The 115,343-nt window shown below is 15.3% G+C and carries 108 protein-coding genes, 26 tRNA genes, 1 other RNA gene and 2 pseudogenes (2 of these 137 cut by a window edge); 68 read left to right on the top strand and 69 right to left on the bottom strand.

The window, feature by feature from the left end; all coding sequences use genetic code 11:
• A protein-coding gene (groL, locus tag JRY34_RS00265) for a chaperonin GroEL (RefSeq protein WP_208967105.1) crosses the window boundary here: on the bottom strand, nt 1-814 show its 5' end (the start). The gene continues 827 nt to the left of window position 1, outside the view; the window shows 814 of its 1,641 coding nt (coding positions 1-814); it begins with the start codon at nt 812-814; its stop codon lies off the left edge, out of view.
• Between the two features lie 38 nt (nt 815-852).
• Nucleotides 853-1,143 carry a co-chaperone GroES gene (locus JRY34_RS00270; RefSeq protein WP_148708335.1) on the bottom strand — a complete coding sequence of 97 codons (291 nt, stop codon included), beginning with the start codon at nt 1,141-1,143 and terminating at the stop codon, nt 853-855.
• A gap of 157 nt (nt 1,144-1,300) precedes the next feature.
• On the opposite strand from JRY34_RS00270, the gene JRY34_RS00275 reads away from it, so the two are divergent.
• The 5 genes from JRY34_RS00275 (at nt 1,301) to tilS (ending at nt 5,155) form a co-directional block, all read left to right on the top strand.
• Nucleotides 1,301-1,373, top strand: a tRNA-Phe gene (locus JRY34_RS00275).
• 13 nt (nt 1,374-1,386) lie between these two features.
• Nucleotides 1,387-2,763 carry a replicative DNA helicase gene (gene dnaB / locus JRY34_RS00280; RefSeq protein ID WP_148708336.1) on the top strand — a complete coding sequence of 459 codons (1,377 nt, stop codon included), beginning with the start codon at nt 1,387-1,389 and terminating at the stop codon, nt 2,761-2,763.
• Nucleotides 2,753-3,541 carry a 5'-3' exonuclease gene (locus JRY34_RS00285; protein WP_208967106.1) on the top strand — a complete coding sequence of 263 codons (789 nt, stop codon included), beginning with the start codon at nt 2,753-2,755 and terminating at the stop codon, nt 3,539-3,541. The genes dnaB and JRY34_RS00285 overlap by 11 nt, the downstream gene beginning before the upstream one ends.
• Before the next feature lie 23 nt (nt 3,542-3,564).
• Nucleotides 3,565-3,741: a hypothetical protein gene (locus JRY34_RS00290; protein WP_208967107.1), complete on the top strand. Its 177-nt coding sequence runs from the start codon at nt 3,565-3,567 to the stop codon at nt 3,739-3,741.
• Complete coding sequence (gene tilS, locus JRY34_RS00295) at nt 3,722-5,155, top strand: tRNA lysidine(34) synthetase TilS (protein ID WP_208967108.1); 1,434 nt, start codon at nt 3,722-3,724, stop codon at nt 5,153-5,155. The genes JRY34_RS00290 and tilS overlap by 20 nt, the downstream gene beginning before the upstream one ends.
• Nucleotide 5,156: 1 nt before the next feature.
• Here tilS and JRY34_RS00300 read toward each other — a convergent pair.
• Nucleotides 5,157-5,227 (bottom strand) — tRNA-Ala (locus JRY34_RS00300).
• Between the two features lie 5 nt (nt 5,228-5,232).
• Nucleotides 5,233-5,306, bottom strand: a tRNA-Ile gene (locus JRY34_RS00305).
• 53 nt (nt 5,307-5,359) lie between these two features.
• Here JRY34_RS00305 and JRY34_RS00310 point away from each other — a divergent pair.
• Nucleotides 5,360-6,541, top strand: coding sequence for an aminoacyl--tRNA ligase-related protein (locus JRY34_RS00310; protein WP_148708339.1), 1,182 nt, complete (start codon nt 5,360-5,362; stop codon nt 6,539-6,541).
• Here the strand turns inward: JRY34_RS00310 and JRY34_RS00315 are convergent.
• From JRY34_RS00315 to rplU, 13 genes are all read right to left on the bottom strand, one after another.
• Complete coding sequence (locus tag JRY34_RS00315) at nt 6,528-7,868, bottom strand: DEAD/DEAH box helicase (protein ID WP_148708340.1); 1,341 nt, start codon at nt 7,866-7,868, stop codon at nt 6,528-6,530. The genes JRY34_RS00310 and JRY34_RS00315 overlap by 14 nt on opposite strands.
• Nucleotides 7,858-9,930 carry a polyribonucleotide nucleotidyltransferase gene (gene pnp, locus JRY34_RS00320; RefSeq protein ID WP_172597153.1) on the bottom strand — a complete coding sequence of 691 codons (2,073 nt, stop codon included), beginning with the start codon at nt 9,928-9,930 and terminating at the stop codon, nt 7,858-7,860. Before pnp ends, JRY34_RS00315 begins: the two co-directional genes overlap by 11 nt.
• 35 nt (nt 9,931-9,965) lie before the next feature.
• Complete coding sequence (locus JRY34_RS00325) at nt 9,966-10,145, bottom strand: 30S ribosomal protein S15 (RefSeq protein WP_148708342.1); 180 nt, start codon at nt 10,143-10,145, stop codon at nt 9,966-9,968.
• A gap of 30 nt (nt 10,146-10,175) precedes the next feature.
• Complete coding sequence (locus JRY34_RS00330) at nt 10,176-10,541, bottom strand: ribosome-binding factor A (protein ID WP_148708343.1); 366 nt, start codon at nt 10,539-10,541, stop codon at nt 10,176-10,178.
• A 5-nt stretch (nt 10,542-10,546) separates the two neighbouring features.
• Complete coding sequence (locus JRY34_RS00335; protein WP_208967109.1) at nt 10,547-12,049, bottom strand: GTP-binding protein; 1,503 nt, start codon at nt 12,047-12,049, stop codon at nt 10,547-10,549.
• A 52-nt stretch (nt 12,050-12,101) separates the two neighbouring features.
• A tRNA-Met gene (locus JRY34_RS00340) sits at nt 12,102-12,174 on the bottom strand.
• Between the two features lie 84 nt (nt 12,175-12,258).
• Complete coding sequence (locus JRY34_RS00345; protein ID WP_148708345.1) at nt 12,259-12,456, bottom strand: hypothetical protein; 198 nt, start codon at nt 12,454-12,456, stop codon at nt 12,259-12,261.
• 1 nt (nt 12,457) lies between these two features.
• Nucleotides 12,458-14,206 (bottom strand): ATP-dependent zinc metalloprotease FtsH, encoded by a 1,749-nt coding sequence (ftsH, locus tag JRY34_RS00350; RefSeq protein ID WP_208967110.1) that lies wholly within the window; start codon nt 14,204-14,206, stop codon nt 12,458-12,460.
• A gap of 1 nt (nt 14,207) precedes the next feature.
• Nucleotides 14,208-14,828, bottom strand: a complete 621-nt coding sequence (locus JRY34_RS00355) for an RlmE/FtsJ family methyltransferase (protein WP_208967111.1) — start codon at nt 14,826-14,828, stop codon at nt 14,208-14,210.
• Complete coding sequence (locus tag JRY34_RS00360) at nt 14,818-15,297, bottom strand: GreA/GreB family elongation factor (RefSeq protein ID WP_208967112.1); 480 nt, start codon at nt 15,295-15,297, stop codon at nt 14,818-14,820. The genes JRY34_RS00355 and JRY34_RS00360 overlap by 11 nt, the downstream gene beginning before the upstream one ends.
• A gap of 4 nt (nt 15,298-15,301) precedes the next feature.
• Nucleotides 15,302-16,285, bottom strand: coding sequence for a GTPase (locus JRY34_RS00365; RefSeq protein WP_208967113.1), 984 nt, complete (start codon nt 16,283-16,285; stop codon nt 15,302-15,304).
• Between the two features lie 11 nt (nt 16,286-16,296).
• Nucleotides 16,297-16,557, bottom strand: a complete 261-nt coding sequence (rpmA, locus tag JRY34_RS00370) for a 50S ribosomal protein L27 (RefSeq protein ID WP_208967114.1) — start codon at nt 16,555-16,557, stop codon at nt 16,297-16,299.
• A 5-nt stretch (nt 16,558-16,562) separates the two neighbouring features.
• A complete protein-coding gene (gene rplU / locus JRY34_RS00375; RefSeq protein WP_148708351.1) occupies nt 16,563-16,886 on the bottom strand; it encodes a 50S ribosomal protein L21 in 324 nt (107 codons plus the stop codon).
• 100 nt (nt 16,887-16,986) lie between these two features.
• Between rplU and JRY34_RS00380 the strand changes: the two genes are divergently transcribed.
• Genes JRY34_RS00380 through JRY34_RS00390 form a run of 3 tightly spaced genes read left to right on the top strand, consistent with a single transcriptional unit; the run spans nt 16,987 to nt 18,879 of the window.
• The gene (locus JRY34_RS00380) at nt 16,987-17,127 is read left to right on the top strand and encodes a 50S ribosomal protein L32 (protein ID WP_148708352.1); all 141 of its coding nucleotides are present in this window, start codon (nt 16,987-16,989) and stop codon (nt 17,125-17,127) included.
• Nucleotides 17,124-18,098, top strand: a complete 975-nt coding sequence (locus JRY34_RS00385) for a hypothetical protein (RefSeq protein ID WP_208967115.1) — start codon at nt 17,124-17,126, stop codon at nt 18,096-18,098. Before JRY34_RS00380 ends, JRY34_RS00385 begins: the two co-directional genes overlap by 4 nt.
• A gap of 1 nt (nt 18,099) precedes the next feature.
• Nucleotides 18,100-18,879, top strand: a complete 780-nt coding sequence (locus tag JRY34_RS00390; protein WP_148708354.1) for a TatD family hydrolase — start codon at nt 18,100-18,102, stop codon at nt 18,877-18,879.
• On the opposite strand, the gene mnmA is transcribed toward JRY34_RS00390, so the two are convergent.
• A complete protein-coding gene (mnmA, locus tag JRY34_RS00395; RefSeq protein ID WP_208967116.1) occupies nt 18,876-19,973 on the bottom strand; it encodes a tRNA 2-thiouridine(34) synthase MnmA in 1,098 nt (365 codons plus the stop codon). The two genes, JRY34_RS00390 and mnmA, sit on opposite strands and share 4 nt — an antisense overlap.
• Before the next feature lie 129 nt (nt 19,974-20,102).
• On the opposite strand from mnmA, the gene JRY34_RS00400 reads away from it, so the two are divergent.
• Nucleotides 20,103-20,189: transfer RNA gene (locus JRY34_RS00400), tRNA-Ser, on the top strand.
• A gap of 35 nt (nt 20,190-20,224) precedes the next feature.
• Nucleotides 20,225-21,742: a murein biosynthesis integral membrane protein MurJ gene (gene murJ / locus JRY34_RS00405; RefSeq protein WP_208967117.1), complete on the top strand. Its 1,518-nt coding sequence runs from the start codon at nt 20,225-20,227 to the stop codon at nt 21,740-21,742.
• Here murJ and argS read toward each other — a convergent pair.
• On the bottom strand, nt 21,726-23,483 hold the full coding sequence (gene argS / locus JRY34_RS00410; protein ID WP_208967118.1) for an arginine--tRNA ligase: 1,758 nt from the start codon (nt 23,481-23,483) through the stop codon (nt 21,726-21,728). The genes murJ and argS overlap by 17 nt on opposite strands.
• A 66-nt stretch (nt 23,484-23,549) precedes the next feature.
• On the opposite strand from argS, the gene dnaQ reads away from it, so the two are divergent.
• The 8 genes from dnaQ to JRY34_RS00450 all read left to right on the top strand — a co-directional run bounded on the left by dnaQ (nt 23,550) and on the right by JRY34_RS00450 (nt 26,989).
• Complete coding sequence (gene dnaQ, locus JRY34_RS00415; RefSeq protein WP_208967119.1) at nt 23,550-24,254, top strand: DNA polymerase III subunit epsilon; 705 nt, start codon at nt 23,550-23,552, stop codon at nt 24,252-24,254.
• 3 nt (nt 24,255-24,257) lie between these two features.
• Nucleotides 24,258-24,332, top strand: a tRNA-Asp gene (locus JRY34_RS00420).
• 18 nt (nt 24,333-24,350) lie between these two features.
• The gene (locus JRY34_RS00425; RefSeq protein ID WP_148708359.1) at nt 24,351-24,926 is read left to right on the top strand and encodes an ATP-dependent Clp protease proteolytic subunit; all 576 of its coding nucleotides are present in this window, start codon (nt 24,351-24,353) and stop codon (nt 24,924-24,926) included.
• Nucleotides 24,927-24,938: 12 nt separating this feature from the next.
• Nucleotides 24,939-26,129 (top strand): ATP-dependent Clp protease ATP-binding subunit ClpX, encoded by a 1,191-nt coding sequence (gene clpX / locus JRY34_RS00430; RefSeq protein ID WP_208967120.1) that lies wholly within the window; start codon nt 24,939-24,941, stop codon nt 26,127-26,129.
• Between the two features lie 5 nt (nt 26,130-26,134).
• Nucleotides 26,135-26,755 (top strand): phosphatase PAP2 family protein, encoded by a 621-nt coding sequence (locus tag JRY34_RS00435; protein ID WP_208967121.1) that lies wholly within the window; start codon nt 26,135-26,137, stop codon nt 26,753-26,755.
• Nucleotides 26,746-26,817, top strand: a tRNA-Asn gene (locus JRY34_RS00440). The genes JRY34_RS00435 and JRY34_RS00440 overlap by 10 nt, the downstream gene beginning before the upstream one ends.
• 4 nt (nt 26,818-26,821) lie before the next feature.
• Nucleotides 26,822-26,896: transfer RNA gene (locus JRY34_RS00445), tRNA-His, on the top strand.
• A 19-nt stretch (nt 26,897-26,915) separates the two neighbouring features.
• Nucleotides 26,916-26,989: transfer RNA gene (locus JRY34_RS00450), tRNA-Pro, on the top strand.
• An 11-nt stretch (nt 26,990-27,000) separates the two neighbouring features.
• On the opposite strand, the gene gltX is transcribed toward JRY34_RS00450, so the two are convergent.
• Nucleotides 27,001-28,425, bottom strand: a complete 1,425-nt coding sequence (gene gltX, locus JRY34_RS00455) for a glutamate--tRNA ligase (RefSeq protein WP_208967122.1) — start codon at nt 28,423-28,425, stop codon at nt 27,001-27,003.
• Between the two features lie 60 nt (nt 28,426-28,485).
• Between gltX and JRY34_RS00460 the strand changes: the two genes are divergently transcribed.
• Nucleotides 28,486-28,560 (top strand) — tRNA-Val (locus JRY34_RS00460).
• A gap of 2 nt (nt 28,561-28,562) precedes the next feature.
• Nucleotides 28,563-28,636, top strand: a tRNA-Lys gene (locus tag JRY34_RS00465).
• Here JRY34_RS00465 and ligA read toward each other — a convergent pair.
• Nucleotides 28,602-30,365: an NAD-dependent DNA ligase LigA gene (gene ligA / locus JRY34_RS00470; RefSeq protein ID WP_208967123.1), complete on the bottom strand. Its 1,764-nt coding sequence runs from the start codon at nt 30,363-30,365 to the stop codon at nt 28,602-28,604. The two genes, JRY34_RS00465 and ligA, sit on opposite strands and share 35 nt — an antisense overlap.
• Nucleotides 30,366-30,683: 318 nt before the next feature.
• Here ligA and tkt point away from each other — a divergent pair, with 318 nt between their 5' ends.
• Genes tkt through rsmA form a run of 3 tightly spaced genes read left to right on the top strand, consistent with a single transcriptional unit; the run spans nt 30,684 to nt 34,699 of the window.
• Entirely contained in the window at nt 30,684-32,699 is a 2,016-nt protein-coding gene (gene tkt / locus JRY34_RS00475; protein WP_208967124.1) for a transketolase, read from the top strand.
• Between the two features lies 1 nt (nt 32,700).
• A complete protein-coding gene (locus JRY34_RS00480; protein WP_208967125.1) occupies nt 32,701-33,942 on the top strand; it encodes an RNA polymerase beta'' subunit family protein in 1,242 nt (413 codons plus the stop codon).
• Complete coding sequence (rsmA, locus tag JRY34_RS00485) at nt 33,932-34,699, top strand: 16S rRNA (adenine(1518)-N(6)/adenine(1519)-N(6))-dimethyltransferase RsmA (RefSeq protein ID WP_208967126.1); 768 nt, start codon at nt 33,932-33,934, stop codon at nt 34,697-34,699. Before JRY34_RS00480 ends, rsmA begins: the two co-directional genes overlap by 11 nt.
• Here the strand turns inward: rsmA and ileS are convergent.
• Nucleotides 34,694-37,528, bottom strand: a complete 2,835-nt coding sequence (gene ileS / locus JRY34_RS00490; protein WP_208967127.1) for an isoleucine--tRNA ligase — start codon at nt 37,526-37,528, stop codon at nt 34,694-34,696. The genes rsmA and ileS overlap by 6 nt on opposite strands.
• Before the next feature lie 122 nt (nt 37,529-37,650).
• Between ileS and rpsT the strand changes: the two genes are divergently transcribed.
• From rpsT to JRY34_RS00505, 3 genes are read left to right on the top strand one after another with little or no spacing between them, the layout of a single operon-like run.
• Nucleotides 37,651-37,896 carry a 30S ribosomal protein S20 gene (gene rpsT, locus JRY34_RS00495; RefSeq protein ID WP_208967128.1) on the top strand — a complete coding sequence of 82 codons (246 nt, stop codon included), beginning with the start codon at nt 37,651-37,653 and terminating at the stop codon, nt 37,894-37,896.
• Nucleotides 37,897-37,898: 2 nt separating this feature from the next.
• A complete protein-coding gene (locus JRY34_RS00500; protein ID WP_148708369.1) occupies nt 37,899-38,411 on the top strand; it encodes a flavodoxin in 513 nt (170 codons plus the stop codon).
• Complete coding sequence (locus tag JRY34_RS00505) at nt 38,383-39,585, top strand: tRNA nucleotidyltransferase/poly(A) polymerase-related protein (RefSeq protein WP_233455698.1); 1,203 nt, start codon at nt 38,383-38,385, stop codon at nt 39,583-39,585. The genes JRY34_RS00500 and JRY34_RS00505 overlap by 29 nt, the downstream gene beginning before the upstream one ends.
• On the opposite strand, the gene tsaD is transcribed toward JRY34_RS00505, so the two are convergent.
• Entirely contained in the window at nt 39,586-40,602 is a 1,017-nt protein-coding gene (tsaD, locus tag JRY34_RS00510) for a tRNA (adenosine(37)-N6)-threonylcarbamoyltransferase complex transferase subunit TsaD (protein WP_232513736.1), read from the bottom strand.
• 76 nt (nt 40,603-40,678) lie between these two features.
• Between tsaD and rpsU the strand changes: the two genes are divergently transcribed.
• The 4 genes and pseudogenes from rpsU to rpoD all read left to right on the top strand — a co-directional run bounded on the left by rpsU (nt 40,679) and on the right by rpoD (nt 43,911).
• Nucleotides 40,679-40,849: a 30S ribosomal protein S21 gene (gene rpsU / locus JRY34_RS00515; RefSeq protein WP_148708371.1), complete on the top strand. Its 171-nt coding sequence runs from the start codon at nt 40,679-40,681 to the stop codon at nt 40,847-40,849.
• A 1-nt stretch (nt 40,850) separates the two neighbouring features.
• Complete coding sequence (dnaG, locus tag JRY34_RS00520) at nt 40,851-42,524, top strand: DNA primase (RefSeq protein WP_208967129.1); 1,674 nt, start codon at nt 40,851-40,853, stop codon at nt 42,522-42,524.
• A gap of 37 nt (nt 42,525-42,561) precedes the next feature.
• Nucleotides 42,562-42,630 (top strand): annotated as a pseudogene (locus JRY34_RS01170) (sigma-70 factor domain-containing protein); the annotation flags it as partial.
• Nucleotides 42,631-42,684: 54 nt separating this feature from the next.
• A complete protein-coding gene (gene rpoD / locus JRY34_RS01175) occupies nt 42,685-43,911 on the top strand; it encodes an RNA polymerase sigma factor RpoD (protein ID WP_478210067.1) in 1,227 nt (408 codons plus the stop codon).
• Here the strand turns inward: rpoD and JRY34_RS00530 are convergent.
• The 8 genes from JRY34_RS00530 to JRY34_RS00565 form a co-directional block, all read right to left on the bottom strand.
• Nucleotides 43,912-43,983 (bottom strand) — tRNA-Ile (locus JRY34_RS00530).
• A gap of 15 nt (nt 43,984-43,998) precedes the next feature.
• On the bottom strand, nt 43,999-46,485 hold the full coding sequence (gene valS / locus JRY34_RS00535; protein ID WP_208967007.1) for a valine--tRNA ligase: 2,487 nt from the start codon (nt 46,483-46,485) through the stop codon (nt 43,999-44,001).
• 6 nt (nt 46,486-46,491) lie between these two features.
• Complete coding sequence (gene asnS / locus JRY34_RS00540) at nt 46,492-47,853, bottom strand: asparagine--tRNA ligase (protein WP_208967008.1); 1,362 nt, start codon at nt 47,851-47,853, stop codon at nt 46,492-46,494.
• Nucleotides 47,850-48,314 carry a 50S ribosomal protein L9 gene (gene rplI, locus JRY34_RS00545; protein ID WP_148708376.1) on the bottom strand — a complete coding sequence of 155 codons (465 nt, stop codon included), beginning with the start codon at nt 48,312-48,314 and terminating at the stop codon, nt 47,850-47,852. The genes asnS and rplI overlap by 4 nt, the downstream gene beginning before the upstream one ends.
• 6 nt (nt 48,315-48,320) lie before the next feature.
• Nucleotides 48,321-48,809, bottom strand: coding sequence for a 30S ribosomal protein S18 (gene rpsR, locus JRY34_RS01180; protein WP_148708377.1), 489 nt, complete (start codon nt 48,807-48,809; stop codon nt 48,321-48,323).
• Nucleotides 48,806-49,312, bottom strand: coding sequence for a 23S rRNA (guanosine(2251)-2'-O)-methyltransferase RlmB (locus tag JRY34_RS00555; RefSeq protein ID WP_148708378.1), 507 nt, complete (start codon nt 49,310-49,312; stop codon nt 48,806-48,808). The genes rpsR and JRY34_RS00555 overlap by 4 nt, the downstream gene beginning before the upstream one ends.
• A 199-nt stretch (nt 49,313-49,511) precedes the next feature.
• Complete coding sequence (orn, locus tag JRY34_RS00560; protein ID WP_172597155.1) at nt 49,512-50,057, bottom strand: oligoribonuclease; 546 nt, start codon at nt 50,055-50,057, stop codon at nt 49,512-49,514.
• On the bottom strand, nt 50,047-50,595 hold the full coding sequence (locus JRY34_RS00565; RefSeq protein WP_208967009.1) for an inorganic diphosphatase: 549 nt from the start codon (nt 50,593-50,595) through the stop codon (nt 50,047-50,049). Before JRY34_RS00565 ends, orn begins: the two co-directional genes overlap by 11 nt.
• 64 nt (nt 50,596-50,659) lie before the next feature.
• Here JRY34_RS00565 and trpS point away from each other — a divergent pair, with 64 nt between their 5' ends.
• Genes trpS through rpmG form a run of 3 tightly spaced genes read left to right on the top strand, consistent with a single transcriptional unit; the run spans nt 50,660 to nt 52,027 of the window.
• The gene (trpS, locus tag JRY34_RS00570; RefSeq protein ID WP_208967010.1) at nt 50,660-51,655 is read left to right on the top strand and encodes a tryptophan--tRNA ligase; all 996 of its coding nucleotides are present in this window, start codon (nt 50,660-50,662) and stop codon (nt 51,653-51,655) included.
• Complete coding sequence (gene rpmB / locus JRY34_RS00575) at nt 51,648-51,848, top strand: 50S ribosomal protein L28 (protein ID WP_148708381.1); 201 nt, start codon at nt 51,648-51,650, stop codon at nt 51,846-51,848. Before trpS ends, rpmB begins: the two co-directional genes overlap by 8 nt.
• A 5-nt stretch (nt 51,849-51,853) precedes the next feature.
• Nucleotides 51,854-52,027 (top strand): 50S ribosomal protein L33, encoded by a 174-nt coding sequence (gene rpmG, locus JRY34_RS00580; RefSeq protein WP_148708382.1) that lies wholly within the window; start codon nt 51,854-51,856, stop codon nt 52,025-52,027.
• A 14-nt stretch (nt 52,028-52,041) separates the two neighbouring features.
• On the opposite strand, the gene tpiA is transcribed toward rpmG, so the two are convergent.
• Genes tpiA through hslV form a run of 4 tightly spaced genes read right to left on the bottom strand, consistent with a single transcriptional unit; the run spans nt 52,042 to nt 55,392 of the window.
• Nucleotides 52,042-52,791, bottom strand: a complete 750-nt coding sequence (tpiA, locus tag JRY34_RS00585) for a triose-phosphate isomerase (protein WP_208967011.1) — start codon at nt 52,789-52,791, stop codon at nt 52,042-52,044.
• Nucleotides 52,792-52,806: 15 nt separating this feature from the next.
• A complete protein-coding gene (locus JRY34_RS00590) occupies nt 52,807-53,538 on the bottom strand; it encodes a ferredoxin reductase domain-containing protein (protein ID WP_208967012.1) in 732 nt (243 codons plus the stop codon).
• Between the two features lie 4 nt (nt 53,539-53,542).
• Nucleotides 53,543-54,856 carry an ATP-dependent protease ATPase subunit HslU gene (gene hslU, locus JRY34_RS00595; RefSeq protein WP_148708385.1) on the bottom strand — a complete coding sequence of 438 codons (1,314 nt, stop codon included), beginning with the start codon at nt 54,854-54,856 and terminating at the stop codon, nt 53,543-53,545.
• Between the two features lie 11 nt (nt 54,857-54,867).
• Nucleotides 54,868-55,392, bottom strand: coding sequence for an ATP-dependent protease subunit HslV (gene hslV, locus JRY34_RS00600; protein WP_148708386.1), 525 nt, complete (start codon nt 55,390-55,392; stop codon nt 54,868-54,870).
• Between the two features lie 118 nt (nt 55,393-55,510).
• On the opposite strand from hslV, the gene rpmE reads away from it, so the two are divergent.
• Both rpmE and JRY34_RS00610 read left to right on the top strand, forming a co-directional pair.
• A complete protein-coding gene (rpmE, locus tag JRY34_RS00605; protein ID WP_148708387.1) occupies nt 55,511-55,699 on the top strand; it encodes a 50S ribosomal protein L31 in 189 nt (62 codons plus the stop codon).
• 92 nt (nt 55,700-55,791) lie between these two features.
• Nucleotides 55,792-57,456, top strand: coding sequence for an Rne/Rng family ribonuclease (locus JRY34_RS00610; protein ID WP_208967013.1), 1,665 nt, complete (start codon nt 55,792-55,794; stop codon nt 57,454-57,456).
• Here JRY34_RS00610 and JRY34_RS00615 read toward each other — a convergent pair.
• Nucleotides 57,456-57,542, bottom strand: a tRNA-Ser gene (locus JRY34_RS00615). The genes JRY34_RS00610 and JRY34_RS00615 overlap by 1 nt on opposite strands.
• 33 nt (nt 57,543-57,575) lie before the next feature.
• On the opposite strand from JRY34_RS00615, the gene JRY34_RS00620 reads away from it, so the two are divergent.
• The gene (locus JRY34_RS00620; protein ID WP_148708389.1) at nt 57,576-57,866 is read left to right on the top strand and encodes a TusE/DsrC/DsvC family sulfur relay protein; all 291 of its coding nucleotides are present in this window, start codon (nt 57,576-57,578) and stop codon (nt 57,864-57,866) included.
• Here JRY34_RS00620 and rodA read toward each other — a convergent pair.
• The 5 genes from rodA to ybeY form a co-directional block, all read right to left on the bottom strand.
• A complete protein-coding gene (gene rodA, locus JRY34_RS00625) occupies nt 57,863-58,963 on the bottom strand; it encodes a rod shape-determining protein RodA (protein ID WP_208967014.1) in 1,101 nt (366 codons plus the stop codon). The two genes, JRY34_RS00620 and rodA, sit on opposite strands and share 4 nt — an antisense overlap.
• A complete protein-coding gene (gene mrdA / locus JRY34_RS00630; RefSeq protein WP_208967015.1) occupies nt 58,938-60,776 on the bottom strand; it encodes a penicillin-binding protein 2 in 1,839 nt (612 codons plus the stop codon). The genes rodA and mrdA overlap by 26 nt, the downstream gene beginning before the upstream one ends.
• Before the next feature lie 326 nt (nt 60,777-61,102).
• A complete protein-coding gene (locus JRY34_RS00635) occupies nt 61,103-61,738 on the bottom strand; it encodes a hypothetical protein (protein WP_208967016.1) in 636 nt (211 codons plus the stop codon).
• The gene (locus JRY34_RS00640; RefSeq protein WP_208967017.1) at nt 61,722-64,127 is read right to left on the bottom strand and encodes a class I tRNA ligase family protein; all 2,406 of its coding nucleotides are present in this window, start codon (nt 64,125-64,127) and stop codon (nt 61,722-61,724) included. Before JRY34_RS00640 ends, JRY34_RS00635 begins: the two co-directional genes overlap by 17 nt.
• The gene (gene ybeY, locus JRY34_RS00645; RefSeq protein ID WP_148708394.1) at nt 64,120-64,569 is read right to left on the bottom strand and encodes an rRNA maturation RNase YbeY; all 450 of its coding nucleotides are present in this window, start codon (nt 64,567-64,569) and stop codon (nt 64,120-64,122) included. The genes JRY34_RS00640 and ybeY overlap by 8 nt, the downstream gene beginning before the upstream one ends.
• A gap of 48 nt (nt 64,570-64,617) precedes the next feature.
• On the opposite strand from ybeY, the gene cysS reads away from it, so the two are divergent.
• On the top strand, nt 64,618-65,970 hold the full coding sequence (gene cysS / locus JRY34_RS00650) for a cysteine--tRNA ligase (RefSeq protein ID WP_208967018.1): 1,353 nt from the start codon (nt 64,618-64,620) through the stop codon (nt 65,968-65,970).
• A gap of 6 nt (nt 65,971-65,976) precedes the next feature.
• On the opposite strand, the gene JRY34_RS00655 is transcribed toward cysS, so the two are convergent.
• The 7 genes from JRY34_RS00655 to rnpB form a co-directional block, all read right to left on the bottom strand.
• Nucleotides 65,977-66,059: transfer RNA gene (locus JRY34_RS00655), tRNA-Leu, on the bottom strand.
• Nucleotides 66,060-66,062: 3 nt separating this feature from the next.
• Nucleotides 66,063-66,134, bottom strand: a tRNA-Cys gene (locus JRY34_RS00660).
• Nucleotides 66,135-66,136: 2 nt separating this feature from the next.
• Nucleotides 66,137-66,210 (bottom strand) — tRNA-Gly (locus JRY34_RS00665).
• On the bottom strand, nt 66,211-66,852 hold the full coding sequence (locus JRY34_RS00670) for an adenylate kinase family protein (RefSeq protein WP_148708396.1): 642 nt from the start codon (nt 66,850-66,852) through the stop codon (nt 66,211-66,213).
• Nucleotides 66,853-66,855: 3 nt separating this feature from the next.
• Nucleotides 66,856-67,935 carry a DNA polymerase III subunit gamma/tau gene (gene dnaX / locus JRY34_RS00675; protein ID WP_208967019.1) on the bottom strand — a complete coding sequence of 360 codons (1,080 nt, stop codon included), beginning with the start codon at nt 67,933-67,935 and terminating at the stop codon, nt 66,856-66,858.
• Nucleotides 67,925-69,004, bottom strand: coding sequence for a chorismate synthase (gene aroC / locus JRY34_RS00680; RefSeq protein ID WP_148708398.1), 1,080 nt, complete (start codon nt 69,002-69,004; stop codon nt 67,925-67,927). Before aroC ends, dnaX begins: the two co-directional genes overlap by 11 nt.
• A gap of 89 nt (nt 69,005-69,093) precedes the next feature.
• An RNA gene (gene rnpB, locus JRY34_RS00685) (RNase P RNA component class A) lies at nt 69,094-69,446 on the bottom strand.
• Nucleotides 69,447-69,564: 118 nt separating this feature from the next.
• On the opposite strand from rnpB, the gene JRY34_RS00690 reads away from it, so the two are divergent.
• Nucleotides 69,565-70,065 carry a hypothetical protein gene (locus JRY34_RS00690; RefSeq protein ID WP_148708399.1) on the top strand — a complete coding sequence of 167 codons (501 nt, stop codon included), beginning with the start codon at nt 69,565-69,567 and terminating at the stop codon, nt 70,063-70,065.
• On the opposite strand, the gene rpsI is transcribed toward JRY34_RS00690, so the two are convergent.
• On the bottom strand, nt 70,047-70,436 hold the full coding sequence (rpsI, locus tag JRY34_RS00695) for a 30S ribosomal protein S9 (protein WP_208967020.1): 390 nt from the start codon (nt 70,434-70,436) through the stop codon (nt 70,047-70,049). The two genes, JRY34_RS00690 and rpsI, sit on opposite strands and share 19 nt — an antisense overlap.
• Nucleotides 70,437-70,449: 13 nt before the next feature.
• Nucleotides 70,450-70,881: a 50S ribosomal protein L13 gene (gene rplM, locus JRY34_RS00700; RefSeq protein WP_320412182.1), complete on the bottom strand. Its 432-nt coding sequence runs from the start codon at nt 70,879-70,881 to the stop codon at nt 70,450-70,452.
• A gap of 91 nt (nt 70,882-70,972) precedes the next feature.
• On the opposite strand from rplM, the gene JRY34_RS00705 reads away from it, so the two are divergent.
• A complete protein-coding gene (locus JRY34_RS00705; protein WP_208967022.1) occupies nt 70,973-72,022 on the top strand; it encodes a S1C family serine protease in 1,050 nt (349 codons plus the stop codon).
• Between the two features lies 1 nt (nt 72,023).
• Here JRY34_RS00705 and JRY34_RS00710 read toward each other — a convergent pair whose 3' ends face one another.
• A complete protein-coding gene (locus JRY34_RS00710) occupies nt 72,024-73,301 on the bottom strand; it encodes a UDP-N-acetylglucosamine 1-carboxyvinyltransferase (RefSeq protein ID WP_208967023.1) in 1,278 nt (425 codons plus the stop codon).
• A 119-nt stretch (nt 73,302-73,420) separates the two neighbouring features.
• Between JRY34_RS00710 and JRY34_RS00715 the strand changes: the two genes are divergently transcribed.
• The 3 genes from JRY34_RS00715 to JRY34_RS00725 are packed head-to-tail and all read left to right on the top strand — an operon-like array spanning nt 73,421 to nt 76,622.
• Nucleotides 73,421-74,698, top strand: coding sequence for an ATP phosphoribosyltransferase regulatory subunit (locus JRY34_RS00715; protein ID WP_208967024.1), 1,278 nt, complete (start codon nt 73,421-73,423; stop codon nt 74,696-74,698).
• A 5-nt stretch (nt 74,699-74,703) separates the two neighbouring features.
• Nucleotides 74,704-75,300, top strand: coding sequence for a hypothetical protein (locus JRY34_RS00720; RefSeq protein ID WP_148708405.1), 597 nt, complete (start codon nt 74,704-74,706; stop codon nt 75,298-75,300).
• Nucleotides 75,300-76,622, top strand: a complete 1,323-nt coding sequence (locus tag JRY34_RS00725) for a GTPase (RefSeq protein ID WP_208967025.1) — start codon at nt 75,300-75,302, stop codon at nt 76,620-76,622. Before JRY34_RS00720 ends, JRY34_RS00725 begins: the two co-directional genes overlap by 1 nt.
• Here the strand turns inward: JRY34_RS00725 and JRY34_RS00730 are convergent.
• From JRY34_RS00730 to rpsB, 7 genes are all read right to left on the bottom strand, one after another.
• Nucleotides 76,603-77,229 (bottom strand): hypothetical protein, encoded by a 627-nt coding sequence (locus tag JRY34_RS00730; protein ID WP_208967026.1) that lies wholly within the window; start codon nt 77,227-77,229, stop codon nt 76,603-76,605. The genes JRY34_RS00725 and JRY34_RS00730 overlap by 20 nt on opposite strands.
• Nucleotides 77,229-77,441, bottom strand: coding sequence for a cold-shock protein (locus JRY34_RS00735; protein ID WP_148708408.1), 213 nt, complete (start codon nt 77,439-77,441; stop codon nt 77,229-77,231). The genes JRY34_RS00730 and JRY34_RS00735 overlap by 1 nt, the downstream gene beginning before the upstream one ends.
• Complete coding sequence (gene dnaE / locus JRY34_RS00740) at nt 77,438-80,230, bottom strand: DNA polymerase III subunit alpha (RefSeq protein WP_208967027.1); 2,793 nt, start codon at nt 80,228-80,230, stop codon at nt 77,438-77,440. The genes JRY34_RS00735 and dnaE overlap by 4 nt, the downstream gene beginning before the upstream one ends.
• A 128-nt stretch (nt 80,231-80,358) precedes the next feature.
• The gene (gene uppS / locus JRY34_RS00745) at nt 80,359-81,084 is read right to left on the bottom strand and encodes a polyprenyl diphosphate synthase (RefSeq protein WP_148708410.1); all 726 of its coding nucleotides are present in this window, start codon (nt 81,082-81,084) and stop codon (nt 80,359-80,361) included.
• A 24-nt stretch (nt 81,085-81,108) separates the two neighbouring features.
• A complete protein-coding gene (locus JRY34_RS00750; RefSeq protein WP_208967028.1) occupies nt 81,109-81,666 on the bottom strand; it encodes a ribosome recycling factor in 558 nt (185 codons plus the stop codon).
• Between the two features lie 6 nt (nt 81,667-81,672).
• Entirely contained in the window at nt 81,673-82,407 is a 735-nt protein-coding gene (locus JRY34_RS00755; RefSeq protein WP_208967029.1) for a hypothetical protein, read from the bottom strand.
• On the bottom strand, nt 82,400-83,083 hold the full coding sequence (gene rpsB, locus JRY34_RS00760) for a 30S ribosomal protein S2 (RefSeq protein WP_208967030.1): 684 nt from the start codon (nt 83,081-83,083) through the stop codon (nt 82,400-82,402). Before rpsB ends, JRY34_RS00755 begins: the two co-directional genes overlap by 8 nt.
• A 70-nt stretch (nt 83,084-83,153) precedes the next feature.
• Between rpsB and map the strand changes: the two genes are divergently transcribed.
• Complete coding sequence (map, locus tag JRY34_RS00765; RefSeq protein WP_233455699.1) at nt 83,154-83,909, top strand: type I methionyl aminopeptidase; 756 nt, start codon at nt 83,154-83,156, stop codon at nt 83,907-83,909.
• Nucleotides 83,910-83,916: 7 nt separating this feature from the next.
• Here the strand turns inward: map and JRY34_RS00770 are convergent.
• The 3 genes from JRY34_RS00770 to JRY34_RS00780 all read right to left on the bottom strand — a co-directional run bounded on the left by JRY34_RS00770 (nt 83,917) and on the right by JRY34_RS00780 (nt 84,143).
• Nucleotides 83,917-83,990 (bottom strand) — tRNA-Gln (locus JRY34_RS00770).
• A 3-nt stretch (nt 83,991-83,993) separates the two neighbouring features.
• Nucleotides 83,994-84,067: transfer RNA gene (locus JRY34_RS00775), tRNA-Leu, on the bottom strand.
• A 2-nt stretch (nt 84,068-84,069) separates the two neighbouring features.
• Nucleotides 84,070-84,143: transfer RNA gene (locus JRY34_RS00780), tRNA-Met, on the bottom strand.
• A gap of 45 nt (nt 84,144-84,188) precedes the next feature.
• Here JRY34_RS00780 and glnS point away from each other — a divergent pair.
• On the top strand, nt 84,189-85,808 hold the full coding sequence (glnS, locus tag JRY34_RS00785; protein WP_208967032.1) for a glutamine--tRNA ligase: 1,620 nt from the start codon (nt 84,189-84,191) through the stop codon (nt 85,806-85,808).
• A gap of 61 nt (nt 85,809-85,869) precedes the next feature.
• On the opposite strand, the gene JRY34_RS00790 is transcribed toward glnS, so the two are convergent.
• Nucleotides 85,870-88,374, bottom strand: a complete 2,505-nt coding sequence (locus JRY34_RS00790; protein ID WP_208967033.1) for a DNA gyrase subunit A — start codon at nt 88,372-88,374, stop codon at nt 85,870-85,872.
• A 102-nt stretch (nt 88,375-88,476) separates the two neighbouring features.
• Here JRY34_RS00790 and ssb point away from each other — a divergent pair, with 102 nt between their 5' ends.
• Nucleotides 88,477-88,995 carry a single-stranded DNA-binding protein gene (gene ssb, locus JRY34_RS00795; protein WP_208967034.1) on the top strand — a complete coding sequence of 173 codons (519 nt, stop codon included), beginning with the start codon at nt 88,477-88,479 and terminating at the stop codon, nt 88,993-88,995.
• A 4-nt stretch (nt 88,996-88,999) separates the two neighbouring features.
• Here the strand turns inward: ssb and JRY34_RS00800 are convergent, their stop codons facing one another.
• The 7 genes from JRY34_RS00800 to tyrS all read right to left on the bottom strand — a co-directional run bounded on the left by JRY34_RS00800 (nt 89,000) and on the right by tyrS (nt 93,512).
• Entirely contained in the window at nt 89,000-89,440 is a 441-nt protein-coding gene (locus JRY34_RS00800; RefSeq protein ID WP_208967035.1) for a hypothetical protein, read from the bottom strand.
• Nucleotides 89,440-90,264: a rod shape-determining protein MreC gene (gene mreC, locus JRY34_RS00805; RefSeq protein ID WP_208967036.1), complete on the bottom strand. Its 825-nt coding sequence runs from the start codon at nt 90,262-90,264 to the stop codon at nt 89,440-89,442. The genes JRY34_RS00800 and mreC overlap by 1 nt, the downstream gene beginning before the upstream one ends.
• A gap of 19 nt (nt 90,265-90,283) precedes the next feature.
• Complete coding sequence (locus JRY34_RS00810) at nt 90,284-91,330, bottom strand: rod shape-determining protein (protein ID WP_232513738.1); 1,047 nt, start codon at nt 91,328-91,330, stop codon at nt 90,284-90,286.
• A gap of 37 nt (nt 91,331-91,367) precedes the next feature.
• Nucleotides 91,368-91,811: a type II 3-dehydroquinate dehydratase gene (gene aroQ / locus JRY34_RS00815; protein ID WP_148708420.1), complete on the bottom strand. Its 444-nt coding sequence runs from the start codon at nt 91,809-91,811 to the stop codon at nt 91,368-91,370.
• A 16-nt stretch (nt 91,812-91,827) separates the two neighbouring features.
• A tRNA-Arg gene (locus JRY34_RS00820) sits at nt 91,828-91,899 on the bottom strand.
• A gap of 33 nt (nt 91,900-91,932) precedes the next feature.
• Nucleotides 91,933-92,247 (bottom strand): hypothetical protein, encoded by a 315-nt coding sequence (locus tag JRY34_RS00825; protein WP_148708421.1) that lies wholly within the window; start codon nt 92,245-92,247, stop codon nt 91,933-91,935.
• Nucleotides 92,226-93,512 carry a tyrosine--tRNA ligase gene (tyrS, locus tag JRY34_RS00830; protein ID WP_172597156.1) on the bottom strand — a complete coding sequence of 429 codons (1,287 nt, stop codon included), beginning with the start codon at nt 93,510-93,512 and terminating at the stop codon, nt 92,226-92,228. Before tyrS ends, JRY34_RS00825 begins: the two co-directional genes overlap by 22 nt.
• A 66-nt stretch (nt 93,513-93,578) precedes the next feature.
• On the opposite strand from tyrS, the gene JRY34_RS00835 reads away from it, so the two are divergent.
• From JRY34_RS00835 to fusA, 22 genes and pseudogenes are all read left to right on the top strand, one after another.
• The gene (locus JRY34_RS00835; RefSeq protein ID WP_208967037.1) at nt 93,579-95,651 is read left to right on the top strand and encodes a transglycosylase domain-containing protein; all 2,073 of its coding nucleotides are present in this window, start codon (nt 93,579-93,581) and stop codon (nt 95,649-95,651) included.
• A gap of 82 nt (nt 95,652-95,733) precedes the next feature.
• On the top strand, nt 95,734-97,641 hold the full coding sequence (gene dnaK / locus JRY34_RS00840; protein WP_208967038.1) for a molecular chaperone DnaK: 1,908 nt from the start codon (nt 95,734-95,736) through the stop codon (nt 97,639-97,641).
• A 39-nt stretch (nt 97,642-97,680) separates the two neighbouring features.
• Nucleotides 97,681-98,799 carry a molecular chaperone DnaJ gene (locus JRY34_RS00845; protein WP_148708425.1) on the top strand — a complete coding sequence of 373 codons (1,119 nt, stop codon included), beginning with the start codon at nt 97,681-97,683 and terminating at the stop codon, nt 98,797-98,799.
• 21 nt (nt 98,800-98,820) lie between these two features.
• Nucleotides 98,821-99,810 carry a recombinase RecA gene (gene recA / locus JRY34_RS00850; RefSeq protein WP_148708426.1) on the top strand — a complete coding sequence of 330 codons (990 nt, stop codon included), beginning with the start codon at nt 98,821-98,823 and terminating at the stop codon, nt 99,808-99,810.
• A 9-nt stretch (nt 99,811-99,819) separates the two neighbouring features.
• The gene (locus JRY34_RS00855) at nt 99,820-101,112 is read left to right on the top strand and encodes an alanine--tRNA ligase-related protein (protein WP_208967039.1); all 1,293 of its coding nucleotides are present in this window, start codon (nt 99,820-99,822) and stop codon (nt 101,110-101,112) included.
• Nucleotides 101,113-101,138: 26 nt separating this feature from the next.
• Nucleotides 101,139-101,224: transfer RNA gene (locus JRY34_RS00860), tRNA-Ser, on the top strand.
• 2 nt (nt 101,225-101,226) lie between these two features.
• Nucleotides 101,227-101,299, top strand: a tRNA-Arg gene (locus JRY34_RS00865).
• A gap of 62 nt (nt 101,300-101,361) precedes the next feature.
• Nucleotides 101,362-101,435: transfer RNA gene (locus tag JRY34_RS00870), tRNA-Thr, on the top strand.
• A 17-nt stretch (nt 101,436-101,452) separates the two neighbouring features.
• A tRNA-Tyr gene (locus JRY34_RS00875) sits at nt 101,453-101,538 on the top strand.
• Between the two features lie 11 nt (nt 101,539-101,549).
• A tRNA-Gly gene (locus JRY34_RS00880) sits at nt 101,550-101,620 on the top strand.
• A 31-nt stretch (nt 101,621-101,651) separates the two neighbouring features.
• Nucleotides 101,652-101,724 (top strand) — tRNA-Thr (locus tag JRY34_RS00885).
• Between the two features lie 25 nt (nt 101,725-101,749).
• Complete coding sequence (tuf, locus tag JRY34_RS00890) at nt 101,750-102,934, top strand: elongation factor Tu (RefSeq protein WP_148708428.1); 1,185 nt, start codon at nt 101,750-101,752, stop codon at nt 102,932-102,934.
• A 172-nt stretch (nt 102,935-103,106) separates the two neighbouring features.
• Nucleotides 103,107-103,628, top strand: coding sequence for a transcription termination/antitermination NusG family protein (locus tag JRY34_RS00895; RefSeq protein WP_208967040.1), 522 nt, complete (start codon nt 103,107-103,109; stop codon nt 103,626-103,628).
• Nucleotides 103,606-104,034 (top strand): 50S ribosomal protein L11, encoded by a 429-nt coding sequence (gene rplK / locus JRY34_RS00900; RefSeq protein ID WP_148708430.1) that lies wholly within the window; start codon nt 103,606-103,608, stop codon nt 104,032-104,034. The genes JRY34_RS00895 and rplK overlap by 23 nt, the downstream gene beginning before the upstream one ends.
• A gap of 8 nt (nt 104,035-104,042) precedes the next feature.
• Nucleotides 104,043-104,756, top strand: coding sequence for an uL1 family ribosomal protein (locus JRY34_RS00905; RefSeq protein ID WP_208967041.1), 714 nt, complete (start codon nt 104,043-104,045; stop codon nt 104,754-104,756).
• Between the two features lie 30 nt (nt 104,757-104,786).
• Nucleotides 104,787-105,293, top strand: a complete 507-nt coding sequence (gene rplJ / locus JRY34_RS00910; protein WP_208967042.1) for a 50S ribosomal protein L10 — start codon at nt 104,787-104,789, stop codon at nt 105,291-105,293.
• Complete coding sequence (gene rplL / locus JRY34_RS00915) at nt 105,280-105,654, top strand: 50S ribosomal protein L7/L12 (RefSeq protein WP_148708433.1); 375 nt, start codon at nt 105,280-105,282, stop codon at nt 105,652-105,654. Before rplJ ends, rplL begins: the two co-directional genes overlap by 14 nt.
• Before the next feature lie 47 nt (nt 105,655-105,701).
• Nucleotides 105,702-109,703, top strand: coding sequence for a DNA-directed RNA polymerase subunit beta (gene rpoB, locus JRY34_RS00920; protein ID WP_208967043.1), 4,002 nt, complete (start codon nt 105,702-105,704; stop codon nt 109,701-109,703).
• 59 nt (nt 109,704-109,762) lie between these two features.
• A pseudogene (gene rpoC, locus JRY34_RS00925) lies at nt 109,763-113,716 on the top strand (DNA-directed RNA polymerase subunit beta'); the annotation flags it as partial.
• Between the two features lie 29 nt (nt 113,717-113,745).
• Nucleotides 113,746-114,117, top strand: a complete 372-nt coding sequence (gene rpsL / locus JRY34_RS00930; RefSeq protein WP_148708436.1) for a 30S ribosomal protein S12 — start codon at nt 113,746-113,748, stop codon at nt 114,115-114,117.
• Nucleotides 114,118-114,126: 9 nt separating this feature from the next.
• Nucleotides 114,127-114,609, top strand: a complete 483-nt coding sequence (rpsG, locus tag JRY34_RS00935; protein ID WP_148708437.1) for a 30S ribosomal protein S7 — start codon at nt 114,127-114,129, stop codon at nt 114,607-114,609.
• 35 nt (nt 114,610-114,644) lie between these two features.
• On the top strand, nt 114,645-115,343 hold the start of the coding sequence (gene fusA, locus JRY34_RS00940; RefSeq protein ID WP_208967045.1) for an elongation factor G. 1,419 nt of this gene lie beyond the right edge of the window; only the first 699 of its 2,118 coding nucleotides appear in the window; it begins with the start codon at nt 114,645-114,647; its stop codon lies off the right edge, out of view.

The raw sequence follows: 115,343 nt of genomic DNA on the forward strand, positions 1-115,343 counted from the left end.
TAAATATTCCTCTCATATTATTAACTACTAATGTTGCTAATGCTTCACCTTCTATATCTTCTGCTATTATTAATATAGGTTTATTTGATTTTGTTATATTTTCTAAAATTGGTAATAATTCTCTTATACTTGTTATTTTTTTATCTATTAATAATATGTAAGGATTATCAAATTCAACAATATTAAAATCTGGTTTATTTATAAAATAAGGTGATAAATAACCTCTATCAAATTGCATACCTTCTACTATTTCTAATTCATCATTTAATCCTGATCCTTCTTCTACAGTTATAACTCCTTCTTTACCTACTTTTTCCATAGCATCAGCTATTAATTTACCTATATTTTCATCTGAATTAGCTGATATTGTTCCAACTTGTATTATTGATTTATAATCTGAACAAGATACTGATATTCTTTTTAATTCATTTATAGCATAATTAACTGCTTTATCTATACCTCTTTTAATATCCATAGGATTCATTCCTGCTGCTATTGCCTTTAATCCTTCATTTATTATAGATTGTGCTAATAATGTAGCTGTAGTTGTACCATCACCTGCCATATCATTAACTTTAGAAGCAACTTCTTTTACCATTTGTGCTCCCATATTTTCAAATTTATCTTCTAATTCTATTTCTCTTGCAACAGATACACCATCTTTTGTAATTAATGGAGATCCAAAAGATTTATCTAAAACAACATTTCTACCTTTTGGTCCTAATGTAACTTTTACAGCATTAGCTAAAATATTTACTCCATTTAACATTTTTATGCGTGCATCGTTACCAAATTTAACTTCTTTTGATGTCATTTTTTTTTCCTCCTATAAATTTTTTATTTAAGATAATTTTATTCCTTTATTATAGCTAAAATATCACTTTCAGATAGTATTAAAAATTCTTCATTATTTATTTTTTCTACTTTTATTCCATAATTATCATTAAATATTACTATATCCCCGACTTTAACTTCTATAGGTTTAATATTTCCATTTTCCATGTATTTACCTTTTCCTATTGCTATAACTTCACCTCTATTTGATTTTTCATATGAATTTGTTAATACTATTCCACCTGGTGATTTAGGTTCTATATTAATTTTTTTTAATACTACTTTATCATTTAATGGATATATATTCATAATTGTATTGAAAAATATTGTAATTAATTTTATATTAATAAATATAATATTATTATTTATTAACTTCAAGTATTAATAAAAAAAATATTTTATATAAATATTTTATATTATTATATTAAATTTTTAAATATTTAAAATATTATTTTAATTAAATTTAGCCTGAATAGCTCAGTTGGTAGAGCAATGGACTGAAGATCCATGTGTCGTTGGTTCGATTCCAACTTCAGGCATAATATTAATTTTATGAAAAAAATATCTTTTTTACTTAATAAACCAAATAATTTTAATAATTATATATTTTACTCAATAGAATCAGAACAATCAGTTATAGGTGGATTATTAATAGATAATTCTAAAATTAGTGATATTATAGAAATAATAAATAGTAAAGATTTTTTTTTGGATAATCATAAAATAATATTTAGTGAATTAGAAAATTTATTTAATATTAATAAACCTATTGATATAATAACTCTATCTGAATATTTAAATAATAAAAATAAACTTAATGTAATTGGTGGATATTCTTATTTATTAAAATTAATAAAAAATATTCCTAGTGTTTCTAATATATTACATTATGCTAATATTATAAAAGAAAAATCAATAATAAGAAAAATAATATCTTCTTCTAATGATATATATAACATGTGTTTATATCCTAACGGAAAAAATTTAGATGATATAATTGATTGTATAGAATCTAAATTATTTGAATTAATAGAAAGTAAAAATTTAGTTTATAATAAACCTAAGAATATAGAACTCTTTTTAAAAAATATATTTGAAAAAATATTAAAAAATAAAAATAATAATAATAATTTAATTGGATTACCAAGTGGTTTTTATGATTTAGACAAAAAAACATTAGGTTTTCAAAATTCTGATTTAATAATAATTGCGGCAAGACCTTCTATGGGTAAAACAACTTTTGCCTTAAATATATGTGAAAACATATCTTTATTTAATAAAAAACCAATATTAATATTTAGTTTAGAAATGTCATTAGAACAAATTTTAATAAAAATAATATCTTCTTTATGTAAGATAGATCAATATAAAATAAAAACTGGAAATTTATCTAATTTTGATATAAAAAATATAAATAATACTATAAAAATATTATTAAAAAATAAAAATATATATATAGATGATTCTTCATATATTACAACTTATGAATTAAGATCAAAAGCTAGAAAATTATTTAGAGAAAATAATGGATTAAGTTTAATTATGATAGATTATTTACAACTTATTAAAGTTCCTTATTTATTAAATAATAGAACTATGGAGATTACTGAAATATCTAGATCTTTAAAATCTTTAGCTAAAGAATTAAATATACCAATTATAGCCATTTCTCAATTAAATAGAAGTTTAGAATTAAGATCAGATAAAAGACCAATAAATTCTGATTTAAGAGAATCAGGTTCAATTGAACAAGATGCAGATTTAATAATATTTATATATAGAGATGAAGTTTATAATATTAATAATAATAAAGGTATAACTGAAATAATATTAGGAAAACATAGAAATGGACCATTAGGATCTATTAAATTATTATTTAATAATAAATTTTCTAGATTTGAAAATTATATAGAAAGAAATGTTAAATAAAAAAATTTTAATAATAGATACAATACCTCATATATATAAACTATATTATGGATTAATATTAAAGAATAAAATAAATATAAATTATGCAATAAATATAATAATTAAAAAAATAATGAATAGTATAAATAATATTAATTATATAATATTTGTTTTTGATAACCATAATATTAATTATAGAAAAATAATTTTTAAAAAATATAAAATAAATAGAAAAAAATGTTCTACAAATTTTATATATTTAATAAATTTATTTAAAAAAAAATTATATTTAAAAAATATAAATGTTATTTCAATACCCAATATAGAAGCTGATGATATAATAGGTACAATATCTAAACATTGTGAAAGAAATAATTTTAAAATATTTATAAGTGCATATGATAAAGATATATATCAATTAATAAATGATAATATAAAAGTTATAGATATATATAATAAAGTAATAATTGATGATAATTTTATATTTAATAAATATAAAATAAAATCTAAATTTATGATAGATTATATTTCATTAATTGGAGATATATCTGATAATATTAAAGGTGTATTTGGAATAGGTAAAAAAATATCTAGTATATTAATAAATGAAATAGGAGATATAAATTCAATATATAAAAATATAAAAAAAATATATAATATTAATAAAATAAATAACTCTAATTTTGTAATAAATAATTTAATAAAATATAAAAATAATGTAATTAAAGCATATAATCTTATAAAAATAAATACTGATATATTTACAGGATATAAAATATCTGATTTTAAATTAAAATAATTTTAATTTCAATAAAAAATATAATGTATAATAATTTTCAATTAGTAATATTACTATCTAAAATATCAAAAAATATTCATATTAATAATGAAAATATATTTAATAATAATAAAAGTGTAGAAAAAGTAACTATAAAAGCATTAAAAATTAAAAATAAATATATAAATTTTAATAATTATAATGAAATTATTATTAAATAATAAAAATAATAAAAAAATATATAATTTTGAAAAAGATATAAATGATAAAATATTATATATATATAATAAATATAATATAAATAATTTTTTAATATCATTTAGTGGAGGATTAGATTCAAAATTTTTATTAAAATTATTTATTAATATAAAATATAAATTAAATAATAATATTTTTATAAAAGCTATACATATAAATCATAATGTAAATTATAAATCAAAAATATGGGAAAAAGAATGTATAGATTTTTGTAATAAAAATAATATATTAATATATGTAGATAATATATATATAAAAAATAGAAATAATTTAGAAAATAATTTGAGAATATTAAGATATAATAAAATAAAAAAATATATAAATAAAAATGAATTTTTAATAACAGGTCATCATAAAAATGATAAAATAGAAAGTTTTTTTTTATTTTTAAAAAGAGGTAGTTTTATTGGTTTAAGTAGTATAAAAGAAATACGTAAAGTATTTGGAATTAAAATATTTAGTCCATTATTAATGTATACAAAAAAAAATATAATTTTTTTTTCAAAAATATTAAATATAAAAAAATTTATTATAGATAATAGTAATTTTAATTTGTATTATGATAGAAATTTTATAAGATATAAATTAATTAAATTATTAGTTAATAAATGGCCAAATATAATTTATAAAATATGTAAAACAATTGATATTTTTTCAGATAATTTGTATTTTATAAAATATTTAATAAAAAAAAATTTTAAAAATAGATTATTACTTAATAATAAATATATATTATTAAATAATATATTTTATATAAAATCATCTTTTTATTTAAAAATGATTATTTTAAAATGGTTAAAAATATTAAATTTAAAATATACTTTTAATTTTATAATAAATATTTATAATATTTTAATAAAAAATTCTAGTTCTACTATTATAAAAAATAAAATATTTTTTATATATAAAGATATATTTTATTATACTAATAAATACAATAAGTTTTTTCTAAAAAAGTATGAAATAATAATAAATTATAAGAATTTAAATAAAATTATAGATATAGATAATAAAATAAAATTACCTTATAATATAGGTTTTTTAAAATTTTATAAATTTAGAAAAAAAGAATATAATTTAAATTTTTTTAAAATAATAAATTTTAATAAAAATGATTTATTAAAAGTAAAATTTGATATAAATATAAAAAAAAAATATTTTTTTATTAAAAATAATAAAAAAAAAAAAATTTCTATTAAAGAAATATATAAAATTTTAAATATACCATTATATATAAGAAATAAAATACCATTTATATTTATTAATAATAGATTATTATATATGTTAAATTATTTTTATAATAAAAATTACAATAAAAATAAAAATTTACATAATATAATATATGTATATTATAAATTAAATATTAATGATTTTTAATTGGAGTTAAGCGGAGTCGAACCGCTACATTTTGATTGCAAATCAAATATTCTACCTTTAAATTATAACCCCCTCTTTAGGTTTGAGTGGATTTGAACCACTGACCTCACCCTTATCAGGGGTGTGCTCTACCAGTCTAAGCTACAAACCTATAAATATATTTATAAAAAATTATACTATATTTATTTTAAAAAGTAAAAAAAAATGAAAACTAAAAATTATAATTTATTTACAAATAAAAATTTAAATAAGAATGATTTAGTAATTAATTTAATGATAAAAGCTGGATTTATATCTAAAATTGATTCTGGATTATATATTTATTTGCCTAATGGATATATTTTATTAAGTAAAATAAAAAAAATAATAAGAGATGAAATGAATAAAATAAATTTTTATGAATTTTATATTCCTATATTACAACCTGATTTTATATTAAAAAATAAAATTAATTATTTTAATCAATTTATAAAAACTAATATAAAAAATAAAAATTATATATTAAGTCCTACTAATGAAGAAGAATTTATATATATTTTTTCTAATATAATAAAATCTAAAAAAAAATTTCCTATTAAATTATTTCAAATAAATAATAAGTTTAGAAATGAAGTTAGAAATCATAATATTTTAAGATCATATGAATTTATAATGAAAGATGCTTATTCTTTACATAAAAATTATAAATGTTTAGATGAAACTTATTTAAATGTATACAAATCATATATAAATATACTAAATAGTCTTAAAATAAAATTTTTTATAACAAAACAAAAATATGATAATTATATAAATAGTAATTTTTCACATGAATTTTATTCATTATCTTATAATAATAATAAAAATTATAATCTAAACAATAATGATATAGAATATATAAATTTTGATATTAATAAATATAATAATTCTTTTATAGAAATAGCTCATATTTTTAAAATAGGTGAAAAAAAATTATTTTTTAAAGTAAATGAAAATTTATATATAAATTCTTATGGTATAGGTATATCTAGAATTTTTTATACATTAATAGAACAAAATATTATTAATAATAAATTAATATTACCATATTCTATATCAATATTTATTGTATCAATAATAATAATAAATTTTAATAATTTAAAAATTTATAAGTTTTCTAATTTTTTATATAAAAAATTAAATGAAAATAATATTAAAGTTTTATTAAATAATAAAAAATGTAGTTATGGAGAATCAATAAATAATTCTGAATTATTAGGAATACCTATAATATTAATATTAAGTGAAAATAATTTAAAAAAAAATAATATTGAAATTAAATTAAGAATTAAAAATGAAGTACATATTATTAATATTAAAAAAATTTTAGATTTTATTATAAATGAAATAAAATCTAATTTTTATTAATAAATAAATTATATAATTTATTATTATTTTGTATTAATTTAAATAATATTATAGATAATTTATTTATATTATTATCAGTAAAACATAATAATTTTTTTATAATATTATTATAATAATTTATATTTTTTTCATATTCTAATTTTAAATATTGATTTTTTATATCATCTGTAATTTTATTAAATATTATTTCTATCATTATTTTATTATTAGGATAATTTATTTTATTTATATTATTGAATTTTTTATTAATTATTTTTAAAAATTTTATATTTTTTATAAAAATTATTGATTTTCCAGATCTTCCTGCTCTACCAGTTCTTCCTATTCTATGTATATATGTTTCTAAATTATTTGGTGAATCATAGTTTATAACTAAATTAATATTATCTATATCTATACCTCTTGATGCTATATCTGTAGCTACTAATATATCAATTTTTGATTTTTTAAATAATTCTATAGTTCTTTCTCTTATTTTTTGTATTAAATCTCCATTTAAATAACTAGTATTATAACCTAAATTTTTTAAATAATTAGACAATTCTATTGTAGATATTTTTCTATTTACAAATATTATTATAGATCCTAAATTTTTATTTATTTCTATCATTTTTGTAAGTATTAAATTCTTATTATTATCATTATTTATTATACAATATTCTTGTTTTATATTAGGTTTTATATCAAATTTATTTTCTACAGTTATTTTTTTATATTTTTTTATTATTTTATCTATTATATTAGTATATATATAGTTAGGCATTGTAGCTGAAAATAATATTATTTGATATTTATTTTTTATATTACTTAATATAAATTTTATATCATTTATAAAACCCATTTTTAACATTTCATCAGATTCATCTATAACAACAATAGATATATTATTTATATTTAAATTTTTTTTTTTTATGTGATCTATTATTCTTCCTGGAGTACCAATTATTATTTGAGGATTTTTTTTTAATATTTCTAATTGATTTGTATATCCAACTCCACCATATAAATTAGCTATTTTAATTTTATTTATATCATTAATAAATATTTTAAAAACTTTTTCAACTTGTAAAGATAATTCTCTAGTTGGTTCTAATATAATTATATTTATATTTTTATTATATAAAATTTCAAGTATAGGTAAAACAAAAGATAAAGTTTTTCCACTACCGGTATTTGCTATTCCAACTATATTTATATTATTTAATATTTCTGGTATACATTTTATTTGTACTGGAAATGGTTTATAGTTTAAATTATTTATTTTATCAATTAAAAATTTATTATTTATTCCTAAATCATTAAAAGATAAATTATTATTATTTTTCATTTTTTAATATATTAAATATAATTTTTTTATTATTGTTTATATTAATAATTTTAACTTTTACTTCTTCATTTATATTAAAATTATTGTTTTTTATGTTATAATTTACAAAAAATTGTTTATTTATTTTTTTTATATATAAAATAATTCCTTTATTATTTTTTTTTATTATTTTACCAAAATATATATCTCCTATTTTTGGTATAAATAATAAATTATTTATTTTTTCTAAAGTTAAATTTAATTTTTCCTTATTATTTGACAATATTTTTATTGTTCCATCATTATCAATATCTATTTCAGAATTTGTTTCATTTATTATTTTTTTTATTACATTACCGCCTTTGCCAATTATATTTTTTATATAATTAACATCAATTTTTATTATTTTAAATATAGGTAAATTTTTTGATATTTTATTAGGCTTAGATATCTTATAATTCATTTTTTCTAATATATTCTTAATAGATTTTTTGGCTTCAAAAAATACATTTCTAATTAAATCTACATTTATATTATTACATATTTTTACATCCATTTGTAAAGCACTTATATAATTACAATTACCAGATATTTTCATATCCATATCTCCATAATTATCTTCTTCACCTGTTATATCTGACAATATTATATATTCATTATTATCTATAAATATTAATCCCATAGCAACTCCAGCAATATGTTCTTTGGATATTCCTAAATTCATAAGAGCTAAAGAAGCTCCACAAACAGATGCCATAGATGAAGATCCATCTGATTCAAATATTTCTGATACCAATCTTATAGTATATGGAAAATTATTACTTTCTGGTATTATAGGAAAAATAGAATTGTATGCTAATTTTCCATGTCCTATTTCTCTTCTTTTAGGAAAGCTTAAAAAACCAATTTCTCCAAAACAATAATTTAAAAAATTATAATGAAAAATAAAATTTTTATTTTTTAAAGAAATATTTTTATTATCATTACCTAATGTTATAGTAATTAATGATTGAGTATTTTCTTTAATAAATAAACATGAACTATGTGTTTTAGGTAATATATTAAATATTACATTTATATCTCTTATTTCATTATATTTTCTATTATCTAATCTTATAGAATTTTTATATATAAAATATCTAAATTTTTCTTTTATATTTTTATTTAAGTACTTTAGAATATCATCTTCATTATAATTTGAAGACAAAATATTATTTATATCTAATAATAATTTTTTTTTTATATTATTTATTTCTAATATTCTATTATTTTTATTTTTTATATTAAATAAATTATTAATTTTCTTATTTGTTAAATTATATACAATATTTTTTAAATAAAAATCTTTATATATGTTACTAATATTATATTTTTTTTTATTTATATTATTATTCTTATAATATTTATATACAAATTCTTTTATATTATATATTATTAATTTAGAATTATTTATAGAAAAATCTATAGAATCTAATATTATGTTATAATCAATTAGATTTGATTTAGATTCTATCATAGTTATAGAGTTTTCATTACCTGATATTATAATATTTAAATCATTTTTTTCATATAAACTTATATTTGGATTTATTATAAATTTATTATTTTTATCAATAGATAATCTAATACAAAATATAGGATCAAAATTATTTATTAAAATACTTAATGCTGAAGAAACTCCTATTATAGATATAATATCAGGATTAACATCCTCTTCCATTGATAAAGCAATAACAGTTATATATAATTCATTATTATAATTAGTTATATTTGTTAATGAAGGTCTTATAGATCTATCTATTAATCTAGATATTAATATTTCATTTTCATTTTGTCTTATTTCTCTATTTAATGCATTATTAGGAAATTTTCCTAATGAATATGATCTTTCATAATAATTAACTGTTAATGGAAAAAAATCATTATTTTTTTTTTTTTCTATTTCTAATATAGAAATTATAACTTTTGTATCATTTATACTTATAAAAACAGAAGATGAAGAATTCCTACATATTAATCCTGTTTCTATTTTTATTTTTTTATTATTATAATTAAATTCATGTATTATTTTTTTATTTATCAAAATTAATCCTCTTATTTTTTTGTTTAATATAAAAATTATACTTTTTTATTTTTTTTAATATATTTCAAAATTTTTTTTTTTTTAGATATTAATAATATAAAACCTCTTTTACTATGTAAATCTTTTTTATTTTTTAAAAAATGTATTTTTAACTTTTCTATTTTATTATTTATATTATCAAAATATTTTTTTAAAAAAATATTGTTTTTTATCATAATATTTTTTTTATTTATTTTTAAAAAATTTTAATTATATTTTAATAAATTATTTTTTAATAATTTATATATATTATAACCTTTATCTATAGAATCATCATATATAAAAATATATTTAGAAGGAAATTTTTTCAATTTTATATTTTTATATATATTTTTTTTTATAAAATTAATAGTTTTATTTAAAATATTAATTTTTTTATATATATTTTTTGAATTAATATTTTCATTATAAGGTAATAAAAAATATATTTTTATTAATTCAAAATTTTTAGTTATTTTAACATCTATAATAGATATATTTTTTATTCTAATATCATTTATATATTTTTTAAAAATTATAGATATTTTATATTTAAATTCATTAGAAATTTTATCTATAAAATAATTTTTCATCTTTTTTAATATGATTTTAATATGTCATTTATTTTAATATCATTAAAATTATTTATAATAATTCCAAATTCATTATTATTTTTAACTTCTTTAACAACGTTATTCAATATTTTCATAGATTTTATTTTACCATTAAAAATTTCTTTATTTTCTCTAAATATTGATATATTATCATTAATATTTATTATTCCTTTATTAAGTTTACAACCAGCTATTTTATAATTAGAATAATTAAAAATATTTTTTATTATAGAATTACTTTTAAATATTTTATTTAAATCTGTTTTGTTTATATCTGTATTTTTTTTATTTATTATTTTTTTTATATCATTTATTAAATCATAAATTATAGTATAATTATTAAATATTAATTTGTTATTTTTTATAATTTTATTTATTTTACTATCAATTTTAATATTAAAACCTATTATTATTGAATTTGATAATAAAGCTTTATTAACATCATTAATATTAATATTACCTATATTATAATAAACAATATTTATATTTTTATCTATATTTTTTAATATTTTTAATATAACTTCGCAACTTCCTGTTACATCAGTCTTTAATATTATATTAATTTTATTTAAATTTTTATTAAAATTAATATTATTTATTATATTATTCTCAATTATTTTTTTTTTTTTATAATTATTAAATTTAATATTTTTAATTAAATTTTTATTATTATATGAATATATAATATTTCCAAATCTATGTATTTTATTTAAACCAGTTATTTCTATAGGCATAGATGGTATAGAAATATTTAAATTTTCATTCATACTAAATATAGATTTTATTTTTTTATTTTTTTCTAAATTAGTAGATATATAGTTTCCTACTTTAAATATACCTTTTTTAATTATTAAAACTGTTTTTAATCCTTCATTTTTATTTATATAAGATTCTATAATTATTCCTTTAGAAATTGTATTATTATTTATTTCATTAAAATTAAATATATTTTTTGTATATTTTAAAATAACAGTAATTATATTATTTATTCCTATATTATTTTTAGATGAAGTATATATAAAATCATATTTTCCTCCCCATTCTTTAGATACTATATTATATTTTGATAATTCGTTTATTATTTTGTTTTTATCATAATTTTTATCTATTTTATTAATTACTATAATACATGGTATATTACTATTTAATTTTATATAATTTATACATTCTATTGTTTGTTTATTTACGCAGTCATCTACTGAAACAACTAATATAATAATATCTGTTATTTTAATACTTAAATTTCTAATTTTATAAAAATCTTCATGCCCAGGAGTATCTATAAAAGTTAATATTTCATCTTTTAACATTATATAAGAATATTTTATATGTTGAGTTATATTTCTTGATTCCATATAAGTATTATTTATTATTCTGTTTAATATAGATGTTTTTCCATGATTTACATGACCTAATATAGTAATAATAGAATTTTTTATATTTGAATTTTTAGATATTTGTATATCTTTGAATTTATTTTTATACATTTCTTAAAATTAATGTTTTTTTTTTGAAGAATAAGATAGAAACTTATGAAAATTGCGGAAGTTGGACTCGAACCAACGACCTTCGGGTTATGAGCCCGATGAGCTACCTACTGCTCTACTCCGCTATAAAAATTATAATATAATAAATTTATTATAAAATCAATATAAACATATTATTTTTAAATAAATTATATAATAATATAATAATATTATAACTTACTAAAAAAAATACATAATATAAAAAATAATAATATTAATAATATTATAAACTTATTTATTTTTATTTTATTATTATATATGTATTCATATTTATTTAAATTACTAAAATTATTATTAAATATAAATTCATAAAAAAAAATATATTTTAACAAAATAAATAATATTAAATAAATAATTTTGATTAACATCTTATAAAAATTTTCTATTGATTATATCATTAATTTGTTCAAAATACAGAGTTTCATATTTTAATAATAAATTTTTCATATTATGTAATAAATCTATATTTTTTAATAAAATTTTTTTTGATCTTATTATATTTCTATTTATTATATCAAAAATTTCATTATTTATTAAATCTAATATTCTATTAGAAAATAATATTTTTCTATTCCACATGTCATTTTCATTAAAAATTATAGGAGATAATTTATCAGAATAACCCCATTTTAATATCATATTTTTTGCTATATTTGTAGCTGTTTTGATATCATTAAAACATCCAGTAGATACTTTTTCACTTCCATATATTATTTCTTCTGCTATTCTACCAGCATATAAAATAGATATTTTATTTTCTAATATTTCTTTATTTAGATTTAATAAATTTTCATCTTCTATGCACATAGTATATCCTAATGAATTACCTCTAGGTATTATTGTAACTTTATTTATATGTTGATTTGAAATTATTTTACCTACTATTACATGTCCAGATTCATGATATGCTACTGATTCTTTTTGATTTATATTAGTAAATAAATTTTTTTTTTCTATGCCTAATAATATTCTGTCTATAGATATATCAAAATCTTTCATTGAAATAATATTTCTATTATTTTTAACAGCATTTAATATTGATTCATTTACTAAATTAAATAAATCAGCTCCAGAAAATCCATATGTTGTTTTAGCTATTTCTTTTATATTTACATCTTTTGATATATTAGTTTTTTTTATATATATTTTTAATATATCTTCTCTACCTTTTAAATTTGGTAAATCTATTATTATTTTTCTATCAAATCTACCTGATCTTAATAAAGCCTTATCTAATATTTCAGGTCTATTTGTTGCAGCTATTACTATAACAGATTCATTTTCTGTAAAACCATCCATTTCAACAAGCATTTGATTTAATGTTTGCTCTCTCTCATCATGACTTCCTCCTAAACCTATACCTCTTTGTCTTCCTATAGAATCTATTTCATCTATAAAAATTATTGATGGAGAATTTTTTTTTGCTTTATCAAAAATTTCTCTTACTCTTAAAGCACCAACTCCAACAAACATTTCTACAAATTCAGAACCAGATATATTATAAAATGGTACATTAGATTCTCCAGCTATTGCTTTAGCTAATAATGTTTTACCGGTTCCAGGTTCTCCTATTAATAAAATACCTTTTGGAATTTTACCTCCTAATTTTTTATATTTATCAGGATTTTTTAAGAAATTAACTATTTCTTTTATTTCTTCTTTAGCTTCATCACATCCAGCTATATTACAAAATTTTGTTTTTATATTATTTTTTACATTATTTTTACCTAAAAATAAATTTTTAATATTTATTTTTTTTATTAAAATTAACCAAATAATTAAAAATATTAATATTGGAATTACATACATTAAGTAATAAATAATATAATTACTATTTAATATATAATTTTTATTTAGTATATCAACTTTATTTTTTAATAATATTTCAGTTAATTCTTTACATATATTTGGTATATATGTTATATATTTTTTGTTATTTTTATTTAATATAAATATTTTATTTCCTTCTAAATATATTTTTTTTATATAATTATTATTTAATAATTTTATAAAATTGTTATAACTTATTGTTTTATTAAAAAAAATATATTTTATATTACTTAAAAATGTTATAAAATATACAGAAACTAAAATAAATAGAATAAAATTTTTAATCATTTTAAATTACCTCTTTATTTCTTTTAAAATTTTTACAAACAATATAAAATTCTTTTGAATTTTTATTAGATGATATAGGTTTTATAATTTTAATAATATTGAACATTTTTTTTATTTTATTTATTATTAATTTAATATCTTTACTACCATTAAAACACTTAAATACTAAATTTCCTTTATTTTTTAAAATATCATTACATAATTTTAATGATAAATTAATAAAATCTATAATTTTTATTATATCTATATCATTATGTCCAGTAATTTTATGACATATATCGGAAATTATAGTATCAACTCTACAAATATTTTTATTATTTATTATATTAATGAGTAAATTATATGTTTTATATATATCACCTTTTATAAAAAAAATATTTTTATTTTTTATTTCAATATTTTTAATATCACAAGAAAATATTTTAATATTTTTAAAATTATCAATAATATATTTTATCCATCCACCTGGATAAGATCCTAAATCTATTATATTTGTATTATTTTTAAAAATATTAAATTTTTTATCAATTTCATATATTTTAAACCAAGATTTAGAAATTAATTTTAATCTTTTAGATTCTTTAAAATAAAAATAATTATTTTTATTATTTTTAATTTTCATAATATATAGATATTATTTTATATCTTATAATTTTATTGAATATTTCTAAATTAATTATATCATTTTTTTTTTTACCTATTAATATTTTTGATAAAGGTGAATTTATAGATATTTTATTTTTTTTTATATCAGATTCAAATTCACTTACTATTTGATATTTATTAATAATATTATTATCCATATTAATTAATTCAACTATAGATCCAAAATATATTATATTTTTATTATTTATATCTTTAGGATAAAATATTTTTGATATTGATAATATATATTCTAAATTTTTTATTTTTTTTTCATAAATTAAATATTGTTCTTTTGCGCATTTATATTCATGATTTTCTTTTAAATCACCATATGATCTTGATGTTTCTATTAATTTTAATATTTCAGGTATTTTATTATTTTTTATTATATTTATTTTTTTTAATAAATCATTTATACCATTTTTTGTAATTAATATATATTTCATATTTTTATTTTTTTTTTATAAGAAATTCTTTTATTTTATATAATATATTATTTATACCAGTTCTATATTTTGAGGATATTAAAAATATTTTATTTTTATATATATTATTTTTATTAAATAAAATCTTCATTTTAAAATAATTTTTTAAAATATCTATTTTATTTATTACTATAAAATATTTTTTATTTATTATCAATTTATTATTATTTATATTAATTTTATTATTAATATCTTTTATTATAGTATTTAAATTAAAATTAAATGATATTAAATTGTAAATATCTATTATATATATAATTAATTTACTATATTTAATATTATTTAAAAGTTCTATATTTTTTTTATTTTTATTTTTATTTAATTTATTAATTATTCCTGGAGTATCCATAATAGAAAAATTAAATTTATAAAATTTTATATTATATATAAAATTTTTATTTGTAGAAAAAATATAATTAGATATTTTTATATTATTTTTTTTATTTATTAATGAAGATATAAAAGAAGATTTTCCTGAATTAGAATATCCCAAAACATAAATATCTGATTTTATTTCTAAATTTAATATTATTTTTATAAAAAAACCATTTTTTCCTAAATAATTACAATTATTAATATTTTTATTATATTTTCCCCCTAATCCACCTTTTAATATAAGTATTTTTTCATTATCTTTTATAAATTTATGTATTATTTCATTAGTATTAAAATTTATTATAATAGTTTTTATTGGGACATATATTATCAGGTCTTTTCCATTTTTACCATTTTTTTTATTACTACTTCCATTTTTACCATTTTCTGATTTAATAATGCTATTATTTTTAATGTTATTTAAATTATTTAAATTTTTATTTGATTCTATATATATATCACCTCCATTACCTCCATTACCTCCTTTATATATATTATTATTCTTATAATTTTTATATTTTTTATAATATCCATTACCTCCATTTCCAGATTTTAATATAATAATTTTATTCATTATTTTAATATTTATTTTAAAGGAATAATATCTATAATTTTTTTATTTTTAAACTTTTTATATCTAAAAAATACTTTTCCTATTATTTTTGAAAATATTGTATAATCTTTTCCCATTTTAGAATTATAACCTGGATGAAATTTACTACCTCTTTGTCTTAATATTATATTTCCTGGATATACTAATTCACTTCCAAAATGTTTAAATCCTAATCTTTTTCCTATAGAATCTCTACCATTTTTAGTTGAACCGGTAGCTTTTTTCTGTGCCATAATTTTTAATTATTTTTAATAATTTTTAATATAGAAATATTTGTGAAATTTTGTCTGTGTCCTTTTATTATTTTATAATTATTTCTTCTTTTAAATTTTAAAATTTTTATTTTTTTATCTTTAAAATGATTAATAACTTTTGCAATAATTATAATTTCTTTTAAATATGGTTTTCCTACTAATATTAATTTATTATTTTCTTCAAAAAATAATATATTACGTATTTCTATTAAATCATTAATTTCTTTATTAATTTTATCTATTTTAATTATATCGTTTATTTTATTTACTATATATTGTTTATTTTTTATTTCCAATATTATTTTCATATTAATTTATTTTTTTTATATTTTAATAAATTTATTTATAAATGTTTTAAAATATGTAATAATTATAATATTATTATAATAAAAAAAAAATATATAATATATGGCTGTACAAAAAAATAGAAAAACTAAATCAAAAAAAAAAATGAAAAAATCTAATATAAATATTAGAAAACCTACTTTATTTTATAATAAAGAAAATAACGATATTAATATTTTTCATTTTAATTTTGTAAAAAAATGATATTTGAAAATACAATTTGGATAAAAAATATTTATTATAAAATAATTAAAATATATAAAAATAAAAATTTTCCTATATTACTTTATAATAATTATAATTATAATATTAATTTAAATAATAATTTTATAATAGAAATATCTAAATGGTTATTTTGTATTAAAAATAATTATTTATATTTTAATTGTAAAAAATGTAAAAATTGTATTAATTATAAAAATATAAATAATATATTTATAATAGATAAAAATATAAAGTTTAATATATTAAATATAATAAAAAATAGTTATAAAAATAAAGTACTAATATATATATATAATATAAAATTAGATAATAAATTTATAAAACATATATTTAGTAATTTAAATTATATTAAAAATAAAAATTTATTTTTTATATTTCATACAAAAAATTTATATAATTACATGATAAATAATACAAATAATAATTTATTTTATAAAATAGAAATAAATTATCCTTATATAAATAAATTTAAAAAAAATATACTTATTAATATTAACAAAAATATATTTAATAAAGAGTTATCAAATATAAGAATATTACATTTTTTATATAAGATATTAGATATAAAAGAAATTATTTTTTTTATTAATAATTTAAATATTATATTAATAAATTTTATAAAGATTTTTATAAATAAAGATATATTTAGTTTTATATATTATATAAAACGTAATAATTTATATGTATTATCTATAATTAAATATTTATTAATAATATTTATAGAAATTATAAATAATAGATGTTATAATTTTTTAATAAATAATAAAAATAAAAAAATTTATAAATATATTGAAATTATATCAAAATATTTAAATAATAAAATTTTATTTAATATAATAGATAAATTATTTTTATATATATATTATATAAATAATGATATAAATAATTTATTAAATAAAGATATTTTAATATCTTATATATTTTTATATATATTAAAAAAAACAAAATAATATGATATTAATAGATTCACATTTTCATTTAGATGAAATTATATATTTAAAATGCTATAAAAATATAGAAGAATTTATAAAAAACATAAGAAATAATAATATAAAATATTTATTAAATATAAATTTAAATTTTAATTTTTTTAAAAAAAATATAGCTAAAATTAGAAATTATAATGAGATATTAAATTCTTATGGAATACATCCATTAAGTATAAAAAATAAAAAAATTAATTATGAAAAATTAAAAAAAATTTGTGAATTAAAATATATCTCAGCCATTGGTGAAACAGGATTAGATTTTTTAAAAGAAAAAAATGAGATTTTTATAAAAAATCAAATAGATTCTTTTATAAAGCATGTAAATATAAGTTTAGAATTAAATAAACCTATATTAATACATACTAGAAATTCTTCTACATATATAGTAAACATATTTAAAAGAAATAAAGATTTAAAAGGTATAATACATTGTTTTAATTATGATATAGATACTTTAAGAAAAATATTAAATTATAATTTTTATATATCAATATCAGGAATATTAACATTTAAAAAATCAGATTATTTAAGAAAATTAATAAAATATATACCTTTAAGTAGATTATTAGTAGAAACAGATTCTCCTTATTTAACACCTGAACCTTATAGAGGAAATTATAATAAACCTATATATATAATAGAAACTATTAAAATGATAAGTAACTTATTAAATGTTGATATTAATTTTTTATCATATAAAATTTATAAAAATTTTATAAATATTTTTAATTTAAAAAATTAATTTATTAATTTTATAATTTTACCTCCTCCTAAACATATAGAATTTATATAAATTACAGCATATTGTCCTGGAACAACTACTCCTGACTTTTCATAAAAAATAATTTTTATATGATTATTATCAATAATTTCTATTTTAGATTTTATATCATTTTTAGAATTATCATATCTTATTTTAACATTTGCTATAAATTTATTAATGCAAGGTTTATTATTTATCCAATTCATATTTTTAATTATCAAACCTTTTGATAATAAATTAGAATTATTTATGTCTTGAGAAACAATTATTAGATTATCTTTTATTCTTTTTTCTATTATATACCAAGGTTTATTATTATATCCTTTTATTCCTCCTATTCCTAATCCTTTTCTTTGACCTATTGTATATAAATTAACACCATCATGATTGCCTATTATTTTATTATTTTCATTTAATATATATCCTTTTTTAGTTTCTATAAAATTTTTTATAAAATTTTTAAATTTTTTTTTACCTATAAAACATATCCCTGTAGATCCTTTTCTATTATAATTTTCAAAATTTATTTCTTTAGCTATTTTTCTTACATCTTCTTTATTAAAATTTCCTAATGGAAAAATAAAATTATTTATATTTTTAGATTTTATCGAAGATAAAAAATAACTTTGATCTTTTTTTTTATCTATACCTTTTAAGATTATATTTCTTTTATTTACAACTATTTTTCTTACATAATGACCTGTTGCTATATAATCATAATTTATATTATTATCTATTATTTTTTTTAATATATTAAATTTAATTTTTTTATTACATAATATATCTGGATTAGGTGTAATACCTAATTTTATATCATCTAAAAATTTTATAAAAACATTATTCCAATAATATTTAGATAAATTTATATATTTTAATTTAATATTTAATTTATTAGTTATTTTTTTTGCCATTAAGTAATCATCTATTGAATTACAATTGTACTTATTATCATCTTTATTCCAATTCTTTATAAATAATCCTTCTATATAATATCCCATTTTTTTTAGTATATAAGCAGTTACTGAAGAATCTACTCCACCAGACATTAAAACTACTATTTTTTTATTTTTCATATTTTATTTTTTTTTTTTTTATTATAAAATAGAATATAATTAAAGTCGATATAATTTAAATTGGTAAAATAATATATTCGTAATATATTTTTATAGGTTCAAATCCTATTATCGACTTATTAAAATTAAAGTGAGATGTCTGAGAGGATTAAAGAGCGTGTTTGGAAAATACGTGTATATTTTTTTATACCGAGGGTTCGAATCCCTCTCTCACTGATTATAAAAAAAAATAATTTTTAAATTATAAAAATATGGATTTACTAAAAAAATTAATGTTTATAAGTTCTGTTACAGTAATAGTTAAAATATTTGGATTTGTAAAAGATATAATATTAGCTAATTGTTTTGGAGCTAACAATTTAACTGATTGTTTTTTTAATTCTTTTAAAATAATAAATTTATTTAGAAAAGTATTAGCAGAAGGAATATTTTATCAATTATTAGTTCCAACATTAATAGAACATAAAAAAAATAATTCTATAAATAATACTAATATATTTATAAAAAAAATAGTAGGTTTCCTTATATTATTAACTTTATTTATTATAATAACATGTTTTATTTTATCAAAACATATAGTATCATTTATGAATCCTGGTTACAGAAGTATTTATAAAATTAATAAAACAATAGAATTATTTATAATTTTATTACCTTATATATTTATATCATCTTTTGTATCATTAACAACATCAATTTTTAATGTTTATAATTCTTTTATAATTTCTTCATTAACACCAATTATAATAAATATATTATCTATATTATTTGTGTTAACTGAATTTTTTAATAAAAGTATAATTATATTACCATTGTCATTATTAATAGGAGGTATAATACAATTAATAATTCATATTATATATATAAAAAAAAAAATTAATATTAATTTATATCCAATTATAGATTTAAAAGATAATAATATAGTTAAATTTTATAAGTCAACTAAATCAGTAATATTTCATTCTTTTATTAATCAATCATCTATAATATTAAATACAATTTTATCTTCTTTCTTAGGTTCTGGATCTGTATCTTGGATATATTATTCAGATAAAATAATGGAATTTAATTCAGGAATATTAGGAGTTTCTTTAAGTACTATGATATTACCTATATTATCAAAAAATTATAATAATATAAAAGAATATTCTAATGTATTAGATTGGGGTATAAAATTAGGAATAATATTTTCAGTTCCTTTATTAATATTAATACTTATATTATCTAAACATATAATTATGTCTTTATTTTATTATGGTAATTTTAGTTATTTTGATGTTGAAATGACAAAAAATTCATTAATTTCTTATTCAATAGGATTAATTTCTATAGTTTTATCTAAAATATTAATTTCTGCTTTTAATGCTAGAAAAGATAGTATTACTCCTTTAAAACTATCTATAGTAACTATAGCTATATCACAATTAATTAATTTATTATTAATTTCATTTAAACATATTGGTTTATCACTTTCTATAAGTATAAATTCTATATTATATTTTTTATTTTTAATAATTTACTTGGTTAAAAAAAAAATATATATAACTAATTATAATTGGTTAGATTTAGCTAAAAAGATACTTATATCATCATTTTGTATGATAGTTATATTATTATTTTTAATAAAATATATATATATATATTATTATGATAATTGTTTTATACGTATATTTAAATTATTATTTTTAATAATTTCAGGTTTATCCACATATCTTATTAGTTTATATTTAAATGATATTAAACCTAATGATTTTATATTTTATCAATAAATTTTATTCCTAATATTTTTGATGAAGTAATATATATTTTTATAATCATTTTAATAATTTTAATATTATTAAAAGATTCTTTTTCATTTTCTAATATATTATATTTTTCATACATTTTTGAAAATATAGAAGATATTTTATATAAATATTCACATATAATATTAGGACTAGATTTAATATAAGATTTAATTATTAAATTTTCAAATTTTATTAAGTATAATGATAATTTAAATTCATATAAATTATTAATATTTATTTCTTTATTAATATTAAAATTATATTTATTTTTATTATTATTATATTTATTTAATATTGAAATCATTCTACAATATGAGTATTGTACATATAAAAAATTATTTTTATTTTTATAAAAAAAATTATTTACTTTAAATATATAATTATTATATTTATTTTTAGATAATTCATTATATTTTATATAATTAATAGATATAATTTTTGATATTATGTTTATATTTTTATAATCATTTTTAATGTTTTTTTTTTTATTTTTATTTATAAAATATTTTTTAATTTTATTATTTACTATAAAAAATAAGTTTTTTATTTTTAAAGACTTTCCTTCCTTAGTTTTAAGTGGTTTATTATTTTCATTTAAAATAGTACCAAAATTATAATGTATTATTTTCCCGTAATTTAAATATTTAGCTTTTTTTGATATTATATAAGAATTTTTAATATGATTTTTTTGTCTATTATCTATATAGTATATAATTTTATTAGCTTTTATATTATTAAATATATATTTAATATATGCTATTTCTATTAGTATATATGAATAAGTTTTATTTTTTCTTTGTAATATAATATATTTTTTATTATTATTTTTTTTATTTTTTATTATTACTGTTTTACAATTTTTTATATTTTTTGCAATTTTTTTATTATATAAATCTTTTATTATATATGGAATATATTTTGAAAATTTACTTTCTCCATTTATATCTTTATTATTTAAACATATATTAAATAATTTATATATCTTATTATTATTATTAATTGATATTTTAGTTATAATTTTCCATATATTATTTAAAATATAATTTTTATTACTTTGTAATATAAATAATACATATTCTGATCTTATTTTAAAGTTATTATTTATTTTATATTCTATTACGGATTTTAAATAAAAATTTTCTATTTTTGATATATTTATTCCTTCATTTAATTTTATATTTTTATTTAATATAAATGTTATTATAATACTTATATTTAATCCCCAATCACCTACATGATTTGATTTTATTACATTAAAATTAAAAAATTTTAATATTCTAAACATAAAATCACCCAATATAGTTGATCTTAAATGTCCTATATGCATCTCTTTAGCTAAATTTGGAGAAGAATAATCTAATAATATTTTATAATTTTTATTTTTTTTAAATATTTTTTTATATATATTTATATTAAAAAAATTTGTATTATAAATTTTATTTATTAAAAAATTTATCCATTCATATTTTATGTAAAAATTTATAAAAAAGTTTTTATATATAACTTTTTTAAAACAAAAATATTTATTTAATATTGTTATAATATTATTTATAATATAAGTTTTATTATTTTTTAATAAAATATTATATATTCCATATACCGTATAATCTCCAAATTTATTATTATTTAACATTTTACATTTTATATCTTTATAATAATATTTTATATTATGTATATTTAATATATATATTATTTTTTTTATTATAATTTTTTCTATGTTCATAATTTTTTTTTAAAAATATTATATATATAATAATAATATATAATTTTATTTAAAAATATATTTTAAATGAATAAAATTCAAATAGCATTAGATATAGAAACTACTGGAATAAATAAAAATGGTCCTCATTATTTAAATCATAAAATAATAGAAATTGCAGCAATTAAAATAATAAATAGAAAAATTACTAAGGATATATTTCATGTATTTATAAATCCTAATAGAAATATAGATATAGAAGCTTATAATATTCATAAAATAAGTAATAATTTTTTAAAAAAAAAACCTATATTTTATAATATAGCTAATAATTTGATAAATTTTATAAAAGGACATGATTTAATAATACATAATTCTAAATTTGATATAGGTTTTATAAATTATGAATTAAAATTAATTAATTATAATATTAAAATAGAAAATATATGTAATATAATAGATACACTAAGTATATCTAGAAAAATATTTCCATGTAAAAAAAATAATTTAGATGATTTATCTATAAGATTAAATATAAATAAAAAAAAAAGAAATAAACATAGTGCATTGAATGATGTAATTATTTTAGTTAATATATATTTAAAGTTAACTAGTAAACAATTAAGAATAGACTTTAATAAAAATTTATTCTATAATAATAATATTAAATACAATAATTTATTAAATAGTAGTTTTTATAATAATAAAAAACTTAAAATTATATTTGCTAATAATAAAGAAATTAATAATAATAACATATTTTTAAATCTTATAATAAAGAAATATAAATAATTTGGTATGATAGTTCAGCTAGGTTAGAACATCGGTTTGTCACGCCGAGGGTCACGGGTTCGAATCCCGTTCATACCGAAAAAAATTTTATAAAATATGAATTCATATAATTTAAATAATAATATAAATACATTTTATGATATTTATATAAAATTATTAAAAAATAGAATAATCTTTTTATATGGAATTATAAATGATAGATTATCTAGTAATATAATATCTCAATTATTATTTTTAGAATCAGAGAATAATAAAAAAGATATAAGTATATATATAAATTCACCGGGAGGAATAATAACTTCAGGATTATCTATATATGACACAATGATGATTGTTAAACCAGATATAAAAACTATATGTTTAGGACAAGCTTGTTCAATGGCTTCATTAATATTATCTGCTGGAAAAAAAGGAAAAAGATTTTGTTTACCTAATTCTAAAATAATGATACATCAACCATTAGGTGGATATTATGGTCAAGCATCAGATATAGAAATACATACAAAAGAAATATTAAAAATAAAAATAAAAATGAATGAATTATTATCTAAACATACTGGAAAAAGTATAGATGAAATAGAAAAAGATAGTGATAGAGATTATTTTTTTGATTCTGAAGAAGCTATAAAATATGGTCTAATTGATAGTATAATAGAATATAAAGATAAATAATTTTAAAAAATTATGAATATAGATGATTATGAATTTTTCATATGTTCATTTTGTAATGATAATAAAGATAATATAAATAAAATTATAATAGATAAAGATATTTATTATATATGTAGAAAATGTCTTTTATATAGAGAAAATGATAATAAAAAAGATGAAGAAAATAATTCTGAAATTAATCCTACATATATATATAATGAATTAAATAAAGATATTATTGGTCATGATAATGTTAAAAAAATATTATCAATTTCTATATTTAATCATTATATAAAAAACAAATATAAAATTAATAATATAAATAAAAGTAATATTTTGTTAATTGGGCCAACTGGATGTGGAAAAACATTAATAGCAAAATCTATTTCTAAATTATTAAATATTCCATTTTCTATTTCTGATGCAACTTCTTTAACAGAAGCAGGATATGTAGGTGAAGATGTTGAAAGTTTAATATATAATTTATTAAGAATATGTAATTTTGATATTAAAAAAACTGAGGAAGGTATTATTTTTATAGATGAGATAGATAAAATATCAAGAAAAAGTTATAATCCATCTATTACAAGAGATGTATCTGGTGAAGGTGTTCAACAGGCATTATTAAAAATAATAGAAGGAACTATTGCTAATATACCTATAAGAGGAGGGAGAAAACATCCTTATCAAGAATTTATAAATATTGATACTAGTAATATACTATTTATATGTAGTGGATCATTTAATGGTCTTGATAAAATAACAAATAAAAATAAATACAATATAGGTTTTAATTTAGATAATAAAAATGATAATTTTTTAAATACAAATTATTTATATAATGATTTAATAAAATATGGATTTATACCAGAATTTGTTGGTAGGTTTTCTATTTTATTAAAATTAAATAATTTAAATTTAAAAGAAATGATTAAAATTTTAGTAAAACCTAGAAATTCAATAATTAATCAGTATAAAGAAATTTTTAAATTATATAATATTGAAATAGATTTTGAAAGAGATTCTTTAATAAAAATAGCTAAAAAATCTGTAAAATTAAAAATAGGAGCTAGAGGATTAAAATATATTTTAGATGATTTGTTAATTGATTTAATGTTTTATGTAAATTATGAAAAAAATAAAAAAAATAAGAGAATAAAAAAAATTGTAATTAATAAAGAATCTTTAAATAAAAAAAACAAACCTATATTTATATATGAATAAAATGTATGATATTTTATATTTTATTTATTTTTATAAATAATATTTTTTTAGATAATAATATATTATGGCACCCTATATATATTAGAAATAATAAGTATTTTTATTTTTATAAAATAATAAATTTTATTACAAAAAAAAATTCTTTTCTATTAGAAATATTTTTATTTAATATAATATATTTTATAGATATTATTAATAATAATACAAAAATTTTTATAAAATATATTATAAATTTAATATATATTATTCTATTATTATATTTAAATAATATTATAAAAAATAAAAATAAAGTATTAAGACCATTTTTATTAAAATTTTCTTTTTTTAAAAAAAATATAATTAATATTTCAAGTGATTTTAAATTTAATAAAACATATTCTTTTCCATCTAATCATTCATTAATTTGTAATATGTATATTTTAAACATTTTAAATAATATGAAATATTTAAAATATAGTACCAGTTTATATAATACATTTATATTAATATTTTTAATTAATATGTATAGTAGATTTTTAATGGGTATGCATCATATTAATGATATAAAATTTTATATTAATTTTAGTATTGTATTATTTTATTTATTAAATATAATATTAAATAAATATTTATATATTCCTCTGTAGTTCAATGGTAGAACAATGGACTGTTAATCCGTATGTTACTGGTTCGAATCCAGTCGGGGGAGATATGGTGTCTGTAGCTCAGAAGGTAGAGCTTTGGATTGTGGTTCCAAAAGTCATGGGTTCGATTCCCATCAGTCACCCAATAGTTTTAATAAAATTTCGGTAAGTAGCGCAGCTTGGTAGAGCAACTGGTTTGGGACTAGTAGGTCAGAGGTTCAAATCCTCTCTTACCGAAGTAAGTATATTTATTTTTTATTATAAAAATTTATTATTTTTTTTATATTTAAATATATTTTTTTTTTATTTATAATTTCTATTATTTTAAATATATTAGGACCATTACAATTATTAATTAATATATATCTTAATAATTTACTAATATTTCTTAATTTTAAATTATTTTTTTCTAATTCATCTTTAATAAATTTTGTATTAAAATTATTTTTTTCTTTTATTACTAATTTAATAAGTTTTATTAAAAAATAGATTTTTTTTTTATTTATTAAATTATTTATTATATTAAAATCTAATTTAAAATTAAATATAAATTTTTTTATTATATTTAAAGATTCTTTTAATGTATTAAAATTATTATTGTAAAGATTTAATATTTTTTCTATTTTTTTTCTATATATGTCATTTTTAAATAAACATAGAAATTTTCTGTTATATTTTTCAGAATATTTTTTTAGTTCATAATATAAATTATTAGTATTTTTTATAATTATTTTATTTATATTTATTATTTTTTTCATATCAATAATTTTATAATTTTTTTTTATTTTATTTAAACTAAAATTTTTTATCATATAATTTATATTAAATATATTATTATCATTTGATTCAAAATCAGATTTATATATATAATTTAATAATGATTTATTTAAAATTCCATTATTAATAATACTAATTATATTATTATTATTATATCTTTTAGATATTTTTTTTTTATCTTCATTAAGCATTATAGGTATATGTGCATACATAGGAATATTTTCATTTATTGATTTTATTATACTAATTTGTTTTGGAGTATTATTTATATGATCATTTCCTCTTATTATATGAGTTATTTTCATATCACAATCATCTATTACTGAACAAAAATTATATGTTGGTATATTATTAGATCTTTGTATTATAAAATCATCTATTTCATTACTATCTATTTCTATATCACCATATATTAAATCTTTAAATATTATTTTCTCACCATTCATATTATTTTTAAATCTAACTACAAAATTTTTATTTTTTTTTTTTAAATATTTAATATCTATATATTTATATCTACAATTTTTGTTATATTTATTTTTTTTATTTAATAATATATTTTTTTTTTTTATATCATTTAAATAATTTATATTACATATACATATATAAGCTTTATTGTTATCAATTAAATATTTTATTATTTCATTATATCTATCTATTCTATCTATTTGATATACTGGTTTATTATTCCAAATTATATTAAATATCTTTAATACATTAAAAATATTATTATTATATTTTATGTTTGATCTTTTAATATCAGTATTTTCTATTCTTAAAAAAAAATTACCATTATATTTTTTAGCAAATAACCAGGAATAAAAAGCTATTCTTAAACTTCCTAAATGTAAATTTCCGGTAGGACTAGGAGCAAATCTAGTTGATATTTTATTCATTTTAAAATTATTTTTTTATTTTATATTGACTAATAATTATAAAAAAAATATAATTATTTTAGGTGATTAGCTCAGATTTGGTAGAGTGTCTCTTTTACAAGGAGAAGGTCAACGGTTCAAATCCGTTATCACCTATTGGGTTGTTAGCTCAGATTGGTAGAGCAGTTGACTTTTAATCAATTGGTCACAGGTTCGATTCCTGTACAACCCATATTAGTATTAATATAATTTATTTTTATTCCTAAGTTTATTATATTTTTAATTTCTTCTAAATTTTCTTCTTTATTAAAAAATATTTTTATATTATTAATTATATTATTTTTAATTTTTTTATTTTTAAATAAATTATTATTATCTTTTATATAAAATAAATCATATATATTATTAATATTTTCAGATATATAATTAGATGTTATTATTCCAACATTTTTTATATTTAATGAATATATGAAATTTTTTATATTAATATTTTTGGAATTTTTAATACTTTTTATAATCTTTATAGATTCATTTATATTAAAATTTTCTTTTAATAAATCTTCTATTTTTATTTTAAATATATCATAATTTTTATTAATAATTTTTTTATCTATTATTTTATTTATTAATTTTTCTCCTATATTTCTTATATTAAATGCTTTTTCAGAAATAAAATTTTTTAAATTAGATATAAATTTTGATTTACATAAATAATATTTATTATTACATATATATTCATTATTATTTATGTATAATTTTTTTTTACAAGAATAACAAATATTATTAATTTTAAATTTTATTATATTTTTATTATTTATTACATTTGTTATTTTTGGTATCATTTCTCCTATTATATTTAAATATATTATACTATTTATATTTATTTTATTTTTTAATATATAATTTATATTATATAAATTTATTTTATTTATAATAATTCCATTTATTAATATATTATCAATATTGGCAACAGGTATAATATTACCATATTTATTAATATTTAAATTTATATTCGTTATTTTAGATACTATATTATTTATATTAAATTTATATGCCAAAATATATTTCGGATAATAATAATTGCTTCCTAACATATTTTGTATATTTATAGAATTTATTTTTATAACTATACCATCTATAGGATATTTTATATTATTTCTATTATTTATAATATTATGTATATATTTTTTTAAATACTTATATTTATTTATTATTTTATAATTATTTATATTAAATTTATTTGATCTCATAAAATTTATAACATTACTATATTTATTAATATTTAATTCATTATAATAACCTATTCCATGACATATAAATTTTAAATATTTTTTTAAAAGATCATTTTTTTTTTTTCTTATCAAAGATGAAGCTGCATTTCTTTCATTTGAAAATTTTTTATTACTTATAGTATTTATTTCTATTAAATCATTTTTATATATAAAAATTTCTCCTCTTATTTCTATTAAAGAATTTTTATAATATTTTATATATTTTGGTATACTATCTATTTTATTAATATTATTTATTATATTTTCTCCTATGAATCCATTACCTCTAGTTAAAGCTTCTATTAATTTTCCATTTTTATATATAAGATTTACAGCTATTCCATCTATTTTTAATTCACAACATAATTCTATTTTATTTGTTTTTATATTTTTTTTTATTTTATTAAAAAATTTAAAAATATAATTAATATTATAAGTACTTTTTATTGATAACATTGGTATTATATGATATTTTTTTTTATTATTATTTATACATTTATTTATATTTAATAATGGAGTATATTTTTTAAATAAATGTGGATATTTTTTTTCTATATAATATAATTTATTAATTAATATATCATATTTTTTATTTGGTATTATAGATATATTTTTTATATAATAATAATAATTTAATTCTTTTATTTTTTTAATTAATTTACTTATATAATTATTAGATATATTATTCATAATATTTTATTTTTTTTTAAAATATTTATTTTTTTTATTTATATATATAAAAGTAAAAATAAATATTTAATTAAATAAATAGTTAATGTTTATTTTTTTTTTAAAATATTATAATATATTACATATTTTTAATTAATATAAAAATAATAAATTAAAAATTAAAAAAAATAAATAATTGAATTTATTAATAAAATATATTTTTTTTTATTATTATTTTTTAATGTTTTAAATAAAATTAATAATAATACTTTTATTTATAAATAAAATCTTATATAATTTTATTATATAAGATTCAAAAAAAATTTTTTAATAAAAAAAATGAATTGTAGTAGAAAAAGATTAGCAAATGCAATAAGAATATTAAGTATGGATTCAGTTGAATATGCTAAATCAGGACATCCAGGATCAGCAATGGGTATGGCAGATGTTGCTGAAGTTTTATGGAGAGATTATATAAATCATAATCCTAATAATCCAAATTGGTTTAATAGAGATAGATTTATACTATCAAATGGACATAGTTCAATTTTATTATATAGTATACTACATTTAACAGGATATAATTTATCTATAGAAGATTTAAAAAATTTTAGAAAAATAAATTCTAAAACACCAGGACACCCAGAGTATGGAAATACTTCTGGGATAGAAATTTCAACAGGACCTTTAGGACAAGGTCTAGCAAATGCTGTAGGTTTTGCTATATCTGAAAAAGTATTATCAAGTCAATTTAATAAACCAGGTTATAATATAATAGATAATTATACATATGTATTTGTAGGTGATGGTTGTTTAATGGAAGGAATATCTCATGAAGCTTGTTCTATAGCTGGAAATTTAAATTTAGGTAAACTAATAGTTTTTTATGATAAAAATGGTATATCAATAGATGGTTATACTAAAAATTGGTTTAATGATAATACAGAATTAAGATTTATATCATATGGATGGAATGTAATAAATATTGATGGTCATAATAGTTTAGATATAAAAAATGCTATAAATGAAGCAAGAAATGTATTAAATAAACCTAGTTTAATAATATGTAATACAATAATTGGATATGGATCTCCTAATAAATCTAATAAAAATATTATACATGGTAATCCATTAGGTAAAGAAGAAATAAAATTAACAAGAGATAATTTAAATTGGAAAATATATGATGAATTTTTTATTCCAAGTGATATATATAAAGAATGGAATTCTTTAGAAAAAGGTAATATTAAAGAATCAAATTGGAATAAATTATTTTTAGAATATTCAAATAAGTTTCCAGAATTATCAAAAGAATTAATAAGAAGAATAAATAAATCTCTTCCTTATGATTGGGAATATAAAAATAATATTTTTTTAAATGAATTCTTAAAAAATGATTTATATAATAATATTTCTACTAGAGAAGCTTCTAAAAATATATTAGAAAAATATGGAAAATTATTACCAGAATTATTAGGAGGATCTGCAGATTTATCTTCTAGTAATTTAACTAATTGGTCAAATCTATCATATATAAAGTATAATACTTCTGGTAATTATATATATTTTGGTGTTAGAGAATTTGCTATGACAGCAATATCAAATGGTATATCTATATATAAAGGTTTTATACCTTATACTAGTACATTTTTGGTATTTTCAGATTATGCTAAAAATGCTATAAGAATGTCATCTATAATGTCAATTCAAAATATATTTATATATACACATGATTCTATATTATTAGGAGAAGATGGTCCTACTCATCAACCAATAGAACATATTAATTCATTAAGAGATGTACCTAATTTAATATTATGGAGACCTTGTAATCAAATAGAAACATTTTTTGCTTGGAAAAATGCTATAGAAAATAGAAATAAACCTACTGTTATAATTTTATCTAGACAAAAAATAAAAAATTATATAGATTTAGATATAAATATTAATAATATATCTAAAGGTGGATATATATTAAAAGAAAATAATAGTAAAAATAATGATTTAAATATATCTATAATATTTTCAGGTTCAGAAATAGAAATATCTATGGAAATTTATAATTATTTAATAAGTAAAAATATAAATTGTAAAATTATATCAATGCCATCTATATCAATATTTATGAATCAAAGTAAAGAATATAGAAAAAATATAATAGATAATAATTCAAAAAAAATAATTATAGAATTATGTACTACAAATTATTGGTATAAATATGTAAATTATAATGATAGTATTATTATAGGTTTAGAAGATTTTGGAAAATCAGGATCGGATTTAGACTTAATAAATATATTTAAGTTTGATTTAAATTCTATAATTAATAAAATTAATTTATTTTTAAAAATATAATATGATATATTTTGTAATTTTTATATTAAGTAACATATACTATTTTTTTTATATAATTATAAATGATAAAATATTAGCTTTTGTTAATGATAAAATTATACTAAAAAGTGATTTATTAAATTATGTTAGATATAATAGACTTTATAATGATTTATATAAAAATTATAATTATGATTTATCTAATTTAAATAATCTAGTAAAGGATATAATTATTTATAATATTTCTAGAAAAAAAATAAAAATAGATAATAAAATAATTAATAAAATTATAAGTATAAAAGCAAAAAAAAATTTTTTATCTAAAAAGGATTATATAGAATATATTCTTGATAATAATATAAATAAAAAATTTTATAAATTATATATAAAAAGAAAAATATATAATCATATTTTTATAAATAAATATATAAAAAATAAAATATTTATTAATGATAAAGAAATAGATTATTATAAAAATTATTTTAATATAAGTGATAATTTTATTAAAAATTTATATTGTAAAATGAATTTATATATATTAAAAATAAATAGTATTAAAATTAACAATAAAATTATTGATAAAATATCAAAAATTTTTTTTTATAATAAAAATAATTTAGTTAAGTTACAAAATAATATATTATTAAAAAAAAGTAATAATATAAATTTTATAAAATATAATGAAATAAATTTTAAAAATATTCCTATATTTATAAGAAAGAAAATAAACTTATTAAAAAGTGAAAAAATAGAATTTAAAAAAAAAATTATTATTAATAATAATATTTTTTTAATAAGAATATGTAAAGTTAAAAAACCTAATATTGATTCTATAGTTTATGTTAAAAGATTTAATTGTTTTTATATAAATAATAAAAATACTATTAATAATAAAAAAGAAATTTTTAATTTATTTAATTATTTAAGTATAAATAATAAAAAAAATAATTTAAATTTTATAAAAAAAAAATTTAAAAATGTTAATTTTATTAAAAAATACTATTTTGTAAAAAAAAATATTAATTATCAATTATTAAAAGAAATAAGAAAAATAAATTGTAAAAATATATTATCAAATCCTATATTAATAAATAATAGATGGATTTTATTAAAATTATATAATATAGAAAGTATGAAATTAATAGATTTTTATAAAGAAAAAATAATATCAAATATTTTATATAATAGAAAAATAAATTTTTATATAAATTTTATAATAAAAAAGAATAAAAATATGTTTAAAATATATAAAAATGTTAATTAAAAAAAAAAAACCAATTTTTGATCAATATATTTTAAAAAATAATAATATTATAAAAGAAATTATAAAATTAGTAAACATATCTTTTAATGATAATATTTTGGAAATAGGACCCGGTACAGGGTCCTTAACAAATGAAATATTAAAGTATAATAATAAAATATCTATTGTAGAAATAGATAAAAATATATTACCTATTAAATTTTTTAATAATAAAAATATTAATTTATTTATAGAAAATGCAATATATTTTAATATAAGTAAAATATATAATATAAAAAAAAAAAAAGTTAGAATAATTGGAAATTTACCATATAAAGTTTCTATACCAATAATAATAAATTTAATAAAATATAGATTTTATATAGAAGATATAAATATTATGATACAACAAGAATTATCTGATAAATTATTATTATTAAAAAATAAATATTGTAGAATTAGTTTTTTATTAAGTTTATTTTTTAATATAAAATTATTAATAAAAAACATAAATCCAAATAATTTTTATCCTATTCCTAAGGTTAAATCTTCTTTTATAAATATAAAACCTTATTTTAATTCAATTAATAATAATATAGATATTAATAAAATAAAAAATATTTCTATAATATTATTTAATAATAAAAGAAAAAAAATAAAAAACTCTTTAAAAAAATATATTTTTTTAGAAAAGTTAGATAAAAAAATTTTAAATAATAGATTAGAAAAATTATCTTTATATGAAATATATAATTTATCAAATTATATTAAATTATAATAAATATCTACTTTCTTCAAATTGTAAATACATATTTTTAATACATTTTAAACATAATTTATTATTTATATTAAATATATAATAATAACTTTTATCATAGAAATTCCAACATCTTATACATTTTATGTAATTATTTTTTAATATATATATATATATATCATTATTATTATATTTATATATATAATTACAGATATTTCCTATATTATCTAATATAAGTATTTTTGATGTTATAAAAAAAGTATTTAATTCATCAATAAACATATTCATTATAAAGCTATAATATTTATTTTTTTTTATATATAATAGAATAATTATTTCTAATGAATTTTTTATTTTTTTTTTTTCTTTACATTCTTCTATAATTTTGTTTATTATATTTTTAATATAAAACATATAATTCCAAAAATTATTTTTTAATAGGATTTTATTAATATTATTGAATTTTTTTTCTATGTTTATATTATTCCATTTTAATATAAATATATTTTTATATTTTTTTTTATTAATATATTTATATGATTCATATGATGTAAATGTAAGTATAGGGAATATCCATTTTAAAAATAGATCTAATAAATTATATAATACTGTTTGAGCACTTAATCTATATATAGATTTTTTTTTAAATGTATATAATCTATCTTTTATTAAATCTATATATATACTTAAATCTTTATATATAAAATTTTTTATTATATCTATTACTATATAAAATTTATAAAAATTGTAATTATATATTATATTTTTATTTATATTATTTATTTTATTAATAAACCATAAATCTATTATTAATAAATTATTTTCATTTTTAATTATTTTATTTTTTTTTACGTCTTCTATATTAGATATTATAAATTTTATTACATTTCTTATTTTTTTATATAATTCTACTATATTATTTATAGAATTTTCATTAAAAAAAATATCTTTTTTATAATTATTACTAGATATATATAATCTTATTATATCACTAGGATAATTATTAATATTTAAATTGTTATAATTATTTAATGATTTAGATATTTTTATTCCATTATTATTTAATATAAATTTATGTATTAATACATTTTTATATGGTATTTTATTATGTAATGCAAAAAATATTATTAATGAAGATATAAACCATCCTCTAAATTGATCTATACCTTCTACACAAAGATCATATTCATTTATTTTTTTATTATATTTTTTTATATAATTTATAAAACTAATACCTGAATCAAACCATACATCTAAAACATCTTTATTTTTTTTATATATTTTATCATCTATATTAAAATCTTTTATTTTTATTTTATTCCATATTTCAGAACCATTATTTCTAATTAATTTACATATTTTTTTAAGAAATATATAAGTTTTTGGATGAGGGATATTATTTTCATTTATAAAAACAGCTATAGGAACTCCCCATATTCTTTGTCTTGATATACACCAATAATCTCTATTGATTAACATTTTTATTATATTATTTTTACCCCAATTAGGAATAAAATTAACATTTTTTATATTATCTATACATTTTTTTTTTAAGTTTTTATGATTTAAATCTATAAACCATTGAAAAATTGATCTAAATATTATTTTTTGATTATGTCTATTACAAAATGGATAATTATGATATATATTTAAATTAAAAAAATATATATTTATTTTTTTTAAAAATTCTATAATTTTATTATTGGATTTAAAAATGTTATTTTTATATAATTCTTTTACACATATATTTTCATTATAAATTCCTAATTCGTCTATCGAATTTTTTATATTTAAATTATTTTTTATACCTAATTCATAATCTTCTATACCATGACCCGGAGCTATATGTACTATTCCTGTACCGAAATTTTCTACTATATTATTATCAAATATTATTTTTATTATTTTATTTGATATACTATTAAATACTTTTATATCTAATAAATATAATCCTAAAAATTCTTCTATAATATTATATTTATCCTTAAATATTTTATTTTTTAAATTATTTAAAGAACTTTTTGATATTATTAAATAATTATTATTTATTTTTATTATATTGTATAATATATTTGGATTTATAGATATTGCTTCATTATCAAATATAGTCCATAAAGTTGTAGTCCATATTAATACATTATAATTAAAACTTTTATTTTTAAATACATTTTTTTTATTATAGAAATTTATATCTTTATAAACATTAAAATAAAAATATAATGTATTAGAATTTATTTCTTTATATGATATTTCAAATTCTGATATTGTTGATTTACATTCTATACACCAGTAAACTGGTTTATACTTTAATTTTATATATCCAAGTTTATATAGTTCAGAAAAACATTTTAGTATATTATATTGATATTCAAAATTCATAGTATAATAATATTTATTCCAATTAGTTATTATACCTAATTTAATAAAACTTTTTTTTTGGTTATCTATTTGAATATTAACATATTTTCTGCATTTTTCTATTAATATATTTTTAAAATCATCACTTATATTATTTATATTTATTTTATTTTTAAATACTTTTAATTCTATTGGTAAACCATGACAATCCCATCCTGGTATATATTCACAATTAAAACCACTAAGTCTTTTTGATTTTAATATTATATCTTTTATTATTTTATTTAGAATATTTCCTATATGTATATTACCATTTGCATATGGTGGTCCATCATGTAATAAAAATTTTTTTTTATTATTTTTATTTTTTTTAGTTATAAAATAATATATATTAATGTTTTCCCATTCATTTAATATTTCTTTTTCTTTTTCTATTAAATTTCCTTTCATAGAAAATTTAGTTTTAGGTAAATTAAGTTTTAAATTTTTCATAATAAAATTAATTTAATTTTATTAAATATTTTTAATAAAAAATATTTTTTTTTATTTTAAAATAAATATAATTTTATTATAATATAAAAAAAAGTTTTTTTACAATTTTAAAATATATTTTAATGTTAAACAAAAATTCAATAATAAATAGAAAGAAAAATAAAATTAATAATATAAAAAAATCTATTATTAAAAATTCTATAAGAAAAATTAAATTCTTTATAAAAAATAATAAAAAAAATGAAGCTATTTTATATTATAAAACTTTTCAATCTATATTAGATAAAAAATATAAAAATGTTTTTAATAAAAATAAAGTTTCTAGAATAAAATCTAGAATATATAAAAATATAATAAAAATAGTTTAATTATGAAAATAGGAATTTTTTATGGTACTAATACTGGAAATACTGAAAAAATATCTAAAATTATAGCTAAAAAATTAAATATTAATAATATTTTTGATATTTCAAAAAATAAAATTAATTTAATTAATAATTATGATATAATTTTTATAGGATCTTCTACGTGGTTTTATGGTGAATTACAATATGATTGGGAGTGCAGAATAAATGAATTAAAAAAAATAAATTTTTATAATAAATATATATGTTTATTTGGATGTGGTGATCAAGTTAATTATTCTGATAATTTTTGTGATGGATTATATTATATTTATAAATCTATATATAAAAATGATATTAGATTATTAGGTTTATTTGATAAAATAAATTATAATTTTAATAAATCTAAAAGTTTTATTAAAAAAAAAAATAAATTTCTTGGTTTAGTAATAGATGAAGATAATCAAAAAAATGAAACTGAAGAAAGAATAAATAAATGGTTAATAGAAATTGATAAAAAAATTAAAATTTTTAAATAAAAATATATATTTAGTAGGTGGAGCAGTAAGAGATAAATTATTATATTTACCAATAAAAGAAAAAGATTGGGTTGTTGTAGGTTTTAATATAAAAGATATGTTAAAATTAGGATTTAAAAAGGTTGGTAAAAATTTTCCAGTTTTTATACATCCTAAAACAAAAGAGGAATATGCATTAGCAAGAAAAGATATAAAATATAAATATGGTTATTGTGGATTTAAATTTATTTTTTCCCCTAATGTAACTTTAAAAGAAGATCTATTTAGAAGAGATATAACAATAAATGCTATAGCTCAAGATAAAAATGGTAATATTATAGATCCATACAATGGTATTAATGATATAAAAAAAAAAGTTATAAGACATGTATCTAATAGTTTTGTAGAAGATCCATTAAGAGTTTTAAGAGTATCTAGAATATTTTCATATTTATTTTATTTAGGTTTTAAAATAGATTATAAAACTATAGAAATTATGAAAAAAATATCTTATTCTAATGAGTTATTATATTTATCAAGTGAAAGAATATGGAAAGAAACATATAAAGCATTAAAAACTAACAATCCAGAATTATATTTTTATATATTATATAAAACGAAATCTTTTTTTAAAGTATTTCAAGATTTTAAATATATTATTTTAAATAATTCAGATTTAAAAATATTCTTTAAAATTTTAAGAAATATTAAAAAAATACCTTATTGCCCATATATTAAATTTTCTATAATATTATATGAATTATATAAAAAAAAAAATAAATTAAAATTAAAAGTGCATAATATAATATATAATTTATTTAAAAAATTTGGTATTAAAAAAGAAATAAGAGATTTATTATATAATATTATAAATAATATAAATGATATTTTATTAATAAAATATAAAGATTATAATGATGTATTAACTTTATTTTATAAAATAAAAATTTTTAATAATATAAATAATTATATTATATTTAAAAAAATATGTTTTTTTGATTTTATATCAAATAATTTAATATCTAAAAAATACTTTATAAATTTAAATATTTATATAGATATATTATATAATATTTTTGTAAATAAAGGTTTTTTTTATAAAAAAAAAAATATTTTTATAATAAAAAAAATAATAAACAATAAAAGTAAATATAATTTTTTTATTACAAAAATTCTTTTAGATAAAAAAAAATAATTATATATTATTTATAGAGCATTTAGAATTTATTATAATACTTAAATTATTTAAATATTTATAATATATTTCTTTTTTATTTTTAAAAAATTTTATATATCCTAAATAAGCTATCATAATAGAATTGTCTGTACGTATTTTTTTTTTAGGATAATATATATTTATTTTTTTATTAATATTTTTTCTTAAACTTTTTATTATATTTTCATTTTTAGAAACTCCTCCAGATATTAATAATGTATTTATTTTATATTTATTTAATGCTTTAATAGATTTATTTATTAATATATTTATTATTGAATTTTCAAATTCTCTTGATATATCAAATCTATCTTGTATTGTTATATTTTTATTATTTTTAATTAAATAATATATATGCGTTTTTAAACCAGAAAAACTAAAATTTAAGTCTTTTGAATTTATTAAAGGTTTTGGAAATTTATATTTTCCTAATTTACCATATTTTGATATTTTAGATATAATTTTAGATCCAGGAAATTTTATATTTAAAATTTTTGCTACTTTATCGAAAGTTTGACCTAATGAATTATCTAATGTTTTACCTATTATTTTATATTTACCTATTTTATAAGATCTTATTAATTCAGTATGTCCACCAGAAATTATTAATCCTATTAACGGAAACTTTATATTTTTATTATTAATCATAGGAGATATCATATGAGCTTCTATATGATTTATAGGTATAGAAGGTATATTTAATGAATATGCTAATGATTTTCCAATGTATACACCTGTAATAAGAGATCCAAATAATCCAGGTCCATTTGTATAAGCTATTAAAGAAATTTTTTTAAAATTTATTTTATTTTTTTTAAAAATTTTATATATATTATTTATATGTTTATCAGAAGCTAAATTTGGAACTATACCATCATATTTATGATGAATCTTATTTTGATTGATATTAGTATTTAATATTATTCCTTTTTTATCATCATATATTGAAATACATGTATCATCACATGAAGTTTCTATTCCTAAAACTCTAATCATATTTTTTTAAATTTATATTTATAATATAATATTATAAATACTTTATAAAAAATAAAAAATATTAAATAATAAATTTATGATAACTATAAATATAAAAGAAAATGAAAATTTTGAGACATGTTTAAGAAAATTTAAAAAAACTTGCGATAAATTAGGTATAATATCAGAATGTAAAAGTAGAAAATTTCATGAAAAACCTTCTACAAAAAGAAAAAATAGTAAATCTTCAAAAAAAAAAAAAAAATAATATGAATGAAAATATTATTTATAATAAATCTAATATTATTAGTAATATAAATTATTATGATATTTTTAATTTTATTAATGAAAAATTAAATTTTAAGAAAATAGGAAATTATTATTTTGCTATATGTCCTTTTCATATTGATAAAAAACCATCTTTTATATTAAATAAAAATGGTATATATTATTGTTTTGGTTGTGGATCAAAAGGTAATATAATCAATTTTATTATGAATTATGAAAAATTAAGTTATATTGATTCAATAAAATATATAATAAATAATTTCAAAATTTATAATTTAAAATATAAATACTTTAACAGATATAGTTTATATTATAAAATAAATTATATTATATCAAATATATATCATAATAATTTAATGAATTATGTAAAAAATAATAATAAAATACATTATTTAGAAAATAGAAATTGGAGTATAAATACTATAAAACATTTTAATATAGGAATTTCTTATAAAAATCAAATATTAAATATATTTAAAAATAAGAAGTATTTTAAAGAAATATTATATATAGGATTAGTAAATAAAAATTTAAAATATAATGATTTATTTAATTTTAGAATTATATTTCCTATTAAAAATATTAATGGAAATATTATAGGATTTGGAGGAAGAAGTTTATTAAAAAATAAATTAAAATATATTAATAGTAAAAATAGTATTATATTTAGAAAAAATAATGTATTATTTGGATTATTTGAAGTAAACTTACATTTTAATAAAAATATACCAAAAATTTTATTAGTAGAAGGATATTCTGATGTTATATCTTTATTTAATAAAAAAATATTTTATTCTGTATCTTCTTTAGGTACTTCAATAACAGATTTTCAAATTAAATTATTATTTAAATATACTAATAAAATATTATTTTGCTTTGATAATGATAATGCTGGTAATAAAGCAGCTTTTAAAACATTAATTAATACTATTAAATATATAACTGATGATAAAGAAGTAAAATTTATATTTTTACCTAAAAATGAAGATCCTGATTCTTTTATAAATAAAGTTACAAAATATAAATTTGAAAATTTTATTTTAAAAAATTCCAAAAATTTTTATGATTTAATATTTAATTATTATTTTACTAAGATAAAAAAATTTGATATTTTTAATAAAATATATTTTATAAATAAAATAAATAAATTTATAAAATTAATTCCCGGAAATTTAATGAAGTTATTTGTTAGAAAAGAATTAATTAAAAAAATAAACAAAGTATTTTTTCTAAATAGAAAAAATATATATAAAAATAATAATAATAAATGTTATATAAATCAATTTAAATTATTAATAAGTTTATTTATACAAAATACATATTTAAATATAGATTTTAATAAATATAATGAATTATATAAATCAAAAAATTTTAAAATAAAATTTTTTATAAGTTTATACAAATTTTGTAAAATTAATAAAATAAACTCTTTTAAAAAAAATATTTTATTTTTTAAAAATAAAAAATATTATAATTTTATTTTAAAAATGTATAAATATAATAATTTAATAAAAAAAGATAATATATATTTAGTTTTTAATGATATATTAAAATGGTTAAATAATATTTTGTTTTATAAAAAAATTAAAAAATTATTGAAAATTTATAATAATATAAATATTTTAAAAAAAAATATATTAAAAATAAAAAAATAAATTTTATAATATTATGAACAATATAGATTCTATAAAAATGTATATGAAAGAAATGGGTAATGTTAAATTATTAACAAAGGAAGAGGAAATTATAATATCAAAAAAAATAGAAAAAGGTATAAATCAAATTAAATTTTCATTAATAAAGTATCCAGATTTAATATTATATATATTAAATCAATATAATTTAGTATTAAAAGGTAATTTAAAAATATCAGATATAGTTATTGGTTCTATAGAAATAAATAATAACAATAAAAAAAATAATAATGATTTAAATAATAATATAATTGAAGAAAATATTGATTTTAAAATTATAAATAAAATATTTTTAGAATTAAAAATACAGTATGAAATACTTCAGTATATAAACATTAATTTTAATAAAAATTCTAAATTATATAAAATAGAATGTAATAAATTATTTTATATATTAAAAAAAATAATATTTTCTAAAAAAATAATTAATAATATATTTATTTTTGTAAATAAAATAATTAAAAGTATAAATAGTATTGAAAAAAAAATTAAAAATAATAAAAAAAATAAAAAGAAAATAAAGTTATTTAATAAAATTAAAAAAATAGAATTTAAATATAATATAACTATAAATAATATAAAAAAAATTAATATAAAAATAACAGAAAGTAAAAAAATAGTTAAAAAATACAAAAGAGATATGATAGAAGCTAATTTAAGATTAGTTATATCAATTGCTAAAAAATATTTAAATAGAGGTCTTCAGTTTTTAGATTTAATACAAGAAGGTAATATAGGTTTAATGAAAGCTGTTGATAAATTTGAATACAAAAAAGGATATAAATTTTCTACATATGCTACATGGTGGATAAGACAATCAATTACTAGATCAATAGCTGATCAGGCAAGAACAATAAGAATACCAGTTCATATGATAGAAACTATTAATAAATTAAATAAAATTTCTAGAAAAATAATACAAAATTTTGGTAGAGAACCTACAATAAAAGAATTATCAAAAGAAATGTCTATTTCAGAAGATAAGATAATAAAAATTATAAAAATTTCAAAAGAACCTATATCTATAGAAACACCTATTGGTGATGAAAATAATACACATATAATAGATTTTATAGAAGATAAAACTTCTAATTTACCATTAGATCATGCTACATTTGATAGTTTAAAAAGTGTTATAAAAAATATATTATCAGAATTAAATCCTAGAGAAGAAAAAGTAATAAGAATGAGATTTGGTATAGATATGAATACTGATTATACATTAGAAGAAGTAGGAAAAAAATTTAATGTTACAAGAGAAAGAATAAGACAAATAGAAGCTAAAGCTTTAAAAAAATTAAAAAATATTAATAATTCAAATATATTAAAAAATTTTATAGAAAACTAATAGCTCTTGTTGGATTCGAACCAACGACCAAACGATTATGAGTCGTCTGCTCTGCCTCTGAGCTAAAGAGCTAAAAAACATTTTTTTTTAATAATTTATTATAAAGTCTTTTTCTATTTTTTCTAATAATAAAAATTTTATATCAATTTTATTACAAATTATTTTATTTATATTAATTTTTATTATATTATAGAATATTTTTTTTTTTTTAATATAAACTATTATATTTCTATTTAATTTACCTATTTCTTTTATTATATATAATAATATATTTATAATATTATTACAATCTTTTTTAATATCAAAAATTATATTTGGAAATTTATTATTTATTAATAAATTATTATTAATATTATTAATTTTTAATTTTAATAATATATCTATGTTTATTTTTTCCGTAATAAAAGGTACAATTGGATGTAAAATTTTTATTATTGTATCTAATAAATAAAATAATATATAATTATTAATAATTTTATTTTTTATTTTAATTTTATTTTTTATAAATTCTATATAGTATCTTGATATATCTATATATATAAAATTATATATATATTTTATTAATATATCCAATCTATAATTTTTAGTTAAATTATTATACATTGATAATATAGTGTTTAATTTATCTATTATCCAGTTATTATATAAATTAATATTATTAATATATATTTTTTTTTTACTTAAAACAATTTTTTTTAAATAAAAACTGTATTTTATAATATTAAAATCTATTTTACTAATAATAAAATATAATACATTCCATATTTTATTACAGAATTTATTATAAGTTAATATTAACTTTTCATTAAAGTTTATATATTTACAAGTACTATTTAACGAAAGTAAAGATATTCTTAATGAATCTATTCCTAAATACTCTTTATTTTTTATATTAGTATTTAAAATATCTAAATAATTTATTATATTATTTTTAGTTTTTGATATTTTATTACCATTTTTATCAGTTATCAATCCTGTTATGTATATATTTTTAAATGGTAAATTTAAATAACTATTTTTTCTAAATATATATGATGATATCATTATCATTCTTGATATCCAAAAAAATATTATATCAAATCCACTTATTACTAAATTATGTGGATAATATTTTATTAATTTATTTATATTATTAGGCCATCCTAATGAAACAAAACTCCATATAGATGATGAAAACCATGTATCTAAAACAGATTTTTCTTGTATTAATTTTGTATTTTTTGGTATATTAAATTTTTTTCTAATATCTTTTTCATTTATTCCGGAATATATAATATTTTTATTATACCATATAGGTATTTTATGTCCCCACCATATTTGTCTAGATATACACCAATCTTCTATTTTATTTAACCAATTAAAATAAATTTTTTCATATTTTTTAGGAAAAAATAATATTCTTTTATTTTTTACTAAATTTATAGCTATTTTAGATATATTATTGGTTTTTATGTACCATTGATTTGTTATATAAGGTTCTATTTTGGACATATTTCTAGAATTATATTTAACATTTATAATTTTATATTTCTTATTAAATATATAATTATTATTAATTAAAAAATTTAATATATTTTTTTTTAAAGATATTATGTCTAATTTTTTAAATATATTTGGGCATTCTTCTGTATATATTAAATTATTGTTTAAATCATAAATTTCAAAAAAATCTTTTATTATAAAATTATTATCAAATATTTTTATTATTTTTAAATTATTTTTTAAGGCTATTTTATAATCATTAAAACTATTAGATGGTGATACTTTAATACATCCAGATTCATGATTAATTATTACTTCATCACTATGTATTATTGTTATTATTCTATTTATTATAGGAACTAGTACTTTTTCTCCTATATATTTATTATATCTTATATCATTTTTATTTATTGCTATTGCTGAATCAGCAAAAATAGTTTCTGGTTTTGTTGTTGAAATTACAATAAATTTATCTTTAATTTCTGAATTTACAAAATAATATTTTATATACCAAATATAATCTATTTTTTTTCTATTTATTATTTCTAAATCAGGTATTACTGTTTTTAATTTTATATCCCAATTAATTATTTTATTATTTTTATATATTAATCCATCATAATACAATGTAGAAAAAATTTTATTTACAGAATATTGATAATGTTTATCTAATGTAAATCTTATTTTATTTTTGTTATCTATTAATACACCAATATTATTTAAATCATTTATTAATTTAAATTTAATATTTTTTTTAAAATTTAAAGTATTTTTTATTAATAAATTAATATCTTTATTTTCATTTAAAAATTTTTTTTCTATTAATATTTGAGTAGATATACCTGCATGATCTATTCCTAAAATGGATAATGTTTTTTTTCCTAACATTTTATTAAATCTTATATAAAAATCAACTATAAAATATTGTAATATATGACCTATGTGTATATTTCCAGTCATATTTGGAGGAGGTAATAATATACTATAATAATTATTATTATTTTTATTTTTATTTATATTATTTTTATTATATAAATTCCATATATTTTTTATATAATCTTCTATTACTTCTGGATAATATTTATTTTTCATTTTCTTTTACATATGTAAATTATTAGGATATCTTGGAAAAGGAATAATATCCTTTATATTTTTTATACCAGTAAAGTACATTAATAATCTCTCGAAACCTATTCCCATACCAGAATGCGCAACTGTTCCATATTTTCTAAGATCTATGTACCATTTATATAAATTTATATTCATATTATTATTTTTTATAGAATCTATAATTAAATTTTTTCTGTATTCTCTTTCAGATCCTCCTACTATTTCTCCTACATTTGGAAATATAATATCAAATGAAGATACTGTTAAATTATTTTTATTTAATTTCATATAAAATGGTTTAATTGATTTTGGAAAATTTTTTATTATTATTGGACAATTAAAATATTTTAATAAAATATTTTCATATTTTGTAGTTATGTCATTTTCACATTTTATATTAAATTTTTTTTTTAATATATTAACTACTTCATAATATTCTAATGTAATAAATTCTTTATTTAAATCATTATATACTTTATTTATATCATAATTATTATATTTACTAATATAATATACATCATCATATAATTTGTTTAATAATTTGTGAAAAATTTTTTTTATTAAATATATAGTGAATTTTATTATATATTTTATATTTCTAAATGCAACTTCTAACTCTAGCATCCAAAATTCAGATAAATGTTTTTTAGTATTAGAATTATCAGCTCTAAATACAGGTCCAAATGAATAAACTTTTGACATAGATAATGCATATGATTCTAAATTTAATTGTCCGGAAACAGTTAAAAATGATTCTTTTTTAAAAAAATCTAATTCTTTTTTATTATTATTATTATATATATCTAATGAAGAAACTTTAAATGAATTTCCAGAATTTTCAGTATCTACTGACGTTATTATCGGAGTTTGTACCCATATAAAATTATTTTTATTTAAAAAATTATTTATTTCTATATATATAAAATTACGTATTCTAGAAATTACTCCAAAAAATTTAGATCTTGGTCTTAAATGAAAAAATTTTCTTATAAATTCTATTTTGTTATATTTTGATGATGATATAGGATATTTTTTTTGATTTTCTATATTACCTATAATTTTGAAATTAATTAATAATATTTCTATTTTTTGTTTATTAATATTTTTTGATATTATAACTTTACCAAAAATAAATACTGAATATCCTATATTTATATTTTTTATATAATTTATATTTTTATTTTTTAGATATAATATTTGAATATTTTTTATACAAGAACCATCGTTTATTTCTATAAATATATAGTTTTTAGAATATCTTATATTTTTAATCCAACCAAATATATATATCTTTTTATTTATAAAAAGATTATATTTTTTAAATAAATTAATTATTAATAATATTTTCATTTTTTTTTTTTTAATATATTTATTACAATATTTATTATTTTATTTAATTTTATATTTATTTCATATTTACCTATATTTTTTATAGGTTTATTTATTATAAATATATTATTAATTTTAATATTTATATTATTATCTATATTTTTTTTTATATAAAAAATTATATCTTTTTCTTTTATTATATAAAGTAATTTGTTCTTTAAAGATTTAACATAAAAGGTTATATCATTATTATTACAATAATTTATTATTTTATTTTCTATTTTTTCTAAAAAATTACTTTTTTTTATATAATTTTTATTTATTTCTTCTAAATAATTATTTATATTATTTATATTTTTATTATTAGCTATTAATGCATATTCAAAAGGAATTAAAAAGTTATTAGCAAAACCTTTTCTAACATTAATTATATCTCCTACATTATTATTTTTTATTTTTTTTATTAGTATTATTTTTATCATATAAATTTATGTTTTTAATAGATAATGATTATCTGTATAAGGTAATAAAGACATATATCTTGAAATTTTTATTTGTTTAGATAATCTTTTTTGTAATTTATATTTTAATTTTGTAATTTTTCTCGGTAAAATTTTAAAATTTTCTGTTAAAAATTTTTTTAAAAAAAATACATTTTTATAATCAATCATATTATATAAAGTTTTAGTATTTTTATTAATTTTTTTTTTTATTATCAAATTTCTTATAATATTATTATCTATACTAAATTTATTTTTTAATTTTACTATATTTAATTTAAGTATATTTATATTAAATATAATATATATACCATTATATAATTTATTTATATTATATGATAATTTTTTTAATCCTAAATTTTCTATATTTAGTATTATTCCATTAAAATCATTTATAATATTTGTATAATAATTTATACTATTATTATAATCATATTTGTTTGGATCTAAAATTATCATTATTTCATAATCTATCATATTTTTTTATTTTGTTTTATAATAATTTCATATAATATTATTCCTGTTGCTACAGATAAATTTATTGAATCAACATTATTTTTCATAGGTATTTTAATTAATAAATCACATTTTTTTATTATTTTTTTAGATATTCCTGTACTTTCTGATCCAATTATTATAACAATGTTTTTATAATTATTATAATTGAAATTATATATATAATTATTTGTATTTAAATATGTACCTATAATATAATAATAATTATATTTTAGATATTTTATAAATTTATTTAAATTTTTTATAATTATTATATTAATATTTTTTGAATAACCACTTGATGATCTAAGAACAGAATTGTTTATTGGACATGTATAATATTTTGATAATATAATTTTATTTATTCCAAAGGAGAAAGCTGTTCTTAAACAAGAACCTAAATTTCTAGGATCACATATTCTATCAAATATTAATATAATATTATCTTTTAATAAAAAATTAAATTTTTCGAAATCTTTGTACATTTTTAATAAATAATTTAATTATAATATTTTTTTTATTTAATATAAATATAATATAAAAAAAAATATTATTTTATATTTTTAATTTTATATTATCTATTAATAAATATATTATAATTATATATTTTATTATACTATAAAATAGTATATTTATATTTTATTTAAATAAAAAATATAAAAAATTTTAAAATTATTTTTATATTTAAACATTATTGTTTAATATTTGTTTTTTATAAAATATTAGTTCTTTTATAGATTCTTTTACATCAAATAAAGCTCTATGTATATTTTTTTTTTTATAATTTAGTGAAATATTAGGTTTACATATTTTAACAAATTCTTTTATTGAATTTACATCAATATGTTTATAATTAAAAAAATCTTCTAAAAATGGCATATATTTTAATAAAAATTTTCTGTCATGACTAATATTATTACCACACATAGGAGATTCTTTATATAAACATATTTTAGATATATAATCTATTATTTTTTTTTCAGCTTCTTTTTCATTTATATTACTTTTTCTAACTTTATCTAATAAACCATTTTTAGTATGTGTTAAAGTATTCCATTTATCCATATTTAATAACTTTTCATCATCTTGATGTATTATTATATTAAAACTTTCACATAATATATTTAAGTTAATATTGGTTATTAAAATACCAACTTCTAATATAAAACATTTATTTGGATCTAATCCAGTCATTTCTAAATCTATCCATATTAATTTTTTATTTTTCATTTTTATTATTATTGTTTTTTTTAAATTTTTTAATAGATAATATAATTTCTTTTTTTGCATCAGTATTATTACCATATTCTAATATATTTATTAAAGATTTATTGTTTATTGTTTTATAATTATTTAAAAAAAAATTTATTTTATATAATTTATCTTTTGATATATCTGAAATATTATTAATATCTTTAAATTCATCACTTATAGAATCATCAGGTAATGCAATTATTTTATTATCTTCTATATTATTATCATACATTTTTATTATACCTATTGGTTTACACAATATTATTGTTCCTATATTTATTTTGTAATTTATAGGAATTATAACATCTAAATTATCATTATCTGATGATATTGTTTTATTTATATATCCATAATTAAAAGGATAATAAACTGTATTTTTAATAAATCTATCTACATATAATAAACTATTTTTTTTAGATATTTCATACTTTATATTATTATTTCCATAAGGAATCTCTATTATAACATATATATTATGTGGTATATTTTTACCTGATTCAATTTTATTAAACATAATTTTATTTTAAAATTTTATAATTTTTAGTATAATTATTATATAAAAAAATATAAATTTAAATATGAATAAAAATTTATTTAGTGGTATACAACCAAGTGGTATTATTACTATAGGTAATTTTATAGGTGTTTTAAGTAAATGGATAAATTATCAATATGATTATAATTGTTATTTTTGTATAAATGATTTACATTCAATTACTAATAAAAATATTTTATTTAGTAATAAAGAATATAAAAAAAAAATAATATTTGATACATTATCATTAATAATATCTTCTGGAATTAATCCAAATATATCTAATATATTTTTACAATCTAAAATATTAGAACATACATATTTATTTTGGATATTATTATCAAACATAAAATTAAATAAAATTATTAAAAATATAAATATAAATGATAGAAAAAATATAAAAAATATTGAAATAGGTAAATTAAGTTATTCTATATTAATGACATCTGATATTTTATTATATCAAATAGATACAGTATTTGTAGGATATGATCAAATTAAAAATATAGAATTATGTAAATATATTATAAATATATTTAATAGAAGATTTGATAATTTATTTAAAGAACCAAATTTTATAATTAATAAAAATATAATAAAATCTTTAAATAATCCTAATAAAAAAATGTCTAAATCAGATACTAATAGTAATAGTTATATATCTTTATTAGATAATTATGATTTAATAAAAAAAAAAATTAAATTATCTATAACAGATTCTGATGTGGAATCAAAAATAATATATAATGAAAATGATAAAAAAGGAATATCTAATCTTATTAAAATAATGTCAGAAATTAATAATATTTCTATAAATAAAATAGAAAAAAGTATGATTAATAAAAATTATAATTTTTTTAAAAATTTATTATCTAAAAATATATATTATAAAATAGAAGAAATACAATATAATTATAATATTATAAGAAAAAATGAGAATTATCTTAAATATATAATAGAAAAAAGTACTAATAAAATTAGAAAAATAGCTGAAAAAAGTATAAATGAAATAAAAAATAAAATAGGAATATATGAATAAAAAATTATGTAAAATTACCAATAGAAAAAATATTATAGGTTTTAAAAGATCTCACGCTATGAATAAAAGTAAAAGAAAATTTAAAATAAATATAAAAAAAAAAAAAAAAATTTGGTTATATGATGAAAAAAAATTTATAAAAATAAATATTTCTACTAAAGGTATAAAAATAATAAATAAAAATAATAAATAAAATATATGTCTAAAAATAAAAAAAAAAAGAATTCAGAAAAAATAAAATTAATATCAACTTTAAGTAAACATTATTATACAACATTTAAAAATAGAAAAAATAAAAAAAAAATAGAAATAAAAAAATTTGATCCTATAATAAGAAAACATATTCTCTATAAAGAAAATAAAATAAAATAAAATAATAAAAAATATTATATTAAAATAATATTTTTTATTATTTTTATAATATCAAAAATTTTTGTTGAAGATTTACCTATTAATAAACCATTTATATTTGTTTTAAATATTAAATTATAAACATTTTTATAGGATACAGATCCACCATATAATATATTTATATTGTTTTTTATATTTTTATCAAATTTATATAAAAAATTTAATATCATATTATTTATATTATTTATATGATCAATACTAGGTATAATACCAGTTCCTATAGAAGATATAGGTTCATAAGCAATATTAGTATTATATAATATATTTATTCCATATTTATTTATTATATCTTCTATTTGATTTAATATATTTTTTTCATATCCTATACATAAAATAGGTTCTATATTACTAATTTTAGAAATATAAAACTTTTTGCTTATTATATCTTTATTTTCATTATGAAATTTTTTTCTTTCTGAATGTCCTATAATTACATATTTTACATTTATATCTTTTAACATTTTTAAAGATATTTCTCCAGTAAATGGTCCTAAGTAATTAATATCTGTATTTTGAGAACATAATTTTATATTTATATTATTATTTAATAAATTATTAACATAATCTAAATATATAATTGGGGGAGATATTAATATTTCTATATTATTTTTATTAATTTTTTCCAAATTTTCTTTAATAAAATAAGTAACTTTATTAATAAAGCATTTAATTGTATATTTATTTCCATTTAACTTCCAATTAAAAATTATTTTTTTTTTTTTCATATTTTATTTATTATATTAATAGTATTTTTCAAATGTAAAAATATTTTTATAATTTTTATTTATGTAATCTATATTTTTATTCTTTATTATATTTATAACATCGTTTATTATATTTATATTACCACATATCATAATATGATCATTATAAATATTTATATTTCTTCCAAAATATTTTATTAAATTATTTTTTTTTAAAAAATAAGTTATTCTTTTATTAAAATGATTTTTTATATTTTCTTTAGTAACAAAAATAAATAATTCTATATTATTATAATTATTAATAATTTTTTTTATATTATATAAATAAACAAAGTCCTTTATATATCTTATTGAATGTAATATTTTAACATATTTAAAATTATTGTTTTTATTAAAATCACTTTTTAACATAGATATATATGGTCCTATACCAGTACCTGATGAAATCATCCATAAAGTATTATATTTTTTATTTGGTAATATAAAATTACCATATGATTTTTTTGTAACATAAAAAATTTTATTATTTTTATCTATATTGTATAGTATATTGCTTACAATTCCTGATTTATGTATATATAATTCTAATATTTTAGATTTATATGAATTTATATAAGAATAAAATCTATTTATATAATTATTTCTAATTTTTATTCTTAATATAGTAAATTGACCTGGTATAAACTTTAATATATCAGCTTTAAATTTTATACTAAATAGATAATTACTCCATTTTATTAATTTTATAAATATACATTTTTCCCACATTTTGTTATAATATATATTTATTAATAATATTAATATTATCTTTTATATATTTACTTACATAATTTTTATCTATCAAAATATTTTTATTTTTATATTCTTCAGAATTAAACATAATGTCTTCTAATATTTTATTTATTATAGAATGTAATCTTCTTGCTCCTAAATTTTCTATTTCTAAATTTTTTTTATACGTTATTTCAGAAATATAATCTATTGCTGAATCAGAAAATATTATTTTAATATTATCAGTTGATAATAATAATTCATATTTTTTAATTATAGAATAATATGGTTTTTTTAATATTTCTTTTAAATTTTCTTTAGTTAAAGAATGTAATTTAACTTTTATAGGAAATCTTCCTTTAAATTCTGATAGTAAGTCATTAGGACTAGTATCATGAAATGCACCAGATGCTATAAATAATATATAACTTGTATTTATTATTCCATATTTTGTTTTTATATATGATCCTTCTACTAATGATAATAAATCTTTTTGAACACCTTCATTTGATATATCACTATTTATAGATTTATTTTTAGATATACATATTTTATCTATTTCATCTATAAAAACTATACCTTTTTCTTCTGTTAATTTTATAGACTGATTTTTTATATATTCAAAATTTATTATTTTATTCAATTCATCTTCTATTAATAAAGTTCTTGCTTCCTTTACTTTTAATTTATATATTTTATTTTTATTGTTTATATTTTTAAATATATTATTTATTTGATTTACTGTATCTTCCAATTCAGAAGATGATATAATTTCTATTCCTATAGGTCTTTGATTATATAATACTACTTCTATTTCTTTGTTTTCTAATAATTTTTTTTTTAAATTATTCTTAATTTTTGTTCTTATACTTAAATCATCAATTTTTGATTTATCAAAATCTGAAATTATTAATAAATCTATTATTTTATTTTCTACTTTTTTTTTTATATTACTAGATTTTTTTTTTATAAATTTATTTTTTATCATGTTAAATGATATTTCTGATAAATCTTTTATTATTGATTCAACATCTTTACCAACATATCCTAATTCTGTAAATTTAGTAGCTTCTACTCTAATAAATGGAAAATCTAGAAATTTTGATATTCTTCTAGCTATTTCTGTTTTTCCTACACCAGTAGGTCCTATTAATAATATATTGTCAGGGAATATTTCTTTTTTTATATTTTTTTTTAATTTTGTTCTTCTTAATCTATTTATTATAGCGATAGCAATTTTTTTTTTAGCTTCTTCTTGACCTATAATATAATTATTTAATACTTCAACTATTTTTTTAGGATTTATTTTTAACATAATATTTAATATTAATATATTAATTCTTCTATAATAAAATTATTATTTGTATATATACATATTTCACTTGCTATTTTTAAAGATTTATTAACTATATCTTTAATTGGTAATTTTGTATTTTCTACTAAAGCTTTTGCTGAAGATCTAGCATACATTCCTCCAGATCCTATTGCTATTATATTATCATCAAATTGCATTACATCACCATTTCCTGTAATCAATAGAGATATATTTTTATTAACAACTATTAACATTGTTTCTAATCTTCTTAAAAATTTATCTGTTCTCCAATCTTTTGATAATTCTAGAGCTGATTTAAGAAGATTTCCTTGATAAAAATCTATTTTTTTTTCTAATATTTCTAAAAGAGTAAATGAATCTGATGTACTTCCTGAAAAACCAGATAATATTTTATTATTATATATTTTTTTTATTTTTATAACATTATCTTTTATAATATTATTTCCTAAAGTTGCTTGACCATCTCCACCAATAACAACTGATTTATTATCTCTTATACTTAATATAGTAGTCATATTTTATTATTTTTTTATATTTTATATATTTATTTTTTTATATTTAAAATTATTTATTAATATAATATAATAAAAATATTATAAAATATATACAAATTAGTTTAATAAAAAATAAATAATGAAAAAAAATATACATCCAATTTGTTATAAAATTTTATATAAATGTTCATGTAATAACAAAATATATATATGGACTACTTTAAAAAAAAGATTATTTTTAGATGTATGTAATTTATGCCATCCTTTTAATACTGGTAAACAAAAATTAACTAAAAATACAAGTAAAATAGATAAATTTAATATATAAAATAGAATAAATATTTTTTCATATAAAATTAAATTAAATTTTTATATATTTTATATTTTAATATACTATAAAATTTAAATTTTATTTATTTTATGAAAAAAATATTAATAAATTTATCTTATAATGAAGAATTAAGAATAGCTATTATAAATGATAAAAATATATTAGATAATTTATATATTATAAATATAAATTATAAAAATAATAAATCAAATATATATAAAGGTAAAGTTGTTAAAATAGAACCTAGTTTAAATGCGGCTTTTATAGATTATGGTGAAGGTAAAAATGGATTTTTATCAATAAAAGAAATATCAGATAATTATATAAAAAATAATAAAAATAGTATAAATAAAATTTTATATAAAAATCAAGAATTAATAGTTCAAGTAATAAAAGAAGAAAAAAAAAATAAATGTGCTTATTTAAGTACTTTTATATGTTTAGCAGGACAATATGTAGTATTAATGCCTAATAATAATAAAGTTTGTATATCAAGAAGAATAAATAATGAAAATAAAATAAAAATAAAAAATATATTAAATAGATTATATATACCAGAAAATATAGGATTAATAATAAGAACAAATAGTATAAATAAAAAAATTGAAGATATACAAAATGATATAAATTCTAAATTAAAACATTGGAACTTTATTAAAAGTATTTATAATAAAGTTTCTAAACCATGTTTAATATATAATGAAAATAATTTTATATTAAATATATTTAGAGATTATTTAAACGATAATATAAACGAAATAATAATAGATAATAATGATATATTTGAAATATCTAAAAAATATATATTTATTTTAGGTAAATTAAATTTTATAAAAAAAATATTTTTATATAATGAAAATATACCATTATTTATAAAATTTAATATAGAAAATCAAATAGATTTATTATTTAAAAAAAAAATTAATTTACCTTCAGGAGGTTCTATAATAATAGATTCAACAGAAGCTTTAACAGCAATAGATGTAAATTCTTCAAAATATAAAAAGGGATTAAATATAGAAGATACAGCATTTAATACTAATTTAGAAGCTACTCAAGAAATAGCTAAACAATTAAGATTAAGAGATATTAGTGGTTTAATTGTTATAGATTTTATCGATATGAATAACATTAATAATAATAAAAAAATAGAAGAAAATTTATATAAATATATATATTATAATGATAAAGCAAAAATTAAAATGGGTAATATATCTAAATTCGGATTATTAGAATTAACGAGACAAAGAATAAATAATTCTATAAATGAAATATATTTTTTAACATGTAATAGATGTAAAGGTATAGGATATATAAGAAATATAAAATCTCTTTCTATACATATATTGAGATTAATTGAAAATGAAATTATTAATAATAATTTAAAAGAATTACATATTATAACTCCTATTTCAATTGCAACATATTTATTAAATGAAAAAAGAATTTTTATAAATAATATTGAAAAAAAAAATAATAAAATAAAATTATTTATTATACCTTTTAATAATATTAAAATTCCAAATTTTTATATATATAAGATAAAAAATAAAAATAAAAAAAAAGTAATTGATAATTATTCTATAAGTAAAAATAAATTTATAAATAATATAAAAAATAAATTAATTAATTATAATAATTATAATAATTTATATTTTAAAGAATATAAAGAAAATAATTTTAATTTGTATATTTTTATAAAAAAATATATAAATAATTTTATTGTATTTATAAAAAATATACTCCTTTTTTAAGAAGGAGTAGAGATTCGAACTCTAGAATATTGTAAAATATTTCTGGTTTTCAAGACCAGCGCCTTAAACCACTCGGCCACTCCTTCATAATATAATAAATATATTATAAAATAAAAGTTATGATAGATCAATATATAAAAAATAATAAAAATTTTATTTTTTTAATTAAAGATAAAAAAATTAATAATAAAAAGTTAAATTCAAATCAATTATTTATTATAATAAATGCATTAAAATTTTATGATGAATATAAAATTTCTCCAAGTATTAAAATGTTAATATTTTATATAAAAAAAAATTTTGGACAAAAATATGGTAATATAAAATATATAAAAAATAATTTTAAAAATTTAAATTTAATATATAAAATTTCAAATTTGAATAATAATATTAATTGTTTTTTAGATTAATATTTAAAAATATTTTTATTATTATTTATATTTATACACATAATTATACCTATACCTAATAAATTAGAAATTATAGATGATCCCCCATAACTTAATAATGGTAATGTAGTTCCTACTATAGGTATAATTCCTATAACCATAGATATATTTATAAATATTGACATAAATATGTTTAAAGTTATAGATGATGATAATATTTTATTGAAAATATTTTTAGTTTTTTTAGATATATCAAGCAATTCTTTTATTAACATAAAATATATAAATATTAATGTTAATATACCTATAAATCCTAATTCCTCTGAAAATACAGAAAATATAAAATCAGTATATCCTTCAGGTATAAAATTTAATTTAGATTGAGTTCCATTAAATAAACCTTTTCCAAAAATACCACCAGATCCTATAGCAATTTTTGATTGTATTAAATTATAATTTATACCTAATGGATCTTTTATTAATCCTAATAATGACATTATTCTATTTTTTTGGTATTCTTTAAATAAAGTAAACCAACCTATTATAAAACATATAAAGAAAAATAAAATTATATTTATAATAAAATTAATATTTAATCCAGATAAATACATAGTAATTATACTTGATAAGATAATTGTAATAGATGTTCCTAAATCAGGTTGTATTAATGTTAATATAGAAGGTATTAATACTAAAAATATTATTAAAAAATATAAAAAAAAATTACTTATTTTATAGTTATTATATAATAATTTTGTTATTAATATTGAAGTTGTAAATTTTGATACTTCAGAAGGTTGAAAGTTAAATATTCTTATATTTATCCATCTTTTAACTCCTTTTATTTTTAATCCACTAAATAAAACTAAAATTAATAATATATTATTTATTATATATATTAAAAATGAATTTTTATAAAAGAAATCAGAATTTATATTTATAAAAAATATTAAAATTATAAAACTAAATATTATGTTAAATATATTTTTAAATAAAATTATTTTTGATCTATTACTTGCACTATAAACTAATATTAAATTTATTAATAATAGAATTATAATATATAAAAAAATATTATAATTTAAGTATATATTATTTTTTATTTTGTAAAAATTCATTATTTACATTATAATTATTTTTTATTAATATAAAATCAAATATTTTTCTTAATATATCCCCTGGATTTATTTCATTTCCTATATTTTCTAATATTAAAACTATTGCTATTTTTGGATTATTAAATGGACCAAATCCTATAATTAATCTATGATCTCTTAATTCTTTAGGTACAATATTATTAAAATATTTTTTATTTCTTAAACTAAATACTTGAGCTGTACCTGTTTTACATGCAATTTTATATTTGGAATTATTAAATGATGAATTAGCAGTTCCATTTTTAGAATGAGCTACATTATACATACTAAATTTTATTATATTCCATATATTATCATTAATATTTATAATATTTTTTAAATTATTATTGTTTATAATATTTTTATTTTTTATTATATGTAATTTTTTATTTATTCCATTATTAACCAAAATTAATAATGCATTTAACATTTGTATAGGAGTTACACTAAAATAACCTTGTCCTATACCTGCTGATATTGTATCACCTATGTACCATTTTTTTTTTATTTTTTTTATTTTCCATTCTTTTGAAGGTAATATACCTATTTTTTCGTTTGGTAAATCAATATTAGTTTTTTTATTAAAACCAAAATAACTCATAAATTTGTTTATTTTATCTATACCAATTAAATAAGCTATATTATAAAAATAAACATCAGAAGATTCTTCTATTGCTTTTATTATATTTATCCATCCTCTTCCATTTTTATTCCAATCATTATATATGTTATTACTATTAGGTATTTTCCACCATCCAGGATCATAAAATAATGAATTTAAATTTATAATATTATTATATAATGCTAATAATCCTATATATGGTTTAATTGTGGAAGCTGGTGGATATATTCCTTGTATAGATCTATTTAGTATTGGATAGTTTTTATTATTTAATAAATTTTTAATACTATTATTTTTATATATAAATAAATTAGGATTAAAACTAGGACTAGATATCATTGATAATATAGATCCATCATTAACATCTGATATAATTAAAGATCCTTTATATTTTTTCATTAAATTATAAGAAAAATTTTGTAATTTGAAATCTAATGTTGTACGTATATTATTTCCATTTATAGGCATTATTTTGTTTTTAAATCTTACAAATTTACCTCTATTATTAATTTCTATTTCTTTTATTCCAAATTTTCCTCTTAATATATTTTCATAATATTTTTCTAAACCCATTTTTCCTATATAACTATTTTTGTTATAATTATTTTTATTATTATTTAAAGAATATTTATCTATTAATGAAACATATCCTATTATATGTGAAAATAAATTTTTATATGGATAGTATCTTTTATATTCTATATTTATATTAAAATTTGGAAATTCTATTTTTCTAACTATAAATCTATTTAATTCTGATTTATTTAATTTATGTTTTATTATTATTGGATTAGAAGTATATGATTTTTTTAATCTATTATAAAAAGATTTTATTTCATTTTTATTAATTTTTATTATCTTACTTAGTTTTTTAATTTCTTTTTTTATATTATTTACCCTATCAGGTATTAATTCTATATTATATATTATTTTATTAGAAGCTAATATTTTATTATTTCTATCTAATATTAATCCTCTTATTGGGTTTATATATACTAATCTAGTACAATTTTTATATGATTTTAAATTATATAATTCATAATTATTTATTTGTATATTATATATTTTTATTAATAATAATAAAAATAATATAAATACATAAAAAATTATATTATTTATTCTATTTACACATTTCTCATATATATTATATAAATTATACTCTGAAAATTTCATTATATTATAATTTATTTTTATATTTTATATTAATATAAAATAAAAGATATCTAATATTATTAAATAATATATTATTATTAATATTTTTGTTAAAATTAATTTTATTATAAATTAATATATTTATATTATTAATTATTGTTAATAAATTATATATATCATATATATTTATTATTTTTGAAACTATAATTATATTTTTAACATATTTTATATTTATAGAGTTTTTTTTTAATATATTTAAAATTCTATATTTTTTTTTATTTTTTATATATTTTAATATATTTAAATATATATAAAATAATTTTATTAATTTTAATATAATTAATATATTATTTTTTTTTTATTATATTAATAATTATTTTTTTTTTTTTATAATTAAAATTATATATTAACTTTTCAATTTCTATATATAATAATATGTCATATTTAATTATTAAATAATGATATTTATCATAAATTAAAAAATCTTTTAATATTGAATAAAAATTATTATAATATTTTTTATATATTATATAAAGATTATTTATAATATCTATATTTTTTTTTTTATTTATAAATATAATTTTAATAAATTCTATAAATTCTTTTTTATTATTAATAATACAATTTATTATATTAAAATCATTATTTTTATTTAAATATTTTATATATTTTATATTATTAATAATAATTATAAAAATTATATTTTTATTATTAAATATAAATTGTAATAATCTATAATTATCATTTCTTATATTTAAAATAATTATTTTTTTATTTAAAAACATATCTAAATTAAATAAATTTATGTTTATGTTATTATTATAAGAATAATCATTGATTATTTTAATTTTTTTATAATAAAAATTAATTATTATATTTTTTATAAAAAAAATTATATCTTTTTCATTATAATATAATATATATATAGTATTATTATTGTTTAATATATTATATATTTTATTTATATTATTTATTTTTATCATCATCTATAATAAAATTTATCATTTTATTTTTAATAAATATTATTTTTTTAACATTATATTCTTTAATATTTATATATTTATTATTATATATCTTTTTTATTATATTATTTTGGTTATCATTTTTATTTACTTTAATAATATTTTTTTTTTTAGAGTTTACCATTATATTAATAAATAAAAAACTATTATTATTTATATTTGTTCTACACTTAAATATATTATTATCTTTTCTAGGCCATCTACAAAAATCTATATTTTTTTTTATATTTAAATTTTTAAATATTACAAAACTTATATGAGGAGAAAAAGGATATAAAAATTTTATCAATTTTATGAATATATATTTTAAAAAATATAAATTTGAAATATTATTATTTTTTATTAAATTATTTATTTTATTATATAAATTCATTATCTTAGATATAATAATATTATATTTTTTTTTATACATTAAATTAGTTATAATATCTATTTCATTATTAAAAAATATATTAAAAATATTTTCTTCATTATTTAATATTTTTGTATTTTTTATTAATTTAATACTTTTTATAAAATTTGAAAATTTCCATATTTTATTTAAAAATCTATATATTCCTATTATTTTTTTTTCATCCCATTCTATATCATTTTCTATAGGAGCTAAAAACATTATAAAAGTTCTTAAAGTATCAGCGCCATATTTTTTTACTATTTTTATAGGATCAACACCATTGTTTTTTGATTTTGACATTTTTGATATACCATCATATATTAAATTATAATTTTTATATTTATTTATATCTTCCGGAGAAATCCATATTTTTTTTTTATCTTCAATATAATAATATGATTTAGAATTTACCATACCTTGACATATTAATTCTATTGAAGGTTCTTTACATTTTATTAAATTAAATTTATAAAATAAATTGTTAAAATATCTTATATATATTAAATGCATAGTCGCATGTTCTATACCACCTATATAACAATCTATAGGTAACCAATAATTAGTTATTTTATTATTTACCATTTTTTTATATTTTTTATTATAAGTAAATATTATATGATAAAAAGATGATTCTATAAATGTATCAAAAGTATCTTTTTCTATTAATAGATTTTTATAATTTTTATTTTTATTTTCTATTGTCAATGGAATATTTTTATTATTTATATATTTCATTTTATTATTTCTTTTATTATATATAATAGGAATTGGACTACCCCAATATCTTTGTCTTGATATACACCAATCTTTTATATTAAATATTTTTTTATAAAATAATATTTTTTTTTCGTATAATATATTTTTAATATATTTAGATTTTTTATTACTTATTTTGTTTTTTATATCATTTGTTATTATAAATGAATAATAATTGAAAAAATTCATATTTGAATTAAAAATATTATTTTTTTTTATATAATTATTTATTAATTTTATATCATTATTAATGATGATATTTTTTTTAAAATTATAAATATTTTTTATTAAAATATGAATTTTTTTATTATTTATAGGGATATATACATATAAATTATTTATATATTTATATTCATTCATAATATTTTTTATTAAAATGTTATTTTTATTTATAATTATTAATTTTATATTAAATATATTTTTTATAAAATAATTTTCTTCATATAATAATATTTTATATTTATTATTTTTTTTATTATTTATATATATTGGTAATACTAATTCATACCATTTATTTTTACCTATCCATTTTTTTTGCATAATTTTTACTTTATTATTCCATAATTTAAGTTTATATAAATTATTTAATAAATTTTCTGAAAAATTTTCTATTTTTAAAAACCATTGATTTTTATTTTTTTTTTCAATTATATTATTACATCTCCAACATTTGTTATTTATTACTTGTTCATTAGCTAATACCGTTTTATCTTTTTTGCACCAATTAACAATAGATTTTTTTTTATACATTATTTTTTTATTAAAAAGCTTTTTAATAAAATATTGTTCATATTTATAATATTTTTTTGAACATGTATATATTTCCTTTTCCCAATCAAAACTAAAACCTAACATTTTTATTTGTTTTTTCATATACTTTATATTTTTATATGTCCATAATTTTGGATCTTCATTATTAATTATAGAAGCATTTTCAGCTGGAAGTCCAAAACAATCCCATCCTATAGGAAATAAAACATTTTTTTTTAACATTCTATTAAATCTTGAAATAATATCACCTATTGTATAATTTCTTACATGACCTATATGTAATTTTCCAGATGGATATGGAAACATACATAAACAATAAAATTTTTTTTTTTTTGTATTATTATTTGTTTTAAATGTTTTATTTTTTTCCCAATACTTTTGAACACATTTTTCTATATTTTTAAATGGATATTTAGTATTATTATTCATATTTTTTATGTATATTTTTTATTCCTATTTTATTTAATATATAATTTTCTATTTTATATAATAATATTCTACTTTTATAATTTTTATGATTTATATTTAATAAATGTAGACAACCATGTATTATTAAATGCATCCAATGATTATATAATTTTATATTTTTAATATGTGATTCATATTCTATTTGTTTTTTACATAATATAATTTCTCCTATATATTTTTTATTTTTTATAATATTTTTATATTTAAAAGTAAGTATATTTGTAACTTTATTTATATTTCTATATTTATTATTGATAAATTTTATTAGCTTTTTATTTACTATTATTAAATTTATTTCATTAAATTTATTGTATTTTGATATGCAATTTATACATTTAATTATATTATTTATTTTGGGTATATTATTTTTATTTTTAATTAATAATTTTATATTTATTTTCATTCTTTTTAAGAATATTATTAATAAAATACTAATTTATTATAAAAAAAAATGTATATATTTGATAGTTTAAGTAGAAAAAAAAAAATAATTAATAACTTCAATAAAGTAAATATTTATGTATGTGGAGTTACTGCCTATGATATTTGTCACATAGGTCATGCTAGATTATTTATAATTTTTGATATTTTAATAAGATATTTAAATTTTATGGATTTTAAAGTTAAATATGTAAGAAATATAACTGATATAGATGATAAAATAATAAATATATCTACAAAAAAAAAAATTAATTTTTATAATTTTGTTAATAAAATAATAAACGAAATAGATATAGATTTAGATAAATTAAAATTAATAAAACCCAATTATGAACCAAAGGTTACTAATTATATAAATTCAATAATAGAAGATATTAATAAATTAATTAAAAATGGTAAAGCTTATATAAATAAAAATAAAGATATATTATTTAATATTAAAAAATTTAATAATTATGGAATATTATCTAAAAATAATAAGAAAATATTCTTTGATTTTACTATATGGAAAAATAGTAATATAAATAATAAATTTAATATTAATGATTTTAATTGGATATCTCCATGGGGCATTGGTAGACCAGGATGGCATATAGAATGTTCTACAATAAGTAGAGTATTTTTTAACAATACAATAAATATACATGGTGGAGGTATAGATTTAATATTTCCACATCATGAAAATGAATTAGCTCAATCTTTAAGTATAAATGAAAATTTTAAAATAAATATATGGATGCATGTAGGAAGTGTAAAAATATCTGGAAAGAAAATGTCAAAATCAAATGGTAATTTTATATATCTTAGAAATTTATTTAAATTTTTTAATTATGATGTAATAAAATATTATTTAAGTAATAAAAATTATAGAAATCCTATAGATTTTAGTTTTAAAAATTTATTAAAATCTAAAAAAATTATTGATAATATACATAAAAATTTTATGGAATTTAATATATATAATTCAGAAAATATTAAAAATATTTTTTTTAAAAATGAATTTATAAATAATATGGATAATAACTTAAATATTAATAATGTATATACATTATTAAATTATATGATTAAAGAATCTAATAAATATAAAAATGTAAAAAGTATAATTTCTAAAAATATATTAAATGATATTTTTTTTATTATGAAAATAATTGGATTAATAAATAATAATAATTTTTTTTTAAAAAATAATAAAAATATAAATAATAAAAATATATATAATATTATAGAAAATTTAATAAAAAAAAGAAATATAGCAAGAAAAAATAAAAATTGGAATATATCTGATAACATAAGAAATTATTTAAATAATTTAGGAATAATATTAGAAGATAAAAATAATAAAACTATATGGTATTTTAATTAAAAAAAATACCCAGAACGAGACTTGAACTCGTACAGCTAAAAAGCTAAGGGATTTTAAGTCCCTTGTGTCTACCATTCCACCATCTGGGCATAAGACGTGTTCTGGATTCGAACCAGAATAATATAGATTTGCAGTCTATTGCATAACCATTCTGCCAACACGTCATAGCGAAAGACGAGATTTGAACTCGCAACCATAATCTTGGCAAGATTATACTCTACCTAATTGAGCTACTTTCGCTTATATTACATTACTAAGTTTATATAATAACATTTTTTTTATATTTTCTATAGTATCATTAGTATTTATTTTAATTAATTTTATTATATTATTATTAATTTTTTTTCTATAAAAAGATATGATACTTTTTTCATTATTATTATAATCATTTATTCTTTTGTTTATAATTTCAATATTATCATCATTTCTAATTACTAATTTTTCTCCTGTTAAATCATCCAAATCTTTTATAATAGGTGGATTATATAAATCATGATAAATTCTTCCTGAATTTATATGTATTTTTCTTCCTGATATTCTTTTTATAATGTTTTCTTTATCTAGAATAAATTGAATTATTATATATATATTTATATTATTTAATTCTAAAATTTTAGCTTGATTATATGTTCTAGGAAAACCATCTAAAATTAAATTATTTTTATTTTTAATATTATTTACAATATAGTCATTTAAAATATTAAAAGTAGTATCATCATCTATTAATATTCCTTTTTTTATTTTATCTTTTATATTATTATCATTACTTTTTCTTAATAATTCACCAATAGATATATATTTAAAATTTTTATATTTTTCTGTAATAAATTTAGAATGAGTCCCTTTACCTGAAGCTGGAGGTCCCATAATTATAATATTCATATTTTATTTTTTTATTATTAATTGAATAATTATATATTCAAAACCAATCTTTGAATTATATATACAAATTTTTTTTTTTGATTCTATAAATTTATTATAATAAATATTTATATCATTAATACTAGAATTTTTGTAAAAAAAATTAATTTTATCTAATATTTTAGAATTATTTTTATAGTTTATTTTATTTTTTTTATTTATTTTATTTATTAATATAATATGTAGAATATTTATTATATTATCAATTATATTTATATAATTTGTATTTTTATATTTATTTATAATTCTTATTATATTATTTATTTTTTTAAATTTTATATTTATTAATATATTTATATAATCTTCAAAATTATATATTCCAAATAGATCATTAAAATCTTTAACATATATTTCATTTTTACCAGAAATTATTAATTGATCTGTTATATTTAAAGCATCTCTCATACTACCATTAGAAAAAAAAGATATTAGATTTAATACATTTTTTTCATATTTTATATTTTCTTTTTTTAATATATATAATAATCTATTTGTTATATCTTTTTTTTTTATTTTATTTAATTTAAAATGAGTACATCTTGATAAAATTGTAGATGGTACTTTAATTATATCAGTGGTTGATAGTAAAAATTTTACATAATCATATGGTTCTTCTAGTATTTTTAATAAATAATTAAAACCTTGTTTTGATAGCATATGTATTTCATCTAAAATAAATATTTTATATTTGTATACTATAGGTTTATATTTTATATTATCTATTATCTCTTTTATTTCTTCTATTTTATTTTTAGATGATATATCTATCTCTATAATATTAAATATATTATTATTTATATCAGAACAATTTATACATTCATTACATGGTAATATTTTATATTTATTATTTTTGCAATTAAATGTTTTAGCTAATAATCTTGAAATAGTAGTTTTACCTACACCTCTTTCACCTGAAAATATATAAGAAGAATGAATTTTATTTATTAAAAAACTATTTTTTATTAATTTTATTGTATTCTCTTGACCAACAACTTCATCAAAATTAGTAGGTCTCCATTTTCTATATAATATATTATAATTCATTTTTATTTTTAATATATAAAATATTTCTAAGTATATTATCCATTATAATTATTGCACACATAGATTCTGCTATAGGAACAGCTCTTATACCTACACAAGGATCATGACGTCCTTTTATTTCTAATTTTAATTCATTATTATTAATATCTATAGTATTACAAATTTTAGATATACTTGATGTAGGTTTTAATGCAATATTTATTAATATATCTTGACCAGTACTTATACCTCCTAATATACCTCCTGAATGATTTGTTAAAAATATTTCATTTTTATATATTTCATCTCTATTTTCACTACCTAATTGTTCTACTACAGAAAATCCATCTCCTATTTCTACTCCTTTAACAGCATTTATACCCATTAATGCATATGCTAATTCAGCATCTAATTTATCAAATACAGGATTACCTAATCCTACAGGTACATTTTTAATTATTATTTTTATTTTTGCACCTATTGAATCTTTTTCTTTTTTTATATTTCTTATTAATAAATCAATTTCTTCTATTTTAGATTCATCTGGACAAAAAAATGGATTTTTATTTATAAAATCAATATTTACATTATTATCACATTTCAAATTACCTATTTTTGAAATGTATGATACTATATTTATATTATATTTTTCTTTTAAATATTTTTTAGCTATTGCTCCTGCAGCTACTCTAATAACTGTTTCTCTAGCAGAAGATCTACCACCTCCTCTATGATCTCTAATTCCATATTTTTTATAATATGTATAATCGGCATGACCTGGTCTAAATACATCTTTTAATGAGTCATAGTCTGAAGATTTTTGATCATTGTTATTTATTATTAATCCTATACTAGTTCCTGTAGTTAATCCATTATAAACTCCTGATAATATTTTTATTTCATCATTTTCTCTTCTTGGAGTAGTATACATAGATGTACCAGGTTTTCTTCTATCTAATTCTTTTTGTATATCATTTTCATTAATTTTAAAATTTGATGGCATACCATCTATTATTCCACCTAATGATATTCCATGAGATTCTCCATATGTTGTTAAACGAAATAATTTTCCTATAGTATTTCCAGACATTATACACCTCTTTATTTTTAATAAATATAATTTTTATTTTTTTTCTATAAATACTTTTTAATTTTTTTTTAATATAAAATAAAAATTATTTTTATATATAAAAAATAAGCCGGATTCTGTATTAACTATCATTAATCTTGATTAATATTCACATATTAATTCTTTTCGACTTACCTAGGTTATTTTAGAGTTCAATAAACCAATTTTAGTCTTTCTCCAAGAGGAGTTTACAAATACTAAATTTGTTACCAAATTTATGGTAAGCTCTTACCTCACCTTTTCACCCTTTCTTTATATTTATAAAGTGGTTTTTTTTCTGTTGCACTTTTCATAAATATATTTTATTAAAATATATTTTCCAGATGTTATCTGGCTCTTTGAACTCAGGAGTCCGGACTTTCCTCTTTATTTTATAAAATAAAGCGATAGTTTATTTATATATAATATATATATATTATATAAAAATAAAATATATTACAATATATTTAAAAAATTTATTTTTTTTATAAATATTTTTTTTATATTTAAAATTAATGTAAAATTATTATTTTAGTTTTATAATGATAAAGAAAATAATTTTTATTATATTATTATTTTTTATAAAAATATATAATGATAAAAAAAAAATAATTAATATTAATAAAAATAATTTAATATATAATTACATAAATAAAAAAATTAATTTAAAAAAACATAGATTAATAATATATAAAAATAATAATTTTATAATATTAATAGGTCAAATAAATAATATTATTTATATTCATAATATAACTATATTATTAAATAAAAAATTTTTTAATAAAAAAATAAAAATTATTAATAATATAAGATGTAGAAATAATATAAAAATTTATAGAATTATAATAGATAATATAAATTTATTAAAAATAAAAATTAAATTAATTTTGAATAAAAAAATAGATATTAAAAATATATATATTGTTATAGAAAATAATGAATTATTTATAATAAGTAATAAATTTAATTATAAAAAAATTTTAAGTATAATTAATAAAACAAAATTTAATGATATTAATTACTATCTTTTTGAAAATTGAATTTTTTTTCTAGATTTTTTAAAACCATATTTTTTTCTTTCAACTATTCTTGAATCACTGGTTAATAATTTTTCTTTTTTTAATTGTGTTTTAAATTTTAAATTTATATCTACTAAAGTTTTAGATATAGCTAATTTTATAGCATTTAATTGACTCATTATTCCTCCACCTTTTACTGTTATAAAAATATCTATTTTATTTATCATATTTAAAATTATTATTGGTTTTAATATAATATTAATATATAATTTATTATAAAAATAATCATTAATATTAATTCTATTTATTTTTATATTACCTACTCCTTTTTTTATGAATACTCTAGCTATTGATGTTTTTCTTTTAGCAGTATTATGATATATTTTATTCATTTTATTTTATTTTTTAATTTATATTTATTAAATTATTTATTTTATATATATTATTTTCTTTTTTAAAAATTTTTAAATTATTATTTAATATATTTTTATATAATTTGTTTTTTGGTAACATACCTTTTACAGAATTTATTATTATTTTTCTAGAATCTTTTTTAATTAATTCTTTAAAGTAAATTTTTTTTAAATTACCAATATATCCGGAATGTTTATAATATATTTTTTTATTTTTTTTTTTACCTGATAATATTACTTCATCTGAATTTATTACTATTACAAAGTTATTACTTTTTTTATTACTATAATAGTCTATTTTATTTTTTCCTTGTAATATTATTGATATTTTAGTTGATATTCTGCCAAGTATTTTATTACTAGCATTTATTATATACCATGTATTTTTTAAATTCATATTTAATTTTATTATAATATTTTTTATTTATATTAAAATAATAATAATATTTTAAATTAATTAAGTCAAATTAATTTAAAATTAATAAATTTAATTTAATTTAAACTTTTAAAGTAAAATGAATAATATTTTTTTATTAATAAATTTAATTTTAAATTTAATTAATTTATCATTTTGTAATAATTTAAATAATAATAACGAATATAAATATAATGTTTTTCCTAAAATAATAAAAAAAGTGATGCCTGCAATAGTTAATATATATATAAAAGGTAATAAATATGATAACAATATAAAAAATAAAATATACAATTTCATATATAAAAATATTTTAAAAAGAAAATATTTTGGAGGATTAGGATCTGGTGTAATAATAGATTCTAAAAATGGGTATATATTAACTAATTATCATGTTATAAATAATTCTAATTTAATTAAAATACAATTATATAATAAAAAGGAACTTCAAGCTAAATTAATAGATTTTGATACTAAAGTAGACTTAGCATTATTAAAAATAATTTCCCCATTTAAAAATTTAGTTGACATTAAAATATCAGATTTTAAGAATATTAATGTTGGAGATCAAGTTATAGCAATAGGTAATCCTTTTGGATTAGGTCAAACAGTTACTTTTGGTATAATTTCAGCGTTAGGAAGATCTGGAATAAATATACATGGTATAGAAAATTTTATACAAACTGATGCTTCTATAAATAAGGGAAATTCTGGAGGAGCTTTAATAAATACTAAAGGAGAATTAATAGGAATAAATACTGCTATATTATCTCCTACTGGAGTAAATATAGGAATAGGTTTTGCAATACCAAGTAATACAATAAATGGTTTAATTAATCAAATAAAATATTATGGTAAAATAAAAAAAGATAATATTGGTATACATGGAATAACTATAGATAATTATATAAGTAAAAAAAATAATTTAAATATTAATTATGGTGTATTAATTAAAGAAATAGATGCTAATTCAATAGCAAAAAAATGTGGTTTATTAAAAAATGATATAATTTTATATATAAATAAATATAAAATAAAAAAATTTTCTGATTTAAAATATATTTTATTTATAAATTATTCATATAAAAAAAAAACTATACTAAAAATATTAAGAAACAATATTAATATAGATATATTAATAAAATTTTAAACTATATTTTTTTTATATTTGCTCCTAATTTAATTAATTTTTTTTCAAAATCTTCATATCCTCTGTATATATTATCTATATTATAAATAATACTTTCCCCTTCCGCTATACATGCTGCTATAATTAATGTTGCGGAAGATCTTAAATCATTTGTTATTATTTTTTTATGTCCATATAATTTTTTAGTATTATTACAAATTATAGTTTTTTTATTTATTATATTAAAAGTTGCTTTCATTTTAATAAATTGATTTATATGTGTTAATCTATTTTCAAATATATTTTCTGTTATTATACCTTTTTTTTTATTATTATTGGATAAAATATTTAATAAACAAATAAATGGTTGTAAATCTGTTGGAAAACCTGGAAATTCTTTAGTTTTTATTGATATAGAATTATATTTTATAGATGGAATTATTTTTATATAATTATTACCTATATTTATTTTATGACCTATTTTTTTTAATTTATATATTAATATTTTTAAATCATTTTTATATTCTATATTATTTAATTTAATAATTCCTCTAGATATACATGATGTTATTATAAAAGTTCCTAACTCTATTCTATCATATATTATATCATATATACCTCCTTTTAATTTTTTAACTCCAAATATTACTATTTTATTTTTAAATATTTTTATATTTGATCCTAAATAATTTAAAAATTTTATTGTTTCTAATATTTCTATATCTAAAGAACAATTATTAATTATAGTAATTTTATTAGATATAACTAATAAAAAAATTATATTTAATGTTACTCCTACACTTTTTTTTTCCATAGTTATTTCTTTAAATATTGTTTTATTATTTTCATTTTTTTTATTACAAAAAATTTTATTTTTATATATTTTTATATCTATATTAAATTTTTTTATATTTTTAATATGTAAATTTATTGGTCTATTACCTATTTTACATCCACCAGGTTTTATTGTAATAAATTTATTAAATTTTGATATTATAGGACCTAATAATAATATAGAGGATCTTATTTTGTTTATTATTTTAAAATTTATATTATATTTATTTATATAATTATTATTTATGTAACATATATTTTTATATATAAATATTTTGGATCCCATAAGTTTTAATATTTTTATTAATATTTTTACATCATTTATTATAGGTATATTTCTTATAATTATCATTTTATTACTTAATATACTAGCAATTAATATTGACATACAAACATTTTTAGATCCAGATATATTTATACTTCCACATAATTTTTTTTGTCCTATTATTTTAAATCTGTTTTTCATAAAATTATTTTATACTTTTTTTTATATTTTTAATAAAAAAAATATAAATGATTTAAAATATATTTTAATATTTATTTAAATTATTATACTATATAATAAAAAAAATATATTTTAAAAATATGAAAAAAAAAAATATTAATTTATCAATTAAAGGTATAAAAGATATATCTATTGATGAATTAAAAATATGGGATTATTATTTTGATATATTAAATAATATTTTAATTAGTTTTAATTATAGTAAAATACAATTATCTATATTAGAAAAGATAGATATTTTTAAAAATATAATAAAAAATGATTTAGAATATAATGTTTTTATAAAAAAAACTTATAATCTATTTGATAAAAATAATAAAGTATTAATTTTAAATCCTGAAGGTACAATACCATGTATAAAATATTGTATTTTAAATAATTTATATTATAAAAATAAAATAAATAAACTATATTATTTTAATCCTATATTTAGGTATGAAAATACTCAGTATATGAGATATAGAAAATTTTATCAATTTGGAATAGAGATTTTTGGTTCTAATAAAATAGAATATGAAATTGAACTTATTTATATAATATTTATTTTTTTTAAAAAAATAAATATTTTAAAATATTTAAAATTAAATATAAATAATATTGGAAATTATAATGATAGAATAAATTATTGTGATAATGTAATAAATTATTTAAAAAATAAATTTAATTATAATAATAATGATTTTATAATTAAAGAAATAAAAAAATACGATTTATCCATATTTTATAAAAAAAAAGATTTTTTTTATAATAAAAAAATACCTGTAATATATGATTATGTAAATAAATATTCTAAAGAAAAAATGTTTAATTTTATAAATTTTTTAAAATTTAATAATATAAATTATAATATAAATTATTTTTTATTTAGAGGATTAAATTATTATAATGATATAATTTTCGAATGGAATATAAATAAAATTTCAATATGTGGTGGAGGTAGATATGATAATTTAGTTGAAAAAATGTATAATAAAAATATTTATGCTTTAGGATTAGCTATAGGTTGGAATAGATTAATAAAATTAATATATGAAAAAAATGAAAATAAATATTTAAAATTAAATAATATAATATATATATATATATCTTGTATTAATTTTTTATGTATTTATACTATGATTAATATATATAATATTATATCAAAGGAAAATAATAAAATAATAATAGTTTTAGACTATTCATTAAAAACATTAAAAAAAAATTTGGAATTATCGTTTAAAAAAAAGTATAATATTTGTATATTAATTTATAAATTAAAAAATAATAATAATATAAAAATTTATATTAAAAATTTTAATTATAAATATACAAAAATATCTTCAATAAAAAATATATTAAAAGATTTAAAAATAAAATAAAAAAAATGAAAAATATAATAACAAAATCTAATTTTAAAATAATAATATTATTTATAATAATAATATTGATAATAATATTTAAAATTAAAAATAATGATAAAATAAGTAATTTAATTAAAAAAATTAATAATTATATTTTTAATTCTATTAATTTTATTAAAGAAAAAATTATTAATTTTTATTTGAATTTTATGTTTAAAAATTTTATAGATAAAGAAATAAATTTATCTATAAAATATATAAAAATTAATAAATTTATAGAAGCTGAAAAAAATTATAATTTTATCTTAAATAAAATTGAATATTATGAAAATAATTTTATAGAATATAAAAATATTATATTAATAAATTTAATACGTTTACAAATATTATTAAATAAATATAATGAAGCTTTTATAAATTTAAAAAAAATAAAAATTTTAAATAATTATTGGTATATAATAAAAATGTTATATAAAATTAATATTAATTTAATATTAGGAAATATTAATACATCTAAAAATATTTTAAAATTATTATTATTAAATTATAATTATGATAATTTATATATTAATAATATTTTATTATCTAAAATTAATATTTTAAATTTATTTAATGAATAATGAATTTAATTTCTATAATTGGTTATAATAATGTAGGTAAATCTTCTTTATTTTATAAATTATCAATTAAAAATATTAATAATTATAATAATTTTAAAAGTAATGATTTAATATTTAATTACTGTTTTTTTAATAAAAATATGATAATTACAGATACTTCAAATTTTGATTTTAATTTTAAAAATAAATTAAATTTAGAAATTTTTAATAATATAAGTACATTAATAAATAATTCTGATTTAATTTTATTTATAGTTGATGTAAATAATATATATTCTAATTTTAATAAAAAAATAAGTAATTTACTTATAAATAACAAAAAAAATATATTTTTATTAATAAATAAAATAGATTTAAATAAAAATTATAAATATAATATTAATAAAAAAAAGTTATATAATTTAAAATATGATTTTTTTTTTATTTCTATAAAAAAAAATATTGGTATAAATGATTTAATTTATAGTATAAATAATAAACTAAATAATAAAAAAGAAATAAATAATAGTAATTATTTAAATAAAATTAAAAAATTTATTATAACATCTAATAATAATAAAAAAAAAATAATAATAATTGGTAAAACTAATTCTGGTAAATCTACATTGTTAAATTCTTTAATTAATAATAAAAGAATGTTAGTTTCTGATATAGAAAATACAACTCTTAATATAATAAGTTCTGAAAATATAAATAAAAATATTATAGTTACTGATACATATGGAATAATTTATAAAGATAAATATAAAAATAAATATTTATTTAAGAATATATTAAAAAATATATATAATCACAATATTATGTTATATATATCATCATATTATGATTTAAATAATAATGATTTAAATATGATAAATTTATTTATTAATAATAATATTTACATACCTTTAATATTAATTATAAATAAAATTGATTTATTAAAAAACAAAAATGAAATTAATATTGTAAGAAGTAATATATTAAATAAATTAAAATTTGTAAAAAATAAAATAAATATTTTATTTATTTCTGCTATGAATAATATTGGTATAAATAAACTTTTTTTTTATATAAAATCTTTAAATATAAAAAAAATTTATAATAATAATAATATAAATATATTAAAAAAAATAATATTGGATTTAATTATTATTTATAATAAAAATAATAAAAAAAAAATAAATTTTAAAATCAATAATATTTATATTAATAATAACATTTTAAATATTATTATAAATAATAATATTAATATTAATGAAAATTTTAAGAGATTTATAATAAATAATATAAATAAAAAGATAGAAAAGGGATATATATTAAAAATTATTTATAAAATATATTAAAACTTTTAAAATAATTTATTTTATTTTTATATATTTTATTTATATATATATTATATATTATATTAATATTTATGTTTTTTATATATAAATATTTTTTTTTTATAAATTTTAATATTTTTTTAGATTTATATATAATAATTATTAACTTATTTTTAAAGTTATTTAATATATTTATAATATTTAATATTTTTTTAAAATTATATATATAATATATATTTTTTTTACCTTTAAAATAAAAAAGATTATTACTTAATTTTATTATATAAAATAAGTTATTTATATTTTTATTGTAAATATATTTTAATATATAGTTTGAAATTTCTACTATAGATATAGTTATAATTGGTATATTTTTATCTATAGATAATCCTATAGATAATAATATTCCTATTCTAGTACCAATAAATTTTCCTGGTCCAGTTATACATATAATTGAATTTATATCATTTAATTTTATATTATTTTTTAACAGTATAAAATTTATTAAATATAAAATATTTTCTAATTTAAAATTACAATTATTTTTATTTAATATTTTTACATCATTATTTTTAAATAATATTAAAAAATTTTCATATGATAAATTTATACATATAACATTATTCATTATAATATTTCTACATTTTTTGCAGATAATCCTTTATCTGTTTCTAATATTTCAAATTCTACATTTTGTCCTTCTATTAATGTTTTAAATCCATTGCAATTTATTGATGAAAAATGTACAAATATATCCTTTTCTTCATTATTTTCGTTTACTGTTATAAATCCAAATCCTTTGCTTTTATTAAACCATTTTACTATTCCTTTAGTTTTCATTTTTTACCTCTAAAAATATTTAATTGATTAAAATTATAATTTTTATATTCAATAATATATTTATTAATTAAATATATCATTTTATTTCTATTCTTATAAAAAATATCACAGGCTCCTCCGTTTATGATATTTTCAAAAGTTTTTTTATTTATTTTTTTACTTTTATGTAATCTTATATACATATTTAATAAATTTAAAAATATAGATTTATTTCTTATTTTTAATATTTCATTTATATTTGATTTTCCTAATCCTTTTATATATCCTAAACCACATATTATAGTATTTTTATTTATAGGATAAAAATTATAATGACTTTTATTTATATTTGGTTTTATAAATTTTATTCCTAAATTTATACATTCTTTTATTGTTTCATTTATTTTTTCTTTATTGTTATATAAATCATAATTTATTACAGAACACATATATTCTATAGTATAGTTAGATTTTAACCATAAAGTTTGATATGCTATTAAAGCATATGCTGTTGAATGTGATTTATTAAATCCATATCCAGCAAATTTTTCTATTATTTCAAAAATTTTATTTGCTAAATTAAAATTTATTTTATTTTTTTTAATAGCTCCATTTATAAATTTATTTTTTTGTTTATTCATCTCCTTAATTCTTTTTTTACTTATAGATATTCTAAAAATATCTGCTTCATGAGGAGAATAATCTGAAAATTTATTCGCTATTTGTATTATTTGTTCTTGGTATAATATTATACCATATGTTGAAAATAAAATATCTTTTAATAACAAATGTTCCATATTTTTTTCAGGATAATATATTTTTTCTATACCATTTTTTCTATTAATATAATTTTTTACCATACCTGAATTTAATGGTCCTGGTCTAAATAATGCTATTATATCAATAATATCTTTAAATTTATTTGGTTTAATTTTTTTTATTAATTTTTTTATACCATAAGATTCTAATTGAAATACTGAATTAGTTTTACATTTTAATAATAAATTAAAACTTTTTTTATCATTTAAATTTATATTATATATATCAAAATTGTTATTATATTTTTTATTTATTTCTTTTATTGTATTATCTATTATTGTTAAAGTTTTTAAACCTAAAAAATCAAATTTAACTAAACCTATTTTTTCGATATCATTTTTATCAAAATTAGTAATACTACTTTTATTATCTAAATCATAATCTATAGGAATTATATCATTTATTTTTATTGATGATATAATTATTCCTCCTGAATGTTTACTAACATTTTTTATAGTTCCTTCTATTTTTTTAGATATATCTATTAAATTTTTTATATCTTTATTATTTTTATATAAATTATATATTTCACAATTTTTATTATTTATTAAATCTTTTAATAATATATTTGGACCAAAAGGTATAATTTTAGAAATTTTATTTATAAATCCATAAGTATATCCTAAAACTTTTCCAACATCTTTTATAACTGATCTTGCGGTAAGTGTATTAAAAGTTATTATTTTAGAAACATTTTCATGTCCATATTTTTTTATTATATGTTTGATTACTAAATCTCTTTTTTCCATACAAAAATCTATATCTAAATCAGGCATAATTGTTCTTTCTAAATTTAAAAACCTTTCAAATAATAAATTAAATTTTATTGGATCTATTTTAGTTATATTTAAAACGTATGATACTAATGATCCTGCACCAGAACCTCTACCAGGTCCTACAGGTATATTATTATTATTTGCCCAATCTATAAATTCATAAACTATTAAAAAATATGAAGAAAATTTTTTTTCATTTATTATTTTTAGTTCTTCTTTTAATCTATTAAAATATATTTTATATTCTTTTATTTTTTCTAATTTATTTTTATATATTTTATTTTTTAATTTTTTAATTAAATTAATTCTACTATATCTTATTAATAATTCATGATTTTTTAAATTTTTACAATTTTTATATATTTTATTTGGTAATAATTTGTTTTTAAAATTTAATATTAAATTACATTTTTTAGATATTTCTAAACCATTTATTATTGATTCCTTAATATTATTAAATAAAAAGTTCATTTCATATATATTTTTAAAATATTGATTTTCATAATATATACTATTATTTTTATAACAATTAGAAGAATTATTATTATATATTGATACTTTTATCTGATGATATTCGTAATCTTCTTTATTAATAAATCTTACATTATTAGTAGAAACTAATGGCAGATCATATTTTATTGAAATATCTATATATTTATTTATTAAATTATTGTTATTTTTATTATTATTAATTTTATTAATTTCTAAATAAATATTATCTTTAAAAAATTTATTATAAAAAATTATATTTTCATCAATATTATAAATTTCATTATTAATAATAGATTTATATATAAAATTGTTTTTATAATCTAATATAATTATTATTTCTTTATTAAATTTTTTTAATATTTCATTTTCTATAAAAGGATATTTATTTTTTTTTTTATTTAAGTTAGCTATTGAAATTAATTTTATTATATTTTTATAACCAATTATATTTTTTGCTAGTAATGTTATTAAATAAAAATCATTTTTTTTATTATTTAATATTAATAAATCACAACCTATTATTGGTTTAATATTATTTTTACAACATTTATCATAAAATTTAATTAATCCATATAAATTATTAAAATCTGTTATTGCTAAAGATTTCATATTAAATTCTTTTGCCTTATTTACTAATTCATCTATTTTTATTAAGCTATCTATTATTGAATATTCAGTATGTACTTTTAAATGAACAAAATCATTTATTTTTTTATTATTCATTAAATATTAATATAAATATTGTTTATATTTAGTTTTATTAAGAAAAATAAATTATTTTTTTTTAGAATAAATAAAAATAATTTTTTGATATTTATTTTAGTTATTTATAATATTTTTATTTAAAAGTTTTATTTTATATTACCAAATTTTCTATTTCTTTTTGAATATGAAATTAATGATTCTATAAATTCTTTTTCTCCAAAATCTGGCCATAATACATCAGTAAAATATAATTCTGAATATGCTATATTCCATAATAAAAAATTACTTACTCTTTTTTCTCCTCCAGTTCTTATTAATAGATCTACATTAGAAAAATATTTATTATTTATAGAAATATATTTATTTATAAGAGATTCTGATATATAATTAATTTTTAATTTACCTGTTTTTAATTTATAATTAATTTTATTAAAAGCTTGTATTAAATCCCATTTTCCACTATAATTTATTGCTATATTAAGTATTAATTTATTATTATTTTTAGTTATGTTTTCTGTTTCTTTAATATAAAATATTAATTTTTTATTTAATAATTTTCTATTACCTATTATGTTAATTTTTATATTTTTTTTATTTAAATTATTTATTTCATATTTTAGTTTATTTAAAAATATATTCATTATATAATTTATTTCTTCTTTAGGTCTTTTATTAATATTTTCTATACTCATGACATATAAAGTTAACATTTTTAAATTATAATAAATTGATATATCTATAATTTTATTTATGGATTCTGTACCTTTTTTATGTCCAAAAGTTCTAGGTTTACCTTTTTTATTAGCCCATCTACCATTGCCATCCATTATAATAGCCACATGATTAGGTATTTTATTTATATTAAATTTCATATAATAAAAAAATATATTTTGTTTTTATATTTTATTTACTTCTAGTTCTTTTAATTTAAAAATTTTTTCTAATACAATAATATTGTTATTTGTAATTTTATTTATTTTATTAAAATTATAATTGTATTCATTTTTACTTATATTTTTATTTTTTAACATATTCTTATTTTTATTATTAAATAAATTTCTAATATTTCTTACTATTATTTTTTTATTTTCTAATTCATTTTTTATGTATCTTAATATTTTATTTTTTCTTTCTTTTGTATTTAATGGTAAATTTAATATAATACAATTATTATCTATTTTTATGTTAAAATCTAACTTCATATTTAATATTATCTTATTAATTTCTTTTATATATTTTGAATTATTAAATTTTATTATTAGTTCTTTATTATTTTTTAAAGAAAAATTAGAAATATCTTTTATATCTATATCTTTATTATTATCTTTTAATTTTATATTATAAAATAATTTTAATGGAATTTTGTTTATATATATATTATCTATTTGTTCTTGAAAATTATTTATTAAATTTTTTAATTTAATTTCTAAATCTTCATATATATTATTATACATAATTTATTATATTTTTTTAAAGTTATATATTATAATTTTGTTTTTTTCTAATAATTCTATTATTCTTATATTTTCATCAAAAATATATTTTTGATTATATAATGATTTTTTATATATAAATAATAATATTTTTTTTTTAATAATTTTATTATTTTTTATTATTTTTTTTAATACTTTTTTTTTATTTTCTATTATACTTTTAGGTATATTATTATAATCTAAATATTTAATATTATTTGAAATTATTTGAATTGATATTTTTTTAATTATTTCTATTTTATTTTTATCTAATATATTGCATGATATTATAGTTGCATATTTATTAATATGATTATATTCATAAATATATTCTCCAAATAAATAATAAAAATCATTTAAAAATATATTTTCTTTAAATATTTTTGATAAATATAAAATATATTTTTTTATTTTAAAATCATTATTAATATTAATAATTTTATTTTTTAATATATACTTTTTTAATTTATTTATAAATTTTAAAATTATTTCATTTTTTAATGTAAAATCTGTTTTACTATATATTTTAATAATAAATCCATATTTTTTATCATTTGATGAACCTGAGATAACTTTATTTTTATAATTTTTTATATTTATATTATTTATATTTTTAAATAATGTTTTATTTTTTTTTTTTTTTATAAAATTAATACATTCAGAAATAGAAAATCCATATTTTAATCTTATATTTTTTATTAATTCTATATAATTTTTATTCATTTCTTTTAATGTTTATTTGTTTTTTAAATATTAAATCTAAACATATATTTATAGATTTTATAGAATCATCATTTGCAGGTATTACATAATCTATATTTTTTATATTAGAGTTTGTATCTGTAATTGCAAAGGTTATTATATTTTTTTTTTTAGCTTCTTTTATAGCAGTACTTTCTTTATTAGAATCTATTACAAATATTGCTTTTGGTAATTCATTCATTCTTACTATTCCAAATAGATTTTTTTTTAGTTTTTTAAAATTATTTTTTCTATTTAATATTTCTTTTTTGGTATAATATTCATTATTAATATTATTTTTTATTTCTATATACATTTTTTTTAATTTATCTATAGATTTTTTTACTATATCCCAATTAGTAATCATTCCTCCTATCCATTTATTAATAATAAAATATTGATTTAATTCAAAAGCAATTTTTCTAATAGAACTTCTTACTTGTTTTTTTGTTCCTATAAATAATATTTTTTCATTATTATCTATTATATTATTTATAACACTTTTAGATTTATTTATACATTTTAAAGTTTTATCTATATTTATGATATGCATATTATTATATTTACAATATATGAAATTTTTCATACTTGGATTATAAAATTTAGTTTTATGACCTATGTGAACTTTAGCTTTTAGTAAATTATTAATATTTGACATAATTTTTTTTTAATATGAATTATAATGATTATATCAGTTTATTATAATAAATTTAAGTATATTGTAAAATATAATGATAAAAATATATTCTAATAAAGAAATAAATAAAGTAAAAAATTCATGTTTAATAGTATCTGAAACTATAAATATGATAAAAAATTATATAAAACCTAATATAAGTACAGGGTACATAGATGAGATATGTAATAATTATATTATAAAAAAAAAAAAATCTTATCCAGCTCCATTAAATTATAAAGGTTTTCCAAAATCAATTTGTACTTCAGTAAATGATACAGTATGTCATGGAATACCATCTTATAATGAAATATTAAATAATGGAGATATAATAAATATAGATATATCAGTATTAAAAAATGGATTTTATGGTGATGCTTCTAAAACATTTATTGTAGGAAAAGAAAGTAATTATTTATCTAAAAAAATATGTTATATAGCAAAAAAAAGTTTAGAATTATCAATAAAAATATTAAAACCTGGATTAAAAATAAAAGAAATAGGTAATTTAATACAAAAATATGTTAATAATAATGGATTCTATGTTGTAAGAGAATATTGTGGTCATGGAATAGGAAGAAAATTGCATGAAGAACCTTTTATACAACATTGTTATAATAATAACAATGAAATATTAAAACCAGGAATGATTATTACAATAGAACCTATAATAAATTCTAAAAGTAGATATATAAGAGTAATGAAAAATGGATGGACTGTTAAAACAATAGATAAAGGATTATCAGCACAATATGAAAATACAATATTAATAACTAAAAATAATTATGAAATTTTAACTAATATATAATTTTAAAATAGGGTATCAGGATTCGAACCTGAGAATGACGGGATCAAAACCCGTTGCCTTAAACCTCTTGGCTATACCCTAATTTACGGGAAGAGAGATTCGAACTCACAAATACTAGATTCTAAGTCTAGCGCGTATACCAATTTCGCCATTCCCGCATTAGCTATGACAGGAATTGAACCTGTGACTTCAGCATTATGAATACTGTGTTCTAACCAACTGAACTACATAGCTATATAATTAATTATATCAATAAATTAATATAAATTCAAAATAAAAATGAAAAATAATTTTATATTTAAAATAATAAATGAAGACTTAAAAAAAAAAAAACATTTAAAAATAAAAACTAGATTTTCTCCTGAACCTAATGGTTATTTACATATAGGACATATAAAATCAATTTTTTTAAATTATTTTATTTCTAAAAAATATAATGGAATTTTTAATTTAAGAATAGATGATACTAATCCGTGTACTTCTAAAAAAAGATATGTTGATTGTATAATAAAAGATTTAAAATGGTTAAATATTAAATTTGATTGTTTAAAATATTCATCTGATTATTTTAAAAATATATATAATTTTGCTATATATTTAATTAAAAATAAATTAGCTTATATTGATTCTCTTGATAAAAAAAATATAAGAAAATATAGAGGAAATTTTTATAATTTAGGTATTAATAGTCCATATAGAAATAGAGATATAGAAGAAAATTTGTATTTGTTTAATAAAATGAAAAATGGATTCTTTAATGAAAATAAAATATGTTTAAGATTAAAAATGAATATGAAATCAAAATTTATTATATTAAGAGATCCTATTATATACAGAGTAAAATTTGAAAAGCATTTTAGAACAAATTATGATTGGATTATATATCCAACATATGATTTTTCTCATTGTATATGTGATTATTTAGAAAAAATAACTCATTCTTTATGTACATTAGAATTTGTAGAAAATAATATTATATATAAATGGATATTAAATAATATAAATATTAATAAAGAATATATACCAATGCAATATGAGTTTTCTAGATTTAATATAGAATATAATATATTATCTAAAAGAAAAATTAATAATTTAATAAATAATAATTTAATAAGTAATGAAAAAGACAAAAGACTATTAACTATATTTAGTATTAGAAAAAGAGGATTTGATAAAAATTCAATTATTAATATATTTAAAAATATAGATATAAATAAAAATGAAAGTATTTATAAATTTAGTATATTTACTAAAAATATAAGAAATTCTATAGAAAAGGATAGTTTAAGATTAATATCTATATTTAATCCTGTATTAATAATAATAAAAAATTTGAATTCTGAAGAATATATTAATATTCCTAATAATCCATATTATGATAAATATGGATATAGAGTTTTTATATTTACTAAGTATATATATATAGATTATATAGATTTTATAAAATATTTTTATGATATAAAAAATAATACTATAATTAATAGTATAATAAAATTAAAATATTCTTATATCATAAAACCAATAAATTTTTATATTAATAATAATAATAAAATTGTTTTTTTTTGTAAATATTATAAAAATACATTAAATAAAATATTTTTATTAAATAAAAAAGTAGATTGTATTATACATTGGTTATCTCATAAAAATATAAAAAAAGCTAAAGTTTATATTTATAAAAATTTATTTACTTATAAAAATATAAATAATGTTAAAAATTATATTAATAAATTAAATAATAATTCTATATACAATATATATGTTTACATAGAAAATAACAAAAACATTTTAAATAATAAAATATATCAACTAGAGAGAATAGGTTTTTTTAATATAAAGTTAAAAAAAAATATATTGTTATATTTAATTGTAGAAATTAAAAATAATAAATTCATTTAGTTTTATTATACTATTAATTTATTTTTTTTTATTAAATTAATAGTATATAAAATATTATTTTTTATTTATGTATATATATTATATTTTCTTCTTTATTTAATTTTATTATTAAAACTCCTTTGGTATTTCTTTTAGTTTTATTAATTGAATTAGAATTTATTTTTAATAAATAACCTAAATTAGTAAATATTAATATATTATCATTATTGTTTAAACTTAAAGTATTTTTTAATTTTCCAATTTTATCAGATAATTTAATAGATTTTATACCTTTTGTTAATCTTGATTTTTTTATATATTCTTTTTCATGTGTTATTTTTCCAAAACCTTTTTCAGTTATATTAAATATATAATCATTTGTTTTTATTAATAATATAGATATAACTATATCAAAATTTGATAATCTAATACTTTTTATACCATAGCTATTTCTTGTTGTATATTTTATTATATTTTTATTAAATCTTAAAGATTTACCATTTTTTGTAAATATTATTATATCTTTATCATTATCATCATCATCAAATACATTAACATTAACTATTTCATCATTATTATTTAATTTCATAATTAATATTCCATTAGATCTTATTTTTTTAAAAAGAGTTAATTTTATTTTTTTTATAAAACCTAATTTTGTACAAATTATTACTGATTTATCAAATTCATTATTATGTATACTTAATATATAATTTATATTTTCATTTTTTAATATAGAAATTATATTATTTATATTTTTATTTTCATTACAAAGTTTTATGATATTTTCTGTTTTATATGAATAAATTTTACCTAAATTTGTAAATATTAATAATATACTACTTATATCTGTTAAACAAATTTTATTGATTTTATCATTATTAAATATTTTTGTTATTAATTTACCTTTGCATTTTCTATTTTGTATTTTATATTCATCAATCTGTTTATATTTTATATATCCATTATCTGTTAATATTATAAAAAAATTTTTATTCATTATTTTATTATTGTTTTTATTGTTAATATTTTTTATATTATTTTCATCATTATAAATAACTTTAGTTATTCTATTATCAAAATATTCTTTTTTTATTTTTAATAATTCTTCTATTATATAATTATTTAATTCATTTTTGTCATTTAATATTAGTTTATATTTATTATTAATATTATTTATATATTCATATTCTTGTATAATTTTATTATATTCTATATTCATTAATTTACTAATTTTTAGATTTAGTATAGATTTAATTTGTTCTTTATTAAATCTAAAAGAATTATTATTATTTTTGTTTTTAATATTATTTATTAATAATTCATTATTTATATTTTTATAATTATTTATTATTTTTATATTTAAATTATTAATATTTTTTATTAAATCTTTATATTTTTTAGAATTTATTATTATATTTATTAAATTATTTATATTATATATTGCTATTATTATTCCTTCAATTATATTCATTCTTTTTAAATTATTTTTGAATATATTATAAATTTTTTTTTTAATTATATATTTTCTATAATTTATAAAAGATTCTATTAATTCTTTTAAGTTAAATCTTTTTGGTTTATTATTATATAACGCAATCATATTTATACTATAATTAATTTTCAATTTAGTTTTTTCGAATAATTCATTTAGAATATTATATGGAATATAATTTTTCTTTATTTCTATTATTATTCTTAATCCGTTTTTATCTGATTCGTCATATATATTAGATATTCCATTTATATATTTATTTTTTATTAATTTTACTATTGATTCTATTAATTTTAATTTATTAACTTGATATGGTATCTCATATACAATAATTGAATTATTAGTTATTTTTACTTTTGATTTTATTACAAATTTACCATATCCATTTTTATATATATTTAATATATTATCATTTTTATTTATTATAATTCCTGATGTCGGAAAATCTGGAGCTATTATTATTTTATTTAAATCTTCTATTGATATATTTGGATTTTTAATTAATTCTATACATCCATCTATAACTTCATTTATATTATGAGGAGGTATATTTGTTATTATTCCTACAGCTATACCATATGTACCATTTATTAATAAATTAGGTATTTTGCTTGGTAATATTTTTGGTATATTTTCTGTTCCATCATAATTTTTTTCAAATTCTATTATATTATCATTTAAATCACTAAATAATTCATGACATATTTTAGACATTTTTATTTCTGTATATCTCATAGCTGCAGCTGGATCTCCATCTATTGATCCAAAATTACCTTGGCCATCTATTAAAGGATATCTTGATGTAAATTTTTGTACCATTTTGATTATAGAATTGTATACAGCAATATCTCCATGAGGATGATATTTACCTATAACATCACCAACTATTCTTGCAGATTTTTTAAAAGGTTTATTATAATAATTATTTAATTTATACATAGAATATAATATACGTCTATGTACAGGTTTTAAACCATCTTTAGAATCAGGTATAGCTCTATTTGTAATAACTGATATAGAATATTTTATATATAAATCTTTTAATTCATTTTCTATAAAATTTTTATTATTTGTAGTATCTTTTATATTCATTTTTTTTTATTAATATTTATTAATATTTAAATTTACTAATTACAATAAATAATATATTATATTTTTATTAAAATAATTATATAAATTAAATAAAAAAAAAATATGGCAAGTAAAGGAATAAATAAAGTTATATTAATTGGTAATATTGGACAAGATCCTGAAGTTAGATATACATCAAATGGTAATGCTATAACAACTGTTAATTTAGCTACTTCAGATAAATGGAAAGATAAACAAACTGGTGATTTTAAAGAAAAAACTGAATGGCATAGAATAGTTTTTTTTGGTAAACTAGCAGAAATATCTGGAGAATATTTAAAAAAAGGTTCTCAAATTTATATAGAAGGACAATTACAAACAAGAAAATGGAAAGATCAAAATGATAATAATAAATATATAACAGAAGTTGTAGTTAGTGCTAGAGGAACATTAAAAATATTAAGTAGTAAAAATTTTAATAAAAATTCTAATTATAATGCAAATAATAAAAAAATAAATGTTAATGAATTTGAAAAATCAGAAAATAGTTTAAAAAATAAAAATGAAAATAATAGTAATGAAGAAAATGATATTTCAGATGATATAAGTGATGATTTTGAAGATGATGATATACAATTTTAAATTATTAATTTGATATAATGCAATTAATTATAATAATTATGTTATTTAATAATAAATTTAATAAAATATTATTATTATAATTTATTTTATTATTTTTTGATATTTTTTTTATTAAAAAATTTAAAACTATATCTAATATATTTAATATGTTAAAATTTAATAAATTTGAAAAATTATAATTATTAAAAATTAAAAACTTATACTTATATATATTATATAAATAGTATATTAGTATAAGTTTTAACATAGAAAATCCTAATGGATAATCCGAAAGTAAATCATATAATATACTAGCTATTAAATTTTTATTTATTATAACAAAATTATTTAAATTTAAATCATTATATTTTATAAAATTACTTATTAATAATAAATTTATATTTTTAAAAAAAATATTTTTTAAAAAATAATTTATTATATATTGTATTATTATTAATATAATCATTATTTTAATATTATTAAGTAATTTAAATTATTAAAATTTGACATTGGTTTTATTAGTATATTAAGTTCTTTATTTTTTTTAAATATTTTATATATTTTTCCTATAGGATAACCTTCTGGGTATTTTTTGTCTAATCCTGTTGATATTAGTAAATCATTTTCTTTTATGTTATTTTTATCATGATATAATAAAAATTTTTTTTTTATATATAACATATTATTATAGTATGGATGTTTATATAATATCAATTGTATATTATTTCTTGCTATTTTTGATATTATTGGATTTTTATTATTTAGTATTGTAGAAATAATACTATTATTATCATTTATTTTTGTTATTTGACCTATTATTCCATTTTCATCTATTACAGGTTGTCCTATATATAAATTATCTTTTTTTCCTTTATTTATAACTATAAAAGTATAATTATTATCATAATATATTACTTTAGATATTATAAAATCATATTTTTTTATAATATCCATATTAAGTATTTTTCTTAAATTTTTATTTTCTATTTCAAAAAAAATATTTTTATTGTTTATTGCTCTATATTTTATTATTTCTTTTTTTAATATATTATTTTCTTTTATTAATTTTCTATTATTATTATAATTGCATATATTATAATTATATATATTTTCTATATAATTAAAATATTTTCTTATTTTATTAGATATTATATTTATATATATATTTCTTAAAAAATTAATTTCATTAGATTTATTATCTATTATAAATATTGTTAAAGATAATAAAAATATTAATATTATATATAGTTTATAATTTTTTTCTTTATAAAAAATATTTCTATTTATCATAATATTTTATAAAAAAAAATTAATCTTCACTAAATAGTGTATGATCATATATATCAAACATTTCTAGAGCTTTACCTCCTCCTTTAGCAACACATGTTAATGGATCTTCAGCTATTTTTACAGGTATTCCTGTAGATTTATAAATTAATAAATCTATATTATTTAATAAAGCCCCTCCTCCTGTTAAAATTATTCCATTTTCTGCTATATCAGATGATAATTCTGGAGGACATTTTTCTAAAGCTGTCATTATAGAAAGAACTATATCAGATAATGGTTCTTTTAATGATTCTAATATTTCATGCGAATTTAATAATATTGATTTTGGTATACCTTCTGCTAAATTTCTTCCTTTTATTTCATATGTTTTGTTATTATTATCGCTTTTATAAGCTATTCCTATTTCATTTTTTATTTTTTCAGCAGTAGATTCACCTATTAAAGAACAATATTTTTTTTTTACATAATTTATTATGTGTTCATCAAATTTATTTCCACCTACTCTTATTGAAGATGAATATACTATTCCATTTAATGATATTATAGCAACTTCAGTAGTTCCTCCTCCTATATCAACTATCATAGATCCTACTGCTTCTGAAACTGGTAAACCAGCTCCTATCGCTGCTGCCATTGGTTCTTCTATTAAAAAAACATCTTTAGCTCCAGCTCCTTGAGCAGATTCTCTTATAGCTCTTCTTTCTACTTGAGTAGCTCCTACTGGAACACATACTAATACTCTTGGGCTAGATTTTATAAAATTATTATTATGTACTTTTTTAATAAAAAACTGTAACATTTTTTCTGTTACAAAAAAATCAGCTATTACACCATCTTTCATAGGTCTTATTGCTGATATATTATTAGGAGTTCTTCCTAACATTTTTTTCGCAGCAAATCCTACTGCTGCTATATTTTTGGGAAATCCAGATTTATCTTGTCTTATAGAAACGACTGATGGTTCATTCAATACTATTCCTTTACCTTTTACATAAATTAAAGTATTTGCAGTTCCTAAATCTATTGATATATCATTAGAGAATATATTAATAGTTTTTTTAAATATTCTATATATTTTATTTATTATATTTATATCATTTATATTATACATTTTTTTTATATTTTGAAACATATTCTAAAGCATATAAATATCCATCTATACCAAAACCACATATAATTCCTAAAGCTATATCTGATAAATAAGAAAATCTTCTAAATTGTTCTCTAGAATATATATTAGATATATGTATTTCTATAATAGGAATTGAAACAGCTAGTATGGCATCTCTTATAGATATACTGGTATGAGTTAAAGAAGCTCCATTTATTAATATAAATTCAATTTTATTTTTTTTAGAACTATGTATATACTTAATTATTTTTGATTCTGAATTAGATTGTATATGATAAAGATTAATATTTAATTCTTTTGATTTATTTTTTAATTTATTTATTAATTCTTTTAATGTTAATTTACCATATTTTTCTACTTCTCTAGTACCTAATAAATTTAAATTAGGTCCATTTATTATTAATATATTTTTCATTTTATTTTTTTAAATTTACACCCTACAGGATTTGAACCTGTAACCTGCGACTTAGAAGGTCGCTGCTCTTCCATTGAGCTAAGAGTGCAAAATATATTTTTTTTATATATATAAGATATTATTAATATTTAATAAAATCAATATGTATTATGTTATTTTTTATAGGATTTATTTGAATTTCTTTTATATAAACTATAATTTTTTTTTTATTTTTTTTATCAATAAGATATATTTTTTTTAAATTATTATTATATATTTTTTTTATATTTTCATGAAATTTATTTTTTATATTTATTTTAAGATTAATATTTTTTGAGTATATTATTGCTGGTATATATTTATTTTTTCTGTAATTATAATTATTTATTTTACCACTTTTTTTTCTTATTATATATTCTATTATATTTTTATTATTTAAATTATTGTATTTTTCCATATTATTATATAGTATTTTTTTTTACCTTTTATTATTATTGTATATTTATCATATAATAAATCATTTTTTGTAAATTTATATTTGAAATCAAATATTTTATTACCGTTAATTTTTATTCCGCCTGATATTATAATGTTTTTTGCCTTACTTTTAGATTTTATTACATCAAGTTTTAATAATGTATCTATTAAATTTATTCCTAATTTTAAATATATTTTATTTATACCTATATTTATTAAATAATTTATTTTTTTTTTACTTATATTTATAATATTATTATTTTTATTATAACTTTTATTTAGAGAAAAATTTTTATTTATATTTTTTTCATATATTATTTTTACTAAATGATTAGCTAATATTTTTTTACATTTTATAATATTATCAATATTTTTATTTTTTTCTAATTCGTATATATAATTTAAATCATAAAAAGTTAGCATTTTGAATAAATCAAATATTTTATTATCTTCTATATTTAATATATATTGATATAATTCATAAGGAGTAGTTTTTTCTTTATCTAACCATATTATTTTTTTCTTATTTATATTAGATTTTCCTAATTTAAATCCTTTTTTATCTGTTAATATAGGAAAAGTTAATCCAAATACTTTTTTATTATATAATTTGTATATTAAATTTATTCCAAAATTTATATTAGAAAATTGATCTGAACCTCCTATTTGCAATTTTACATTATTTTGTTTATACATTTTTAAAAAATCATAGCTTTGTAACAGTACATATGAAAATTCTTTAAATGATATATTATTATTATTTTCTAATCTTTTTTTTATGAATTTATTATTTATAATTTTTTTTATTGAAAATAAATTACCTATATAATATATAAAATTTATTATATTTATTTTATTAAACCATTCTGAATTATTAATAATATTTACTTCAAATTTATTTATATATGAAAATTTTTTTATTTGATCTATTATTTTTTTTTTGAATTTATTTATTTCATCTTTAAATATTATTTTTCTATTTTTATTTTTAAAACTTGGATCTCCTATTAAAGAAGTTGAATCTCCTATTAAAATAAATATTTTATTACCATAATTATATAATCTTTTTAATAACGTTAATGATAATAAATGTCCTATATGTAGACTGTCATATGTTAAATCATAACCACAATATATATTTAAATTTTTATTATTTATATATTCTTTTAATTCTTTTTCATTAGATATTTTATATATTAATTTTCTATTATATAAATCATCTATAAAATTTTTGTTTAATATCATATATGTATTTTTTATATTATTGTAATATACTGTATTATAAAAATTATATAAGACTTTTATTAAGTTATGCACTTTCATAAAAATGTTATATTTAAATTATTATTTATATTTATAACTTTTTATATAATATTTAATTTATATATAAAAAATTTAAATTCTTATATATCAAATTATTTACAAAATAAAAATAATAATTTTTTATTATATAGTAAAATATTCAAAATTTCTAAGAAAAAAAATTTTTATAAAAATAAAATAATTGATATATTATTAAATCATAATTATAATTTATCTAAATTTATATTAAAACCAGGAGATTTAATAATAAATAAAAATAATTTAATTTTTTATCATAGATATTTTAATTATATAAAAAAAATAGATAAAAATCTTATTATAAAAATAAAATTTAAAAATAATAAATTATATAAAATTATAAATATATGTAAAAATAAAAAAATAAATAAAATCTTAATAAATCCTATTATAATAAATTTAATTAATTATGATAAAAAAAGTAATATAAATTATTGTAATTTTATTTTTAATATAAATATCTTTCCTAGAATATTACTAGATATACTTATTTTAATAGAAGATAAAAATTTTTATAATCATTATGGTATAAATTTTAAATCTATTATAAGAGCATTATTACAAAATATTTATAAATTAAAATTTATGCAAGGAGCAAGTACTATTACTCAACAATTATCAAGAAATATATTTTTAAATAATAAAAAAAATATTATAAGAAAATTAAAAGAAATTTTTATATCATTTTGTATAGAAAAAAATATTAATAAAAATAGAATAATAGAATTATATCTAAATAAAGTATTTTTAGGTCAATCAGGTAATATAAAAATAAATGGTTTTTATTTAGCAAGTTTATATTATTATAATAAATATATTTATGAATTGAATATAAATGAATTAATAATTCTTGTAAGTATGTTAAAAGGTTTAAATTATAATCCAATAAGAAATTATAATTTATCACTAAATAGAAGAAATATGATTTTATTAAAATTAAAAAATAATGATCTTATAAATGAAAAATTATATTATCAATTAGTTAATAAAAAAATAAAAATTAATTTAAATAATAAAATAAAAAATAAATATTGGTGTTATACAAGTAAAGTGTATAAAGAAATAAAAGATATAAAATATGATTTTAATTTTAATAATAATTATGAAATATTTAGTAATATAGATATATTAAAATATAATTCTTTTAAAAAATCTATAAATATTTTTAATAAAAAGAATAATTATAAAAATTTTGATTTTTTAAGTATAATGGTAAATAAAAGAGGAAAATTAATAAACTTATTTTATTCTTTAAATTTTAATATTATTAATAATATAAATAAAATTTATAAAAAAAAACATATAGGTTCATTAATTAAACCTATATTAAATTCCATAATATTAGATGTACCTTTTAATTTTAGGTTAGATACTAATATACCAAATAGCAAATTATATATAGAAGATAATAATAATAAATGGATTCCTAAAAATCATAATGAATTTTATAGTAATAATGTTACTTTATTAGATTCTCTTATAAATTCTTTAAATATACCTTATATTAATATAGGTTATTATATAGGATTAAAAAATGTTTTAAAAAAAATATATTATTTTTTAGAAGATAAAAATATACTTAAATTAAATAATGATTCTATTTTTATAGGTTCTTTAGATTTATCTATAATTGAATTATCTCAAATATATCAAACTATATATAATAATGGAAATTTGATAAAAATTGGTTCAATAAAATATATTATTGATAATAATAATAATATAATATATAGTAATAAATATAATATATTTAAAAAAATAATTTCTAATAGATCTTGTTTATTAACATTATATAATATGAAAAAAGTTACAGAATTAGGTACAGCAGTAAAATTAAATAAATTTAACTTTTTAAATATATTTAGTAAAACAGGTACTACTAAAAATTATATTAATAATTGGTTTATAGGTATAGATGGTGAAGATATTTGTATTATATGGATAGGAAATTATAATAATATTAAAAATTTTAATTTTAAACCAATAAATATATACTTTGAATATTTAAATAATTATAAATATAATTTAAAAAATATATTATAAAATACTTTTAGTTTTAAAAAATAAATATATAATATTTATTAATAATTTAATTTTTTTTAAAATATAAATACATAGGAAAATTATGAACAAAATAATAGGTATAGACTTAGGAACAACTAACTCCTGTGTTTCTGTTATAGAAAATAATAAACCAAAAGTTATAGAAAACAGTGAAGGAGATAGAACAACACCATCAGTTGTTGCTTATACTAAAGATGGTGAAGTTTTAGTAGGTCAATCAGCTAAACGTCAAGCTATAACAAATCCTAAAAATACATTATTTGCTATAAAAAGATTAATAGGAAAAAAATTTAGTGATATTAGTAATAAAATGGATATAAATGTAATGCCTTATAAAATAGTAGAATCAGATAACGGAGATGCATGGGTTGAAGTTGATAATAAAAAAATAGCACCTCAACAGGTATCTGCTGAAATATTAAAAAAAATGAAAAAAACAGCAGAAGATTATTTAGGTGAAAAAATAAGTGAAGCAGTTATAACTGTGCCTGCTTATTTTAATGATACTCAACGTCAAGCTACAAAAGATGCTGGTAAAATAGCTGGATTAGATGTTAAAAGAATAATAAATGAACCAACAGCTGCGGCTTTAGCATATGGATTGGATAAGAATTTAAGTAATAGTAAAATAATTGCTGTTTATGATTTAGGTGGTGGTACATTTGATATTTCTATAATAGAAATTGATGAAGTTGATGGAGAAAAAACTTTTGAAGTTTTATCTACAAATGGTGATACTAATTTAGGAGGTGAAGATTTTGATTCTAAAATAATAAATTATTTATTAAATGATTTTAGAATTACTAATAACATAGATTTAAGAAATGATGCTTTATCTATGCAAAGATTAAAAGAAGCTTCAGAAAAAGCTAAAATAGAATTGTCATCTTCTAATCAAACTGAAATTAATTTACCTTATATTACAGCTGATAATACAGGACCTAAACATATAAATATAAAAATTACTAGAGCAAAATTAGAATCTTTAGTTGAGGATTTAATAGATAAAACTATGGAACCTATTAAAATAGCTTTAAAAGATGCTAATTTAGATATTTCAAAAATAGATGATATAATATTAGTTGGTGGTCAAACAAGAATGCCTTTAGTTCAGAAAAAAGTACATAATTTTTTTGGAAAAGAAGCTAAAAAAGATATTAACCCTGATGAAGCTGTTTCTATAGGTGCTTCTATACAAGGTGGAGTATTATCAGGAAAAGTTAAAGATTTATTATTATTAGATGTTACTCCTTTATCTTTAGGTATAGAAACAATGGGAGGAATTATGACAATATTAATATCTAAAAATACTACTATACCAACTAAACATAGTCAAATTTTTTCTACAGCAGAAGATAATCAGTCAGCTGTTACAATACATATATTACAAGGAGAAAGAAAAAGAGCTATAGATAATAAATCATTAGGTCAATTTAATTTAGATGGTATAGCTCCAGCTATGAGAGGTGTACCTCAAATAGAAGTTACATTTAATATAGATGTTGATGGTATTTTACATGTTTCCGCTAAAGATAAAAATAGTGGTAAGGAACAAAGTATAACTATAAAATCTTCTTCAGGTTTAAGTGAGGAAGAAATTAAAAAAATGATACATGAAGCAGAATTAAATTTAGATTCAGATAAAAAATTTGAAGAATTATCATTAATTAAAAATCAAGCTGATAATTTATTACATAATATTAAAAAACAACTAAATGAAGTTAATGATATTATAGATTCAAATGATAAAAATAATATAGATAAATATATATTAGAATTAGAAGATTCATTAAAAACAGATAATAAAGAAATTATAGAAGAAAAAATAAAAAACTTAATACAAAATTCAGGTAAATTATCAGAATTAATTAATAAAAAAAATAATGATAATAAATCATCAACAACAAAAGATGTATCTGATGCTGAATATGAAGAAGTAGATAAAAATAGTAATGAAAATAATAAATAATTTTTTTTATTAATAAAAAAAAAATAAAATTGTAAATATATGTCAAAAAAAAAAGATTATTATCAAATTTTAGGTGTATCTAGAAATTCTGATGATAAAGAAATTAAAAGAGCATATAAACGTTTAGCTATTAAATATCATCCTGATCATAATCAGGGTGATATAAAGTCAGAGGAAAAGTTTAAGGAAATAAAAGAAGCTTATGAAATATTAATAGATCCTAAAAAAAGATCACATTATGATAAGTATGGTAATGAAGATTTTTCTTACGAAAATTCAAATGATGGATTTGATTTTAAAAGTGATTCATTTGGTGATATATTCGGTGATATATTTAGTGATATATTTAATAATAATACTAATAATTATAGTTCTAAAAATTGTGATATAAAATGTAATTTAGAAATAGATTTAGAAGATTCAGTATCTGGATCTATAAAAAATATAGATGTGATGGTTTTAGATATTTGTGATATATGTGGTGGTACTGGATCTAAAGATCGTAAATTACATAATTGTTTATATTGTAAAGGCCAAGGTAAAATACAAATAAAACAAGGTTTTTTTATAGTTCAACAAATATGTAGTCATTGTAATGGTAATGGTAAAACAATTAAGAATCCTTGTAATAAATGTTATGGTAAATCTTATATAAAAAAAAATAAAAAATTTTCTATAAAATTACCTATGGGAATAAATACAGGTGATTATATAAAAATAACTGGAGTAGGTAATATATATAAAAATAATAAAAGAGGTGATATATATGTTTATATAAAAGTTAAATCACATCCCATATTTTATAGAGAAAATGATAATTTATGTTGTGAAGTTCCTATTAATTTTTCTATTGCTGCTTTAGGAGGTGAAATAGAAATTCCTTTTTTAAATAATAAAAATATAAAATTAAAAATACCTTATGAAACTCAAACTGGAAAATTATTAAGAGTTAAAGGTAAAGGTGTTAATAATATTAAAAAAAATATAATTGGAGATCTGTTATGTAAAGTAATAGTTGAAACTCCTGTAAATTTAAATGATAAACAAAAAAAAATCTTAATAGATTTAGATAATTCTTTTAAAAATAATAATAATCAAAATAGTCCTAAATATAAAACTTTTTTTGATAAAGTTAAAAATTTCTTTAGTAATTTATAAGAATTTTATTTAAAAAAAAATATGGAAGAAAAAAAAAAATTTTTAGATTTAGCATTATTACATATAGAAAAACAATTTGGTAAAGGATCAATAATGAAGTTAGGAGAAGATAAATCTATGATGGATATGGAATCTATATCTACTGGTTCTATATTATTAGATGAAGCTTTAGGAGTTGGAGGTTTACCTTTAGGTAGGATAGTGGAAATTTATGGTCCTGAATCATCTGGAAAAACTACTTTAGCATTACAAATAATAGCTAAAGCTCAAGAAGAAGGAAAAATATGTGTTTTTATAGATGCTGAACATGCATTAGATCCCATTTATGCTAGTAAGATTGGGGTTAATATAAATGAATTGTTATGTTCTCAACCAGATACAGGAGAACAAGCTTTGGAAATATGTGATATTTTAGTTAAATCTCAATCTGTAGATGTTATAGTAATTGATTCTGTAGCTGCATTAGTTCCAAAAGCTGAAATAGAAGGAGATATAGGAGATTCACATATAGGATTAACAGCTAGAATGATGAGTAGAGCAATGAGAAAATTAGCTGGAAATTTAAAAAATTTTAATACTTTATTAATATTTATAAATCAAATAAGAATGAAAATAGGAGTTTCTTTTGGTAGTTCTGAAACTACTACTGGAGGTAATGCTTTAAAATTTTATGCTTCTATTAGATTAGATATAAGAAAAATAGGATTAGTTAAAGATGGTGATAATATAATAGGAAATCAAATAAGAGTTAAAGTTGTTAAAAATAAAGTATCTGTTCCATTTAAACAAGCTGAATTTGAAATTATATATGGATTTGGTATAAATATATATGGAGAATTAATAGATTTAGGTATAAAACATAAATTAATAGAAAAATCTGGTTCATGGTATAGTTATAATAATGAAAGTATAGGTCAGGGTAGAGTAAATGTTTGTAAATTTTTAAAATTAAATAAAAATATTTTTGATTCATTAAATAGTAATATAAAAAAAATATTATTTGGTAAATAAAAAAAAAATATGTTTTTATCAGATTTAAGAAAACTTTTCATTAATTATTTTATTGAAAATAATCATAAATATATAAAAAGTAGTTCTATAGTTTCAAAATATAAAGATTTATTATTTGTTAATTCAGGTATGAGTGTTTTTAAAAAATTATTTTATAACAATAATAATTTAAATTTTGTTGATATAGTAAGTAACCAAAAATGCTTAAGAGTAAATGGTAAATATAATGATATTAATAATATAGGATTTTCAGATAGACATAATACTTTTTTTGAAATGTTAGGAAATTTTAGTTTTGGTAATTATTTTAAAGAAAAATCTATATATATGTCATTTAAATTTTTAACTGATAAAAATTATTTATCTATTGATATAAATAAAATAATTATTACTGTTTATTATGAAGATTATGATTCATATAATATATGGAAAAAATTAGGTATAAAAAAATATAACATAGTTAAAGTTGGTGATAAAAATAATATAAAGTATAATTCTGATAATTTTTGGAATATATCCTATTTTGGTTTATGTGGTCCATGTACAGAAATATATTATGATTTTGGTGATAAATATGATGGTAATTTTCCAGGATATGGTAATGTTGGTGATAGATATTTAGAAATATGGAATTTAGTTTTTATACAATATATAATGAATAAAGATAGAAATTTATTAAAATTAAAATATAATTCTGTAGATACTGGTATGGGTTTAGAAAGAATTGTTTCAGTTATTCAAAATGTAAATTCTAATTATGAAATAAAATTATTTAAAGATTTAATAGATATAATAAAAATTGAATTATATAAAATTAATTTTAGTGTTACTTTTGTAAAAAATATAAGTAATAGTTTTTTTAAAATAATTTCTGATCATATTAGATCTAGTATATTTATAATTAATGATGGAATTTTCCCTTCTAATAAAAAACATGGTTATATATTAAGAAAAATAATAAGAAGGTCTTATTATAATTTAACATCAATAGGTATAAAAAAACCATTTTTATATAAGTTAATTAATAAATTTTTATTAGTACTATATGATAATTATAATGATAAATCATTATTAAAAACTAATAATAATATTAATAAAAATATAGAAGATATAATATTTAAAGAAGAAAATAATTTTATAAGTATATTAAATAATGGATTATTAATATTAAAAAAAGAATGTAAAACTAATAATAATTTTTTTAGTAGAGAAACAATAAATAAGTTGTATAATACTTATGGTTTACCTATAAAATTAATATTAGATTTTTGTAAAAGTAATAATATAAACTTTGAATACTAATTAATTTTAGTATTTTATATATATAAGATGAGATGACCGAGTGGTTTAAGGTGCTCCTCTGCTAATGGAGTATATTTTAATAATATCGAGGGTTCGAATCCCTCTCTCATCGTTACATTTGTAGCTCAGAGGATAGAGCATTCGGATACGAACCGAAAGGTCGAAGGTTCGAATCCTTCCAAATGTGTTATATAAGTTATTGTTTTTTTTATAATTATATAATATAATTTAAATTAATATAAATATTTTGCCGATATAGCTCAGTTGGTAAGAGCAACTGATTTGTAATCAGTAGGTCAAAGGTTCGATTCCTTTTATCGGCTAATAAAAATTTAATAAAGGTGGGGTTCCCGAGTGGTTAAAGGGATCAGACTGTAAATCTGCTGTCTAATATAGACTTCGAAGGTTCGAATCCTTCCCCCATCATTAATTTTTTTGCGAGCATAATATAATGGTATTATATTAACCTTCCAAGTTAAATATATGGGTTCAATTCCCATTGTTCGCTATGTTTTTTTTTTAAAAGTAATAAATAATTTGTTGATATAGCTCAGAAGGTAGAGCACATTCTTGGTATGAATGTTGTCGGCAGTTCGATTCTGCCTATCAGCATTAAATAAAATAATAAATAAAAAAAATGTCAAAAGAAAAATTTCAAAGAAAAAAAATTCATATTAATGTTGGTACTATAGGACATGTAGATCATGGTAAAACAACATTAACTTCAGCTATTACTTATATATTATCTAAAAAATATGGTGGTAATATTTATAAATTTAATGATATTGATAATGCACCTGAGGAACAAAAAAGAGGAATTACTATTAATACATCACATGTTGAATATGATACAGAAATAAGACATTATGCTCATGTTGATTGTCCTGGACATTCAGATTATATAAAAAATATGATTACTGGTGCTGCTCAAATGGATGGTGCAATTTTAGTTGTATCAGCTACAGATGGTCCTATGCCACAGACTAGAGAACATATTTTATTAGCTAGACAGGTTGGTGTTCCATATATTATTGTTTTTATAAATAAATGTGATTTAGTAGATGATGAGGAAATATTAGATTTAGTTGAAATGGAAATAAGAGAATTATTATCAAAATATGGATTTATTGATAAAAATATTCCAGTTATTAGAGGATCTGCTATAAAAGCTTTAGAAGATGATGAAGTTTGGTCTAATAAAATAATAGAGTTATCTAATTATTTAGATAAATATATACCAGATCCTATAAGAGATATAGACAATGATTTTATATTACCTATAGAAGATGTATTTTCAATATCAGGTAGAGGTACTGTAGTTACAGGTAAAATAGAGAAAGGTATTATAAAAATAGGTGATGAAGTTGAAATAGTTGGTATAAGAGATACTATAAAAACAACATGTACAGGTATAGAAATGTTTAGAAAATTATTAGATGAAGGTAGAGCTGGTGAAAATGTTGGTATATTATTAAGAGGTATAAAAAAAGAGGATGTAGAAAGAGGTCAAGTTTTATCTAAACCTAATAGTATTAAACCTTATACTAAATTTGATGCTGAAATTTATATTTTAAATAAAGATGAAGGTGGTCGTCATACTCCATTTTTTAATGGATATCGTCCTCAATTTTATTTTAGAACTACAGATGTTACTGGAACAATAAATTTACCTAAAGATATTGATATGATAATGCCTGGTGATAATATAAAATTAACAGTTGATTTAGTATGTCCTATTGCAATGAATGAAGGTTTAAGATTTGCAGTTAGAGAAGGTGGTAAAACTGTAGGAGCTGGTATAGTTACAAAAATAATATCTTAATTTTGAATAAAAATGTATAAATTATATAAAGATTTTTTTTATCCTAACTATAAATACATAATTTTTATTATTATGTTAATATTTTTATTTATTATTTTTTTTTCATTTTCATTAAAAATAATTGATTTTGTAATATTTAAATTTTATAATTTATTTGTTTAAGAAAATTCTTATGAAAAAATGGTATGTTATTAAAATATTTTCAAAGTTTAAAAATAATATAATAAAAAATATATTTAACTTTAATAAAAATATAAGTCTATATAAATATTTTATAGATAAAATAGTTTTTTTTAATTATAATAAATACAATTACAATAATAATTGTATTTATTTAAATTTTTTTATTAATAATTATACTATTAAATATATAAATAATATACCTAATGTTTTAGGATTTATTAATAAAAATAAATATAATTATCCATTATATATAGATGATAAATATATTAATAATATCTTAATTAGTGAATATAATATAAAATTAATAAGTAATAAATTTTTAAAGAAAAACGATAAAATAATAATAAAAAATTCGGAATTTTATAATTTTTTAGGAACAATTAAAAAAATTGATTTTAATAATTTTGATTTAGTTGTTAAAATTTTTTTATTAGGTAAAAAAAAATATGTAAAATTAAATTTTTATGAAATAAAAAAAATAAATTATTATGAAAATAAAACATATTGTTAAAATACAAATTCCTTCTCAAAATGCTAATCCTAGTCCTCCTATAGGACCTATATTAGGACAAAAGGGTATTAATATTATAAAATTTTGTAATGATTTTAATAATGAAACTAAAAATAAGAATATAGAAAAGGGAATTATTATACCTGTTGTTATAACTATTTTTGAAGATAAAAATTTTGTTTTTTTATTGAAAAATCCTCCTGTTTCGTTTTTGTTAAAAAGAGAATTAAAAATAGAATGTGGATCAAAAAATCCTGGAAAATTAGTATCTGGTGTTTTAAATATTGATCAAATAAGAAAAATAGCATTATTAAAAATAAATGAATTTAATACTGAAGATGTTAATTCTATTATTAAGTCTATTATAGGGACTGCTAAATCTATGGGTATTATAATAAAAAAATGATATAATATATGAAAGATTCTAAAGTAAAAAATAAATTAAAAATAAAATATCTAGAATTTATAAAAAATAATAATAATATTATAGATATTTCAAATTCTATAAATTTTATAAAAAATTTATGTTTAAAAAGAAATTTTGATGAAAATATAGATATATATATAAATATAGATAAAAAATATATTTTTAATAAAAATTTATTAAATGGTTTTATATTATTAAAAAATGAAATTATTTGTAGAAAATTAAAAACTTGTTTATTAGCTTATGGAAATGATTTAAAATTAGCTGAATCATATAATTTTTTTGATTATATAGGAATGGATAATATTATAAATGATTTTATAAATAAAAAAATATTTATTGATATTATTTTTTCTACAACAAGTGCTTTTGATATGATAAAAAATATTATTATTAAAAAATGTGTAGGAAAAATTAATATACCTAGTTTTAAAACAAAAACTTTAATTAATATTAATAATATTGAAAATTTATTAAATTCTATAAAAAATAAAATTGTTTTATATAAAATAAATAATAATGTTTTATATACTAATATAGGGAAAATTAGTCAAAGTAATATTATGTTAATAGATAACTTTAATTTTATTATTAATTTTATAAATAATAATATTATTATTAAAAATAAAAAAAATAATTTTTTAAATAAGATTTTTATTAGTACTACTATGGGACCTAGTTTATGTATAAATAAACTATAAATAATTAAATATTTTGAGTTAAATATTAAGATGAAAAAAAATTTAAATAAAAAAAAAATTGTGTTAAAAAATAATGTTATTATAAATAATTCTATTTCTATTAGTTTTTTTAAATTAGACAATATTAAATCAAATCAAATAAATTATTTGAGAAAAATATCTAAAAAAAAATCTATAAAAATAATAATATGTAAAAATAAATTATTAGATATAATATTCAAGAGAAATAATATTCCATTATTAAATATTAAAAATAATAATATTATTTTATGTCATGAAGAAAATCCTAGTATTTCTTTAAATATTTTTAAAGAATTTTCTAAATATAATAATATTAACTATAAGGATTATTTAAATTTTATTTATTTTGATAAAAAAATATATAAAACTGACGAAGAAATAGAATATATTAGTAATATATCTGATATCAAAAGTTTATTAATTAAATTTTGTATTATATTAAAAAATATATCTATTATTAAATTATATAATACTTTAAAATTATTAAAAAAAAATAAAAAAAATGACAACAAATAAAAATAAAATTATAGAAGAATTATCTAAAATGTCTTTAACTGAAATAAATGATCTAATAATAATGATAGAAAAAAAATTTTCTATTTGTTTAAATAAAAATATTGATAATATTGATAATACTGAAGTTAATGATAATAAAGATAATGAAAAAAAATTATTTAATATTAAATTAATTAATATAGGTAATAATAAAATATCTGTAATAAAAAATATTAGATCTATATTAAATTTAGGATTAAAAGAATCAAAAGAAATTGTGGAATCTTGTCCTGTTTTGTTAAAAAGTGATTTAAATAAATCTGAAGCAGAAAGTTTTAAAAAAATACTTGAGGATTCTGGTGCATCTGTAATTTTAGAATAAATTGTATTAAATTATTTTTTTTAAATTAAAATAATTGTAAAAATATTATGAATTATTTATATTTCAATAAAAAAAGAATAAGAAAAAATTTTTCAAAAGTAGTTAATAAATTAGAAGTTCCTAATTTATTATCTATACAAATAGAATCATTTAAGAATTTTATTAATAAAAATAATAATTTCTATAGTATAGATAATGTCCTAAATAATTTTTTTCCGATATTTGATAATAATAAAAATATAGAGGTAAGATATATAGATTATATATTAGATAAATCATTATTTAATACTAAAGAATGTAGAATAAAGGGTTTAACTTATTCTTATTCACTAAAGATAAATTTATTATTATTACAAAAAAATATATCTACTAATAAAATTATAGAAATACCTTTTAATAATTTATATGTATGTGAAATACCATATATGACAGTTAATGGAACTTTTATAATAAATGGTACAGAAAGAGTTGTAGTTCCTCAATTATCTAAAAGTCCTGGTGTTTTTTTTAATTATATAAAAGAAAAATCTTCATATAAAAAAAAAATATATAATGCTAAAATAATTCCTTATAGAGGTTCATGGATAGATATAGAATTTGATAATAAAAATATATTATTTATTAAAATAGATAAAAAGAAAAAAATACTTTTAACAGTTTTCTTGCGTGCTATGGGTATAAAAAGATATGATATATTGAATTTTTTTTTTAAAACGATTAATGTATTTTTTTGTGATAATTATAATATAATATTAGAATTTATTTTAGATAATTTTAATAATGAAGATTTAAATGTTATAGATAATATAAAAAATAATTTTAAAATAATAGAAGATTATATAGATAAAAATATAAGAAAAATTAAAATTAGTAATAAATATTTAATAAATAAGATAATTCACAGTTATAATGAAAAAAAATATTTTGATATAAAAGATAGTTTAATAACTGATAAAAAATTAGAATTTTTATTAAAAAATAAAATTAAAAATATAAAAATATTATTTATTGAAAAATATAATTATTTACCCATATATAATACTTTATTTGTAGATAATATAAATAGTCAAAATGAATCATTAATAGAAATTTATAAAATTATAAAACAGGGGGATGTACCTGATATAAAAATAGTAAAAAATTTATTTAATAATTTATTTTTCTGTGGAAATAAATATAATTTATCTTTTATAGGTAGGATGAAAATAAATAATTCTTTATATAAGAATAATTTATATAAAAATAAAGATGTTAAAAATAATGAAGATAAGTATATTAATAAATATGATATTTTATTTACTATAAGAAAATTAATAGATATAAAAAATAAAAAATATAATATAGATAATTTAGATGATTTATCTAATAAAAGAATAAAATTAATAGGTGAAATGATAGAAAATCAGTTTAGAATAGGTATATCTAGGTTAGAAAAATCTATAAAAGAAAAAATATCTTATATTTCTAACATAGAAAATTTAAATAAAAATGATTTAGTTAATTCAAAATTAATATCTTCAATAATAAAAGAATTTTTTACATCTAGTCAATTATCTCAATTTATGGATCAAAATAATTCTTTATCTGAAATTACTCATAAAAGAAGAATATCTTCATTAGGTCCTGGTGGATTAACTAGAGATAGAGCTGGTTTTGAAGCTAGAGATGTTCATTATAGTCATTATGGTAAATTATGTCCTATAGAAACACCGGAAGGTCCTAATATAGGTTTAATAAATTCATTATCATTGTATTGTAGAGTTAATAAATATGGATTTTTAGAAACTCCTTATTTTAAAGTTATAAATAGAATGATTACAAATGATATTGTATATTTATCTTCTTTAGAAGATTATAATTTATTTATTACTCAATCTGATATAAAAATAAATAATAATTATATTGAAGATGAATATGTTATGTGTAGATTTAAAGGAAATTTTTTACTTGTTAATAGTTGTAAAGTTAATTATATTGATATTTCTCCGCAACAAATTATATCAGCTGGAGTTTCATTAATACCGTTTTTAGAACATAATGATGCTAATAGAGCTTTGATGGGAACTAATATGCAAAGACAGGCTGTACCAATAATGGGATGTGAATATCCATTAGTTGGAACAGGATATGAAAAAATTATTGCTGATAATTCTTCTAACATTATTTTTTCTAAAAGAGGTGGAAAAGTTATATATATAGATTCTAAGTATATTGTTGTTAAAGTTAATTTATCAGAAATAGATTATAATTCAGATTTTGATTTAGGATTGGATATTTATGAATTAAATAAATTTGATAGATCTAATCAAAATACATTAATAAATAATAAAATTTGTGTTGAATTATTTGAAAATGTTAATAAAAAAAGTATTTTGGCTGATAATCAATGTACTGATATAGGAGAATTATGTTTAGGAAGAAATTTAAAAGTTGCTTTTATGTCTTGGAATGGTTATAATTTTGAAGATTCAATTATAATATCTGAAGATTTAGTGAAAAAAGATTTATTTACTAGTATACATATACAAGAATTTTCATGTATACAAAGAGAAACTAAATTGGGTCCAGAGGAAATTACTTGTTCTATTCCTAATATAAATAATCATAATATTTCAATGTTAGATAAATCCGGTATAGTTTGTATAGGATCGTATGTTAATGAAGGTGATATATTAGTTGGAAAATTAACACCAAAAGAAGAAGTTCAGTTAACACCTGAAGAAAAATTACTTAGAGCTATATTTGGTGATAAAAAATTAAATGTTGAGGATTCATCTTTAAGAGTACCTAATGGAGTAAGTGGTACAGTAATAGATATTCAAATATTTTATAGTAATAAATTTAAAAATAAAGATTTTAATGAAAATTCTAACATATTTATTAAATATAATATAATAAAAAAAAATTTATTATTTATAATAAATGAATTGAATAATATTTATAATATAGATAAAGATTTAATTTTAGAATTTATAAAATGTAGTGATAATAATTTATATGAAAAATTGTTAATTGAAATAAATAAAAACATAAAAAATAATGATTTATTTTTATTTTATAAAAAAATTTTATACAAATATATAAATATAAATAATTTATTAAATAAAGATATAGAATTAGAAAATATTAAAAATATTAATATTAGTGAATTATCACCAGGTATAATAAAAATAGTAAAAATTTATATATCTACAAAAAGAAAAATAAAAGAAGGTGATAAAATATCTGGTAGATATGGTAACAAAGGTGTTATTTCAAAAATATGTCCTATAGAAGATATGCCTTATGATGAAGATGGTAATATTATAGATATAATACTAAATCCTCTTGGAGTTCCATCTAGAATGAATATAGGACAAATATTAGAAACAAATTTATCTATGGGTCTAAAAAAAATAGGAGAAAATGTAGAAAAAATATTAAAAGATAATAATATTATTGAATTACGTAATTATATGAATAAAATATATAATTTATTTAATAAGAATTGTGAAATTGATTTTAATAAATTAAAAGAAAGTGAATTATTAATGTTATCTAATAATATTAAAAATGGATTACCTGTTTCAGTACCTCCATTTGAGGGTATTAATGAATATGAAATAAAAAGTATTTTTGAATTTGTTAATTTCCCTAATGATGGTAAAATAACTTTATATGATGGAATAACGGGTGAAAAATTTGATAGAAAAATAACTGTTGGTTATATGTATATGATGAAATTAAATCATTTAGTTGATGATAAAATACATGCTAGATCTACAGGATCATATAGTTTAATAACTCAACAACCGTTAGGTGGTAAATCTCAATTTGGAGGACAAAGGTTTGGTGAAATGGAAGTTTGGGCTTTAGAAGCTTATGGAGCAGCATATACATTACAAGAAATGTTAACTGTTAAATCTGATGATATATATGGTAGAATAAAGATGTATAAAAATATAATAAAAAATAATCTTACTATAGATCCTAGTATACCTGAATCATTTAATGTTTTATTAAAAGAATTAAAATCATTGTGTTTAAATATAGATTTAAAAAAAAAATAAGAGGTTAACTTGTGAATAATATTAATGAAAATGAATTTTCATATAAAAATTTTGATTTTATTGAGATATCTATAGCATCTCCTGATAAAATTAGATCATGGTCTTATGGTGAAATTAAAAAACCAGAAACTATTAACTATAGAACTTTAAAACCTGAGAAAGATGGATTATTTTGTTCTAGAATATTTGGTCCTATAAATGATTATGAATGTATATGTGGTAAATATAAAAAGATAAAATATAAAGATATGATATGTGAAAAATGTGGAGTAGAAATAATTTCTTCTAAATCTAGAAGAAATAGAATGGGACATATAGAATTAGTATCTCCAGTTTGTCATATATGGTTTTTAAGATCACTTCCTTCTAAAATAAGTATTTTATTAAATATAAGTTTAAAAGATATAGAAAAAGTTATATATTTTGAAAATTATATAATTACAGAATCATTTATTAGTAATATAAAAGTTGGAAATATAATAAATGAAGAAGATTATATATTATTGAATAAAAAATATTTTGGTAAATTTGTTGCTAAGATAGGAGCTGAAGCTATATTTGATTTGTTAAAGAAAATAAATTTAAAAAAAGAATATTTATTATTAATTAAAAAATTTAATCTAGAAAATAAATTAGAAAAAAGAAACAGGATATATAAAAGAATGAAAATAATAAAGTCTTTTATTAATTCTAATAATAAACCTGAATGGATGATTTTAACAGTTATTCCAGTTTTACCTCCTGATTTAAGACCATTAGTTCCATTAGAAGGAGGTAGATTTGCTACTTCTGATTTAAATGATTTATACAGAAGAATAATAAATAGAAATAATAGATTAAAAAGATTAATTGACTTATCTGCTCCTAATATAATAATAAAAAATGAAAAAAGAATGTTACAGGAATCTGTAGATTTTTTATTAGATAATGGTAGAAGAGGTAAATATGTTTTAAATTCAAATAAAAAACAGTTAAAATCTTTATCTGATATGATAAAAGGTAAATATGGAAGGTTTAGACAAAATTTATTAGGAAAAAGAGTTGATTTTTCAGGTAGATCTGTTATTATACCAGGTCCTAATTTAAAATTAAATCAATGTGGAATACCAAAAAAAATAGCTATAGAATTATTTAAACCTTTTATATACGGAAAATTAGAATATTTAAAAATTTCTTCTAGTATAAAGATGTCTAAAAAAATTCTTAATAAAGAAGATCCAATAATATTAGATATATTAGAAGATATAATGAAAGATCATCCTATATTGTTAAATAGAGCTCCAACTTTACATAGATTAGGTATTCAATCATTTGATCCTGTTTTAATTAATGGAGAATCAATACAATTACATCCATTAGTTTGTTCAGCATATAATGCTGATTTTGATGGAGATCAAATGGCTATACACGTTCCATTAACTATTGAGTCTCAATTAGAATCAAGAATATTAATGATGTCTGTTAATAATATATTATCTCCTGCTAATGGAGATCCAGTAATATTTCCTTCACAAGATATGGTATTAGGTATATATTATTTAACAAAAGTTGGAAATTCTACTATTAATAAAAATATTTATGATATAAATGAAATAGAAAAATTTTTTAATTTAAATATTTTAGGAATAAATGATAATATAAAAGTAAGAATTACAGATTATGATAATAATAAAAATGAATACAAAATAATAGTTAATACTACTGTAGGTAGATGTATTTTATGGAATGTGATACCAAAATTTATACCTTTTTATTTAATAAATAATACGTTAAATAAATCATTAATATTAAATATAATAAGTTATTCATATTTTAATTTGAATTTAAAGGATACTGTTATATTATTAAATAATTTAATGAAAATAGGTTTTAAATATGCAACTATTTCTGGTATATCAATAGGATTAGATGATTTAATTATTCCAAATGAAAAAGATAAGATTATAAATGATACTAATAATGAAGTTAATTATATTAATAAACAGTATGAATTAGGATTGCTAACTTATAATGAAAAGTATAATAAAATTATTGATATATGGTCGGAAGTTAGTGAAGTTATATCTAAAATTACGATAGATAAAATTTCTGATGTTAAATTAGATTATAATAATATATTTATGATGATAGATTCTGGAGCAAGAGGATCTTTAGCTCAAATAAGACAATTATCTGGTATAAGAGGTTTAATGACTAAAACAGATGGATATATAATAGAGAATCCTATTAAATCTAATTTTAAAGAAGGTTTAAATATAATAGAATATTTTATATCTACTCATGGTGCTAGAAAAGGTTTATCTGATACTGCATTAAAAACTGCTAATTCAGGGTATTTAACAAGAAGATTAGTTGATGTAGCTCAAGATATAGTTATATTATTAAAAGATTGTAAAACTAATAATGGAATTAAAATAGAATTAGATAATGTAAATAATGATAATTATATATCATTATTTAAAGATAGAATAATTGGTAGAATTTTATCACATGATATATATGATAATAATAAATTATTATTTAGTAGAAATACTTTAATAGATTATAAAATATTTGATATAATTATAAAATTATATATTAATCATATATATATTAGATCACCTATAACTTGTGAATTAAATAATGGAATATGTTCTTTATGTTATGGTATTGATTTATCAAAAGGTAATATTGTTAATATAGGGGAATCTGTTGGCATAATAGCAGCACAATCTATAGGTGAACCTGGAACACAGTTAACAATGAGAACATTTCATATAGGTGGAGCTATTTCAATAGTTGGTAGTTCTAATATAAAATTTAAAAATTCTGGAATTTTAAAGTTATTTAATTGTAAATTTTTAAAAAATTCAAATAATGAAAATGTTATTATATCTAAAAATTCTGAAGTTGGTATTTTAAACATTAATTTAAATAAAATAATAGAAAAATATAAATTACCTTATGGTAGTATATTAAATAAATTAGAAAATGATTTAGTAGATAAAAATGAAATAATAGCTTCATGGGATTATGGATCAATACCTATAATATCTGAATTTAAAGGTAAAATATTATTTGAAAATATAATAGAAAATAAAAATTTTATAAATAAAATAGATGAATATACTGGTATACCTTGTAAAATTATGATTTCTAATTATAATAATTATGATTATAAACCTTATATAAATATAGTTGATAGTAATAATAATATATTAAAAAAATATTATATTCCAGAAAAATCTATTATACATATAAATAATTTCGATAATATTAATTTAGGTGATGTTATAGCTATAACTCCTCAAAATATAAATGAAATAAAAGATATTACAGGTGGTTTACCAAAAGTTTCAGATATATTTGAAGCTAGAAAACCTAAAAATTCATGTTTATTAGCTGAAGAAACAGGATTTATAAGTTTTAAAATAGAAAAAAATAAAAAAAAAATTCTTATAAGAAATAATAATAATGTTATTATTCATGAAAATTATATAAATAAAAATAAAAATATGATAGTTTTTGAAAATGATTATGTTAATAAAGGAGATATTATTTCTACAGGTAATATATCTATACATGATATATTAAGAATAAAAGGATTAGATTCTTTAGTTAATTTTATTATAAATGAAATACAAAATGTTTATAAACTTCAGGGTGTTAAAATAAATAGTAAACATATAGAAATAATAATTAAACAGATGTTAAAAATTGTTATTATATTAGATTCTGGTGATTCAAAATTAATAAAAAATAGTTATATAAAATTAAATTATGTTAGAAAGATTAATAAAAAACTAATTAAAAATAAAAAAAGAGTTGTTGTTTATAAATATAGTTTAATTGGTATAACTAAATCTTCTTTATTAACTGATTCTTTTATTTCTTCAGCATCATTTCAAGAAACTACTAAAATATTAACTAATTCTGCTATTTGTAGTAAAATAGATTTTTTAAAAGGATTAAAAGAAAATGTAATATTAGGTAGATTAATACCAGCTGGTACAGGTTATTATTATTATAATAAAAATAAAAAAAATAATTAATTTTATAATTTATGATTACTATAAATCAATTAATAAAAAATCCTAGAAAAATTAAATTAAAAAAAACAGATGTACCACATTTAAAATCATGTCCTCAAAAAAGAGGTATATGCACTAAAGTATATACTATGACACCTAAGAAACCTAATTCTGCTTTAAGAAAAGTTTGTAAAGTTAAATTAACTAATGGTTTAGAAGTAACTGCATATATTCCAGGAGAAGGACACAATTTACAAGAACATTCTGTTGTATTAATAAGAGGTGGTAGAGTAAAGGATCTTCCAGGAGTAAGATATCATGTGGTAAGAGGTGTTTTAGATTGTGATGGTGTGAAAAATAGAAAAAGTAGTAGATCTAAATATGGAACAAAAATGTTAAAATAAAATAATTTTATGTCACGTAAAAAAATAAAAATAAAAAATAAAATTTTACCAGATATTAAGTTTAATTCTATTTTGGTGTCAAAATTTATTAATATTGTTATGAAAAACGGTAAAAAGTCCTTAGCATTAAAAATAGTTTATAGTTTATTAAATATGATAAAACTTAAAATAAATAAAAATGAAATAGATTTACTTGAAGAAATTATAAATAAAGTAAGACCTATGGTTGAAATAAAATCTAGGAAAATAGGAGGATCTACATATAATGTTCCTTTTGAAATAAATGATAATAGAAAAAATTCTTTAGCATTAAAATGGATAGTTAAATTTTCTAGAAAGAGATCTGGAAATTCTATGATAGAAAAATTGTATGATGAGATTATTGATATATCTCAAAATAAAGGATTATCTATTAAAAAAAGAGATGAAATTCATAAAATAGCTGATTCTAATAAAGCTTTTTCTTATTATAAATGGAATAATAAAAAATAAAATAAAAATAAAATAATTAATTTTTAAAAAAAAAAATGTATCGTATTATATCTATAGATAGATATAGAAATATAGGAATAAGTGCACATATAGATGCTGGAAAAACTACTTTTACAGAAAGAGTATTATTTTATACAGGAATTAATAGAAAAATTGGTGAAGTTCATGATGGTTTAGCTACTATGGATTGGATGAAACAAGAACAGGAAAGAGGTATTACTATAACTTCTGCATCTACAACATGTTTATGGAATGGTATGTATAATCAATATAGTAATCCTTATAAAATAAATATTATAGATACACCTGGTCATGTAGATTTTACTTTAGAAGTTGAACGTTCTATGAGAGTTTTGGATGGAGCAATAATGTTGTATTGTTCTGTAGGTGGAGTACAATCTCAATCTGAAACTGTTTGGAGACAAGTTAATAAATATAATATACCTAGAATAGGTTTTATAAATAAAATGGATAGATCTGGAGCTAATTATTTAAATGTTATTAATGAAATAAAGACTAAATTAAATTCTAATCCTATTATTTTACAACTAAATATAGGTGAAGAGGAAAATTTTACTGGAATAATAGATATTATAAAAATGAAGTCTATATATTGGGAAAATAGTGATTTTGGTACTAAATTTAAAATTTATGATAATATATCTAATGAATTTAAAAATAAAGTAAGTGAATTAAGAAATATTATATTGGAAACTGCAGCTGAATCTTGTGAT

The sequence above is a fragment of the Candidatus Nardonella dryophthoridicola genome, from assembly GCF_017656055.1.
GTDB classification, from domain to species: Bacteria; Pseudomonadota; Gammaproteobacteria; order Enterobacterales; family Enterobacteriaceae; genus Nardonella; species Nardonella dryophthoridicola.

Coding starts and splice junctions, on each gene's coding strand:
- JRY34_RS00310 (WP_148708339.1), top strand. CDS start 5,360: ATGAAAACTAAAAATTATAATTTATTTACAAATAAAAATTTAAATAAG.
- JRY34_RS00735 (WP_148708408.1), bottom strand. CDS start 77,441: ATGAAAACTAAAGGAATAGTAAAATGGTTTAATAAAAGCAAAGGATTT.
- dnaB (WP_148708336.1), top strand. CDS start 1,387: ATGAAAAAAATATCTTTTTTACTTAATAAACCAAATAATTTTAATAAT.
- JRY34_RS00390 (WP_148708354.1), top strand. CDS start 18,100: ATGATATTAATAGATTCACATTTTCATTTAGATGAAATTATATATTTA.
- ligA (WP_208967123.1), bottom strand. CDS start 30,365: ATGAATAATATATCTAATAATTATATAAGTAAATTAATTAAAAAAATA.
- JRY34_RS00385 (WP_208967115.1), top strand. CDS start 17,124: ATGATATTTGAAAATACAATTTGGATAAAAAATATTTATTATAAAATA.
- rpmB (WP_148708381.1), top strand. CDS start 51,648: ATGAATAAAAAATTATGTAAAATTACCAATAGAAAAAATATTATAGGT.
- JRY34_RS00620 (WP_148708389.1), top strand. CDS start 57,576: ATGATAGATCAATATATAAAAAATAATAAAAATTTTATTTTTTTAATT.
- dnaQ (WP_208967119.1), top strand. CDS start 23,550: ATGAATAAAATTCAAATAGCATTAGATATAGAAACTACTGGAATAAAT.
- JRY34_RS00330 (WP_148708343.1), bottom strand. CDS start 10,541: ATGAAAAATTATTTTATAGATAAAATTTCTAATGAATTTAAATATAAA.
- rpsT (WP_208967128.1), top strand. CDS start 37,651: ATGTTAAACAAAAATTCAATAATAAATAGAAAGAAAAATAAAATTAAT.
- JRY34_RS00905 (WP_208967041.1), top strand. CDS start 104,043: ATGAAAGATTCTAAAGTAAAAAATAAATTAAAAATAAAATATCTAGAA.
- JRY34_RS00670 (WP_148708396.1), bottom strand. CDS start 66,852: ATGAATATTATAATTATGGGACCTCCAGCTTCAGGTAAAGGGACTCAT.
- hslV (WP_148708386.1), bottom strand. CDS start 55,392: ATGACTACTATATTAAGTATAAGAGATAATAAATCAGTTGTTATTGGT.
- tpiA (WP_208967011.1), bottom strand. CDS start 52,791: ATGAAAAAAAAAAAAATAATTTTTAATTGGAAGTTAAATGGAAATAAA.
- JRY34_RS00710 (WP_208967023.1), bottom strand. CDS start 73,301: ATGAAAAACAGATTTAAAATAATAGGACAAAAAAAATTATGTGGAAGT.
- JRY34_RS00730 (WP_208967026.1), bottom strand. CDS start 77,229: ATGAATAATGTTATATGTATAAATTTATCATATGAAAATTTTTTAATA.
- JRY34_RS00610 (WP_208967013.1), top strand. CDS start 55,792: ATGAAAAAAATATTAATAAATTTATCTTATAATGAAGAATTAAGAATA.
- JRY34_RS00705 (WP_208967022.1), top strand. CDS start 70,973: ATGAATAATATTTTTTTATTAATAAATTTAATTTTAAATTTAATTAAT.
- aroQ (WP_148708420.1), bottom strand. CDS start 91,811: ATGAAAAATATATTAATAATAAATGGACCTAATTTAAATTTATTAGGT.
- ftsH (WP_208967110.1), bottom strand. CDS start 14,206: ATGATTAAAAATTTTATTCTATTTATTTTAGTTTCTGTATATTTTATA.
- argS (WP_208967118.1), bottom strand. CDS start 23,483: ATGAACATAGAAAAAATTATAATAAAAAAAATAATATATATATTAAAT.
- dnaK (WP_208967038.1), top strand. CDS start 95,734: ATGAACAAAATAATAGGTATAGACTTAGGAACAACTAACTCCTGTGTT.
- rpsB (WP_208967030.1), bottom strand. CDS start 83,083: ATGTCAAATATTAATAATTTACTAAAAGCTAAAGTTCACATAGGTCAT.
- rplL (WP_148708433.1), top strand. CDS start 105,280: ATGACAACAAATAAAAATAAAATTATAGAAGAATTATCTAAAATGTCT.
- JRY34_RS00425 (WP_148708359.1), top strand. CDS start 24,351: ATGAATTCATATAATTTAAATAATAATATAAATACATTTTATGATATT.
- orn (WP_172597155.1), bottom strand. CDS start 50,057: ATGAAAAATAAAAAATTAATATGGATAGATTTAGAAATGACTGGATTA.
- rplU (WP_148708351.1), bottom strand. CDS start 16,886: ATGAAAATAATATTGGAAATAAAAAATAAACAATATATAGTAAATAAA.
- JRY34_RS00590 (WP_208967012.1), bottom strand. CDS start 53,538: ATGTGGGAAAAATGTATATTTATAAAATTAATAAAATGGAGTAATTAT.
- aroC (WP_148708398.1), bottom strand. CDS start 69,004: ATGTCTGGAAATACTATAGGAAAATTATTTCGTTTAACAACATATGGA.
- tilS (WP_208967108.1), top strand. CDS start 3,722: ATGAAATTATTATTAAATAATAAAAATAATAAAAAAATATATAATTTT.
- JRY34_RS00755 (WP_208967029.1), bottom strand. CDS start 82,407: ATGAATAAAAATTATATAGAATTAATAAAAAATATAAGATTAAAATAT.
- JRY34_RS00315 (WP_148708340.1), bottom strand. CDS start 7,868: ATGAAAAATAATAATAATTTATCTTTTAATGATTTAGGAATAAATAAT.
- rsmA (WP_208967126.1), top strand. CDS start 33,932: ATGTTAATTAAAAAAAAAAAACCAATTTTTGATCAATATATTTTAAAA.
- JRY34_RS00555 (WP_148708378.1), bottom strand. CDS start 49,312: ATGTACAAAGATTTCGAAAAATTTAATTTTTTATTAAAAGATAATATT.
- mnmA (WP_208967116.1), bottom strand. CDS start 19,973: ATGAAAAATAAAAAAATAGTAGTTTTAATGTCTGGTGGAGTAGATTCT.
- rpoB (WP_208967043.1), top strand. CDS start 105,702: ATGAATTATTTATATTTCAATAAAAAAAGAATAAGAAAAAATTTTTCA.
- glnS (WP_208967032.1), top strand. CDS start 84,189: ATGAAAAATAATTTTATATTTAAAATAATAAATGAAGACTTAAAAAAA.
- tkt (WP_208967124.1), top strand. CDS start 30,684: ATGAATTGTAGTAGAAAAAGATTAGCAAATGCAATAAGAATATTAAGT.
- JRY34_RS00640 (WP_208967017.1), bottom strand. CDS start 64,127: ATGAATAATAATACTAAATATCCATTTAAAAATATAGAAAAATGTGTT.
- rpsI (WP_208967020.1), bottom strand. CDS start 70,436: ATGAATAAAATATATCATAATACTGCTAAAAGAAAAACATCAATAGCT.
- murJ (WP_208967117.1), top strand. CDS start 20,225: ATGGATTTACTAAAAAAATTAATGTTTATAAGTTCTGTTACAGTAATA.
- ybeY (WP_148708394.1), bottom strand. CDS start 64,569: ATGAAAATAAATATAAAATTATTAATTAAAAATAAAAATAATATACCC.
- rpsL (WP_148708436.1), top strand. CDS start 113,746: ATGATTACTATAAATCAATTAATAAAAAATCCTAGAAAAATTAAATTA.
- JRY34_RS00380 (WP_148708352.1), top strand. CDS start 16,987: ATGGCTGTACAAAAAAATAGAAAAACTAAATCAAAAAAAAAAATGAAA.
- rplK (WP_148708430.1), top strand. CDS start 103,606: ATGAAAATAAAACATATTGTTAAAATACAAATTCCTTCTCAAAATGCT.
- dnaX (WP_208967019.1), bottom strand. CDS start 67,935: ATGAATTATAATATATTATATAGAAAATGGAGACCTACTAATTTTGAT.
- JRY34_RS00825 (WP_148708421.1), bottom strand. CDS start 92,247: ATGGAAAAATACAATAATTTAAATAATAAAAATATAATAGAATATATA.
- JRY34_RS00480 (WP_208967125.1), top strand. CDS start 32,701: ATGATATATTTTGTAATTTTTATATTAAGTAACATATACTATTTTTTT.
- JRY34_RS00285 (WP_208967106.1), top strand. CDS start 2,753: ATGTTAAATAAAAAAATTTTAATAATAGATACAATACCTCATATATAT.
- JRY34_RS00635 (WP_208967016.1), bottom strand. CDS start 61,738: ATGATAAAAATAAATAATATAAATAAAATATATAATATATTAAACAAT.
- JRY34_RS00715 (WP_208967024.1), top strand. CDS start 73,421: ATGAAAAAAAAAAATATTAATTTATCAATTAAAGGTATAAAAGATATA.
- JRY34_RS00345 (WP_148708345.1), bottom strand. CDS start 12,456: ATGTTAATCAAAATTATTTATTTAATATTATTTATTTTGTTAAAATAT.
- rplJ (WP_208967042.1), top strand. CDS start 104,787: ATGAAAAAAAATTTAAATAAAAAAAAAATTGTGTTAAAAAATAATGTT.
- JRY34_RS00690 (WP_148708399.1), top strand. CDS start 69,565: ATGATAAAGAAAATAATTTTTATTATATTATTATTTTTTATAAAAATA.
- tyrS (WP_172597156.1), bottom strand. CDS start 93,512: ATGATATTAAACAAAAATTTTATAGATGATTTATATAATAGAAAATTA.
- JRY34_RS00800 (WP_208967035.1), bottom strand. CDS start 89,440: ATGATTATATTAATAATAATACAATATATAATAAATTATTTTTTAAAA.
- recA (WP_148708426.1), top strand. CDS start 98,821: ATGGAAGAAAAAAAAAAATTTTTAGATTTAGCATTATTACATATAGAA.
- JRY34_RS00290 (WP_208967107.1), top strand. CDS start 3,565: ATGTATAATAATTTTCAATTAGTAATATTACTATCTAAAATATCAAAA.
- JRY34_RS00325 (WP_148708342.1), bottom strand. CDS start 10,145: ATGATAAAAAACAATATTTTTTTAAAAAAATATTTTGATAATATAAAT.
- JRY34_RS00750 (WP_208967028.1), bottom strand. CDS start 81,666: ATGTATAATAATATATATGAAGATTTAGAAATTAAATTAAAAAATTTA.
- clpX (WP_208967120.1), top strand. CDS start 24,939: ATGAATATAGATGATTATGAATTTTTCATATGTTCATTTTGTAATGAT.
- JRY34_RS00500 (WP_148708369.1), top strand. CDS start 37,899: ATGAAAATAGGAATTTTTTATGGTACTAATACTGGAAATACTGAAAAA.
- JRY34_RS00835 (WP_208967037.1), top strand. CDS start 93,579: ATGCACTTTCATAAAAATGTTATATTTAAATTATTATTTATATTTATA.
- JRY34_RS00335 (WP_208967109.1), bottom strand. CDS start 12,049: ATGTATAAAAATAAATTCAAAGATATACAAATATCTAAAAATTCAAAT.
- dnaE (WP_208967027.1), bottom strand. CDS start 80,230: ATGAATAATAAAAAAATAAATGATTTTGTTCATTTAAAAGTACATACT.
- asnS (WP_208967008.1), bottom strand. CDS start 47,853: ATGAAAATATTATTAATAATTAATTTATTTAAAAAATATAATCTTTTT.
- rpmG (WP_148708382.1), top strand. CDS start 51,854: ATGTCTAAAAATAAAAAAAAAAAGAATTCAGAAAAAATAAAATTAATA.
- mreC (WP_208967036.1), bottom strand. CDS start 90,264: ATGATAAATAGAAATATTTTTTATAAAGAAAAAAATTATAAACTATAT.
- rodA (WP_208967014.1), bottom strand. CDS start 58,963: ATGAATTTTTACAAAATAAAAAATAATATATACTTAAATTATAATATT.
- JRY34_RS00855 (WP_208967039.1), top strand. CDS start 99,820: ATGTTTTTATCAGATTTAAGAAAACTTTTCATTAATTATTTTATTGAA.
- rpmE (WP_148708387.1), top strand. CDS start 55,511: ATGAAAAAAAATATACATCCAATTTGTTATAAAATTTTATATAAATGT.
- JRY34_RS00365 (WP_208967113.1), bottom strand. CDS start 16,285: ATGAATAAAATTATTATATTAAAATCTGGAAATGGAGGTAATGGATAT.
- dnaG (WP_208967129.1), top strand. CDS start 40,851: ATGAATGAAAATATTATTTATAATAAATCTAATATTATTAGTAATATA.
- JRY34_RS00790 (WP_208967033.1), bottom strand. CDS start 88,374: ATGAATATAAAAGATACTACAAATAATAAAAATTTTATAGAAAATGAA.
- tuf (WP_148708428.1), top strand. CDS start 101,750: ATGTCAAAAGAAAAATTTCAAAGAAAAAAAATTCATATTAATGTTGGT.
- gltX (WP_208967122.1), bottom strand. CDS start 28,425: ATGAATAAAATATCAACTAGATTTGCTCCTAGTCCTACCGGAAATTTA.
- rpsU (WP_148708371.1), top strand. CDS start 40,679: ATGATAACTATAAATATAAAAGAAAATGAAAATTTTGAGACATGTTTA.
- JRY34_RS00565 (WP_208967009.1), bottom strand. CDS start 50,595: ATGTTTAATAAAATTGAATCAGGTAAAAATATACCACATAATATATAT.
- JRY34_RS00720 (WP_148708405.1), top strand. CDS start 74,704: ATGAAAAATATAATAACAAAATCTAATTTTAAAATAATAATATTATTT.
- JRY34_RS00355 (WP_208967111.1), bottom strand. CDS start 14,828: ATGAAAATTAAAAATAATAAAAATAATTATTTTTATTTTAAAGAATCT.
- JRY34_RS00270 (WP_148708335.1), bottom strand. CDS start 1,143: ATGAATATATATCCATTAAATGATAAAGTAGTATTAAAAAAAATTAAT.
- rpsG (WP_148708437.1), top strand. CDS start 114,127: ATGTCACGTAAAAAAATAAAAATAAAAAATAAAATTTTACCAGATATT.
- JRY34_RS00725 (WP_208967025.1), top strand. CDS start 75,300: ATGAATTTAATTTCTATAATTGGTTATAATAATGTAGGTAAATCTTCT.
- valS (WP_208967007.1), bottom strand. CDS start 46,485: ATGAAAAATAAATATTATCCAGAAGTAATAGAAGATTATATAAAAAAT.
- rpmA (WP_208967114.1), bottom strand. CDS start 16,557: ATGGCACAGAAAAAAGCTACCGGTTCAACTAAAAATGGTAGAGATTCT.
- uppS (WP_148708410.1), bottom strand. CDS start 81,084: ATGAAATTTAATATAAATAAAATACCTAATCATGTGGCTATTATAATG.
- trpS (WP_208967010.1), top strand. CDS start 50,660: ATGAATAAAAATTTATTTAGTGGTATACAACCAAGTGGTATTATTACT.
- JRY34_RS00435 (WP_208967121.1), top strand. CDS start 26,135: ATGATATTTTATATTTTATTTATTTTTATAAATAATATTTTTTTAGAT.
- cysS (WP_208967018.1), top strand. CDS start 64,618: ATGTATATATTTGATAGTTTAAGTAGAAAAAAAAAAATAATTAATAAC.
- rpsR (WP_148708377.1), bottom strand. CDS start 48,809: ATGATAGATTATGAAATAATGATAATTTTAGATCCAAACAAATATGAT.
- hslU (WP_148708385.1), bottom strand. CDS start 54,856: ATGTTAAAAATAAATCCTAAAAAAATAGTTGAAGTATTAAATAATTAT.
- ssb (WP_208967034.1), top strand. CDS start 88,477: ATGGCAAGTAAAGGAATAAATAAAGTTATATTAATTGGTAATATTGGA.
- JRY34_RS00895 (WP_208967040.1), top strand. CDS start 103,107: ATGAAAAAATGGTATGTTATTAAAATATTTTCAAAGTTTAAAAATAAT.
- mrdA (WP_208967015.1), bottom strand. CDS start 60,776: ATGAAATTTTCAGAGTATAATTTATATAATATATATGAGAAATGTGTA.
- rplI (WP_148708376.1), bottom strand. CDS start 48,314: ATGATAAAAATAATACTAATAAAAAAAATAAAAAATAATAATGTAGGA.
- JRY34_RS00845 (WP_148708425.1), top strand. CDS start 97,681: ATGTCAAAAAAAAAAGATTATTATCAAATTTTAGGTGTATCTAGAAAT.
- tsaD (WP_232513736.1), bottom strand. CDS start 40,602: ATGATTAGAGTTTTAGGAATAGAAACTTCATGTGATGATACATGTATT.
- ileS (WP_208967127.1), bottom strand. CDS start 37,528: ATGAAAAATTTAAAACTTAATTTACCTAAAACTAAATTTTCTATGAAA.
- JRY34_RS00360 (WP_208967112.1), bottom strand. CDS start 15,297: ATGAAATATATATTAATTACAAAAAATGGTATAAATGATTTATTAAAA.